Source organism: Variovorax cryoconiti (genome assembly GCF_051216395.1).
Classification (GTDB): Bacteria; Pseudomonadota; Gammaproteobacteria; order Burkholderiales; family Burkholderiaceae_C; genus Variovorax.
Map to the genome: position 1 here is coordinate 168,120 of NZ_JBPJZI010000006.1, position 108,336 is coordinate 276,455.

Consider the following 108,336-nt stretch of genomic DNA (forward strand, 5'->3'; position numbering starts at 1 on the left):
GACGCGCTGAAGTACCTGGAGAAGAACATCCCGGATCTTCAGAAGATGGCCGTGGCGTACATGCCGCTGGGCACTGCCGACGAACTGCGCACGCAGATCGTCGATGTCGCGCTCGACCGCGCCTTCCTGCAAGACCCGCTGCCGACCGACGAGTTCGCTTTCAAGAAGCGCATCGAGGAGGGCCGCGGGCGGCTCACCTTGATCGCCAACGAGGTGGCGCGGCTGGCCGGGCTGATCCTGGTGGACTACGCCGTCGCGGTGCGCAAGATCAAGGACACGAAGATCCAGCCCGACGCCACGGCCGATGCGTCGCAGCAGCTGCAGCGCCTCGTCGGCAAGCGATTCATTGCCGACACGCCGTGGCCGCAGCTGCAACATTTCGCGCGCTACCTGAAGGCGATCACGGCGCGGCTCGACAAGCTGCGCGCCGATCCGGCCCGAGACGCCGCCAAGCTGACCGAGCTGCGGCCGCAGGAGCAGCGCTACTGGCGGCTGGTCGCCGAGCGCAAGGGCGTGGTGGACGAGCGAATGCTCGAATTCCGCTGGCTGCTGGAAGAGCTGCGCGTCAGCTTCTTTGCGCAGGAGCTGCGCACGCCGCAGCCGGTGAGCGCAAAGCGGCTCGACAAGGCCTGGGCACAGCTTCAGGCATGAAAAAACCCGCCGAGGCGGGTTCTTCCGATAACGCGGCCGGCGCCTATATGCGGCCCATCACCAGCAGCACGATGACCACGATCAGCACGAGGCCCAGGCCACCGCTCGGGCCATAGCCCCAGCTGCGGCTGTGGCCCCAGGTCGGCAGCGCGCCGATCAGCAACAGAATCAGGATGACCAGCAGAATCGTCGACATGAATTTCTCCTAAGGCCCTCAGGCGTTCAAATGAAGCCTCATCGTCGCCGGCCGGCGGGCGAGCGACTAGGGAAAGCGGCGCCTTCGGCGGTCAGGTCATGCCGACGCGCGCTGTCAGAGCTTCGCCAGTCGCTCCAGCGCGTGGTTCAGGGTTTCGTCCTTCTTGGCGAAGCAAAAGCGCACCACCCGCTGGTCGAAACCGCTGCCGTAGAAGGCCGACAGCGGGATGGCCGCAACGCCGATCTCGCGGGTCAGCCACTGGCAGAAATCCGCTTCGCCCAGGTCGCTCACGGCCGTGATGTCGACGCACTGGAAGTAGGTGCCGGCGCTCGGCAGCAGCTTGAAGCGGGTCTTGGCCAGACCGGCCGCGAACAGGTCGCGCTTGCGCTGGTAGAAGCCGGGCAGCTCCCGATAGGGCGCCGGGTCGGCCATGTAACTGGCCAGCGCATGCTGCATCGGCGTGTTGACGGTGAACACGTTGAACTGGTGCACCTTGCGGAACTCGGCCGTCAGCGCGGCGGGTGCGGCCACGGTGCCGACCTTCCAACCGGTCACGTGGTAGGTCTTGCCGAAGCTGCTCACGATGAAGCTGCGTGCCGCCAGCCCGGGGTAGCGGGCCGCGCTTTCGTGCGCGGCGCCGTCGAACACCATGTGCTCGTAGACCTCGTCGCTGATCACCAGCACGTCGGTGGGGGCCAGCAATTCCTCGAGGGCGCGCATTTCCGCGGCGGTCCATACCGTGGCACTGGGGTTGTGCGGCGTGTTGACGATGATCGCGCGCGTCTTCGGCGTGATCGCCGCGCCGATCTTCGCGAAGTCGGGGCGAAAGGTACCCGGCGTGAGCGGCACGCGCACCACGACGCCGCCGGCGAGCTCGATGTTGGGCACGTAGCTGTCGTAGCAGGGCTCGAGCACGATCACCTCGTCGCCCGGCCGCACGATGGCGAGCACCGCGGTGATGATGGCCTGCGTGGCGCCGGCGGTCACGGTGATCTCGCTGCCGGCGTCGTAGCGCCGGCCGTACAGCGCCTCGATCTTGGCGGCCATGGCCTGGCGCAACGGCAGCACGCCGGGCATCGGCGGGTACTGGTTGTGGCCGGCGGCCATCGCCGCGGTCACGTCGTCCAGCAGCTTCGGGTCGCAGTTGAAATCGGGGAAGCCCTGGCCGAGGTTCACCGCGTTCGCCTCGGCGGCGAGCGCCGACATGACGGTGAAGATGGTCGTGCCCATCGCGGGGAACTTGGTTCCGATGGCGGGCGTGCGGGGGGAGATGTCTGCGGTGCTCATGGGAAGTCGAAATGCGCGGGACGAAAAAGGGATTACAGCTCGTAGTCCTGTTGCTGGCCGCTCAAGGCCTTGGCGATCAGGTTGCGGTCGAGCCGGTCGCTCAGCAGCTCCGCGAACTTGAAGACGAAGTTGCGCAGGTAGGCGCTGCGCTTGAAGGCGATGCGGGCGATGTTCTGGCCGAAGATGTGGCCCATGGGCTTGACCACCAGGTCGTCGTTGGTGCTGTCGCGCACCGCCATCTCGGCCACGATGCCGACGCCCAGGCCGAGGCGCACGTAGGTCTTGATCACGTCCGAGTCGATCGCTTCCAGCGCGATGCGCGGCGTGAGCTTTTTCTGTGCGAAGGCGTGGTCGATGCGCGTGCGCCCCGTGAAGGACGGGTGATAGGTGATGATCGGCTCGGCCGCCAGGTCTTCCAGCGACACCCGCTCCTTGCCCGCCAGCGGGTGGTCCTTGGGCAGCACCAGCACGTGCTGCCATTCGTAGCAGGGCAGGGTGACCAGCTCGGCGTAGTCCGCGAGCGATTCGGTGGCGATGCCGATCTCGGCGACCTCGTCGATCAGCATGCGCGCCACCTGGTCCGGCGAGCCCTGGTGCAGGCTCACATTGACCTTCGGGTAGGCCTCGCGCAGCTTGGCCACCGGCACCGGCAGCACGTAGCGCGCCTGCGTGTGGGTGGTGGCGATCGACAGCGTGCCGCTGTCCTGGGCGCTGAACTGCTCGCCGATGCGCTTGAGGTTGCCCACCTCGCGCATGATCAGTTCGATGCTGGCGATGACGTGCTGGCCGGGCTCGGTCACGCGCTTGAGGCGCTTGCCATGGCGGGCGAAGATCTCGACGCCGAGCTCTTCCTCGAGCTCGATGATCGCCTTGGACACGCCGGGCTGGGAGGTGTGAAGCGCCTTGGCGGCTTCGGTGAGATTCAGGTTCCGCCGCACCGCTTCCTGCACGAACTTGAACTGGTGGAGATTCATAACAAATTCCGTCTTATTGCAGACTTCATTATGCCTTCTCGGTCTATCGATCTGCCTGAAGCTCAGCTGCGCAACGCAATATCCGCCAGCAAATCGATGACCTCGGCCGTTTCGCCCACAGCCGGCGCCAGGGAGAACACGACCTCCGGGTGCGCGGCGCGCAGGGCCTCGACCAACCGCGGCAGATCCTCGCGCACATGCTTGCCCATGCCCAGGAACAGCGGCACCACGCGCAAGGCACGTGCGCCGTCGGCGATCAGTCGCCCGGCCGCGGTGGGCAGATCCGGTTCGACCAGCTCGAGGTAGGCGCAGGCGACGGGTACCTCCGGCCGGCGCGTCGTCATGCGGCGCGCGACGGCCTCGACCGGCTCGCGCCAGCGCGCATCGCGCGAACCATGGGCGAACAGGACGACCGCGCTTTTCATGTCGTTCATGCCGCTAACGCCTCAGCACCAGCCACCCGAAGGCGCCCAGCGACAGGATGGTGTAAATCAGCCCGGGCGCCGCCGCCGTGAGCCAGGGCATCCAGTTGCTCAGGTTGCCGATGTAGCCGAACACGTTGTTGAGCAGGAAGAAGCTGATGCCGATCAGCACGCCGCCGAAGACATAGGTCGTCACGCCGCTCTGGCGGAAGTGCAGGTAGGCGAAGGGCAGGGCCAGCACCACCATCACCAGGCAGGACAGGGGATAGAACACCTTGCGCCAGAACTGGATCTCGTAGCGCTGGGCGGTCTGGCCGTTGGCCTCGAGGTGCTGGATGTACTCGAACAGGTCGAGCGTGCGCATGCGGTCGGGCTTGAGCAGCGCGACCGACACCATTTCGCTGGTGAGCGTGGTCGGCCAGCGGTATTCCGGCGCATGCGTGGTGACCACCTGGGCCTTGTCCGTCGCGCGGGTGTCGTAGCTCTGGTGTTCGGCGTTGCCCAGGACCCAGGCCCCGTCGACGATGCGTGCGGTGCTGGCCTGGATCTGAGAGGCCACGAAGCCCTTGCCGTCGAATTCGAAGATGCGCGGGCTGGTCAGGGTGCCGTCGCGGCCCATGGCCGCCACGTTGACCGCATAGGACATGTCGCCCTGCTTTTCCTTCAGCCACGCGCCGGTGGTGCCGACGGTGGCGAGCACGTCGCCGCGAAAGCGCGCCTTGAGCACCTGGGCGCTCCGGTCGGCCGCCGGCGCCAGGTAGTCGCCGACCGCGAAGGTCAGCACCACGAAGCCCGCGCCCAGCAGCAGGAGCGAGCGCAAGGCCCGCCAAGGCCCCAGCCCGCTGGTGCGCAGGATGGTGTATTCCGAGCTCTGCGCCAGTCGTGCCATCACGAAGATGGTGCCGATCAGCACCGTGATCGGGAGCAGTTCGTACAGATGGCTCGGCACCAGCAGCGCCACATACGCCAGGGCCTGTGGTGCCCCGTAGCCGAGGCTGTCGGGCTGGCCGATGTCGCTGAGTTCGTCGACGAAGTCGAAAAAGAAGAAGAGGGCCAGGAAGCCGAGCGTGACGAAGGCCACGGCCTTGAGCACCTCGGTGTAGATCAGTCGACGGATCGTCTTCACGCGCGGGTCACCTGGGGACGGGGCGATGCGGCCGGTCGATGCAGACGCAGTCCCCAGTTGTTGTGGCGCTTGAGCAGCCAAAGACCGGCGAGCAGGAGAATCCCGCCGTGCAGCACGAGCATGAAGGCGCCCATGCCGACGCGGCCCGAGCCGATCCAGTTCTGGCCGAGGTTCAGCAGGTTGAAGTAGACGACGAAGGCGAACAGGGCCAGCAGCAGGTTGGCGCTGCGCCCCACCCGCGGGTTCACGTTCGACAGCGTCAGGGCCAGCAGCACGAAGTTGATGCCGGCGAACAGCAGGCCGATGCGCCAGGCCAGTTCGCCCAGGTTCTGCGGCGATGGTTCCATCATCAGCTTCAGGGTCGGCCGGGCGCGCAGCGGCGTCGCGTCGGTGGACGCGGCCACATCGCTCCCGACCTTCGTGCCGTAGGTGTCGAACTCGCTGATCTTGAGGGTCTTCTCGTCCAGCGAGCGCTCGAGCCGCTGGCCGTTGCTCAGCATCAGGTAGCGGGTATCGCCCACGCTTTCAAGGCGGCCGCTGCGCGCCGACGTGATGATCTGCAGGTTGCGCTCGATCGAGGAAATGAAGACGTTGGTGGCCGTCGCGGCGTCCGGCGTGTCCTTGTCGATGAAGAAGACGCGGTTGCGGCCGGCCGATTCGCGGAACTCGCCCGGCGCGATGCGCTCCAGGTCGCCGCGACGCTCGTACTGGGCGCGCATGCCCTGGGTCTGCGAATTGGCCCAGGGCCAGCCCACGAGGGCCAGCACCGCGATCATCAGCAGCACCGGCCAGGCGAAACGGAACAGCGGCTGCACGAAGTCGACCAAGCCGCGGCCGCTGGAGAACCAGATCACCATCTCGCTGTCGCGGTACATGCGCGAGAGCGTGCCCACGATGGCGACGAAGAGGCTCAGGCTGAGAATGGTCGGCATGTAGCCGAGCACCGTGTAGGCCATGACGAGCAGCACGTCGGAGGGGTTCACGCTGCCCTTGGAAGCAAGGCCGAGCGTGCGGATCAGCATCATGGTCATCACGATGGTGATCAGCACCACCAGCGTGGCTCCGAAGCTGCGCGACAGCTCCTTGCGCAAAGAGGAATGGAATAACATCGTCGAGCGAAAGAAAAGGATTATGGACTTTCAACTCAAGACCCTCAGCACCGCCCAGGCGGCCACCGACAAGACCGACGCGCTGATCGTGCTCGTCGCCGATGGTGCGAAGGCGGCGGCGCCTTCCAAGGCCGATGCACTGGCCACGGCCATCGATGCGGTCCGCCAGGCCGGCGACCTTCCGGCCAAGGCCGGCAAGCTGCTCGCCTTGTATCGCCCGGCCGGGGTGACCGCCCCGCGCGTGCTGCTGGTCGGCGCGGGCGATGGCTCCGCCGGCGCGGTACGCAATGCGGTCGGCGCGGCCATTCAGGCGGCGAAGGCGGCCGGCCCCAAGCGGGTCACGCTGTTGCTGCCACCGGGCATGGATGGCCTGGCCGTGCGTGCCGCCGTCATTGCCGCGGCCGACGCGAGCTACGTCTACACCACCACCAAGCCGAAGGTCGAGGCGCGCAGCATCCGCCAGGTGGTGCTCGGCGTCGCCGACGCGTCCGCCGTGAAGGCGGCCTTCGCCGAGGGCAGCGCCACGGTCGCCGGCATCGAGCTGGCGAAGGAATGGGGCAACCGGCCCGCCAACCACTGCACGCCGACGATGCTGGCGGGTGCGGCCCAGGAGCTCGGCGCCTTGCCGCGCATCCAGTGCGAAGTGCTCGGTCCCAAGGAAGTCGCGAAGCTCGGCATGGGCTCCTTCGCGGCCGTGGCGCAGGGTTCGTCCGAACCCTTGCGCTTCATCGTGCTGCGCTACCAGGGCGCCGCGAAGGACCAGGCGCCGGTCGTGCTGGTGGGCAAGGGCATCACCTTCGACACCGGCGGTGTGTCGATCAAGCCCGCCGCCGAAATGGACGAGATGAAATTCGACATGTGCGGCGCCGCCAGCGTGCTGGGCGTGTTCCGTGCGCTGGCCGAACTCAAGCCCGCGATCAACGTCGTCGGCCTGATCCCCGCGGCCGAGAACATGAACGACGGCAAGGCGCTCAAGCCGGGCGACGTCGTGACCAGCATGAGCGGCCAGACCATCGAGGTGCTCAACACCGACGCCGAAGGCCGGCTCATCCTGTGCGATGCGCTGACCTACGCCAAGCGATTTTCGCCGACCGCCGTCATCGACATCGCGACACTGACCGGTGCCTGCGTGGTCGCGCTGGGCGGCGTGCGCAGCGGCCTGTTCTCGAGCAACGAAGCGCTGGCGGCCGCCCTCGGCGCTGCCGGCGACCGTGCGCAGGACCTGTGCTGGCGCCTGCCGCTGGACGACGAATACGCCGAGGGGCTCAAGAGCAACTTCGCCGACGTGGCCAACATCGCGGGCCGCGCGGGCGGGGCCATCACGGCCGCCAAGTTCCTGCAGCGCTTCGCGGCCGATTTCCCCTGGGCCCACCTCGACATCGCCGGCACGGCATGGAAAAGCGGCGGCGCCAAGGGCTCGACCGGCCGGCCAGTCGGCCTGCTGCTGTCGTACCTGATGGCCCGCGCGGCGGAAGGCGCGAGCGCGCCGGCTGCACCGCGCAAGGCCGCCCGCAAGGCACGTGTGACCCCCTGATTCGTCCATCGCGTGACCGAGATCGACTTCCACTTCAACACGCCTGACAAGGTGGCCTACGCCTGTCGGCTGCTGCGAAAGGCCGTGGCGGCGCGCGGGGCGCGTGTGGTGGTGGTCGGCGATGTGTCGACGATCGAGGCGGTCGACACGGCGCTGTGGCAGTTATCGGCGGTCGACTTCATCGCGCATTGCCGGGCCAGTGCCGAGCCGTCGGTGCTGGCACGCTCGCCCGTGGTGCTGATGGACGGTGCCGATGCCGCGCTGCCGCACCAGCAGGTGCTGCTCAATCTCGATGCGCCGGTGCCGAGCGGCTTCGAGCGCTTCGAGCGCCTGATCGACATCGTGACCGACGACGAACTGGACCGGCAGGAGGCGCGCGCGCGCTGGCGGCATTACGCCGACCGGGGCTATGCCATCACCCGGCACCAGTTCCAGGGCGGCGCTTCGCGATGAATGCGCCGCGAACGCCGCCGCGTTTCGTGCCGACGCTCACCACGGTGCTCGAGCCCCTGGCGCCGTTGGTGCCGAGCGAGCCGGTGATGCCTGTGCAGGCTGAAAGCGTTGCAGAGCCCGAGGGTGCGGTCCCCGTGGCATCCGTTGAGCCATCTTCGCTGCCCGTCGCGCCGGACCTGCCGGAGTTGCGGGACATGCCGAATCTGCCGGATCTGCGCCATGCCATCGCGCTCGACCCCGCCACGCGCTTCGGCGAGATGGAGCGCTTCGCGCTGGAAGAACAGTTGCTGCACCGCGTGATGCAGCGTGTCGACCTGCAGCTCGAGGAGCGTCTGAGCGACGTCGTCGCGGCGGCCGTGCAGGCCCAGCTCGACCAGATGGTGCCGCGCCTGCGCGATGAGATCGAGGATGTTTTGCGCACGCTGGTGACCGAGGCGCTGGCCCAGGAGCTGCAGGAAAAACCCGGGTCCAACCCACCCGGGAACGGGCATACGTTGGGCTAAACTGCGGCCGGTTCGACGGCGCGAGGGCGCTGGAAAACAAGGTCCGGCGCGGAAGTTGCTCTGCTGTCGTACCCGGTTCAAGAGACCGGTTTTTTTACTCTATCCATCATGTTCTGGAGGTTCTCATGCAAATGAAATGGACTGCGGTCGCACTGGCTGCTCTCACGCTAGTGGCTTGCGGCAAAAAAGAAGAAGCCGCTGCACCCGCCGCTGCGCCGGCACCCACGGCCGCTGCACCCGCTGCTGCACCTCCTGGCGAAACCCTGGTCGTCAAGATCGGCCACGTTGCGCCGACCAGCGGCGCCATCGCCCACCTGGGCAAGGACAACGAACTCGGCGCCAAGATGGCCATCGAAGACCTGAACGCCAAGGGCGTGAAGATCGGTGACAAGACCGCCAAGTTCGAACTGCTGGCCGAAGACGACGCCGCCGATCCGAAGCAAGGCACGGCCGTCGCCCAGAAGCTGGTCGACAGCAAGGTCAACGGCGTGGTCGGTCACCTGAATTCGGGCACCACCATCCCCGCCTCCAAGCTGTACAGCGACGCCGGCATCCCGCAGGTTTCGCCGTCGGCGACCAACCCCAAGTACACGCGCCAGGGCTTCAAGACCACGTTCCGCGTGGTGGCCGACGACACGCAACTGGGCGGCACGCTCGGCAAGTACGCCGTCGAAACGCTCAAGGGCAAGAACATCGCCGTGATCGACGACCGCACGGCCTACGGCCAGGGCGTCGCCGAGGAATTCGAGAAGGCCGCCAAGGCGGCAGGCGCCACCATCGTCGGCCACGAGTTCACCACCGACAAGTCGACCGACTTCAACGCCATCCTGACCAAGCTCAAGGGCACCAAGCCCGACGTGCTGTTCTTCGGCGGCATGGACGCCGTCGGCGGCCCGATGCTCAAGCAGGTCAAGCAGCTCGGCATGAACGTCAAGTTCATGGGCGGCGACGGCCTGTGTACCGCCGAACTGGCCAAGCTGGCTGGCGATGCGATCGGCGAAGACATGGTGGTGTGCGCCGAAGCCGGCGGCGTCGACGGTGACTTCAAGGCGCCGCTGGAAGCCTGGAAGACCAAGTTCAAGGAAAAGAACGGCGTCGAGGTTCAGATCTACGCACCGTACGTGTACGACGCCGTGAACGTGCTGGCCGCTGCAATGGTCAAGGCCGGTTCCGCCGAGCCGGAGAAGTACCTGCCGGAAGTCAGCAAGGTCGACTACAAGGGCCTGACCGGCCCCATCACCTTCGACGAGAAGGGCGACATCAAGAACGGCGCCCTGACGCTGTATACGTACAAGGGTGGTGCACGCACGCAGATCGCCGTGGTGCGCTGAGCGACCGACTGAACACCGGCGGCTCGCTGCCGGTTCAGACCCAAGGGGCCTTCGGGCCCCTTTTTCGTGGGCGCCGCGGCATGTCGATCTGTAAGGGAGAAGAGGACGAAAAAAAGCCCCGGCAAGCGGGGCGTTCTTCCGAGGGCAGTGGAGATGCCCTCGAGTAGGTCTGTTGGCGGAGCAGGCGTCCCCATATGCCGCGTCCTGAGCGATCCTGAGGCATGCAGATTTCGCTATCTTCCAGAGGGAAAGACCGGTAAAAAGCCGCGAAAACCATCCTTGACAATCCCGCGCAATGCGGCGCCTAATGTGGTAACGGTTGCCACTAGGATGGATGGATGCCAAAGAAGGCGGTCGAGTTAGGTGCTCTGCAGGTCAGCCGGCTGAAGATGCCCGGGCGTCATGCAGTCGGCGGCGTGGCCGGCTTGCACCTGTGGATCAAGGCCACCGGCGCGAAGTCCTGGATCTTGCGTGTGCTCGTCGGCCCGGTGCGCAAAGACATCGGCCTTGGCGGCTTTCCTGATGTCACCCTTGCTGGTGCTCGCGACGCGGCGCGGCGTGCCCGCGATCAGATCGTTCAAGGCATCGACCCTGTGGAGCAGCGCAAGCAGGCGAGGGCGTTGCTGATGGCTGAGAACGCCACGGCCAAGACCTTCAGCCAGTGCGCCGAGGCCTTCATCGACGCCAAGGGCGACGAGTGGGACAACCCGAAGCACAGGCAGCAGTGGATCAACACCCTCAAGACCTACGCAGACCCACACATCGGCGAACTGCTGGTGCGCGACATCACGCTGGCCCACATCCTCGAGGTGCTGCAGCCGATCTGGAAGACGAAGACAGAAACCGCTACCCGCGTGCGAGGCCGGATCGAGGCGGTGCTCGACTGGGCCACTGTGCGGGGCTACCGCCAGGGCGACAACCCGGCGCGGTGGAAAGGCCACCTCGAGCAGCTGCTACCGAAGCCATCCAAGGTGTCGAAGGTCGAGCACCACGCCGCGGTGGCGCTGGACGACATGGCGGCCTTCTGGACTCAGCTCAAGGTGGCGAATGGGAACGGCGCCCGCGCCCTTGAGCTGGCGATCCTGACCGCCGCGCGCTCGGGCGAGGTTCGCGGCGCGCGGTGGCCAGAGTTCGACCTTGACGCCAAGCTCTGGACTGTCCCGCCCGAACGGATGAAGGGCAAACGCGAGCACCGCGTGCCGTTGGCCAAGCAGGCGATCGCACTGCTGAAGGCCACGCCCAGGGTAGACGGCACCGACGTCGTCTTCCCCGGCGTGAAGGGCCAGCCGCTGAGCGACATGTCGCTGTTGAAGGTGATGCGCAGCATGGGCATGGAGCAGGTTCCGCACGGCTTCCGGTCGACGTTCCGAGACTGGGCGGCAGAGCGGACGAACTTCCCGCGCGACCTGGCCGAGATGGCTCTGGCGCACGTTATCGAATCAAAGGTGGAGGCGGCCTACCGGCGCGGCGACATGTTCGCCAAGCGGCTGCAGATGATGCAGGCGTGGGCCGATTTCATCGAGACGCCGGTCAAGAAGGGCAACGTCGTGCAAATGGCCCGCAACGCATGAACGCCGAGCCTCAGGGCGATCAAGATCAAGCGATCGATCTTGATGCTGAGGCAGGAAAAGCGAGCCCAGAAGGTGCGTCAACACCGACAGGGCTCTAACCACAACGTGCACAACCTGAAAGGACCGCACATCATGGCTACCAAGAATGTACCTCGGCCGCCAATCGTAGATTGGAGAGACGTTCCCCGCGAACGTATTGGCGAGGGAATGTTGACGGGGCACAGGGTCGTTAGGGACTTGATGTCTCTGGCGACGCGCAACCCGGAGGACGCTGCGACGAAGATTAGGGAAGTGCTTCAGCAGGCGGTGCTCGCCAATGTTGGTGAGATGATCCATTCAGACGATGACATGGCAGGACGCAAGTGGGCGGCCGAGTCGATCCTGTCTGATTTCGCGGAACACCTGGTCGCTGCAAGCTGGCGGATCGATTACGAAGCCAAGTTCGCGGAGGGAGCAGAGTATGCAACCGACCTTATCAAGAGGCTTGAGCCGACGAACAAGACAGGTCTCGAAGCCAACCAGCGCGCGCGTAGGGCTACAACAAGGGTCATCAAGTCCGCGATGAAGTCCGCTACAGGTGGCGAGCGATGAAGGCCGATCAAGTTATTGCGGGCAACGTGCTGTCCTTCCCAACGTCTAAGCGTGTAGCCAGGAGGAAGAAAGGCACCACATCCGCTGTCGTCATGCAGATCGCGACAGCAGCCAACAAAAAGCAGCGATGCGAAGCAGCCGCTGCACTACACCGCGACGATTGTCAGCGGGCGGTCTCCAACGCCTTTGCGCGTACTGTTCATGAGCCGATTACCGGCGTGATCGTCGTGACGGCGACCGACCTTGAGGGGGGCGACTTCAATGTGCGCCATGCCGGCATCTACATAGACGATCCAGAGGCGGCACTCTCGACGCTTGGGTGCCTAGTTAAGTACTACGAGGAAATAGCCCTCGAGGCGCGCAACGCACGCGCTATGGCCAAGGCGCAGCCTATCGAGCAGGGCCGTGTCACCAAGAGGTCGCCTGAGGTCGAGCCTGGTATGACCTTAGGAGCACCATCATGAAAAGTAGGTTAAGCGCGAGCGACAAGGAATTTCACAGAGCGTGCGCGATTGCTGTCCTCAACGGCATCTGGATCTCGCAAGGAGAGCGGCTTATGAATGCAGTCGACTCCGCTTACAGCAATGCTGTGCGTTCGGCAGCACACATCGCGTTCCAGCAGGCTGATGAAATGCTCAGGCACGAGCAGGCGCGACAAGAGCGTTTGGAGCGTCCGACGAATGATGTTCCATGAGGAGGCGAATCAAGCCCGACCTCGGAGATGGCATCGGCGCGTTGGTCGACCCCAACTACATGCCGGGCGCTCTTCGATCACGCCTTCGCAGAATCTTGACGGCACAAGAAGTTGATGCCGTCTCCGCAGATTACTTCTTGCAAGATTGCAGCGAATGGGTCCAGCAGACCATCGATGACAAGTGGCTGATTGGGCCGGGTAAGCAGCGCGAAGAGCTCCTAAAGATTGCAGGCAACGCGGACCGACTATTGCAATCGATGGCCCTTGCTACACGGCAAACAAGGGACGCGCTGCAGCTTCAAAGCGAACTCGTTAAGCACTCGGATGCGGCCCGGGAAGGTGTTCCCGAGACGGTGCTGAATTCGGTGGTTGATTCGAAGGGGCTTGACCGAACCGTGCAGGGTATTGCATGGGACTTCATTGACGCGCTTGAGGTGCTTTCAAGCCGGGCAGCCGCAGCCCTCAATCCCACGCGCCAGAGCAAGCCTGATCACGCCAACGCTCAGCATCTGACTGCCAGAATTGTCGATGTCTACTACGGGCGGTTCGGGCGGTTGCCGCCATCCGACCCTGGGGCATGGTTCGCGACCTTTATGTCGGAGCTTGGCTCTCACTATTCGATACCGTGCGGCCCTCGCATCATCGACGCGGCGATCAAGGCCAAGGAAGCCGAGCTTACGTTGATGGGGAAACAAACCGGATCAACGTAGGGCCGCCAAGTTCGACAGTCATTCCGTCCTAACAAAGATGGAGTGATGCGATGCAAACTCGAAGCGGACCGGTAACCTCGCCAGTCTGGATCCAAGGCCCCCGACTGCGCCAGCGCTGGGGCATCTCCAACTCGACGTTTTATGTGAAGCTGCGGGAAGGGGTTTTGCCGCAGCCAGAGTACCCATTCGGTCCCTCCAAGCCGTACTGGCGGATGGACGCCATCGAAGAATTTGAGGCTTCGAAGAAGGTGGCGAAATGACCACCTTCGAGCACAAATACATCTCGACCCTTAGGGCGCAGTTCGCTCGCGCAGGGCATGAACTGCAGATCGTCCAGAAGGGTGAGGTCACGTACTACGAGGTGCGCCGCTGGGGCCAGAGCCGCACCTTCAGCACCCTGCACGACCTGCAGGGCTTTCTGAACCAGATCGGCGGTGCTGCATGAGCACCATCGAGAACGTGCTGCTGCAACTCGAACAGGTCCGCAAGTCCGGCCAGGGCTTCACCGCCCGGTGCCCTGCGCACGCTGACCGCGGCCCGTCGCTGTCCATCAAGGAAGGCGACGACGGCCGGGTGCTCATGCACTGCTTTGCTGGCTGCGCCACTGCAGATGTCGCTGCTGCCATCGGCATGACGGTCGCCGACCTCTTCCCGCCGTCCGATCGCCCACGCCCACCTCCGCCAGCACCCGGGGTCACGCGCACCGCCCTGCGCGCCGCAGCAGAGTTCGAGCGCCAGGTGCTGGCTATCGTCAAGTTCGACCGCAGAGCAGGCCGGCAAATCAGCGCCGCCGATCTCAACCGGGAGCAGGTCGCCAAGCAACGCCTCAATCAGGCAAGTAAGGCCCTCACATGAAGGATCACTCTCCCGTGTGGGAAGCACTACCGCCACCGATGGAACTCGATGGGATCGTGCTGACGCGCGGCTCCGACATCGAACCTGTGCCGATCTCTTGGCTCTGGCATCACTGGCTCGCACGCGGCAAGCTGCACATCCTGGCTGGTGCTCCTGGTGCTGGGAAGACGACGATCGCTCTCGGCCTGGCTGCCACGCTCACCAGCGGCGGGCGCTGGCCAGATGGTGTCCGCTGTGAACCGGGCAATGTCCTGATCTGGTCGGGCGAAGACGATCCGGCCGACACCTTGGTTCCTAGGCTGATCGGCATGGGCGCCAACATGGACCGCATCTACTTCGTCACCGGCTCTCGTGTCGACGACGAGGTGCTGCCCTTCGACCCCGCGCGCGAATTGCTCGAGCTGTCTATCGAGGCCCAGCGCATCGGCGACATCAAGCTGCTCATCGTCGACCCGGTAGTCTCCGCAGTGAGCGGTGATTCTCACAAGAACGCTGAGGTTCGGAAAGGCCTGCAGCCGCTGGTCAACCTGGGCGCCGAGCTTGGCGCCGCGGTGGTCGGCATCACGCACTTGAGCAAGGGCACGGTGGGCCGCGACCCGACAGAGCGTGTCACAGGTTCGATCGCCTTCAGTGCGGTCGCGCGCATCGTGCTGCTGGCCGCCAAGGTCAGGAACGAGGAGGGTGGCGACAAGCGCATGCTGGTGCGCGCCAAGGCCAACATCGCCCCCGACGATGGCGGCTTCGAGTATCACGTCGAGCAGGTCGAAGCCCAGGGCATCCCAACTTCGATCGTCACCTGGGGCCAGGCCGTCGCTGGCAACGCTCGCGACCTACTGGCTGAACCCGAGGAGGAGGGCACTGACGCTGCTGGTGCTCGCCAGTCGGCGGAGGACTTTCTGCGCGAGCTGCTGATCTGCGCGACACCGACCAAGACCGTGCAGGCCGAAGCAAAAGAAGCAGGCCATTCCTGGTCGACAGTGCGCCGGGCGTCCGATGCGCTCAATGTGCTCAAGAAGAAGGGTGAATCGGGTTGGTACTGGCAGCTACCCGTCTACGCGCGCAAAGGCGGCAACTTGCTCACAAAAAATCATGGGCAAGTTGGACAACATGGGCATGTTGAGCAAGATGAAATCGGTCATGTTGCTCAAGGTGCTCAACTTGCCCATGTGTTCAAGGGTGAAGAAGCTGAGCAACTTGGCGCTGACGAGGTGCAGCTATGAGTCCGCTCGACATCTGCCGTACTGCGTCGGAGGCTGGTATCTCGCTCCGCGTCGACGGCGAGGTGCTGGTCGTAAAGCCGTCCAACCGCCTGACCCCTGCGCTCCGCGAGCTGCTGGTCGCGCACAAGCCTGAGTTGATCGCCTTCGTAGATGCAGCGCATAAGACGACCGCCCAGCTTATCCAAGCAGCGATGCAGGCGTGCGATCACCACGGCGACGATGAGACGGCACGGGACGAAATGCGAGCCGATTGCCTGGCCACGCCCCCATACCTTCAGCACGACCTGCTCGCGTACTTCCGTGGGCAATATGGGAGGCAGGCATGAGGTTGCCCGGATCGTCAGATGCCTGCGTCAAAGCTCTTGGTGAAGGTCGAGGTGCCTCCATTGAAGATCGAGCGCTGCGCGATATGCATTCATTGACTCGGGCGCCAAATCAGCAGCGCCTAGACCTGCAAGGTCGTTCAGGTTCGTACGAAAGGGGCCAATCAGCGGCGGTAGCGACTTCAGTAGCGTTGCCTGGAGGGCGTCATTTATGACTTCAAGCGCCCGCACTCTTCCAGTGAGAGCCATCAACGCGGCAAAAGTCGCCGCATTCATATCGTCTTGGTCAGCCATTTCGTGTGCCCCTCATCGGGTCCGTGTTGTGGTGTCCGCACTCTACCCCGCGAGGGTGCAGACGCTCCTAGTAGCGACAGCAGGAGGCCATCCATGAACGCCGACAAGATCCTGATGTACGACCTCGGCAAGGATGCGCTGACCTACATCCAGCGCGCTCTTGTCGACCTCGATCAGTTGACCCGGGCGAGCATCGCCGCGGAGTTCGCCGCTGGCCAGCCCTTCGAGGTCCGGGTGCGCATGTGGAGCAACGGCACTGCGCCGGTGTTCACGGTCGTGCAGATCGGGAAGGAAGGCGAGCGTCTGATCCACACCACCGGGACCGGGTCATGAGAAACGCTATCGCTCGAAATGACCGACTCCAGCAGCACGCTCCTCAACCCGTGCTATTCACCCGCCAGCGCTCGTTTGGCGGTACGACCAATAGTCACCGAATAGCACTGCTCGTAGAGCTTCAAGAAGTACTCCCGAGTTTTCTCGTGCTTGTCGTCCTGCTCGTGGCGATCGATCAACGTCAAGAGGTCGAAAGCTACCCGCTCATGGGCATCGGCCTTCACTTCGACGGGGCCGCTAAGGCGCATGGTGTCAGTCATATTGCTTCCAGAGGTGGGGCGGACAGGATAGGTGGCAAAACAACTTGCTGCAATCGGTGGAACTGGGTACGTCAGCCAGATGTTCACCATGTTCGCCACAGTGCCCCGCGAGCCTCACCTTCCGGGATGAACCCCACCCGACCGCCAACACGTAGTGGTCTGCGTGGGTCCGCATGCGTGAGGTGCGTCGAATGACGGCCGGCGAATGTGACTCGCTTGTTGACGTGCTACCGCATCCAGAGGATGACTTCAGTGCGACGCACCCCTGGCAGAGCCTCGAGGATCGCTTTGCCTGGCTCTCCCACAGCCAGTACGGCTTCGACATCGCAACGCTGGATGCCTTCCTCGCGTCCGGTGACCTGCTGGATCAGGACAGGGCGCATGCGCTCGCAGACCGGCAGCGAGCCTTCGAGATCTACAAGGCCGGCAATCTCGCGCACGCCATGGAGATCGTCCGGTACTTGATGCTGATCCGGCGTGCTGCTGAAAAGCTCATGCCCGCCGTCAAGGCCGAACGCCGCCGCTCGGTCGCTCAGGCAGGCCAGCGCGCAAGAGGTGCTGCAGCTTGTCGCAAGTACTCCGATGAGGACATCGCGCTCTGGAAACGACTGGCGGCTGACCCCAGTCTGCAGTCCCTCAGCGACCGCCGACGCGGCGAGCTGATTGCGGCCCGGCTCGGGCTCCCGAAAGCTGCGGCCGAGACCATCCGCAAAGCGATCTGAAAGATTCTGGGTAAGCCTCTTAGCTCTACCCAATCGATCGATCGAAGATCACTGAACCAACCAAACACATCAGGCAACCATGACTGAAGAACTTGCATACCCGGCGCTGTCGACGATCCCTGCGTACACCGTCGAACTCGAGAAGCTGTCCCGCTTTCAAACCGAGCTGAACAAGGCCGAAGAGAGCTTGGTGCAGATGCGCGCCGACTGGTTCCGCGCTCAGGAAATCGAAGCCCATCAGCCGGGCGTCGTCCTCATCGAGCATGCCGAAATGCTGCTCGGTGGTCGTGTGCCATCGAGCCTCAGCGAGAAGACCCGCGCCGCCGAGATGTTGATCTCTGGCTTGCGCCGTGCCATCGGTGCGCAGCAGGTCGTTGTCGATCGCGTTGCCTTCGAATTGAGCCAGAAGGCAGCGCAGCGCTTCAGCGAGGAGCACAAGGCGCGGACCAAGCGCATCAAGGACGCCATCGCCGAGCTGCATGCGGCGAACCTGGCCGAGATCAGCCTCCGCCACTCCATCGACGCACTGGGCTACTCGCAGCAGCTCCCGTGCACCCGCTTCGAGTACCCAGACGCCGGCTCCTTCGACCCCTTCGACATGACCGGCGGCTACGTGCCCGCCTGGCATGCCGACATCGCCGACTACCTCATGACCGCGGAAGAGCGCGACGCGATCAAACAGCGCATCGACACCGCTGCACGTCGCAAGAAGGTCGCCACGCTGGCCGCCTGATGGCCGACCCCGACACCACTGCCATGACCCAAGCCGCCGCCATCGAGAGAGCAGCCCATAGAGGCGCCGGCCTGAACAGGGGTGTCCGCATCCCGCTCGCGCATGGGCGTGCATGGCAGCGTAGAGAGCGCTGTGGGGAGGCTCACCGCCCTGACGGGCTGCACGCCGCCATCTACCCCCGGGGGGGGCGAGATTGTTCAAAGGAGGGTCGGAGCGGACACCACCCGGTTCCTCACGCGCAGAAAGCCCGGGCAAATCCCTGAAAGAAAGTGAGCCATGACGTGAGCGCTAAACCAACACCCGCCAAGCACCTCAGCGTCGAGGCGAAAAAGCTGTGGCAGGGCCTGTTCAACGACTACAGCCTGAACGACGCCGCCGGCCTTCTTCTGCTGCAGTCGGCATGCGAGGCCTACGACCGGCTGCAGGAAGCCCGCAAGGTGCTCGACAAAGAAGGCGCCGTGTTCTCGGACCGCTGGGGCCAGCGCAAGACCCATCCTGCCGCCGGCGTAGAGCGTGACGCCCGCACGCAGATGCATTCCGCCCTGCGCCTGCTCAAGCTGGAACCGGGGGCCGAAGATTGACCGCCGCGAAGGCTACCTTTCGCAGCCGTCGGCGCAGCGGCAGCAATGTCGCCATCCCGAAGCCAATCACCGACTGGTTCGCGGGTGACCGGGATTTCTCGTTTCACGCGTACACCTGGCCATGGCGCTACGTCCTGGCCGACCTTTGGGACATCTGGCTCAGTGACCACCCCGGCACGGTGCCGGACGAGCGGTTGCGAAACCTCCTTAGTCGGACTGCTGGCGCGACCGGCGGTCACTTGTCGGAGCTGACCGCCATGGCGCGGAAGGAGACCGGCATCGATCCGAAGAGGGCCAGCCGATGACCGCCCGCGACCGCCGCAAGCTAGTCCGCGCCCTGTGCTCTGACCTCGGCATTTCCATCACCCCGTTCGGCGTCGGCATGTTGCTGCGCGGCCCGGGCGTCTACCTCATGTGCATTGACCTGGGCGACATCTTCCCTGGCGAACTCACTCGATAAGGACCGTCCATGTCTTCTGCAGACCTCAAAGCACAGATTTCCCTGACCGCTGACGCTACCGGCGTCGAGGCCGGCGTCGGGAAGGCGAAGCGCTCGCTGGCTGATCTCGGCGTCGCTGCCACCACGCAGGGCAAAAAGGCCGCGGATGGCTTGGCTGCCATGGGCACCTCGTCGACTGCGGCAGGCGACAAGGTATCGGCCAACGCACAGCGGGTGCTGAAGTCGTTGGAAGGCCAGGCCAACCGTCTTTCCATGACCGCCGCTCAGTACGCCGCCCTGCGAGCGCAGACGGCCGGCGTATCGGAAGCCGCCGCACCGTTCATCGCCCGCATTGAGGCCGCTACTCAGCCGATGACGAATCTCGGCATGTCCGCCAAGGCTACGGCTGCGGCCATGCGTGGCGTGCCGGCCCAGTTCACGGACATCATTACCAGCTTGCAAGGTGGCCAAGCACCACTGACCGTGTTCCTCCAGCAAGGGGGGCAGTTGAAGGATCTCTTCGGCGGCATTGGCCCTGCCGCTCGGGCTCTGGGTGGCTACGTCGCGAGCATCATCACGCCGTTCACTCTGGGGGCTACTGCCGTAGGCGCGCTGGCCGTGGCGATGTACCAAGGCAGCCAGGAGTCGCAGGCCTACGCAAAGGCGCTGATCCTGACCGGCAACTACCTGGGCAAGACCACCGACCAGCTCAAGGAGCAGGCCGCCCAGATCGCGTCGACCACCGGGACCCAAGGCCAGGCCGCCGAAGCGCTCGCCAAGATCGCACAGAGCGGGAAGATCGCCGCCGACGCCATGACCGATGTCGGCGCCGCGGTGGTGTCGATGAATCGCGTCCTCGGCACGTCCGTCGACGAAGCTACAGCCGTCTTCGCCAAGCTATCCGACGAGCCTGCAAAGGCATCGGCCAAGCTGAACGAGACGATGCACTACCTCAACCAGACGACCTACGACCGCATCCGTGCGCTCGAAGAGCAGGGTCGCAAGGAAGAGGCGGTCGCACTCGCACAGTCGACGGCGGCGACGATCACCACGCAGCGCATGAAGGACGTGGAGGCGCAGGCCGGCGTCCTGATGAAGGCGTGGCGTGCGCTCGCGCTCGATGCCGGGAAAGCCTGGGACGCCATGCAGGGTCTCGGCCGGCAGCAGACCACCGGTGAGGCGCTCACTGCGGCAAAGCAGAAGCTTTCCGATCTGAAGGAAGGTGGTCCGATTGGTGGACCGGTGACCGGGAAGGCCGACTACGAAGCGCAACTTAAGACGATGTCGGGTGAGGTTGCTCGTCTCTCCCGAAAGTCGTCTCTTGAGATAGACAACGCTTTCTCTGAAGGAGAACGGGCGCGCTCCGAAGCCGCAAAGATCGCCTCGTCCGATCGGCTCAAGACGCTGACCGACGAAGTGAAGACCAACGCCGACAAGCGCAAGAAGGCGATTGCGGATCTGAACCGTGACTACCAGACCCTCGGGAAGGCGACCAGCGGGCCGGAGTACGACAAGCTGGTCTCTAACATCAATGAGAAATACAAAGACCCGAAGACACCGGCCGCCAAGGCGTTCCAGGACGACGCGGCCACGAAGTTCCTGGAGACGCTGCGCCAGACCGAATCGACGCTGAAGGACCAGCTTGCCGGCGAGCTGAAGATCACCGCCGAGCAGCGCGAGCAGGTCAAGTTCCAGCAGCTGATCGCCGACCTGAAGGACAAGAAGATCCTGACGGCAGAGCAGAAAAGCTTGCTGGCGAACAAGGACGCTATCGGTGCCCAACTCGCCAAGAATGCCGCGCTCTCCGGTCAGATCAAATTCGAAGAGAAGATTGCTGACATCGTGAAGCAGTCGGGCGCAGACGCAGAAGCCCTGCGGCGCACCGTCGAGAGCATCGAGGCTTCGATCGCGTCGGGCGCTTCTGGCCGAGCCGAGCAGTACGACCGCATGATCGACTCACTCGGTCTCGGCGACCAGGCCCGAAAGATGGTCGAAGCCGAAAAGTCCATTCGGAACGAGTTCCGGCGCTACCAGTTGCGCGTCGATGACGAGTTCGGCAAGAAGGACATGCTGGGCTCCGACGCCTACGTCGAGGCGACTGCCAAGATCAAGGCGTCCCTCGACAACGCACTAGCTTCCCAGAAGAAGTACTACGCCGACGAGGCTGCAGCGCGTGCCGATTGGAAGCTCGGCGCCACCGCTGCTCTGTCCGACTACGCGAAGTACGTCGATGATGTTGCCGGCTCCACAGGCCGCACTTTGGCCGACTCGTTCAAGGGTGCAGAGGACGCGATCGTGCAATTCGCGACCACCGGCAAGCTGAGCTTTTCGAGCTTGGCGAACTCCATCATTGCCGACCTGGTGCGCATCGCCGTCCAACAGTCCATCACCGGACCACTGGCGAAAGGCGTGCTCAGCCTTTTCGGTGGCGGCGCGTCGGCGTCCGGTGGTGGTACTGACGTGCTCGGGGCTTTCATCAGCGGTCTGAGTGCATCGGGCAAGGCTAAGGCGTCCGGCGGTCCAGTCAGCGGCGGCACGCCGTACTTGGTGGGCGAGAAAGGGCCTGAGGTGTTCGTGCCTGGCGCTTCTGGCTCCATCGTCCCGAACAACGCGCTCGGCGGCGGTGGTGGAGGCGACACCTATCACTACAACTTCACCGTCGGCGACGTGGCAACCAAGAGCATGGTTATCGAGGCAGTACAGAGTTCTGAGCGGCGCACGGCCAACGGTTTCCGCCGCAGCCGCAGCTATGCCGGCGATGCCGCATAAATCAACCAAGGAAGAGCAGATGCCACAAGCAATCCCGATCATTCTTCAAGCGGCGTCCTACGTCTACACCGCTTACGCCACCTATCTGGCCGTGAGCCCCGTGCTGGGCTCTCTCACGGTGGGGAAGCCGTCATGAGCCTCGTTGATGTTTGGATGACCTCACAGAAGGCCATGGTGGTGGTCGACACCGAGGGCAAGGACGAACACGGCAAGTACATCGACATCAGCAAGATGCTCGCGCTGCCGCACGCGAATGTGGTGATGGCAGTCCGCGGTCACGACATCTTTTTGCATGCCCTGTTCTCCTCGCTCAGGAACGTTGCCGGCTTCGATGAGGTCGAGGACGCGATGCCGGAAGCACTCAAGCGAGTGACCAGTCTGCTGGCGCAGATGCCACCGAGTGAACCCGGTTCGCTCCTGCAGCAGGAGATCACCGTGGTGGGCTACTCGCGCAGCCGTGGCCACATGTGCTGCATCGTGGCGCAGTCTAAGGATGAGTCAGGTTTCAGCTTTCAGGAAATCACCGATCTCTACCTCTCCCCCTGGGATGCGTCGTGGGGCCAAGAAGGCATCCACGCACGCTCGCCAGGCCAGGCCCACGCTATCGCAGCCGAGCAGGTCGAGAGGACACTCGCAATGCTCCCAGCCGGCCCAATCGGTGGCCGGCTGCTGCTCGCCGAAGTCACGCGCGATGACTGCAGGCTGTCGACGCTGGGGCGGGTGACGACGCGGTAGCGAGTCGCCTGCCAGCCTGTCCAGATGGTCAGCTGGCCGGCGCAGCAGGAGGCTTCTTGGCCGCCGCTAGTAACCGGACGTTGGCAATTCGAGCTTGCTTGTCCGCTCGGGCTACATACCACTCTCTGTCAAGGAGGTGGATCAGCTTCAGCAGCGTCTCCGGCTCGCCAGGTTCGACGTCGACGATCAAGCTCACGTCTTGCTCTGGGTGAGCGCCGATGTTGCCCACGCTCTTCACGTCCATCATCGCTGCGTAGAGATCAGGATCGCACTTGTCCTTGATTGCCTCGAGTTCTTGATGCAGGGTTTTGAGCTTGGGCAGCGTGAAAAAGTCACGCACCATTCCTTGCAAAGCGCGTCTTGCCAGCGTCGCTGAAGCCTTCGGACTCAAGCCCGCAATGAGGTATGCCTCATCGTAGTCATTCAAGACGTGGGCCGGCACATGTGAAGACAGCGGTTGCGGCGTGGTGGGCAAGATGCGGAGATCACCGACCCCAACCTTGCGAGATAGCTCTGGATGGACGCGCGTGTAGCCCCTGTCGTCCCTCTTGTTCTCGCCAAACCGAAGACGTAGCTCAAGGCTCTGGGCTTTGCAGGATTGACTTGGGCATTCGATGAGCGTCGCTTTGAGCTGAATCGCTTGTGCTTTTTCGGTCGCATCACAGAGCAGGTCCATGTTCCGCACTTCGTGATTCGGCGACGTGATTGTCGTAGGCTGTCCGCATGTTGGACAGGTCCAGTTAAAAGCCATGTCTCACTCCTCGTTATGGATCGGCATCGTAGCCCGCTGGCACTTGCTGCAAACCACTGATCTAATCTAGGCTTTACTCCGAAGCATCTGATGGGACTGCCAAGTTTTCTAACCAATTCTTCGGACCCGAACCCCTCGCTGAAGGACTGCATCGAGGACCTCAGGAGGTGCTCGCAGATTTTCGTAAGAGCCTGGGAAGTCGGCGACGTTGCGACAGCGGTCACGGTAAGCATGAAAGCTTTTGTGATGTTGGACCACATTGCTGGCGCGATCCTGAGGTCGCGCGACGACATGCATAGTGCTTCTTCGTATTCTGGGTCCAAGTTGCAAGCAGGCTTAGACAAAGTAGCCGGGTCGATCGTCAAAAAAGCACGACGTGAGGATCATGAGTACATTGCGGACCTGGCGCCTGGACGGGGAGTGCTCCCGCCGCATAGGCTTGTCGAACCGCTTGCGTTGGATGGATTGCTCTCAAAAGTGAAGCATCGCATAGAGCGAGCGATGAACTTCAGAACTCTGCCCGACGGGCAGCACTATCTCCTGTTCTGCGTTGACCGGAGCAACAAGCCAGACGCGGTAGTTGAATTTGAAGTCAGCCGTTTTGTCTCTCTGTGCTCCGACTTGGTGCCACACGTCTGACCTCGGGGAGTGTGGGGGGAAGGTTAAACCCATGTGCAGCCACTACCAGGCTGAGAAGCGCCGGCACTTTTACGAGAAGCGCTTCGGCATCAAGTTGCCGTCCAACTGGGAACTGCCACCCGGTGGCAGCCACATCTACCCAACCCAGTTCGCGCCGATCGTGCGCCGCCCGCCTGAGCGCGAGTCAGGCGACGAGGCCGTGCCCGATGTCGAGATGGTGGAAGCGCGCTTTGGCCTGCTGCCCGGCTTCGCTACCGAAGTGAAGTACGGCACGAGGACATACAACGCCCGGTCCGAGACCGTCGCGACGCTGGCCAGCTTCAAGCACGCATGGGCGAAGGCCCGGCACTGCATCGTGCCCTGCGAAGCGATCTACGAGCCCGACTGGCGTACTGGCACGCACATCCCGACCAGGTTCACCGCGGCCGACGGCGGCACGCTCGGCGTGGCCGGCCTGTGGCAGCCTTGGAAATCGCCCGAGGGGGAATGGGTCAACACCTTCACGATGCTGACCCTCAACGCCGACAACCACGACCTGATGAAGCACATGCACCGGCCGGACCCAAAACGCCCGCCCGAGATGCAGGACAAGCGCATGGTGGTGATCCTGCCGGAGGGTCTGTACGAGGCCTGGCTCGACGCACCTGCGGCTAACTCCAGCGACTTCATGCGCCAGTACCCGGCTGATCGGCTGCTGGCCACGCCGGAGCCGCCGGCACCGAAGAAGGGCGAGACGCGGGGGCTCATCTGAGCGGGGCTTCACGCTCAGTCGTTCGAGCCGGGCGCGTTGTCCTGATAGTCATGCCCCGCATGCTGACCGGGATCTGTTTCTCGGCGTTGCTTCGCTTTTGCGTCCTGGTCAGCAAGCCAAGCGGCTGCGGTCGGCTGTCGAGTGCCTTCATTTAGGGAAAGCGATTGGATGGTGTCGATGAGCTGCTGTCGGCGGTTCATGGGACACCTTCTATTCACCGGCTCGCAGCGTACCTGTAGCGATACGAGTCAGCTCGTGTTCAGAAATGCCCTACATGACCGTCACCGCCCGGCGCCGTTCGTCGGAATACTGGATGAACATACAGTTGTTTTGCTAGGATGAACGGTCACGCAGGAGCTGACCATGTGGCAACCACCAATACCGATTTCCTTCCTTGGCCGCGACCTCACAGGTATAGACGCCTGGGTTCACGTCTTCGCGTTGACCTGGGACGAGCTTGAGACAAAGAGGCCGCTGTGCATGGCCGGGTTCGAAGTCTTCGGCGCGGCGGTCGCGGCAAAGCACGGGGATGAGCACCCTGCCGATGTGGCCCAGCGCCTGTTCCCCGAGGCAGGCGAGTACCGCGAGGACATCTATCCAACCAATGCTGCCTCCGTCGACATCCGCGCGTTCATCACGCATGACGACGTGCCCTTTTAGCCGTGCTCTGCACCGTGTACGCGCTGCGCCAGGCCGGCATGAAGTTGCCGCGCGAGGTCGTTCCCAAGCTCTCGGTCGTCGGCTGGCTGTTCATGGGCCAAGACTCGCGCAAGTTCTACACGCAGACCACGGCGCGGCTCTTCCGAACCCCAGAGATCCTGATCGACGTAATCGAACCGCTGGTGCACGCGCACGTCAAGAAGATCGACCGGGGCGGCATCCTGATCTTCGGGCAGGAGGAGCAGCAGGCCTACCAAGCGCCGAACGTGACTCAGGTCTGGTGGTGCAAGCCGCGCGAGATGAATGACGCCTTACTGCCGATGTCGCCCGCGACAATGCGGCCATGAGCAACATTTACGACGCTGTCACCAAGGCAATCTCGGCGCATTGGAAGGCGCAAGACATGAAGTACCCACAGAAGCTAGTGCTGTCGCCTGAACAGCGCGGGGCATTTATGCGCCTGCGCAACATCAGCCGCGATCCGGGTAACGAGATCCACGACACGCATTTCATGGGCGTGGCGATCGAGGAAGTCGCTGGGGCACCCGGATATCTGGTGGCGGTCGACGGCGGGCAGGTCGCGCTCGATCTGTAGACGACCTACAAACGAAACAGATCGCCAGCGCTGAAGCGCCAAGCGCGGTGTGATTTCGACGTTCAATTCGACGGCGCCGAATGATTGTGCACCGGTGAACTGAAAAGTGATGCGCACATCACTGCGGCATTTGAAATGGTGACGGCCCGCAGCTTCGAGGACCTCACGTCGTGAGGGGCTGCCCATTTCAAGGCCCTCTACCAGCGCTGCGATCGGCCGTCGCCGCGAGTATAGGCATCTCGACAAGTCAGATTCATGACCCTTAGTCCTACCGTCGCCATGCGCCCGCGGGCGGGGGGGCTCGTTCCTGTAGGCGCAAGAGCGCGCGACACCAATGCTTGAACAGCCGCCGCGCGGCGTAGCCGCCTAGATCCGGGGCTGGGGATGCTTTGCGGCAAGCCGCTTGTACGCTTCGCCAAGACCGAAGCGCGCGATCATCGCTCGCTCAGTGATGAACGTCTTCTGTAGCGCGATATCGCGCTCCCCATCCTCGGCGGTCCTGTGCTCGACCAAAGATGCATGTCGCGCATCAATCAAGTCTTCGTCGCTCAGCGTAGCGATGTGGGCGGCGAAATGCTTCAGGTTCATTAAGTACTCCGATGCGGCGCCCCATCAAAAGAAAAGGGAGAGGGACTTTGTGGGCGCTTATGTGGGAACGCAAAGAAAAAACGCCCCAGAAGGGGCGTATTTCTTGATCTGTTGGCGGAGCAGGCGGGATTCGAACCCGCGGAGGGCTATTAACCCTCACACGCTTTCCAGGCGTGCGACTTAAACCGCTCATCCACCGCTCCGAACAGCCTGCGATTCTAACCTGCAGATGAGCCGGTTTTTCCGGCCTGCACCATTCGCATCGCCGATGCGATGAGTGCCGCCGTCTCGCTCATGTTGCTGGGCACGATCAGCGTGGTGGTCGCGTCGGCCGCCACCTTGCCATAGGCATCGACCGCGCGCTCCGCTACCTTGAGCTGCACCGCCTGTTCACCGCCCGGCTGACGGATGGCCGCGGCCACGCGCTCGATGGCGTCCGCCGTGGCGGTGGCGACCGCGGTGATGGCTGCGGCTTCGCCCTGGGCGTTGTTGATCTGCGCCTGCTTCTCGCCCTCGGAGCGGGCGATGAAGGCTTCACGTTCGCCGGTGGCGATGTTGATCTGCTCCTGCCGTCGGCCTTCCGACGCGGCGATCAGTGCGCGCTTGCCGCGCTCGGCCGTGATCTGCGCCTGCATGGCCAGCAGAATTTCCTTCGGCGGCGTCAGGTCCTTGATCTCGTAGCGCAGCACCTTCACGCCCCAGTTGAGCGCCGCTTCGTCGATGGCGGCGACCACCTGGGCGTTGATCACGTCACGCTCCTCGAAGGTCTTGTCCAGTTCGAGCTTGCCGATCACGCTGCGCAGCGAGGTTTGCGCCAGCTGGGTCACGGCCACGATGTAGTTCGACGAGCCGTAGCTCGCGCGCATCGGGTCGGTCACCTGGAAGTAGAGGATGCCGTCGACCTGCAGCTGCGTGTTGTCGCGCGTGATGCAGATCTGGCTGGGCACGTCGAGCGGGATCTCCTTGAGGCTGTGCTTGTAGGCCACCTTGTCGATGAAGGGGATGAGGAAGTTCGGGCCGGGCGTCATCGTGCTGTGGTACTTGCCCAGACGCTCGCGCACCCAGGCGTTCTGCTGCGGCACGAACTTGACCGACTGGCTGATGAAGATGACGGCGATGACGAGGATGACGAGCGGTACGGCGTAGTCCATGGAAGGCTCCCTTGATGTACAGGTTTTCGGTTCAGATCTTGTCGACGACGAGGCGGCTGCCGACGACTTCGGCCACGCGGTGCTCGCCGGGGCTGGGCGTATGGCCGGGCCGCGGCACCACCGTCCACGGGGCGCCGCGGTAGCGCACCTGCGCCGTGCCGTCCTCGTTCCAGTGGTCGATGTGGATGCGCTCGCCGATGTCGAGGTTGACGTCGGGGTTGGCACGGCTCGGCGCGGCAGGCGGCTGACGGCGGCGCACGGTGTACCAGGCCAGCACGGCCCCCACGCCGACCACTGCTGCAACCAGCAATTGGATCGTGAGCCCGAAGCCGGCGTGCGCAGCAAGCGCTGCCGCCGCGAAGCCGGTGCCCAGAAGCAGCAGGTAGACCGTGCCGGTGAGCAGTTCCAGCACGATGGCGCCGCTCGCGATGAGCCACCAGAGGGTGGAATCCGCCATGTCATCTCCTGGTTGTTGAAGCGCCGCCATTCTCGGGCAAAAGGTGCACAGCGCTTTCATGCGAATTCCGTACACTTCGCCCCTCTTTACGCTTTTGCCTGTTTGCGTCTTCGGAGCCCCCCCGCATGAAATTCCGCTTTCCCATCGTCATCATCGACGAGGACTTCCGCGCCGAGAACACCTCGGGGCTTGGTATTCGCGCGCTCGCGCAGGCCTTTGAAAGCGAAGGCTTCGAAGTGCTCGGTGTCACGAGCTACGGCGATCTGTCGCAGTTCGCCCAGCAGCAAAGCCGGGCCAGTGCCTTCATCCTCTCGATCGACGACGAGGAATTCACGCCCGGCCCCGACCTCGATCCGGCCGTGCTGAACCTGCGCAGCTTCATCGAGCAGGTGCGGCGCAAGAATGCCGAGGTGCCGATCTACATCTACGGCGAGACGCGCACCTCGCGGCACATCCCGAACGACATCCTGCGCGAGCTGCACGGCTTCATCCACATGTTCGAGGACACGCCGGAGTTCGTGGCGCGCCACATCATCCGCGAGGCCAAGAGTTACCTCGAAGGCGTGCAGCCGCCGTTCTTCAAGGCGCTGATCGACTACGCGGAGGACGGTTCGTACTCCTGGCACTGCCCCGGGCATTCGGGTGGCGTGGCCTTCTTGAAGAGTCCGGTCGGCCAGATGTTCCATCAGTTCTTCGGTGAGAACATGTTGCGCGCCGACGTCTGCAACGCGGTGGAAGAACTGGGCCAGTTGCTCGACCACACCGGCCCGGTGGCGGCCAGTGAGCGCAATGCCGCGCGCATCTTCAATGCCGACCATTGCTTCTTCGTGACCAACGGCACCAGCACCAGCAACAAGATGGTGTGGCACCACACGGTGGCGCCCGACGACGTGGTGGTGGTCGACCGCAACTGCCACAAGTCGATCCTGCATGCGATCATCATGACCGGCGCGATTCCGGTCTTCATGAAGCCCACGCGCAACCACTTCGGCATCATCGGCCCGATCCCCAAGAGCGAGTTCGAGCAGAGCGCGATCAAGGCCAAGATCAAGGCCAATCCGCTGCTGGCCGGCGTCGACCACGACAAGATCAAGCCACGCGTGATGACGCTCACGCAGTCGACCTACGACGGTGTGATCTACAACACCGAGACCATCAAGAACATGCTCGACGGCTACGTCGACACGCTGCACTTCGACGAGGCCTGGCTGCCGCACGCGGCCTTCCACCCGTTCTACGGCGCCTACCACGCGATGGGCAAGCGCCGCGTACGGCCGAAGGAGTCGCTGGTGTTCGCCACGCAATCCACGCACAAGCTCTTGGCCGGCATCAGCCAGGCCAGCCACGTGCTGGTGCAGGACTCGCAGAACCGCGCGCTCGACCGCGACCTGTTCAACGAGGCCTACCTGATGCATTCGTCGACCAGCCCGCAGTACGCGATCATCGCGAGCTGCGACGTGGCCGCCGCCATGATGGAGCCACCGGGCGGCACTGCGCTGGTGGAAGAAAGCATCCTGGAAGCGCTGGATTTCCGCCGCGCCATGCGCAAGGTCGAGGAAGAGTTCGGCAAGGACGAGTGGTGGTTCAAGGTCTGGGGTCCCGAGAAGCTCGTCGAAGAGGGCATCGGCCGTGCCGAAGACTGGATCATGAAGGGCGAGGGCAGCACCGACAGCAAGGCCAAAAGCGCCAAGCGCAACTGGCACGGCTTTGGCAAGCTGGCCGACGGCTTCAACATGCTCGACCCGATCAAGTCGACCATCGTCACGCCGGGCCTGGACCTTCAAGGCAAGTTTTCCGACACCGGCATTCCCGCCAGCGTGGTCACCAAGTTCCTCGCCGAACATGGCGTGATCGTGGAGAAGACCGGGCTCTACAGCTTCTTCATCATGTTCACCATCGGCATCACCAAGGGCCGATGGAACACGCTGTTGACCGCGCTGCAGCAGTTCAAGGACGACTACGCGCGCAACCAGCCGATGTGGCGCATCCTGCCCGAGTTCTGCCAGCAGCATCCGGGCTACGAAAAGCTGGGCCTGCGCGACCTGTGCCAGCACATCCACAAGCTGTATGCGCGCTACGATGTGGCGCGGCTGACCACCGAGATGTACCTGAGCGACCTGACGCCGGCGATGAAGCCGAGCGATGCCTTTGCCCACATCGCGCACCGCAAGACCGAGCGCGTGGAGATCGACCAGCTCGAAGGCCGCATCACCACCAGCCTGATCACGCCGTACCCGCCGGGCATCCCGTTGCTGATCCCGGGCGAGGTCTTCAACAAGAAGATCGTCGACTACCTGAAGTTCGCGCGCGAGTTCAACAAGGAGTGCCCGGGCTTCGAGACCGACATCCACGGGCTGGTGGCTCGCGTCGACGAGACGGGCAAGAAGCGCTACTACGCCGACTGCGTGCGCGCTGTTTGAACGCGCCGCGGTTGCGCGGGAGTGTCAGCCGAAGCGCACCGCCATGACGCCGGCCACCACCACCGCGGTGCCGGCGGCGCGCTGCCAGCCAAAAGGCTCACGCAGCAACAGCGCGCCGATGACGGCGGCGAACAGCACCGAGGTTTCGCGCAGCGCCGCCACCAGGGCGACCGGTGCACGTGTCATGGCCCAGAGCGCGATCGCGTAGCTGCCCAGCGAGGCCAGCGTACCGACGGCGGCGATTTTCCAGCGCGCCGCCATGTAGTGGATCGCGGCGCCGCGCCGGTCGCCGCGTTGCCACAGCACCAGCAGCAGGTAGGGAATGCCGTCGAACAGGAAGAGCGCGGCCACGTAGGCCAGCGCATCGCCCGACGCGCGCACGCCGATGCCGTCGACCACCGTGTAGAGCGCGATGATGGCGGCGTTGCCGAAGGCAAAGCGCAGCGCCTTGCGCCGCTGCGCTTCGTCGCCGGCATGCAGCGACGACCGCGACAGCCCGAGCGTGAGCACGCCGGCGCACACCACCGCCACGCCCAGCCAGGACACCGCTGACAGGTGCTCACCGATGAAGGCCACGCTGCCGATGGCCACGAGCAGCGGCGCGCTGCCGCGCATCACGGGGTAGGTCAGGCCGAGGTCCCCGTGGCGGTAGGCGCCCGCCAACGCGATGTAGTAGCCCAGATGGATGACGGTCGACGTGAGGATGTAGGGCCATGACGCCGCCGCCGGCAGGCCGGTCCACAGCAGCACCGGGAGCGCGACGAAGAACCCAAGGCTGTGGATGAGCGCGGTGTCGAGCTGCGTGTCGCGGCCGGACTTGATGAGCGCGTTCCAGCCGGCGTGCAGCAACGCCCCGAACAGCACCGCCAGCAGGACGGGGCCGCTGATGCTCACGCGCGGACCAGCATGCAGCGTTGTGCGCGTGCCAGGTAGTGCGCGAGCGGTGGCGTCGGGCGGTCGGGTGACTTGGCCTGGTCGTCCCACAGGCGCAGCGCGACCGCGTCGGCCGCGTGCGTCTGTGCAATGAAGGCCTCGGCCTGCTCGGGCGAGAAAACGCCGCCCTGAAGTTCGAGGCTGCGCTTGGAGTCGTCCGACAGTTGCTGCCAGTAGTCGGTGCGCGTCGCGCACAGGTAGCGCTTGGCGTCGACATGCCACTGGATGGCGGCCAGCACACGTTCGCCGAACACGCCGCGCAGGAAGGGAAGGGCGAAGTACTGGTGCACGTCGTCGACCCCGCGCAGGGTCGGCGTCTCGCCCTGGTCGTTGAGCAGGTGGCCCAGGTCGTGGAGCAGCGCGGCTGTGACCAGTTCGTCGTCGGCGCCCGCCTGTTCGGCGAGCAGCGCGGTCTGCAGGGCGTGTTCGAGCTGGGTGACGGGTTCGCCGCTGTACTGGGCGGCGCCGTGGCGGGCGAAGAGCCCCTCGATGTCGATCAGGCTCAATGCCATGGCGTCAGGCCTCCAAGGCCGCAGCGGGCTTGCCCACCGACACGCGGGCTGCCGCCTGCTTTTGTTCGTAGTTGTGCAGCGTGCGCGCGCGGCTGTTCATCACATGCTGGTACATCGCCTGGCCGGCCGCTTCGGGGTCGCCGGCGGCGATGGCCTTGACGATCTGGCGGTGCTCGCGCGAATAGACCGTCATGGATTCGGTTGTGAGGTTCTGTCGGCGGAACAGCGACAACTCATTGACCAGGCGCCGATAGGTCGCGAGCAGCTTGCTGTTGCCCGCCAGTTCCAGCAGCCGGTCGTGGAACTTGAGGTTGAAGCGGTGGTAGTCGTGCGCGTTGTCGCTCTTGACGGCCTGTTCCATCGCGTCCACCAGTTGACGCAGCTCGCGCACCTCGGTGGGCGTGATGCCCTGGGCCAGCTTGCGGCCCACGTAGAGGTCCATCACCGCGCGCACCTCGAAGATCTCGAGCGCTTCCTCGATCGGCACATCACGCACGAACACGCCGCGGTTCTTCTCGGTACGCACCAGGCCGGCTTCCTCGAGCATGCGGAAGGCCTCGCGCACCGGGCCGCGCGACACGCCGATCTGGTCGGCCAGCGTGGCTTCGGTGAGCTTGGCACCGGAAGGGAGCGTGCCGTCCAGGATCATGCGTTCGATCTCGCGCTGCACCAGGTTGGCAAGCGAATTCGATTGCAGTTGCGCGATGGCGGGGTTGCTGGAGATCTTGGTGGCCATGGCGTTCATCCTACTTTCACCGTCGTAGATTGTCTACGATCTGCAAAAGACAATAGACGAAATGAGCGATGTGGCCCCGATTTTGCTTGGCGCCTGTGTCACGAATATGTCGTTTCGTGCCGGCACAGTCCCTTTCTTTTTCGACAAGGAGCTTCTCGATGTTTCTCGCCAAGTCACTCATCGCCGGCCTGATCGGCCTGGCATTCGCCGGCGCTGCGCTGGCCCAGAAAACCCAGCTCATCGTCTACACGGCGCTGGAGACCGATCAGCTCAAGGCCTACCAGGAGGCCTTCAACAAGGTCGAGCCCAATATCGAGATCAAGTGGGTGCGTGACTCGACCGGCGTGATCACCGCCAAGCTGCTGGCAGAGAAGGCCAACCCGCAAGCCGACGTCGTCATGGGCGTGGCCGCCACCAGCCTCGCATTGTTCGAGCGCAACGGCATGCTCGAGCCCTATGCGCCGTTGAACCTCGACGCGATCATGCCGGCCTACCGCGACAAGAAATCGCCGCCGGCCTGGTTCGGCATGGACGTGTTTGGCGCCGTGGTGTGCTTCAACACTGTCGAGGCCAAGAAGAAGAACATCCCGATCCCGACCACCTGGAAGGACCTGACCAAGCCCGAGTTCAGGGGCCAAGTCGTGATGCCGAACCCGGCATCGTCCGGCACCGGCTACCTCGACGTGGTCTCGTGGCTGCAGCTGTGGGGCGACGACGGCGGCAAGGGCGGCGGCTGGAAGTACATGGACGCGCTGCACGAGAACATCGGCCAGTACACGCACTCCGGTTCCAAGCCCTGCAACATGGCGGCGGCCGGCGAATACGTGGCTGGCGTGTCCTTCGAATACCGTGGCCACACCAACAAGGCCAAGGGCGCCCCGATCGAGCTGGTGTTCCCGAAGGAAGGCCTGGGCTGGGACCTGGAAGCCTTCGCCATCTACAAGGGCACCAAGAAGCTCGAGGCGGCCAAGAAGCTGGCCGACTGGGCCTCGTCGAAGGACGCCATGATCCTGTACGGCAAGAACTTCGCGATCACCGCGCAGCCGGGCGTGGCTCCCAAGCTGGCGAACATTCCGGCCGACTACGAGTCGCGGCTGATCAAGCTCGACTTCGACAAGGCCGCTGCCGGCCGCGAACGCACGCTGGCCGAATGGTCCAAGCGCTACGACGCCAAGAGCGAGCCGAAGAAGTAAGCCGGGAGCGCGTGTGACAGAGGCCTACCTCGAACTGCAGGGCATCCACAAGCGCTTCGGCGCCTTCACCGCGCTCGACGACATTCACCTGTCGATCGGGCGCGGGGAATTCGTCTGCTTCCTGGGGCCGTCGGGCTGCGGCAAGACCACGCTGCTGCGCATCATCGCGGGCCTGGAGACGCAGACGGCCGGGCGCATTGTGCAGGCCGGCCGCGACATTTCGGTGCTGCCGCCGGGCGGGCGCGACTACGGGATCATGTTCCAGTCGTACGCGCTGTTCCCGAACCTCACGGTCGCGCAGAACGTGGCCTATGGGCTGGTCAACCGCAAGCAGTCGCGCGCGCAGGTCGCGCCGCGTGTCGACGAACTGCTCAAGCTGGTCGGCTTGCCGGGCAGCGGCGGCAAATACCCGGCGCAACTGTCGGGCGGCCAGCAGCAACGCATCGCGCTGGCGCGCGCGCTGGCCACGTCGCCGGGGCTGCTGCTGCTCGACGAGCCGCTGTCGGCGCTCGACGCGATCGTGCGCGTCCACCTGCGCAACGAGATCCGTTCGCTGCAGCGCGAGCTCGGCGTGACGACCGTGATGGTCACGCACGACCAGGAAGAGGCGCTGTCGGTGGCCGACCGCATCGTGGTCATGAACCATGGCGTGATCGAGCAGGTCGGCACGCCGATGCAGGTGTACCGCGAGCCGGCGTCGCCCTTCGTGGCCGACTTCGTCGGCAAGGTGAACCGGCTGACCGCTGTGGCCGAGGGCGACCATTGGTTCCGCTGCGGCGACAAGCGGCTGCAGTGCGCGCCGGGCGCCGGAGCCGACTTCCGCACCGGGCGCGAGGTCGCGCTGTACCTGCGGCCCGAAGACCGCGTGGTCGGCGCCGGCGTGCGCGACGACGACCCGCTGCGCTGCGACGGCACGGTGCGCCACATCGAGTTCCTCGGCGGCAACTGCCTGGCCGAGGTCGACGTGCAGGGCATGCCGGGCCAGCCGCTGCAACTGCAGTACTCGCTCAACCAGATGGACGAGTTCGGCGTGCACGAGGGCGCGAGCGTGCGCTTCGCCTTGCGGGCCGACCGGCTGCGCGTGTTTCCCATGGTGTCCGATTGATGGCCGCCATTCACCTCACTGTGAAGGCGCGGCCGCTGCGCCAGCAGGTGCACTGGACCGACCGGCTCGCGAACTTCGCACTGCTGGGCACGGTGGCGCTGCTGTGCATCGGCCTGCTCGCGCCGCTGCTCCTCATCCTGTCGAAGGCGCTCGATGCGCCGGAGGGTGCTGCGTCGGGCACCAGCGCCTTCACCGCCTACCTCGCATCGCCGGCACTGCTGCAGAGCCTGTGGCACAGCGTGTGGGTATCGCTGCTGGTGACCGCCATCGTCGTGCCGCTGGCCTTCACCTTTGCCTACGCGCTGACCCGCAGCTGCATGCCCTTCAAGCCGCTGTTTCGCACCATCACGCTGCTGCCGCTGCTGGCACCGTCGCTGCTGTCGGCCATTTCGCTGATCTACTGGTTCGGCAACCAGGGCATCGCGAAAGATTTCTGGCGCGCACTGGGGTTCGACAGCATCTACGGCGCCCCCGGCATCGTGCTGGCCGAATGCTTCGCGGCCTTCCCGCATGCGCTGATGATCCTCGTCACCGCGCTCACGCTGGCCGATGCACGGCTCTATGAAGCGGCCGACGCGCTGGGCACCGGCACCGTGCGCAAGTTCTTCACCATCACGCTGCCCGGCGCGAAGTACGGGCTGATCTCGGCGGCGCTGGTGAGCTTCACGCTCGTCATCACCGACTTCGGCATTCCGAAAGTGGTTGGCGGCAACTTCAACATGCTGGCGACCGACGTGTTCAAGCTGGTCATCGGCCAGCAGGATTTCCAGCGCGGCGCGGTGGTGGCCTTGCTGCTGCTGACGCCTGCGGCGCTGACCTTCGCCATCGACCATATCGTGCAGCGCAAGCAGACCTCCACGCTCACGGCGCGTGCGGTGGCGCTGGTGCCGAAGCCCGCACGCGGCTTCGACGGCGCGATGACGCTCTATTGCATCGTGATCGTCGCGCTGATGCTCGCGATGTTCCTGATGGCGGTGTTCGCATCCTTCGCCACGCTCTGGCCCTACAACCTGGCGCCGAGCCTGACGCACTACGTGTCGGGACTGGTCGACGCGGAACTGGGCGACGCGATGATCAACAGCCTCAAGCTGGCGGCCTGCACTGCCGTGGTCGGCACGGCGGCGGTGTTTGTCGGCGCCTACCTGCTGGAGAAGACCCACGGCATGGAGGGGGCGCGCCATCTGGTGCGCCTGCTCGCGATGCTGCCGATGGCGGTGCCGGGCCTGGTGCTTGGCCTGGGTTACATCTTCTTCTTCAACGCGCCGTCGAATCCGCTCAACGTCCTGTACCAGACGTTGCCCCTGATGGTGTTGTGCACGATCGTCCATTTCTACACGACCGGCCACCTGACGATGGTGACCGCGCTGAAGTCGATGGACGCCGAGTTCGAAGCGGTGTCCGCCTCGCTCAAGGTGCCGTTCTACAAGACCTTCTGGCGCGTCACCCTGCCGATCTGCCTGCCGACCCTGCTCGACGTGTCGCGCTACTTCTTCATCAACGCGATGACGACGATCTCGGCGGTCGTTTTCCTGTACTCGCCCGACACCAAGCTCGCCTCGGTCGCGATCCTGAACCTCGACGAAGCCGGTGACACCGGCCCGGCCGCCGCCATGGCGGTGCTGATCGCCGCGACCTCGGCGGTCGTCACCCTGCTGTACATGGCGCTGGGCAAATGGGTCGACCGGCGCACCCAGGCCTGGCGGGCCCCGAGCCGATGAGCGCGCTGGCCTTGTTCGACCTCGACAACACCTTGCTCGATGGTGACAGCGAAGTGCTGTGGGCGGATTTCCTGATCGCGCAGGGCCTGCTCGATGCCAGCGTTGCCGCACGCAACGCCGAGATGGACCGCCGCTACCGCGCGGGCGAAGCTGCACCGGCAGACTTCTGCGAATTCTTCGCCGCCACGCTGCAAGGCCGCACCCCGGCGCAGTGGCATCCGGTGCGCGAGGCCTTCATGGCGCAGGTGATCCGGCCGCGCATTCCGCCGGCGGCCCGCGACCTGGTGCAGCAGCACGTCCTCCAGGGAGACATGCTGGTGCTGACGAGCGCCACGAGCCGCTTCCTGGTCGAGCGCACGGCGGCCGAGCTGGGCTTCGAGCACCTGATCGCCACCGAGCTTGCGCAGGAGACGAACGGCCGCTTCAGTGGGCGTACACGCGGCACGCTCAACATGCGGGAAGGCAAGGTGACGCGCCTGCGCGCGTGGCTGGCCGAGCGCGGCGTGACCTCCGACGGGCTGCTGCGGACCGCCTTCTTCTACAGCGACTCGATCAACGACTTGCCACTGCTGCTGGCCGTCGGACAGCCCGTAGCGGTCGACCCCGACGCCCGCCTGGCGGCCGAGGCGCAAGCGCGACACTGGCCGGTGCTGCGCCTCGCGCGCAATTCCTTCTCTTCCGAACCATGACTGCAAGCAACACGAATTTCGACCTGATCGTCGTCGGCGCCGGCATCGTCGGGCTGGCGCACGCGTACGTCGCCGCACAACGCGGCCTGCGCGTGTGCGTGGTGGAGCGCGACGCGGCCTGCGTGGGCGCGTCCATCCGAAACTTCGGCTTCATCACCGTCACGGGGCAGGGCGCCGGCGACACCTGGCGCAGGGCCCGGCGCGCCCGCGAGATCTGGGGCGAGGTCGCGCCGCAGGCCGGCATCGAGGCGGTGCACCAGGGCCTGTACCTCACGGCCTTCCGCCCACAGGCGCTCAAGGTGCTCGAGGCCTTCATGGCCACCGAGATGGGCGAGGGCTGCGAATTGCTCGAGCTCGACGAAGCCGCTAAGCGCGCGCCGGTGCTGCAACTCGACGGCGCGCAGGGCGTGCTCTACAGCCCGCACGAGATGCGCGTCGAATCGCGCACTGCCATCGGCCTGCTGGCGCGCTGGCTGGCCGAGGCGCATGGCGTGGTGTTCCGGTTCGGCGAGGCGGTGCTCGAGGTGTCGACACCGCGCGTGCGCACGTCGCGTGCCGTGCTGCATGGTGAGCGTGTGGCTGTTTGCACCAACACCGACCTGAACGGCCTGTTCGCCGAACGCCTGGTGCCACACCAATTGCGGCTGTGCCAGCTGCACATGCTGCGCGTCCAGCCCGAGCCCGGCTTCAAGTTGCCGGGCGCCGTGATGGCCGACCTGAGCCTGGTGCGCTACCACGGCTACAGCCGCCTGCCCGAGGCGGCGCCGCTGATCGAGCAGATGGAACGCGAGGAAGCCGAGTCGCTGGCCCACGGCATCCACCTCATCGTCGTGCAGAGCGCCGACGGCTCGCTGGTGGTGGGCGATTCGCACCACTACGGCGCCGTGCTCGAACCCTTCGCCGACCAGCGCGTCGACGACCTGATCCTGCGGCACCTGCGCGAGACGCTCAAGCTGCAGCAGGCCACCGTGACCCAGCGCTGGGTCGGCACCTATCCCTCGTCGGCCAGCACCGACTGCCTCATCGACCGCCCCGACGACGCCACGCGGGTGGTGATCGTCACCAGCGGCACCGGCGCCAGCACCGCCTTCGGCATCGCCGAAGAAGTCTTCGCCGGTTGGTAACCCTCTTCATTCCTCAAGCCATGACTTCCACACCCACCACCCTCGGCGCCGTCGTCTTCGACTGGGCCGGCACCATCCTCGACTTCGGCTCCTGCGCACCGATGGGCGCCTTCGTGCGCTTGTTCGAGAAGTTCGGCGTCGAACTCACCATCGACGAAGCGCGCGGCCCCATGGGCATGGCCAAGTGGGACCACATCCACGCGCTCGGCCAACTGCCCCGCATCGCCGCACAGTGGCAGCAGGTGCACGGCAAGCCCTTCACCGACGCCGACGTCGACCATCTCTACGAGGTCTTCACGCCGATGAACGCGGCGGTGGTGGCCGACTTCGCCGACTTCATTCCCGGCGCCGTGGCGATGGTCGATGCCTTGCGCGCGCGCGGGCTGAAGATCGGCTCCACCACCGGCTACAACCGTCCGATCATGGACATCGTGACGCCGATCGCCGCGGCCGGTGGCTACGTGCCCGACAACCTGGTGTGCGCCGGTGACCTGGCCGCCGGCCGCCCGTCGCCGTTGATGATGTACCGCACCTTCGCCGACATCGGCGTGTGGCCGTCTTCCAGCGTGGTGAAGGTCGACGACACCGGCGTCGGCATCGAGGAAGGTCTGAATGCTGGCACCTGGACGGTCGGCCTGGCCGTCAGCGGCAACGCGGTGGGCCTGCCGCTCGCGCAATGGGAAGCGCTCGACGCCGCGCAGCAGGAGTTGCTGCGTCAGGTCGCGACCGCCAAGCTGAAGGCGGCCGGTGCGCACTACGTGATCGACAGCGTGGCCGACCTGATGCCCGTGATCGAGGACATCGAGGCGAAGCTCAAGCAGGGCCTGATGCCCTGAGCCGGTTCAGCCGCCGGCGTCGCTGCGCGCCCGCATGAAGCGCGCGAAGCGTGGCAGGCCGCTCGGGTTGGTGCCGTTGTAGCGGTAGGTCACCCAACTGCCGATGGCAGGCGGGTCGCTGCGCTGGGCATCGGTGAAGCCGCCGCCCAGCTTGAAGCGCTGGCCCTGCGGCGTCTCGACGATCAGGGCGCCGAGGCGACCGGCATGCTTGCCCTGGCCAGGCGTGTGGCCGACGACGCGCGCCTCGGCATCGTCGTAGGGCTTGAACTTCAGAAGGTCGGCGTTGCGCTCGCCACGGTAGGGCGCGCTGCCGCGATGGAGCATCAGGCCTTCGCCGCCGAGCTTCACGGTCTTGTTCAGCAGGGCTTGCAGTTCGGCTTGCGTGGTGGCGCGCTGCTGCGCGACCGGCACCACCCACGGTGCCGCGGTGATCGGCAGCAGCTTGCGCAGCGCGGCCAGCCGCGCATCGAAATCGCCGGGCTGGGCGGGCAGATCGAACACCATGTAGCGCATCTCTCGCCAGGCGGCGTCGCTGGGCGTCTGGCTGCGCACCGTCGACGTGGCCAGCTCGAAGCGGCCACGGCCAGCCCAGAGTTCGCCGTCGAGCGGTACGGCGGGCAAAGGTGCCGTGAACCAAGCGGGCGCCACCACCAGGGTGCCGCCGCGCGTCCAGAGCTGCTTGCCGTCCCAGTAGCCGCGCACGCCGTCGTACTTCTCGCTGACCCAGTAGCCGTCGAGCGGCATGCCCGGTCGGTACACATCGGCCAGCATCAAAGCCGGCGCGGCGGCGAAGGTCTGAAGGGGCAAGGCGCTTGCAAGGCCTGCCGCCATCAGAAAGTGACGTCGTTTCATCTCGACCCTCCCAGGTCACTCTCCCGTTCGGAGCGCTGTCAATCAGGCAGCAGGTTCGTCGATGCCGCCCACCACGTTGCTGAAGCCACCGTCCACGTAGGTGATCTCGGCTGTCACGCCGCCGGCCAGGTCGCTCAGCAGAAAGGCCGCCACGTTGCCGACATCCTCGATCGTGATGTTGCGGCGGATCGGCGACACCGCGGCCACGGTCGAGAGGATCTTGCCGAAGCCCTTGATGCCGCTGGCCGCGAGCGTCTTGACCGGGCCGGCGCTGATGCCGTTCACCCGCATGCCCTTGGGGCCGAGCGACTGCGCCAGGTAGCGCACCGAGGCTTCGAGGCTGGCCTTGGCCAGTCCCATGGTGTTGTAGTTGGGCAGGGCGCGTATGGCACCGAGGTACGTCAGCGTGAGCAGGGCCGACTTGTCGTTGAGGTAGGGCAGGGCGGCCTTGGCCATCGCCGGGAAGCTGTAGGCGCTGATGTCGTGCGCGATCTTGAAGCCTTCGCGCGACAGACCCTCGAGGAAGTCGCCCGCGATCGCCTCGCGCGGCGCAAAGCCGATGCTGTGCACGAAGCCGTCGAACTGCGGCCAGGTCTGCGACAGGTCGGCGAAGAGCTTCTCGATCTGCGCGTCGTCGCCCACGTCGCAGTCGAAGATCAGCTTGGAATCGAAGTCGGCGGCGAATTCGGTGATACGGTCCTTGAATCGCTCGCCGACATAGCTGAAGGCGAGCTCCGCGCCCTGTTGATGACAGGCCTTGGCGATGCCGTAGGCGATCGACCGGTTGCTCAGCACGCCGGTGATCAGAATTTTTTTGCCCGAAAGAAAGCCCATGGAGTTGCCTCGTGAAAATCTTGGGCAGAATTCTCGCATGCGTGGTTGGCTGCTCCTGGTGATGTTGCTCTCGGCGGCCCCCTCGTGGGCCGCCCATGCTTACGCGCAGTTCGGCGACATCAAGTACCCGCCGGGTTTCACGAACTTCAGCTACGTGAACCCGCAGGCACCGAAGGGCGGCGAGATCCGTATGGTGCCGCCCACGCGGCCGACCAATTTCGACAAGTTCAATCCGTTCACGCTCAAGGGCACTGCACCCTACGGCATCGGCTCGCTCATGATCGAAAGCTTGCTCACGGGCAATTCCGAGGAGCCGACCACGGCCTACGGCCTGCTGGCCGAGGACGTCGAGGTGGCCGAGGACAAGCGTTCCGCGACCTTCCGGCTCAACCCGAAGGCGCGCTTCCACGACGGCTCGCCGGTGCAGGCGGCCGACGTGGTGCATTCCTTCCGCATGCTGATGAGCAAGGAGGCGGCGCCACAGTTCAAGACCATCTATGCCGAGGTCAAGGACGTGACCGCCGTCGACGCCCGCACCGTGCGCTTCGACTTCGCCAGCCCGAACCCCGAACTGCCGCTGGTGGTGGGTGGCATGGCCGTCTTCAGCCGCGCCTGGGGCAAGGGCACGCCCTTCGACCAGATCACGACCGAGGTGCCGATCGGCTCGGGCCCCTACAAGATCGCCAGCCCGCGCATGGGGCGCGACATCACGTACACGCGCGACCCGGCCTATTGGGGGGCCGACCTGCCGGTGCGCAAGGGCCTGTTCAACTTCGACCGCGTCACGTTCAAGATCTACCTCGACGACACCTCGAAGTTCGAGGGGCTCAAGGCGGGCGAGTACGACTTCATGCGCGAATTCACCTCGCGCAACTGGGCGCGCCAGTACACCGGCAAGCAGTTCACCTCGGGCGAGATCGCGAAGCGCGCCTTCGAGAACAGGAACCCTGGCGACTTCCAGGGCTATGTGTTCAACGTGCGCAAGGACAAATTCAAAGATATCCGCGTGCGCCAGGCCATCGGGCTCGCGATGGACTTTGAGTGGCTCAACAAGCAGCTCTTCTATGGCCTGTACAAGCGGGTCGAGGGCTACTACCCCAACAGCGAATTTCATGCCGAAGGCCTGCCCAAGCCCGACGAGCTGGCGCTGCTCGAGCCGCTGCGCAGCCAGTTGCGGCCCGAGGTCTTCGGTGCGGCCGTGGTGTCGCCCCGCACTGCGCCGCCCGGCAGCCTGCGCGAGAACCTCCGCAAGGCACGCGGGTTGCTTGCGGAGGCCGGATGGACCTACCGCGACGGCGCGCTGCGCAATGCGAAGAACGAGCCCTTCACCATCGAGTTCCTGAACGATCAGCCCTCGCTGATCCGCGTCGCCACGCCGTTCCAGACGGCGCTGCAGAAGCTGGGCATCCAGATGAGCTTCCGCACGGTCGACTTCTCGCTGTCGCAGCAGCGCATGGACAGCTTCGATTTCGAGATGACGACGGTCCGGCTGCCCGGCAGCACCGCGCCGGGTGGCGAACTGCTCGAGTTGTTCGGCTCCCGGGCCGCGTCCACCAACGGCTCGGCCAACATCTGGGGCATCGCCGACCCGGCGGTCGACGCACTGTTGCAGAAGGTGGTGGCGTCGAAGACCCGGCCCGAACTGGTCACCGCCATGCGCGCGCTCGACCGGGTGCTGTCGCACGGCTACTACTCGGTGCCGCAGTACTACGGCGACGCCTTCCTGATCGGCTACCGGCCGGCGCCTTTCGTGCTGCCGCCGGACATCCCGCCGTACTACCAGGCCGACACCTGGGCCATGAGCACCTGGTGGGCCTCGCCCACGAACAAGTGAACGGGCGCCGCGCATGACCAGCTACATCCTCAAACGCCTGCTGCTCATGGTGCCGACGCTGTTCGGCGTGCTGCTGCTGACCTTCGCCGTGATCCAGTTCGTACCGGGCGGTCCGGTGGAGCAGATGGTCGCGCAGCTGCAGGGCCGCGACTCGGGCGGCGAGCGCGCGGCGTCCAGCGGTGCCGGCTATCGCGGCCGGCAGGGCCTGGACGAGAAGCGCATCGAAGAGATCAAGCAGCTCTACGGTTTCGACAAACCGGCGCCCGAGCGCTTCTGGCAGATGCTCAAGAGCTACGCGCGTTTTGACCTCGGCACCAGCTTCTACCAGCGCAAGGACGTGTGGCAACTGGTGAAGGAAAAGCTGCCGGTCTCGATCAGCCTCGGCCTCTGGACCTTCTTCATCAGCTACCTGATCGCCGTGCCGCTGGGCGTGGCCAAGGCCGTGCGCGCCGGGTCGCGCTTCGACTTCGTCACCACGCTGATCGTGCTGATCGGTTACGCCATCCCCGGCTTCGTGCTGGGCGTGGCGCTGCTGGTGATCTTCGGCGGGCAGCTGCAGTGGTTCCCGCTGCGCGGGCTGACCTCGCCCAACTGGGAGTCGATGGGGTGGGGCGCACGCATCGTCGACTACCTCTGGCACATCACGCTGCCGATCACGGCGATGGTGCTCGGCAGCTTCGCCGTCACCGCCATGCTGACCAAGAACTCCTTTCTCGAAGAGATCCGCAAGCAGTACGTGTTGACCGCCCGCGCCAAGGGGCTGAGCGAGCGGCAGGTGTTGTGGAAGCACGTGTTCCGCAACGCGCTGATCCCGATCGTCACCGGCTTTCCGGCCGCTTTCATCGGCGCCTTCTTCACCGGCGCGCTGCTGATCGAAACCCTGTTCTCGCTCGACGGCCTCGGGCTGTTGAGCTACGAAAGCGTCATCCGGCGCGACTACCCGGTCGTGTTGGGCACGCTCTATCTGTTCACGCTGATCGGGCTGGTGACCAAGCTGATCAGCGACCTCTGCTATGTCTGGGTAGACCCGCGTGTCAAATTTGACTAGCCCGGCGGTGCCGACCGTTTCACCCAGCCCCGGCCGGCGCGCCTGGCGCCGCTTCAAGCGCAACCGCCTGGGCTTCTGGAGCCTGGTGCTCTTCAGCGTGCTGGTGGTGGCGAGCCTGTTCGCCGAGGTGCTGTCGACCGACAAGCCGCTGGTCGTTCGCTACGAGGGCACGACGTACTTCCCGGTGCTGCGCGACTACTCCGAAAAGACCTTCGGGGGCGACTTCGAGACGCCGGCCGACTACCTCGACCCCTTCATCCGCGAGCGCATCACGCAAGGCCGCAACTGGGCGGTCTACGCGCCCAACCCCTACGGCCCCAAGACGCTGAACTACTTCGCGACCTCGCCGAACCCGGCTGCGCCGTCGCGCGAGAACTTCTTCGGCAGCGACGACCGCGGCCGCGACCTGCTGGCGCAGCTGATCTACGGGTTCCGCGTGAGCGTGCTGTTCGCGCTGGCGCTGACCTTCATCGGTGTTGTGCTGGGCGTCATCACCGGCGCCATCCAGGGCTTCTTCGGCGGCAAGACCGACCTGGCCTTCCAGCGTTTCATCGAGATCTGGGGCTCGATGCCCGAGCTCTACCTGCTCATCATCTTCAGCGCCATCTTCGCGCCCAGCGTGGCGCTGCTGCTGGTGCTGCTGAGCCTGTTCGGCTGGATGGGGCTGTCGGACTACGTGCGCGCCGAGTTCCTGCGCAACCGCCAGATGGACTACGTCCGGGCCGCGCGCGCGCTGGGCGTGTCGAACCTGCAGATCATGCGGCGCCACATCCTGCCCAACAGCATGACGCCGGTCGTCACCTTCCTGCCGTTTCGCATGAGCGCGGCGATTTTGGCGTTGACCTCGCTCGACTTCCTCGGCCTGGGCGTGCCGCCGGGCACGCCCTCGCTGGGCGAACTGCTGAGCCAGGGCAAGGCCAACATCGACGCCTGGTGGATCTCGCTGTCCACCTTCGGCGTGCTGGTCGTGACGCTGATGCTGCTGACCTTCATGGGCGACGCGCTGCGCGATGCGCTCGACCCCCGAAAGATGGACACATGACGACACCGCTGCTTGACGTTCAAGGGCTGCGCGTCGCCTTCGGCGGCAAGGCGGTGGTGCACGGCATCGACTTCCACATCGGCGTTGGCGAAAAGCTCGCGCTGGTCGGCGAATCGGGCTCGGGCAAGACCGTGACGGCGCTCAGCCTGCTGCGCCTCGTCCAGAACGCCGAGGTCCAGGGCAGCGCACGCTTTGCCGATGCCACAGGCGGCGAGCGCGACCTGCTGTCCTTGTCGGAGCACGCGTTGCGCGGCATCCGCGGCAAGGAGATCGCGATGATCTTCCAGGAGCCCATGACCGCGCTGAATGCGCTCTACACGGTGGGCGACCAGATCGCCGAGGTGCTCGAGCTGCACGAGGGGCTGCCCAAACGCGATGCGCAGGAGGCCGCGATCCAGTTGCTCGCCGACACCGGCATCCCGGAGCCGGAACGCCGTTCCCGCGCGTTCCCGCACCAGCTCTCGGGCGGGCAGCGGCAGCGCGCCATGATCGCCATGGCGCTGGCCTGCAAGCCGCGCCTGCTGTTGGCCGACGAGCCGACCACGGCGCTGGATGTCACGGTGCGCGGCCAGATCCTCGACCTGCTGAGCGCCCTCCAGCAGAAGCACGGCATGGCGGTCCTGCTGATCACGCACGACTTGAACCTGGTGCGTCGCTTCGCCGACGGCGTGGCGGTGATGGAGAGCGGCCACATCGTGGAGCAGGGCGCGGTGAGCGAGGTCTTCGGGGCGCCGCAGCATGCCTACACACGTCGCTTGATCGACAGCCGGCCGACGCGCGATGTCGTGCCGCCGCCGGCCGCCGATGCGCCGCCGGTGCTGGCCGCGCAGGGCTTGCGGGTGAGCTACCCGGTGCCGCGCCCCGGCATCGCCGGCTGGTTTCGTTCGGGCGCCTTCGTGGCCGTGCAGGGCGCCGATTTCCGGATCGCACCTGGCGAGACGCTGGGCGTGGTTGGCGAATCGGGCTCGGGCAAGTCGACCCTCGCGCTCGCGACGCTGGGCCTGCTGAAACACGATGGCGCGCTCGAGATCGGTGGCCAGCGCTGGGGCGCCGGCAGCACGCAAGACCGCGCGCTGCGGCGCACCATGCAGGTGGTTTTCCAGGATCCGTTCTCGTCGTTGTCGCCGCGCATGACGGTCGAGCAGATCGTGGGCGAGGGCCTGACCGTGCATTCGCCGGAACTCGACCGCGCCGCACGCCGGGTGCGCGTGCTGGCGGCGCTGGCTGACGTCGGCCTGGGCGAGGCGCAGTTCCCGGCCTTGCTCGACCGCTACCCGCACGAGTTCTCGGGCGGGCAGCGCCAGCGGCTGGCGATTGCGCGTGCGCTGATCGTCGACCCCTCGCTGCTGGTGCTCGACGAGCCGACCAGCGCGCTCGATGTCACCATTCAGAAACAGGTGCTCGGACTGTTGCAGCGGCTACAGCGCGAGCGTGGGCTGAGCTACCTGCTGATCACGCACGACATCGAGGTCATCGCCGCGATGGCGCACCAGGTGATCGTGATGAAGGACGGGGCCATCCTCGAACACGGGCCGGTCGAGCGCGTGCTCGACGCCCCCGAACATCCCTACACCCGCAAGTTGGTGGCGGCCGCCGTGGCCGATTAGAACAAGAAACACCCGGAAGAATGTCGACTATCGGAAATGACCGGCGGGACGCGTGGCGTGCTGCGCTGGCGTGCATGGTCACGCTGGCCGTGGCGATGGGGCTGGGCCGCTTCGCCTTCACGCCCATGCTTCCCATCATGCTGCACGAGGGCAAGCTCGACCTGCAGGCCGGCGGCGTGCTGGCCTCGCTCAACTACCTCGGCTATTTCATCGGCGCCGTGTCGTGCGCGTCGATCCGGTTGCGGCCGGCTTTCATGGTGCGCAGCGGCCTGCTGGCGACGGCGGCGCTGTTGCTGGGCATGGGGCTGTTGCACGGTTTCACCGTGTGGGGCGCGCTGCGCGGCGCCGCGGGCGTGGTCAGCGCCTGGGTGTTCGTCTTCGCCTCCGGCTGGGGCCTGCGGCGCCTGGCCGAAACCCACTCGCCGGCGCTGGGCGGTGTGATCTACACCGGCCCCGGCATCGGCATCGCCGTCACGGGCCTGCTCGGTGGCGTCACGGGGCGTTGGGGCTCCGATACCGCGTGGATCGGCTACGGCCTGCTGGCGTTGGTGCTCATCGCGCTGATCTGGCGGGTGTTCGACGACGGCGCGGCGGCTGCCACCGGCGCGGGCAGGGCGCCCGAAGCGCCGCAGCCCGCGGCCTCTGCCCGCCACCGCAGCGATGCGCGCTGGCTGGTCGGGCTCTACGGCCTGGCCGGCTTCGGCTACATCATCACCGCAACCTTTTTGCCGGTGATCGCGCGGCAGGCGCTGCCGGGCTCGCCCTGGCCCGATTTCTTCTGGCCGCTGTTCGGCCTGGCGATCGTGCCCGGCGCGCTGATCGGCGCCCGCGCGCCGGCGCAGTGGGACAACCGACTCCTCCTGGCGATCGCCTATGCGTTGCAGGCGGCCGGCGTCGTGCTGTCGGTGCTCTGGCCGAACATCGCGGGTTTTGCCGTGGGCAGCCTGTTGCTGGGCATGCCGTTCACCGCGATCACCCTGTTCGCCGTGCGGGAAGCGCGACGGCTGCGCGGGAATGCGGCGGCGGGGCTGATCGGCTATGCCACCGCCTCGTACGGCGTCGGCCAGATCCTCGGACCGCTGTTCGCGGCACCGCTGGCGCAGCGCACCGGGTCCTTCGCCGTGCCCTTGCTGGTGGCTGCAGCCGCTCTGGCGTTGGGTTCTTTGCTGTTTCTGGGGGTTTGGCGAAAAGCGAGAATGCGCGCCGCCGTTTTCTCGGCTTAAGGCGTCACTCATTTGAGAACCTTTTGGCATATAATTCGAGGCTCACGACCAAACGGGCGGGTACCAACCGCCCGTTTTTTATTGGGCGAAGCATTTCTCGGTATTTCAGGGCGACAACGAGCAGGACGCGCTCGGTGAATGCTCAGTGAGTGTTGGCCAAGAGCAATTTCAAGGGCATTTTCAGACACGTGGCATTGCAGCAAGTAGTGGAACAAACCGTGGCCGGTCTCGGCTACGACCTGGTCGAGATCGAGCGATCGGCCGGGGGATTGCTGCGCGTCACGATTGATCTGCCGTGGGTTGCCCCCACCTCTGATGCCGTGCCCGGTGCGCCCGAGCCCTTTGTGACGGTCGAGGATTGCGAGAAGGTCACGCGTCAGCTGCAATTTGCGCTGGAAGTCGACGGTGCCGACTACAAGCGCCTCGAGGTGTCGTCGCCGGGCATCGACCGCCCGTTGCGGCACGAACAGGATTTCGAGCGTTTCGTCGGCGAAGTGATCGACGTGACGCTGAAGGCGCCGATGGGCGCCGCGGCCGGCGGCCAGGTGGCGGCCAACCGCAAGAAGTTTCGCGGCACGCTGGAGCGTGCCGACGGTGGAGGGTGGCAGATCGTCTGGAGCGAGGCCCCCGAACCCAAGCCCGGGCAAAAGATCAGCAAGAAGCGCGCGCCTGCACCGTTGCATGCGCTCGGCTTTGCATTGGACGAGTTGCGCGAAGCGCGGCTCGCGCCGATCGTGGACTTCAAGGGCCGCAGGCCCAAGACCCCGGCGGGGTCGGTGGAACAGGCCCCCGAGGGCCTTTCGGACATTGGCGACACGGAAGTGTCGGACTGACAAGAGGAGCGTAGTGGCATGAATCGCGAAATGTTGATGTTGGTGGATGCGATCTCGCGCGAGAAGAACGTCGAACGCGACGTCGTCTTCGGCGCGGTCGAATCCGCACTGGCGCAAGCCACCAAGAAGCTCCATCAGGGCGACGTGGACATCCGCGTGGCCGTCGACCGCGACAGCGGCGACTACGAGACCTTCCGCCGCTGGCACGTCGTTCCGGATGAAGCCGGCCTGCAGCTGCCCGACCAGGAAATCCTCCTGTTCGAAGCCAAGGAAGAGATGCCCGACATCGAGGTCGACGAGTACATCGAGGAAACGGTGGACTCGGTGCCGATCGGCCGCATCGGCGCCATGGCCGCCAAGCAGGTGATCCTGCAGAAGATTCGCGACGCCGAGCGCGAGATGCTGCTCAACGACTTCATGTCGCGTGGCGACAAGATCTTCGTGGGCACCGTCAAGCGCCTGGACAAGGGCGACATCATCGTGGAAGCCGGGCGCGTCGAAGGGCGCCTGCGCCGCAGCGAGATGATCGCCAAGGAAAACCTGCGCAACGGCGACCGTGTGCGGGCCATGATCATGGAGGTCGACCTGACGCTGCGCGGCGCGCCGATCATCCTGTCGCGCTCGGCCCCCGAGTTCATGATCGAGCTGTTCCGCCAGGAAGTGCCCGAAATCGAACAAGGCCTGCTCGAGATCAAGAGCTGTGCCCGTGACCCGGGTTCGCGCGCCAAGATCGCCGTGCTTTCGCACGACAAGCGTGTCGACCCGATCGGCACCTGCGTCGGCGTGCGTGGCACCCGCGTGAACGCCGTGACGAACGAACTTGCCGGCGAGCGCGTCGACATCGTGCTGTGGTCCGAGGACCCGGCCCAGTTCGTGATCGGTGCGCTGGCCCCGGCCAACGTGTCGTCCATCGTGGTGGACGAAGAAAAGCACGCCATGGACGTGGTGGTCGACGAGGAAAACCTCGCCATCGCCATTGGCCGCGGCGGCCAGAACGTGCGCCTGGCGTCCGACCTGACGGGTTGGAAGATCAACATCATGGACGCGAACGAGTCGGCCCAGAAGCAGGCGCTCGAAACCGATTCCAGCCGCAAGCTCTTCATGGAGAAGCTCGATGTCGACGAGGAAATCGCCGACATCCTGATCAACGAAGGTTTCACCAGCCTGGAAGAAGTGGCCTATGTGCCGATCTCCGAGCTGCTCGAAATCGAGAGCTTCGACGAAGACACGATCAACGAGCTGCGCACCCGTGCCAAGGATGCTTTGCTCACGATGGAAATCGCGAAGGAAGAAAGCGCCGAAGGCGTCTCGCAGAATCTGCGCGACCTCGAAGGCCTCGACCCCGAGCTCATTCCAAAGCTGGCCGATGCGGGTGTCCACACCCGCGACGACCTGGCCGACCTCGCGGTCGACGAACTTACCGAGATCACCGGCCACAGTGCCGATGACGCCACAGCCCTCATCTTGAAAGCCCGTGAACATTGGTTCGCGGGCCAAGAGTGACGGTCATGGGAGCACGAAGCACATATGTCCAGCACCACAGTCGCCGAGTTCGCGAACGAACTCAAGAAGACCCCCGAAACCCTGCTTGACCAGCTCAAGAGCGCAGGTGTGGCGAAAGCCGCGCCGACCGACGCGCTCACCGAGGCCGACAAGCAGCGCCTGCTCGGCTTCCTGAAGGCCAGCCACGGCACGGCGGAGCCCGAGCGCAAGAAGATCACGCTCGTCAAGAAGTCCACCAGCGAGATCAAGCAGGCGGACGCCACTGGCCGTGCCCGCACGATCCAGGTGGAAGTGCGCAAGAAGCGCACCTTCATCCAGCGCGACGAAGGCCCCGGCAGCACGCCCGAGCCGACGCCGGCCGTGGCCGCGAGCGAAGCGGCTGCGCCCAAGATCGACGAAGCCGAACTCGGCCGGCGCGAGGAAGAGGCCCGCCGCCAGGCTGAGCTGATCCGCCGCCAGGAAGAAGAGCTGGCCGAGAAGCGTCGCCAGCGCGAGGAAACGGAAGCCCGCGAACGCGAGAAGACCGAGCGTGCGGAGCAGGCCGAAGCGGCCGAGCGCGAAGCCAAGGCGGCTGCGGCCGCCAAGGAAAAGGCCGCTGCAACCGCCGCCGTGGTCGGCAGCAGGGCGCCGGGGTTCGACGCACCAGCCCCTGCAGAACCCGATGCCGCCGTGAGCAAGGCCGCGGCCGATGCCGTCGCCGCCACGCAGGCGAAGGAAGACGCCAAGGCCAAGGCCGCCGCTGAATCGAAGGCCCGGGCCGACGAGGAAGCCGCCCGCGCCAAGGACCTGGACGAGCGCCGTCGCAAGGCCCTGGCCGAAGCCGAAGCCATCCGCGCCATGATGAACGCACCGGCCCGCGTGCTGGTGCCGCACAAGGCGCCCGAAAAGGAAGTGCCGAAGCCGGCCGTCAAGGGCACGCTGCACAAGCCGGTCGCGCCTGCTGCGCGTCCGGGTGCGCCTGCTGCACCGGGTGCCGCGACGGCGCCGGGCGCCAGCAAGGACGTGAAGTCGGCCAAGCTCTCGTCGAGCTGGGCGGGCGATCCGGCCAAGAAGAAGGAAATCAAGACACGCGGCGACGCCAGTGGTGGCGTCGGTCGCGGCAACTGGCGCGGGGGGCCGCGCGGCCGTCGCGGCAGTAACGACCGTGGCGGTCATGACGACCATGTGCAGGCCGCGCCGGTGGAAGCGCGTGTGCTCGAAGTGCACGTGCCTGAAACCATCACCGTGGCGGAGCTCGCCCACAAGATGGCCGTCAAGGCGCAGGAGGTCATCAAGCAATTGATGAAGGCCGGCATCATGGCGACCATGAACCAGTCGCTCGACCAGGACACCGCGATGGTGATCGTGGAAGACATGGGCCACACGGCCGTGGTCGCTGCGCTGGACGATCCGGAAGCCTTCACCGACGAGGACGTCGGCGCGCATTCGGGCGAATCGCTGCCGCGCGCCCCGGTCGTCACTGTCATGGGTCACGTCGACCACGGCAAGACCTCGCTGCTGGACTACATCCGTCGCGCCAAGGTCGCCGCGGGCGAGGCCGGTGGCATCACGCAGCACATCGGCGCTTATCACGTCGAAACGCCGCGCGGCATGGTGTCCTTCCTCGATACCCCGGGTCACGAGGCGTTCACTGCCATGCGTGCCCGCGGTGCGCAGGCCACCGACATCGTCATCCTGGTGGTGGCGGCCGACGACGGCGTCATGCCGCAGACCAAGGAAGCCATCAAGCACGCGAAGGCGGCGGGTGTGCCGATCGTGGTCGCGATCAACAAGATCGACAAGCCCGATGCCAGTCCGGACCGCGTCAAGCAGGAACTGGTCGCCGAAGAGGTCGTGCCCGAAGAGTACGGCGGCGACGTGCCGTTCGTGCCGGTGTCGGCCAAGACCGGCGAGGGCATCGACGCACTGCTCGAACAAGTGCTGCTGCAGGCCGAAGTGCTGGAACTCAAGGCGCCGGTCGATGCCGCCGCCAAGGGTCTGGTCATCGAAGCGCAGCTCGACAAGGGTCGCGGCCCGGTCGCGACCGTGCTGATCCAGTCCGGCACGCTCAAGACCGGCGACGTGGTGCTGGCCGGTTCGACCTATGGCCGCGTGCGCGCCATGCTGGACGAAGACGGCAAGTCGATCAAGACGGCGGGTCCGTCGATCCCGGTGGAAATCCAGGGTCTGACCGAAGTGCCGCAGGCGGGCGACGAGTTCATGGTGATGGCCGACGAGCGCCGTGCGCGCGAGATCGCCACCTACCGGGCCGGCAAGTTCCGCAACACCAAGCTGGCCAAGCTGCAAGCGTCGAACCTGCAGAGCATGTTCACCGACCTGTCGGCGGGCGAAGTGCAGACGCTGCGCCTGATCATCAAGGCCGACGTGCAGGGTTCGCAGGAGGCGCTGGCCCAGTCGCTGCTCAAGCTGGCGACCGAAGAGGTCAAGGTGCAGATCGTGTACGCCGGCGTCGGTGGCATCAGCGAGAACGACATCAACCTGGCCATCGCCTCGAAGGCGGTCGTCATCGGCTTCAACGTGCGTGCCGACTCGGGTGCGCGCAAGCTGGCCGAAGGCAATGGCGTGACGCTGAACTACTACAGCATCATCTACGACGCCGTGGATGAGGTGAAGGTGGCGATGTCCGGCATGCTGGCGCCCGAGCGACGCGAAGAGATCATCGGCCAGGCCGAGATCCGCACCGTGTTCGTGGCCTCGAAGATCGGTACGGTTGCAGGTTCGTACATCACCTCCGGTTCGGTCAACCGCAGCGCGCATTTCCGCCTGCTGCGCGACAACGTGGTGGTCTACACGGGCGAGGTCGACTCGATCAAGCGCATGAAGGACGATGTCCGCGAAGTGCGCGAAGGTTTCGAGTGCGGTATCAAGCTCAAGAACTACAACGACATCAAAGAGGGCGATCAGCTCGAATTCTTTGAAATCAAGGAAATCGCCCGGACGCTGTAAGGCGCTCCAGCGACAACGACGATGCCCAAGCGCAAAGCCGCCGCCCCCAACCGCGCCTTCAAGGTGGCCGATCAGATCCAGCGCGATCTGACGGAACTGATCGCGCGCGAGTTGAAGGACCCGCGCGTGGGCATGGTCACGATCCAGGCGGTCGAGGTCACGCCCGACTACGCGCACGCGAAGATCTACTTCAGCCTGCTCGTGGGCGACCCGGTCGTCACGACCGAAGCGCTGAACCAGGCTGCGGGGTTCCTGCGCAACGGCCTGTTCAAGCGCCTGCAGATCCACACCGTGCCGACGCTGCATTTCCTGTTCGACCGCACCACCGAGCGTGCGGCCGACATGAATGCGCTGATTGCGCAGGCTGTCGCTTCCCGCTCGAAAGACGAATGACGGTGAATGCGCCACGCACACGGGTGCAGCGGCGCCCCGTGCATGGGGTGTTGTTGCTCGACAAACCACTCGGCCTTTCCAGCAACCAGGCGTTGCAGAAAGCCAAGTGGTTGCTGCGCGCCGAAAAAGCGGGCCACACCGGCACGCTCGATCCGCTCGCGACCGGCGTGCTGCCGCTGTGCTTCGGCGCGGCGACCAAGTTCAGTCAACTGCATCTCGATGCCGACAAGACCTACGTCGCGACGGTTCAGCTCGGCGTGAAGACGTCGACCGGCGACGCCGAGGGCGACGTGATTTCCGAACGCCCGGTGCAGGTCACGCCCGACGATCTGGCGCGCGTGACGGCGCAGTTCACCGGGCCGATCCGCCAGGTGCCGCCGATGCACAGCGCCCTGAAGAAGGATGGCAAGGCACTCTACGAATACGCCCGCGAGGGGATCGAGGTCGAGCGCGCACCGCGCGACGTGTCGATCCACGCGCTGGCGCTGACCGCGCTGTCGCCGGACACCCTCCGTCTCGTCGCCACCGTCAGCAAGGGCACCTACATCCGGACGCTCGGCGAAGACATCGGCGAGGCGCTGGGCTGTGGCGCGCACCTCACGTCGCTGCGGCGCACCGCCACCGGCAACTTCACCGAGACGCAATGCGTCACGCTCGAGGCGCTGGAAGCGATGTCCGAGAACGACCGTCTGGCCCGCCTGCTGCCGGCCGAAGCGCTGGTCGACGGCCACCGCCGCGTCACGCTGGGCACGGAAGATGCCGCGCGTTTCCTGTCGGGCCTGCGCCGCCGCGGCGACTGGGCCGATGCCACCGAAGTGGCCGTCTTCGGCGACGAGCCGGCGGCCTTCCTCGGCACGGCCCATGTCACGGCCAACGAATTGATCCCGGGGCGCTTGCTGAACCCCATCGAAATCCAGCAAATCCTTTTGAACGCACCAGCGAACGCAACTCTCTGCGAGACCACACCATGAGTACCTCCAAGCAAATCCGCAACATCGCCATCATTGCCCACGTGGACCATGGCAAGACCACGATGGTCGACCAGCTGCTGCGCCAGTCCGGCACCTTCGCCGAGCACGAGAAGGTCGTCGACACCGTGATGGACAACAACGCGATCGAAAAAGAACGCGGCATCACCATCCTGGCCAAGAACTGCGCCGTGACCTGGGAAGGCACGCACATCAACATCGTCGACACCCCCGGTCACGCGGACTTCGGCGGTGAAGTGGAACGCGCGCTGTCGATGGTCGACGGCGTGGTGCTGCTGATCGACGCCCAGGAAGGCCCGATGCCGCAGACGCGCTTCGTGACCAAGAAGGCGCTGGCCCTGGGCCTGAAGCCCATCCTGGTCGTGAACAAGGTCGACAAGCCGGGCGCACGCCCCGATTTCGTGGTCAATGCCGCTTTCGACCTGTTCGACAAGCTCGGCGCGACCGACGAACAACTTGATTTCCCCGTGGTGTATGCCTCGGGCATCAACGGCTGGTCGTCGCTGGAAGAAGGCGCGGCGGGCGAACAGTGGGGCCCCGACATGTCGGCCCTGTTCAACACCATCCTCAAGCACGTGCCGGCCCAGAAGGGCGATCCGGCCGCGCCGCTGCAACTGCAGATCTCGGCACTCGACTTCTCGACCTTCGTCGGCCGCATCGGCGTGGGCCGCATCAGCCAGGGCACCATCAAGCCGATGATGGACGTGGTGGTCATGGAAGGCCCCGACGGCAAGGCCATCAAGGGCCGCGTCAACCAGGTGCTGACCTTCCAGGGCCTGGAACGCGTGCAGGCCACCGAGGCCGGCCCGGGCGAGATCGTGCTGATCAACGGCATCGCCGACCTGAACATCGGCGTGACCGTGACCGACCCGGCCAAGCCGTCGCCGCTGCCGATGCTCAAGGTCGACGAGCCGACGCTGACCATGAACTTCTGCGTGAACACCAGCCCGCTGGCTGGCCGCGAAGGCAAGTTCGTCACCAGCCGCCAGATCTGGGACCGCCTGCAAAAGGAACTGCAGCACAACGTGGCGCTGCGCGTGGCCGAGACCGACGAAGAAGGCATCTTCGAAGTCATGGGCCGCGGCGAACTGCACCTGACCATCCTGCTGGAAAACATGCGCCGCGAAGGCTTCGAGATGGCCGTGAGCAAGCCGCGCGTGGTCATGAAGGACGTGAACGGCGAGAAGCACGAGCCCATCGAACTGGTGACGGCCGACATCGAAGAGCAGCACCAGGGCGGCGTGATGCAGGCCCTGGGCGAGCGCAAGGGTGAGCTGGTCAACATGGAACCGGACGGCCGTGGGCGCGTGCGTCTCGAGTACCGCATCCCGGCGCGTGGCCTGATCGGCTTCACCAACGAATTCCTGAACCTGACGCGCGGCTCCGGCCTCATCAGCAACATCTTCGACAGCTACGAAGCGCACAAGGGCGACATCGGCGGCCGCAAGAACGGCGTGCTGATCTCCATGGACGACGGCGAAATCTTCACCTATGCCCTGGGCAAGCTGGACGACCGCGGCCGCATGTTCGTCAAGGCGAACGATCCGGTGTACGAAGGCATGATCGTCGGCATCCACAGCCGCGACAACGACCTGGTGGTGAACGCCACGCGGACCAAGCAGCTGACGAACTTCCGCGTGTCCGGCAAGGAAGACGCGATCAAGATCACGCCACCGATCGAACTCACGCTCGAATACGGCGTGGAATTCATCGAAGACGACGAGCTGGTCGAGATCACGCCCAAGAGCGTTCGCCTGCGCAAGCGCTTCCTCAAGGAAAGCGAACGCAAGCGCGCCGGTCGCTGATCGCCTGCTGATCGTTCGGGGGCCGCCTTGACCCTGACCCACGGCCGCGCGGTCTGGCTGATGGTCGGCGTGACCCTGATGTGGGCCACGGCCGGCGTCGTCACGCGCCATCTCGAAGGTGCGCGCAGCTTCGAAGTGACCTTCTGGCGCAGCGCGTTCACCGCGCTCGCGCTGTTGCTCATCCTGCCGGCCTGGCAGGGGCGCAGCGTTTTTTCGAAGATCCGCCATGGCGGGCAGGCGCTGTGGATCTCAGGCGTCTGCTGGAGCGTGATGTTCACCGCCTTCATGGTGGCACTCACGCTGACCAGCACCGCCAATGTGCTGGTCACGCTGGCTGCCGGGCCGCTGCTGACTGCGCTGGCTGCGCGCCTCTTCATCGGCCATCGCCTGCCGCTGCGCACCTGGCTCGCCATCGCGGCGGCCGGCGTGGGCATCGGCTGGATGTACGGCACGCAAATCGGCAACGGCGAATGGCTGGGCACGTTGGTCGCGTTGTGCGTGCCCATTGCCGGTGCCGCCAACTGGACATCGGTGCAGCATGCGAACGCGCAAGGCCAGCGCATCGACCTCGTGCCCGCCGTGCTGATCGGTGCCGTGCTGTCCTCGCTGCTGACGCTGCCGCTGGCCTGGCCGCTCGAGGCCACCGGCCGGGACCTGACGCTGCTGGGCTTTCTCGGCGTGTTCCAGCTCGCGATTCCGTGCGTGATGTCGGTGCTGTGCGCCCGCGTGCTCAGTGCGCCCGAGGTGTCGCTGCTGGCCCTGCTGGAAGTCATCTTCGGCATCACGCTGGCCTGGGTCGGCGCCGGCGAGGTGCCGGGAGCGACCGTGCTGACGGGCGGCGCGATCGTGGTCGGTGCGCTGGTCGCCAACGAGTTGTCGGCGGTGCGGGCGCGGCGCGCGGGCTGAGTGTCTGTCGATCACGCATGAAAAAGCCGGCTCACGCCGGCTTTTTCATTGGCGCTCCGACGCGTTCAGGGGCGCGCGAGCTTCCAGACACCGCCGACGCCGTCGCCGGTGCGGTCGCCGGCCTTGGCATCCTTGGCCCAGTAGTAGAGCGGGGCACCCTTATAGGCCCACTGCTTCTTGCCGTCGTCGCGCACAACGACGCTGTAGTCGCCCATCGGCTTGGCGGCATCGGGAGCGACCAGTGCCGGCCAGTTGGTGATGCACGGGCCGTTGCAGGCCGACTTGCCGCTGCCGACCGCATCACGGCTGAAGGTGTAGAGCGTCATCCCGTTCGGGCCGACCAGCACGCCGTCGGCCGTGCGCGTCGGCGTATCGGGCGCCGACGCGGTCTTGTTCATCATGCCGCAGCCGGACAGCAGGGCGATGGCGAGGATGGAAGTGCTGAGCAGTTTCATGGAGGGTTCTCCTTCGGTTAAAAAACTTGTGTGACAGGGGTGGACGCGCGGGGCGTCACAGCTGACGGTACACCAGCGTGGCCAGCCGCAGCAACGCGTCGCGTGGGAGTTTCCCGGCCAGGGCATACCCGAAGCCGCCGTCGACCCAATAGAAGCTGGGGACCGGCCCGTCGGTCGAAAAACGGAAGGCCGATTCGCCGGCCTGTGTGGATGTCGTCGGGGTCTTGAGTTCGCCCAGATAGAGCGTCACGCGCTGGCCGCTGCGGTCTTCGAACATGAACTGTGCGCGCGCCCCTGCGTCGCCGGGCAGCAGCCGGCCACCCACCAGGGTGTAGCCCTCGGCGGTCAGGTCGGGGGTCTTCAGCGGCCTGTCGAGCCGGCGCGACAGCCACTGGACCAGGTGCTGTTCCTCCGCAGCCGCCACCTCGACCGGGTGGCGCTTCTCGGGCGCATACACGGCATGGGCCACGGACGCCGCATGCACGAACTCGCGCGTGGCGGGTACGCGGGCCAGTTGACCCGCGCCGCTGGCGGAGGTCCATTGCCCGTTGGCCAACCAGCCGGCGCCGAAGGCGATCAACACCGCGGCGGCCAACCCGCCCCAGCGCGTCCAACGCGCCTGGTGTGCGAAGCGGCGGTCGGCCTGGCCGGCGGCGGCGAGCAGTGCCGCTGGGATCGGTGCATCGAGGACGTCGCGGTGCAACTGGCGCAGGGCGTCACGCTGCGCTTCCCAGTCGGGAAGATCGTGGTCGGGTGGCGCAGGGTGGTTCATGGCGTGGCGGCGTTCATTTGAGTCGACGCAAGGCCGGGCGGCTGTCGGTCGATGCCGCGCCTTCCATCAGCGCGTGCAGGCGGGCACGCGCCCGCGACAGCCGCGACATCACGGTGCCCACCGGGACCGCGAGGATCCGGGCGACCTCGGCATACGACAGGTCTTCGAGCGCCACCAGCAGGAGCACGGCGCGCTGGTCGTCCGGCAGCAGCAGCAGGCAGCGCTGCAGGTCAAGCGTGCGGTCGAGGCCGGCGTCGGCCTCGTGCAGTTCATGCCCGACCTCGTCGACGTCCACCATGGCGCGTGGCGGCGCACGGCGCACCTGGTTGACGAAGACGTTGTGCATCAGCGTGAAGAGCCAGGCCCGCAGGTCGGTGCCTGCTGTCCAGAGCCGCCACTTGACGCAGGCGCGCTCGAGCGTGTCCTGCACCAGGTCGTCGGCAGCCCAGGCGTCGCCGGTCAGGGCCCGGGCGTAGCGGCGCAGGCTGGGGATGTGGTCGACGAGCGGGCGGGTGTCCATGGCGATTGCTGGATGAACACCGGGCAAGGGGCGCTTATTCCCCCGCCCTCGAAATAAACATCAGGTGCGCAGCACCCGTGTCTTGATGCGCTGCGCCGGGTTGCCGGCGTAGACCCCCCAGGGCTCGAGCGATTTGAAGGTCACGGCGCAAGCACCGAGCACGGCGCCTTCACCGACGACCACGCCCGGGCCGACGAAGGCGCCGGCGGCGATCCAGGCCTTCGCGCCGATGGTGATCGGCTTGGTCGTCAGCTGGAACACCGGCGACGTGATGTCGTGGGTGCCTGCGCACAGGTACGCGCCCTGCGACACGAGCGCGTCCGGGCCCAGGTGGATCGGCGCCATGTTGTAGCAGGTCACGTGCTGGGCCAGCACCGCGCGGTCTCCCAGGTGCAGGTGCGGCGGGTACCAGACGCGCGCGCTGCCGCGCACATCGGCACCGACACCGAGCTGGGCGCCGAAGCGCTTCAGCAGGAAACGTCGCCATGGCTTGAGCGGCGTCGGCGTCCAGGATGCGAAGAGCAACCAGGTCAGGTTCCAGGCGCCTCGCAGCAGGCGGTTCGACAGCGAGAAGCTGGGGCCGCCTTCGCTGGGATTGCTGCGGCTGGCGTCGAGCGGTTGGATGGCCATGATGTGTCGGTCCTGTCAGCGGTTCAGCGGTTGCGGCTCTTCATCGCGCGTTCGACTTCGCGCTTGCCTTCGCGGTCCTTGATGGTGTCGCGCTTGTCGTGTTCGGCCTTGCCCTTGGCCAGCGCGATTTCGCACTTCACCTTGCCGGCCTTCCAGTGCAGGTTGAGCGGCACCAGGGTGTAGCCCTTCTGCTCAATCTTGCCGGTGAGGCGGCGGATCTGTTCCTTGTGCAGCAGCAGCTTCTTGGTGCGGATCGAATCGGGCGTGGTGTGGGTCGAGGCGCTGCGCAGCGGGTTGATCTGCAGGCCCACGACGAACATCTCGCCATCGCGGATCACGACGTAGCCGTCGGTGAGCTGCACCTTGCCTTCGCGCAGCGACTTGACCTCCCAGCCTTCGAGCACGAGGCCCGCTTCGAAACGCTCTTCGAAGAAGTAGTTGTAGGAGGCCTTCTTGTTGTCGGCGATGCGGGCAGAGGAGTCTTGTTGTTTCTTGGTGGCCATGGCGGTCTCAGATGGGGGCGCATGGCATCAATACAATCGAAACGCACACACCGTGTCGATTCTATGAAAACCGTCCACAAGTCCGTTCTCATCTGGTACAGCGCTGATGAGATGTACGCCCTTGTCACCGATGTGGCCAAGTACCCCGAGTTTCTTCCGTGGTGCGACCGCGCACGCGTGATCGAACACGACGAGGCCGGCATGACCGCCGAAGTCGGGCTCGCCTTCGGCGGGCTGCGCCAGCAATTCACTACCCGCAACACGCATGTGCCGGGGCGCGAGGTGCAGCTCCAACTGGTCGACGGGCCGTTCTCCAACCTCGATGGCCTCTGGAAGTTCAACCCCGTCGGCGAAGCGGGCGAGCGCGCCTGCCGTGTGGAACTCGACCTGAGCTACGGCTTCAGTAACTTTGCGCTGCAGGCGCTTGTCGGTCCGGTGTTCGACAAGATCGCGTCCAGCCTGGTCGAGGCTTTCGTGAAGCGTGCCGAGCAGGTCTACGGAGCCCCCTGATGGTTGCCGTGACGCTGGTCTGTGCGCCGGCGCCCCGCACGGTTTTCGAGGAAGTGCTGACGCTCCCGCCGGGCGCCACCCTGGAAGACGCCGTGCGTGCGAGCGGTCTGCCGGGCCGATTCTCCGACCTGGATTGGCGCGCGCTGACGGCGGGCATCTGGGGCCGTGCCGCCGCATGGGATCACGTGTTGGCCGAAGGCGATCGGGTCGAGCTGTGCCGCGCGCTGCTGGTCGATCCGAAGGTCGCGCGGCGCGAGCGCTTCAAGCAGCAGGGTCGCAAGGGCACGGGCCTGTTCGCCCGGCGCCGCGAGGGCGGCAAGGCCGGGTACTGAAACTGGGGCTGGAGAGGGCGGCGGTGAAGCGTTGTGGCCGGAACACCGGGCGCACCGTCACTTGCAGTCGCTGTCGATGATGCTCTGCAGGCGCTGCTGCTCGGCGGCGCGTACCTTGTCGTCCATGACCTCACGCTCGCCCTGGGCGTTCAGGCGCGCCACGCGCATCCCGCTGTCGAAGGTGGCCTTGCCCTGACGGGCCCGGTTGCAGTTGTCGGCCTTGGCCTTGGCGACCTTCTGCGCTTCCGCAGCCTGCTTGGCCTTTTCCGCTTCTTCGGCCTTGCGCGTCTTTTCTTCGAGTTCCTTGTCGACGCCGCTCGGTCGGGCGGCACTCGCGGCGCTGGCGGGCGGGCGCGCCGGTTCGGAACCCGCTGCGGCCGGCTCGGCAGGTGCAGGCGCGAAGGTCGGACGTGTGCTGGGCGAGCCGGGGCGCCGCACGATGTTCTTCTCGGGCACGTCGGTGGGGGGCGCCTGGTCGCTGAAGACCTTCTTGCCGTCCTTGTCCACCCATTGCCACTGTGCGCTCGCGACCAGCGGCAGCACGCACACACCCCACAGCATCAGCAATCGCACGAATTTCATGCAGGAAGTTTAGCGCTCCCTTACGTTTTGCAATATGTTTGGGTGGTCGGGCGCCGGGTGGGAGTTGGTATTCGGGCACAGTCCGCGGTGGAACGCGGTCGCGGCGCCACGGAAGAGGGGCAACCCGGGTGCGGCGCCATGGTCGGCGGCGGGGCTCGTTACAATCCGTCTTTTGGAGCCTTCCCCATGCGCCTTCTCGGCAAAGCGCTCACCTTCGACGATGTGTTGCTGGTGCCAGCGTTCTCCCAGGTCCTGCCCAAGGACACCTCCCTCGCCACTCGACTCTCCCGAAACATCACGCTGAACCTGCCGCTGGTCTCCGCGGCGATGGACACCGTGACCGAAGCCCGCCTCGCGATCGCCATCGCGCAGGAAGGCGGCATGGGCATCGTCCACAAGAACCTCACGGCACAGCAGCAGGCGGCCGAGGTTTCCAAGGTCAAGCGCTACGAGTCCGGTGTGCTGCGCGACCCGGTGGTCATCACCCCCACGCACACGGTGCGCGAGGTGATGGCGCTGTCGGAGCAGCTCGGCATCTCCGGCTTCCCGGTGGTTGATGCCGGCAAGGTGGTCGGCATCGTGACCGGCCGCGACCTGCGCTTCGAGACCCGCTACAACGCGCCCGTCAGCGAAATCATGACGCCGCGCGACAAGCTCATCACGGTGCCCGACGGCACCACGCTGGCCGACGCCAAGGCGCTGCTCAACAAGTACAAGCTCGAACGCCTGCTGGTGATCGACAACGCCTTCGAGCTCAAGGGCCTGATCACGGTGAAGGACATCACCAAGCAGACCACGTTCCCGAATGCAGCGCGCGACGCCACCGGTCGGCTTCGCGTGGGTGCCGCCGTGGGCGTGGGCGAGGGCACCGAGGAGCGCGTAGAAGCGCTGGTGCGTGCCGGCGTCGACGCCATCGTCGTCGACACGGCGCACGGACACAGCAAGGGCGTGATCGACCGCGTTCGCTGGGTGAAGCAGAACTACCCGCAGGTCGACGTGATCGGCGGCAACATCGCCACCGGCGACGCCGCGCGTGCCTTGGCGGATGCCGGCGCCGATGCGGTCAAGGTCGGTATCGGCCCGGGCTCCATCTGCACCACCCGCATCGTCGCGGGCGTGGGTGTGCCACAGATCATGGCGGTCGACAGCGTGGCCACCGCGCTGCAGGGCACGGGTGTGCCGCTGATCTCCGATGGCGGCGTGCGCTACTCGGGCGACATCGCCAAGGCGATCGCCGCGGGTGCCGGGACCGTGATGATGGGCAGCATGTTTGCCGGCACCGAAGAGGCGCCGGGCGAAATCGTGCTGTACCAGGGCCGCAGCTACAAGAGCTACCGCGGCATGGGCTCCATCGGTGCCATGCAGCAAGGCAGTGCCGACCGCTACTTCCAGGAGTCGAGCACCGGCAATCCCAACACCGACAAGCTCGTGCCCGAAGGCATCGAAGGCCGGGTGCCGTACAAGGGCTCGATCGTTTCGATCATCTACCAGATGGCCGGCGGCGTTCGCGCCAGCATGGGCTACTGCGGCTGCGCCACGATTGCGGACATGCAGAACAAGGCCGAGTTCGTCGAGATCACGACGGCAGGCATCCGCGAGAGCCACGTGCACGACGTGCAGATCACCAAGGAAGCGCCGAACTACCGCGCTGAGTGACCTTGATTCTGGCCCGACTTTCCGAGTCGGGCCAGATCATGGGTAGAATTCGGGCCAGACTTTTTAATTCTGGCCCCAATGCAATCCATCGGTATCGCTGAAGCCAAGAACAACTTCTCGGCCCTGATCGACCTGGTCGAGAAGGGCGAAGAGGTTCGCATCACGCGCCACGGCAAAGAGGTGGTGCGGATGCTGCCGGTGCGCCGCAAGCCGGTGATCACCGACGAGCAGATCGAGCGCGAGCTCGGCCAGATCGATGCGCTGCATGCGTCGATCCGCCCCGGGCTCACCGCGCGTGCGCTGCGTGAAGAAGGGCGGCAGTCGTGACCGCCTTCGTGATGGACGCCTCGGTCACCGCCGCCTGGCTGCTGCCGGACCAAGCCAACCTGCACACCCGCAAGCTCTACGCCGCCATTCGCCGCGACGAGGTGGAGCCGCAGGCGCCCAACGCCTGGCAATGGGAATGCGCCAACATCCTTGCCAATGGCGTGCGCAGCGGCCGCATCCCCTCATCCGCGGTCGAAGGGCTCTGGAGCGTGCTCGATGCCATTCGCCACCGGGTGGAACTGCACGAACTTGCGCCCGCGCAGCACAAGGCCGTGCTGGCCGTCGCCATCGATGCCGACGTGTCGCTCTACGACGCCGGCTACCTCTGGCTCGCCCGTTCGCTCGACCTCCCGCTCGCCACCCTCGACGAGCAACTCATTCAGGCTGCGCCCCATGCCGGCGTGAAGCTGTTCGACATTTCAACGCTCTGAGTCCATGCCCATGCAACACGACAAGATCCTCATCCTCGACTTCGGTTCGCAAGTCACCCAACTGATCGCGCGCCGCGTGCGCGAAGCGCATGTGCTGAGCGAAGTGCACCCGTGCGACGTTACCGACGACTGGGTGCGGGAATACGCGGCCGACGGCCACCTCAAGGGCGTGATCCTGTCGGGCAGCCACGCCAGCGTGTACGAAGAGACCACCGACAAGTGCCCCCAGGCCGTGTTCGATCTCGGCGTGCCGGTGCTGGGCATCTGCTACGGCATGCAGACCATGGCGCACCAGCTCGGCGGCAAGGTCGAAAGCGGCCACAAGCGCGAGTTCGGCTTTGCGGCCGTGCGCGCCCATGGCCACACTGCGCTTCTGGAAAACATCGCCGACTTCACGACGCCCGAAGGCCACGGCCTGCTGAACGTGTGGATGAGCCACGGCGACAAGGTCACCGCGCTGCCGCCCGGCTTCAAGCTGATGGCCAGCACCGACAGCTGCCCCATCGCCGGCATGGCCGACGAAGCGCGCCGCTACTACGGCGTGCAGTTCCACCCCGAAGTGACGCACACCGTGCAGGGCAAGGCGGTCCTTGAGCGCTTTGTGCTCGGCATCTGCGAAGCGAAGCCCGACTGGGTGATGCGCGACCATATCGCCGAAGCGGTGCAGAAGATCCGCGAGCAGGTGGGCGACGAGGAAGTCATCCTCGGTTTGTCGGGCGGCGTCGATTCGTCGGTGGCCGCCGCGCTCATCCACCGCGCGATCGGCGATCAGCTCACTTGCGTGTTCGTCGACCATGGCCTGCTGCGCCTGAACGAGGGCGACCTCGTCATGGAGATGTTCGAGGGCAAGCTCAACGCGAAGGTGATCCGCGTCGACGCCAGCGACCTGTTCCTCGGCAAGCTCGCCGGCGTGAGCGACCCCGAAGCCAAGCGCAAGATCATCGGCGGCGAGTTCGTCACCGTGTTCAAGCAGGAAGCCGCCAAGCTGAAGGCCGGCGATGGAGGCCACAAGGGCGCGACCTTCCTGGCGCAAGGCACCATCTACCCCGACGTCATCGAGTCGGGTGGCGCCAAGAGCAAGAAGGCCGTCACCATCAAGAGCCACCACAACGTGGGCGGCTTGCCCGAGCAACTCGGGCTCAAGCTGCTCGAACCACTCCGTGACCTGTTCAAAGACGAGGTGCGCGAGCTTGGCGTCGCGCTCGGTCTGCCACCCGAGATGGTCTACCGCCATCCGTTCCCCGGCCCCGGCCTGGGCGTGCGCATCCTCGGCGAAGTGAAGAAGGAATACGCCGATCTGCTGCGCCGCGCCGATGCGATCTTCATCGAAGAGCTGCGCAACTTCGTCGACCCGGAAACCGGCAAGAGCTGGTACGACCTCACCAGCCAGGCGTTCACCGTGTTCCTGCCGGTCAAAAGCGTCGGCGTGATGGGCGACGGCCGCACCTACGACTATGTGGTCGCGCTGCGTGCGGTGCAGACCAGCGACTTCATGACCGCCGACTGGGCCGAGCTGCCCTATGCGCTGCTCAAGAAGGTGTCGGGGCGGATCATCAACGAGGTGCGCGGGATCAACCGCGTGACCTACGACGTGTCGAGCAAGCCGCCTGCGACGATCGAGTGGGAGTGAGGTGAGGGCGCCCATGCGGCTGCCCACGACAGTTCCCTGCAGTCTCAAGTCACGCTTCGCGCCGGCAGTGCCAACCGTGGCTTGCCCAGCACTTGCGTGGCCACCCGCGACGCGAACCGCCGCGTCAAGAAACGCACGCCGAAGCACGACAGCTTGTTGAACAGCCGGGCACCACCGTACGCTTGCCGCGCAGCATCGCGCGGATTGCGGCGTGCGCCACGAACTCCGCGCTCTTCGTCGACGCGTTCGCGATCCACGAGTAGTCGCCCCCGCCGGACGCGGCGTGGAACGCAGTTGCGGTGCCGCCCGGGCAGATGCAGGTCACCGACAGCAACGTGCCGTGGTGCTCGTCATGGAGGCCCTCGCTGAAGTTGCGCACGAACGCCTTCGACGCGGCGTACAGCGCCATGTTCGGCACAGACTGGTATGCGCCGGTCGACGCGATGTTCACCAGGTACGCGGGTCCAGTGCTTGACTTGTGCGCACTGACGAAGCATCGCGCGAGCGCGACCAGCGAGGTCATGTTGAGCTGGACGAGTTCCGCGTCGCGCGCCCAGTCGACCTCGTCGAACCGGCGGAAATAGCCGAACCCGGCGTTGTTGATCAGGATGTCGATCGGACCGCTGGCGATCGCGGCGTCCCACAGCGCGCGCGCGGCATCAGGCTTGCCGAGATCTGCGGTGACGATTTCGACCTTCACGCCCTTGCAGGTCGCGGCGACCGCATCGAGTGCGTCTCGGCGCCGCGCCGTCAGCACCAGGTCAACGCCGAGCGTCGCGAGCTCACGCGCGATAGCCGCGCCGATGCCGCTGGATGCGCCGGTCACCAGCGCGCGCTTGCCAATGTTGGCGGCTTTGTACGTACTCAAATCATTCTCCTGGTGTGTGGACCGGCCAAGGAAACCCAAGGCCTGGGCGCTTCGCGCGGCGCTACATCATTTGCACCACGACCTTGCCCTTGGCGCGCCCACTGTCTGCGTAGGCCAGCGCTTGGTGGGTGTCTTCGAACGGGAAGACTTTGTCGACGACTGGGCGGATGGCGCCTGCTTCGATGAGGGACGTGATCTCGCGCAACTGCGCCCCATCGGCCCGCATGAAGACAAAGGTGTATTCGCCGCCGTTCTTCCTTGCCTTTTTCCGGATGCCGAAACTCAGCAGGCGCAGCACCTGTTGCAGCGGCCAGGCCAGCCCTCGGGCGGCGGCGAACGCCGGGGTGGGTGGCCCGGAGATGGAGATGAGATGCCCGCCCGGCTTGAGAACCTGGAGGGATTTCTTCAGCGCGTCGTTGCCGAGGCTGTTCAGTACCACGTCGTAGTCACGAAGCACCGTGGCGAAGTCATGCTGCTTGTAGTTGATGACGACGTCCGCGCCCAAGGCTTTCACCCAGGCGATGTTGGCCGTGCTGGTGGTCGTGGCCACGAACGCCCCGAGGTGCTTGGCGAGCTGGATGGCGATGGTGCCGACGCCGCCGGAGCCGGCATGGATCAGCACCTTCTGCCCCGGTTTCAGCTGGGCGGTTTCGACCAGCGTCTGCCAGGCCGTCAGGGCCACCAGAGGAAGGGCGGCGGCCTCGACCATGCTGAGATTCCTGGGCTTCGGCGCCAGCGACGATTCCTTGACGGCAATGAACTCGGCGAAGGTGCCGATGCGATCATCGTCGGGGCGCGCATAGACCTCGTCGCCCGGTTTGAAGCTGCGAACGCGAGCGCCGACCCGCACGACCGTACCGGCCATGTCGTTGCCCAGGATCAGCGGCAGGCGATAGGGAAGGATCAGTTTGAATTCGCCGCTCTTGATCTTCGTGTCCAGAGGATTGATGCTCGCCGCGTGGATCCGGACCAGAACGTCGTCGTCCCGCACCTCGGGTTCGGGTATTTCGCCGATGCGGCCCGCTTCTTTGCTGCCGTACCGATCGATGATGAATGCTTTCATGGGGGATTTTTTCCAGCGTTTTTGATTGTTCAGTCATTGAGGAAGGCCAGCGCCTGGGGCACGAACTCGCTGTGGTACTGGAAGATCCCGCCATGCCCGGCGTCCTTGTAGATGACCCGCTGTGCGCCGGGAATGCGACGCGCCAGGTCGTGGCTGTTCACGGTGGGCACCATGATGTCGTTGTCGCCATTGGCGATCAGCACAGGGATGCGGATGCCGCCCAGGTCCTGGGGCGCCTGCCGGCCCCAGGCCTTGATCGCCTTCAGCTGCCGGAGGAAGGCACTGGGCGTCGGCCCCTGGTCCCTACCAGCCTTGCGCTCCTTCAGTCGCTCCAGGAAGGCTTTTGCGGCTTGACGACCCTTGGCCGTGGAGGTGAAGAACAGGTAGGTCTTTGGATCGCGCAGCGTCAACAAGCCCTTGGCCATCAACGGCCAGGAGACCGCGCCGACCTCGTCGATGCCTTGGCCGCCTGCCGGCCCCGTGCCGGTCAGGATGAGTCGGCGCACCAGGCCGGGGGCTTTCAGCACGATGTCCTGTGCCACGAATCCACCGAGTGAGAAGCCAAGCAGATGGACCTTCTCGAAACCCAGTGTGCGAATCAGTGCGATCACATCCTGCGCCATCGCATCGATGGTCACCGGTGCCGTTCCGCCTGAAGCGCCGATCCCCCGGTAGTCGACGGCGATGGTGCGATGCCTGCGGGCAAGTCCATCGACGATCCGCGGGTCGAAGTTGTCGAGGACCGCGCCCCAGTGGTTGAGCAGGACCAGCGGCACGCCACTGCGCGGCCCCAGGTCGCGGTACGCGAATGCCGTCCCGTCCACATCGATCGATCGGTTGGGGGCGTCGATGTAGGGCATGTGCGATGCCGGTTGCCGGTCGATAGGGGTCATGGTCTTTTCAGGGGGCTTCGTGTGGCGCGGCGAATCGAGGCGCGTCAGCGCCACCGCGTTGGCAGTCAGGCGTTCACGTCGACGACGGTGCGCCCCTGAACCTTCCCTGCAAGTACCTGGCCGGCGACTTCAGGACCTCTGTCAGGCCGATCACCTGTGGTCCGTGCAAGATAGGTCGATGATGTCCTTTGCCGCTTCAGGCGGCCGTTCGATAGCGCTCGGCCACATGCGCCTGTCGGATGTCCGCGAGCAGGGTCTGTCGTGCCGTGTTCAGCACCTCCCAGCGCGCGGCATCATGCAGCGGCGGGATGGTCACGAGTTCGCGGCGGTCGAAGCCGGCCAGCGCGGCATCCACCAGCGCATCCGCCGCCATCAATTCAGGCATCGCACTGGTATCGATGCCCGCGCGCTCCCAAATTTCGGTACGGGTGCCGGCAGGCAACACCGCCTGCACATAGACCCCCTTGGGCGTGAGCTCCAGGCTCAGCCCCTGGGACAGGAACAGGACGAAGGCCTTGGTCGCGCCATAGACCGACATGCCGAACTCGGGCGCCAGGCCGACCACCGAGCCGATGTTGACGATCGCGCCTTTGCCGGCCTGCGCCAGGCGCGGGGCGATGGCACTCGCCAGCCTGACCAGCGCGGTGGTGTTGAGCGTGACCAGACGGGCGACATCGTCTGTCGATTGGTCGATGAAGTGGCCGGGCAGTGCGGCCCCGGCGTTGTTGATCAGGGTGCCGATCCTGGCGTCCTCGCGCAGGCGCGCCTCGACGGCGGCCAGGTCGTCGGGCTGGGTCAGGTCGGCCGGGAGGATATCCACGACAGCGCCGGTTTCCGCACGCAGGCGTGCCGCGAGCGTTTCCAGGCGTGCGTTGTCGCGTGCCACCAGCACCAGGTCGTGGCCGCGGCGTGCGAAGCGCTCGGCATAGATGGCGCCAATGCCGGTCGAGGCGCCCGTGATGAGAACAGTGGAAGGGGAGGTCATGTGTTTTCTCTTGGTCGAAAAGGTGAGGCCATGCCGCGATATGCAGCACGAAAAGCCGACTATCGGACGCTGGAATCAGCGAGGGTCGGATAGTCGATGTAGCCCTGGGCGCCGCCGCCATAGAGCGTGGCGGGATCCAGCGTCGTGAGGGGGGCACCGATCTGCAGTCTTTCGACCAGATCGGGGTTGCTGATGAAGGGGCGGCCGAAGGCGAACAGGTCGGCCTTCCCCTCGATCAGGCGGGCGTTGGCCAGTTCGAGGCCATACCCGTTGTTGGCCAGGTAGGTGTTCTTGAAGCGGGTGCGCAATGCATCGAAATCGAACGGCGCGGCATCGCGGGGGCCACCGGTGGTGCCTTCGACCACGTGCAGGTAGACGATGCCCAGTGCACTGAGTTGCTCGGCGATGTAGTCGTACTGCGGCTGCGGATCGCTGCAGGAAATGGCGCCGGCCGACGACACCGGCGAGAGGCGCACACCGGTGCGTTCGGCACCGATCTCCTTCGCCACAGCCGCCGTGACTTCGAGCAGCAGGCGCGCGCGGTTCTCGATGGAGCCGCCGTACGCGTCCGTGCGGGCATTGGCGCCGTCCTTGATGAACTGTTCGAGCAGATAGCCGTTGGCACCGTGGATCTCGACGCCGTCGAAGCCCGCGGCGATCGCGTTGGCCGCAGCCTGGCGGAAATCCTCGACGATGCCCGGAAGCTCATCCAAGGTCAGCGCACGTGGCTCGGAGACGTCGTGAAAACCATTGTTGACGAAGGTCTTGGTCGCGGCGCGGATGGCAGAGGGCGCCACCGGCGCGGTGCCACCAGGCCGCAGGTCGACGTGGGAAATGCGGCCCACGTGCCACAACTGGACGAAGATCCGCCCGCCCTTGGCGTGAACAGCGTCGGTCACCTTGCGCCAGCCGTCGATCTGCGGCTGGGTGTAGAGGCCCGGCGTGTCCTGGTAACCCTGGGCATCGGCCGAGATCTGGGTGGCCTCGGCGATGAGGAGGCCCGCCGAGGCGCGTTGACTGTAGTAGGTGGCGGCGTGCTCGCTGGGGACCAGACCCGCACCCGCACGATTGCGCGTCAGCGGCGCCATCACGATGCGGTTGGCCAGTGTGAGCGAGCCCAGTGTGTAGGGTTCGAAAAGCGTTTTGTGAGTCATGCTGGTTTGCTGTGTCGTCGTTGATGCGTCAAGCCGCGGAAATGCTGGGCGAGGGCGGGAGCGGTCAGGTGGGGATCGCTCCGGTCCAGAAGCCTTTCAAGGGAAGATGATTTAATGATGTCAATCATCATCTTTGCTGTCAAGGACTTTGATGATAAGTAACATCAATGTATATTCATTGCTTCCGCCGATGGCACATCGAGAGAGTTCCTGGACATGAAGGTCACCAAAGCGCAGGCCCAGGCGAACCGGGCGCACATCGTCGAAACGGCCTCTGCGCTGTTTCGCGAGCGTGGTTACGACGGGGTGGGGATCGCGGACTTGATGGCGACCGCGGGCTTCACGCACGGCGGGTTCTACAAGCACTTCGGGTCCAAGGCCGATCTGATGGCGGAAGCCGCGACCTGTGGTTTTGCCCAGTCGGCCGCCAAAGCCGAAGGGGTCGATCCGGGGGAGTTCGTCAAGCACTACCTGTCCCGTGAGCACCGGGACGCTCGTGGTGAAGGTTGCACGATGGCCGCGCTATGCGGAGACGCTGCGCGTCAGCCAGCGTCGATCAAGACGGCTTTTGCGACCGGCGTTGAGGGCATGCTGGCGAACCTGGAAAACCAGTCCAGCGCGCCGAAGGACAGGCAACGGGAAGGGGTCCTGCGCGCCGCGCATATCGACGTCATTGCGCAGGTGATCGGCGCCGTGGTGCTGTCGCGGGCGTGTCCTGACGACTCGCCGCTCGCCGATGAGATTCTGGATGTCTGCCGTGCGGCCGTCCTGTCGAGGCTGTCGGCTGCACCTGATGCGTAGCTGACGCGGCGAACCGGATCGCCCGGTCCGGCTCGCCCCTGCATGCAGCCCCGGCGGCTGCGTCGCCTCAGCTGCTCAGGGCGGTCAGGGCGCGCTGCGTGATCTCGTCGACCGTGCCGACACCACTGATGGCGCGGTACTTGGGGGCGACGGACGGCTCGGCCTTGGCCCAGTCGGCGTAGTAGTCAACCAGCGGACGGGTCTGCTGGCTGTAGACGTCGAGCCGCTTGCGCACGGTCTCTTCCTTGTCGTCTTCGCGCTGCACCAGGTCTTCGCCGGTCGCGTCGTCCTTGCCGTCCACCTTCGGCGGATTGAACTTGACGTGGTAGATCCGGCCCGACGCCGGGTGCGAACGACGGCCGCTCATGCGCTCGATGATGTCGGCGAAGGGCACGTCGATCTCGAGCACGTAGTCGAGCTTGACGCCGGCCGCGCGCATGGCATCGGCCTGCGGAAGGGTGCGCGGAAAGCCGTCGAACAGAAAGCCGCTCGCGCAATCGGGCAACGCAATGCGTTCCTTGACGAGGTTGATGATCAGGTCATCGCTCACCAGCGCGCCCGAGGCCATCACGGCCTTGGCCTCCAGGCCCAGCGGCGTGCCGGCCTTGACGGCGGCGCGCAGCATGTCGCCCGTCGAGATTTGCGGGATGTTGTACTTCTTGCAGATGAAAGCGGCTTGCGTGCCTTTGCCTGCCCCGGGGGCGCCCAACAAAATCAGTCTCATGGTGTCCTCGGACGGTTCTTAGATTTCTGTCGCGCCGAGCCGGCCACGAGGGCAAGGGGCAGGGCGGAGTTGCATCGAGGATAGCATGCGCACCCGTGCGAAATGCCCGCGAAAGACGCCTCAGCGACCCGCAAACAGCGCACGCACGCGGGCCAGGTCTTCCGGTGTGTCGACGCCTGGTCCCGGGCTGTGGTCGCTGATGTGCACGACGATGCGGAAGCCATGCCACAGCGCCCGCAACTGTTCGAGCGCTTCGGTGGTTTCGATGGGCGCTGGCGGCAACGTCGGAAACTGGCGGATGAAGCCTGCGCGGTAGCCATAGATGCCGATGTGTCGCAGCGCTGCCGGCCCCGCCGGCACGGCGGGCCCGTCGTTGGACGCACGACCGTCGCGCCACCAGGGAATCGGCGCGCGGCTGAAGTACAGCGCAAAGCCGCGCGCGTCGAGCACCACTTTCACCACGTTCGGGTTGCCGAAGTCGGCGGACGTATCGATCGCGTGCGCGGCGGTGCTCATGGCGGCTTCCGGCTGCGCGGCCAATTCGGCGGCTACGGCATCGATCAGCGCCGGGTCGATGAGGGGTTCGTCGCCCTGCACGTTCACGACGACCGCGTCGTCCGGCAGCGCGAGCCAGGTGCAGGCCTCGGCCAGGCGATCGCTGCCGCTCGGGTGGTCCGTACGCGTCAGCAGGGCGTCGATGCCGTGGGCGGCGCAGGCATCCACGATGCGCGCATCGTCCGCCGCGACGACGACGCGCGAGGCGCCGGACGCCAGCGCGCGTTGCGCCACGCGCACCACCATCGGCACGCCGCCGATGTCGGCGAGTGGCTTGTCGGGCAGGCGCGTGGACGCGAGGCGCGCCGGGATCAGGACGGTGAAGGCCATCAAAGGCCGAGTTCGTCGTCCGACAGCGTGCGTGCTTCGTTCTCGAGCAGCACGGGAATGCCGTCGCGCACCGGGTAGGCCAGCCGCGCGCTGCGCGAGACCAGTTCCTTTTTCTCGGCGTCCCAGGTCAGCGGGCCCTTGGTCACGGGGCAGACGAGCAGTTCAAGAAGCTTGGTGTCCATCGAGCGATGATAGCTTTGCATCGAGCGCCGCCAGGAAGGCGGGTGCCGGCTCGAAGCGCAGCGGTATCGCGAGCGCGTCCGGCTGTCGGCGCCAGAGCTTGAGTGCATCTTTCTCAGTGCACAGCACGGTGGCTTCGCCTGCGGCAACCCATGCCCAATCGTCGAAATCGTGGTGGTCAGGCAGGGCGACGCAGCGCGTCGGCGCCAGGCCTTTGTCGCGCAGCATCTGGAAGAAGGATTCGGGCTTGGCGATGCCGGCCACGGCGATCATCGGTCGGCCGACCAGCCCTGCGAGCGGCACCGTGGCACCGTCCGCAGACAAGGCCGATTCGGCCAGTGAGCGTCTCGCCGTGAAGCCGGCGAAGGCCGGCTGCGCGCCCGTGTGCAGCACCAGATCGCAGGCCCGCGGCCAGGGCTCGCGCAAAGGCCCGGCCGGCAGCAGCCAGCCGTTGCCGATGCCGCGGTCGTCGAACACGCAGACTTCGACATCTCGCGCCATCGCCAGATGCTGCAGGCCGTCGTCGCTGACGATCACGCGGACGTCCGGATAGGCCGCCGTCAGCGCGCGCGCGGCGTCGATGCGCCGAGCCGCGACGAACACGGGCACGCGGGTCGACCGGCGGACCAGCGCCGGCTCGTCGCCGACATCGCGCGGGTCGCTGTCGTCGCGCACCTCGCGGCAATCGGTGGTGCGGCGGCCGTGGCCGCGCGAGATCACGCCGGCCGGCACGCCGCGGGCGCGCAGGTGCTCAACGATGGCCATCACGACCGGCGTTTTCCCCGCACCACCGGCGACCACGTTGCCCACCACCACGACCGGCACGCCGGCGCGCTCGGTGCGCAGCCAGCCCACGCGATACAGCGTGCGGCGCAGCGCCGCGAGCAGTCCGAAGCATCGTGACAGCGGCCACAGCAGCCGCGCGACCGCGCCCCGTTCGAGCCAGGCGCGCTGCAGCTGCAAGTCAGCGCCCTGCCTGGGCGGCGGATTGCGTGGCGAAGGTGATCTGCACCATGCCGGCCCGGCGCGCGGCCTCCATCACGGTGATCACGGCCTGGTGCGCGGCGCTGGCGTCGGCGCTGATGATGACGACGCTGTCCTTCGTGCCGCCCGCCGCCGTGAGCGCAGCGGCGACCGTTTCGACACTGCGGTCGGGCAGGACGTTGCGGTTGATCGAATAGCGACCGTCGGCCGACACGGCGACGATCACTTCCTTGGGGTAGTCGCGTTGCGGCTCGGCATCGGCCACCGGCAGGCGCAACTGCATCTCGGTGAACTTGCTGTACGTGGTCGACAGCATCAGGAAGATCAGCACGACCAGCAGCACGTCGATGAACGGGATCAGGTTGATCTCCGGCTCGTCGCGCGCGCCGTGGCGGAAGTGCATGCGGCCGGGCTTCATCGCGGGCTCACTTGCGCAGCGCGTTGAGATGCCGCGCGAAGCGCTCGCCGGCCAGCTCGAGGTTCAGCAGGTATTCGTCAACCCGCGTGCGGAAGTAGCGCCAGAAGATCAAGGTGGGAATGGCGACGATCAGGCCGAAGGCGGTGTTGTAGAGCGCGATCGAGATCCCGTGCGCCAGTTGCGCCGGGTTGCCCGAACCCACCGCGCCGCCGGCCGGCGACTGCGAGCCGAAGATCTCGATCATCCCGATCACGGTGCCCAGCAGGCCCAGCAGCGGCGCGGCCGACGCGATGGTAGCGAGCGCGGGGAGCCAGCGCTCCAGGCGGTGCGCCACCGTGCGGCCGGAAGCTTCCATGGCGGCGCGTACATCTTCCTCGCTGCAGCGCGGGTTGGCATTCAGCGCTCGAAACCCGGCGGCGAGCACTTCGCCCAGCGCCGAATTCTTTTCGAGCTTGGTCACAACGTCGGGGCCCGGCACCGCGTTGCGCGACACATTGATGGCCTCGTCCAGCAACTTGGGCGGCAGGACACGCGCCGTCTTCAGGCTCGTGAAACGTTCGATCACCAAGGCCAAGGCCAGCACCGAACAGGCGAGCAGCGGCCAGATCGGCCAGCCCGCAGCAACTATGATGGAAAACAAAAAATCCTCCGGCCCATGGATTGCAAATGCGCGGCGATTATCACCGAGTGCCGCACGAGAAACCGCTGCTGTCGCTGTCAGCGACGACGCACAGATTCTGTGGATAACTTTGTGATTAACTGCGTTGGCAAGTAGTCCACACCCGCATGAACAGGGCGTCGCATTAGGACGATCGAATTTTGAGCAGCAGTTTATCTATTGAAATCAACGGCTTGCACCACAAGCCGTGCCTCCCTGAGGCGGGTGTGCGGGCGGGCAACGTGCACATGGCGCACTGTGGAAGAGTGGCTGTCGTCGCGAGCATTTCGCTGTGATCGATGCCGAGATGTCACGGGGTGTCGCGCCGCGCGTGTGGGCGGTTGGCGCCTTGTGCCATGCGGTCGCCGACGCGCTCGACGCGCGCTTCAACCCAGTCACCGTACAGGGCGAGATCTCCGGCTTCTCGCGTGCGGCCAGTGGTCACTGCTACTTCGCGCTGAAGGACGCCTCCGGGCAACTGCGTTGCGCCATGTTCCGACGCGCCGCCAGCCTCGTGGACTTCTCGCCGCGCGATGGCGACCAGGTCGAGGTGCGCGGGCGACTCGCTGTCTACGAGCCCCGCGGCGACCTGCAACTGGTGGTCGAAAGCCTGTCGCGCGCAGGGCAGGGCGCGCTCTTCGAGCAGTTCCTGCAGCGCAAGGCCAAGCTCGAGGCCGAGGGGCTGTTCGACCCGGCGCGCAAGCGGGCCCTGCCGACCATGCCGCGCGCCGTCGGCGTGGTGACGTCGCTGGGCGCCGCGGCGCTGCACGACGTGGTGACTGCCCTGCGCCGGCGGGTGCCGCACATCCCGGTCGTGCTGGCGCCGTCTGCAGTGCAGGGTGCCGGCGCCCCCGGTGAACTGGTGCGCGCGCTGCAATCGCTCTGGGCGTCGCCACAACCCGTTGACGTCATCCTGCTGGTGCGCGGCGGCGGCTCGATCGAAGACCTGTGGGCCTTCAACGACGAGACCCTGGCGCGCGCCATCGTGCAGAGCCCCGTGCCCGTGGTGTGCGGCGTCGGCCATGAGACCGACTTCACCATCGCCGACTTCTGCGCCGACCTGCGTGCACCGACACCGACCGCGGCGGCGGAGCTCGTGTCCGCGCCACGCGATGTCTGGCTGGGCGCGCTGGACCTGATCGAAGGCAAATTGAATGACGCCCTCGGTGCGCGGCTCGACCTGCTCGGTCAACGGCTGGACCTCGCCGCCGGCCGGCTCGGGCGACCGTCGTCTGTCGTGCTGCGACAGCAGCTGCGGCTGGCGCGGGAGGCGCAGCGGCTGCGCTATGCCGTCGCGTCGCAGCATCAGCGGCTCGCGCAGCGGGCACGCGCCGCAGGTCAAGGCTGGCCTGCCCTGTGGCAGGGCGGCCTGCGCCAGCAGCGCGAACGCCTGGACCGTCTGGACGCGCGATTGCGCCTGCTGGACCCGGCGCAGGTGCTCCAGCGCGGCTACGCGTGGCTGGTCGACGCGCAGGGACATGCCGTGACCAGCACCACACGCATTGCTGCGGGCGATGCGCTGTCCGCGCGACTGGCCGACGGCAGCCTCGATGTCCACGTCGACGCCGTGCGCACGCGGCCCCCGCCGACGCGGGGCGCCTGAATCCTTTCTAGAATCCCCTCATCCCACAACCAACCCACGAGCCAAGAATATGGAACACGTCCTTCCTCCTCTCCCGTACGCCCTCGACGCACTCGCGCCCGAGTATTCGAAGGAAACGCTCGAGTACCACTACGGCAAGCACCACAACGCTTACGTCGTGAACCTGAACAACCTGCAAAAGGGCACGGAGTTCGAGAGCATGACGCTCGAGGAGATCGTGAAGAAGTCCAGCGGCGGCATCTACAACAACTCCGCGCAGATCTGGAACCACACCTTCTTCTGGGACTGCATGAAGCCGCAGGGCGGCGGCGCACCGACCGGTGAACTCGCCAAGGCGATCGACGCCAAGTGGGGCAGCTACGACGCCTTCAAGGAAGCCTTCGTGAAATCGGCCGTCGGCAACTTCGGTTCCGGCTGGACCTGGCTCGTGAAGAAGGCCGACGGCACCGTCGACATCGTGAACACCGGCGCAGCCGGCACGCCGCTGACCACCGCCGACAAGGCACTGCTCACCGTCGACGTATGGGAGCATGCCTACTACATCGACTACCGCAACCTGCGCCCGAAGTTCGTCGAGACCTTCCTGGCCAAGCTGGTCAACTGGGACTTCGCCCAGAAGAACTTCGCTTAAATTAAGTCAGGGCCTCGCGCTCAAGACGCTCAGAGAAAGCCGGCTGCGCGCCGGTTTTTTTTCGTCTCGACACCGCGCACTGCGGCGTCAGCGCCGGGCTTGGAAGGGCGAGCCGCCCAACTTGGCGTTCTTCTTGATGTTCTTTTTGGCGAACCAGCCCTGATTCATCTCCAGGACGAAGCGGACCGGCTCCTCCGAGCAATGCGATTCGAGCGCGAGCGGCTGCATGTCGACGATGTTGACGATGCGACCGTCGTCGGCCACGAACGCGGCCGACAGCGGCAGCAGCGTGTTCTTCATCCAGAAACACTGCGTCGACGGCTGCTCGAAGACGAACAGCATGCCTTCGGCCTGCGGCATCTCCTTGCGGAACATCAGGCCGATCTGTTGCTGCTGGGGTGTTTGTGCGACCTGTGCATCGATCTGGTACATGCCCGCCGCCAACTTGACGCGGGGAAGGTCCATCTGCGCCTCTTGCGAAAGCGCCGCGAAAGGCAAAAGGCACAGCGAGAGCAGGGCAATGACGCGGGAAAACATGGTGCGAAGAATTCGGAAATGAAAAGGAGAGATGAAAGCGTACCCAATTCGAGAGAGTTTGGCCTTCCAGCCGCAAAGACTTCGACGCGGGCGAAAAAAAAGCGTTCCGAAGAACGCTTCTTTTTTGGTGGCAGCCCAATTACTGGGGGGTGCCGCCCTGGGTCGACTTGCGCTTCACCGAGCCGTCCTTGTTGGTACGGCGCGCGTCACGCGTTTCAGCGCGCTTTTCGCCAGCGACAGCCGCCTTGTCGGTGCCGATCGCGCCGCCTTCGGGCACCTTGTTGATGTCGCCGCCAGCACCGGCCTTGACTTGACCAGCAGGCTTGCTGGCCACCTTGGCTTCGGCGCGGGCCTGGGGCTTGGTGTTGGTCACAGGCGCTTTTTCAGCCGTGGGGGTTTGGGCGTAGGCGCCTGCAGCAAAAAAACCGGCGATCAGGACTGCGAGAGCTTTGTTCATTTAGGAATTCCTCGAGGAGTTGAGTGATTACGCCTTCCGCCCAGCAGAAGGTCAGCAAACAACGAAGCCGCATCGACCGCGGTTGACACGGCTTTCGACATGATTGCTTGCGTCTAAAATTCTAAGGCTAATAAGAGCGGTTGAAGTCGCTTCGACCATCAAATGTCACCTCGGAGCAACTCCGCCCCATGTCGAGCTACCAGCACATTCAGGTTCCATCCGCCGGCCAGAAGATCACCGTCAACGCCGACAATTCGCTTCTTGTGCCGGCTCAGCCGATCATTCCCTTCATCGAGGGCGACGGCATTGGTGTCGACATCACGCCGGTCATGCTCAAGGTGGTCGATGCGGCCGTGGCCAAGAGCTACGGCGGCCGGCGGCAGCTTCACTGGATGGAGGTTTTCGCCGGTGAGAAGGCGACCCGGCTCTACGGCCCCGACGTGTGGCTGCCGGACGAAACCGTGCAGGCGGTGCGCGACCACGTCGTCTCGATCAAGGGCCCGCTGACCACGCCTGTGGGGGGCGGCATCCGCTCGCTCAACGTGGCGTTGCGCCAGGCGCTCGACCTGTACGTCTGCCTTCGTCCGATCCAGTATTTCGACGGCGTCCCGAGCCCGCTGAAGGAGCCGCACAAGACGAACATGGTGCTGTTCCGCGAGAACTCGGAGGACATCTACGCCGGCATCGAATTCGCGGCCGGCAGCGAGCAGGCCAAGAAACTCATCGCCTTGCTGCAGAACGACTTCGGCATCCAGAAGATCCGCTTTCCTGAAACGTCCGGCATCGGCATCAAGCCGGTCTCGCGCGAAGGCACCGAGCGGCTGATGCGCAAGGCGATCCAGTACGCCATCGACCATGACAAACCCTCCGTGACGATCGTGCACAAGGGAAACATCATGAAGTTCACCGAAGGCGCTTTCCGGGACTGGGGCTATGGCCTCGCTGCGAAGGAGTTCGGCGGCGAACTGATCGACGGCGGCCCCTGGATGCGGGTGAAGAACCCCCACACCGGCAAGTTCATCACCGTGAAGGACCGCGTCGCTGACGCCTTCATGCAGCAGATCCTGATGCGCCCGGCCGAGTATTCGGTGGTGGCCACGCTCAACCTCAATGGCGACTACCTCTCCGACGCGCTGGCTGCGCAGGTCGGCGGCATCGGCATCGCGCCCGGCGCCAACCTGAGCGATACCGTGGCGATGTTCGAAGCCACCCACGGCACGGCGCCCAAGTACGCCGGCAAGGACTACGTCAACCCGCTGTCGGAGATCCTGTCGGCCGAGATGATGCTGCGCCACATCGGCTGGAAAGAGGCGGCCGACCTGATCATCCGGTCGCTGCGCCAATCGATCCTCAGCAAGAAGGTGACCTACGACTTCGCACGCCTCATGGACGGCGCGACGCAAGTCAGCTGCTCCGGTTTCGGGCAGGTGATGATCGACAACATGTGACGCACGCCGCACGCGCAGCGTCGAGGCTGGCAAGCGGCGACAATAGTCGACGATCCGGCGGGCGCCGGTGACACACAGACCCAATGACATCAAGGATGCAGGCCGCATGAGCAAACCAACCATCATCTACACGTTGACCGACGAAGCGCCGTTCCTGGCGACGCAGGCCTTCCTGCCGATCATTCGTACCTTCACGGCACCCGCCGGTATCGACGTAACGACCAGCGACATCTCGGTGGCCGCCCGCATCCTGGGCCAGTTCCCGGAATCGCTCACCGAAGCGCAGCGCGTGCCCGACAACCTGGCCGAACTCGGCAAGCTCACGCTGCTGCCCGACACCAACATCATCAAGCTGCCGAACATCAGCGCGTCGGTGCACCAACTGATCGGCGCCATCAAGGAATTGCAGGCACGTGGCTACAAGATTCCGGACTACCCGGAAGATCCCAAGACCGACGAAGAGAAGGCGGTCCGCGCACGCTACTCGAAGTGCCTGGGCAGCGCCGTGAACCCGGTGCTGCGAGAAGGCAATTCGGACCGCCGTGCGCCCAAGGCGGTGAAGGAATACGCCCGCAAGAACCCGCACAGCATGGGCGAGTGGAGCATGGCTTCGCGCAGCCACGTGGCGCACATGAAGCACGGCGACTTCTATCACGGCGAAAAGTCGATGACGCTGGACAAGGCGCGGGACGTCAAGATGGAACTGGTCGGCAAGAGCGGCAAGACCACCGTGCTCAAGCCGAAGGTGTCGCTGCTGGCCGGCGAGATCATCGACAGCATGTACATGAGCAAGAAGGCGCTGCTCGCTTTCTATGAGCACGAGATGGAAGACGCCCGTGCGACCGGCGTGATGTTCTCGCTGCATGTGAAGGCCACGATGATGAAGGTGTCGCACCCGATCGTCTTCGGCCACGCCGTGCGCGTGTTCTACAAGGAAGCCTTCGAGAAGCACGGCAAGCTGTTCGACGAGCTGGGCGTGAACGTCAACAACGGCATGGTCGACCTGTACACCAAGATCGAGTCGCTGCCTTCGACCAAGAAGGAAGAGATCATCCGTGACCTGCACGCCTGCCACGAGCACCGCCCCGAGCTGGCGATGGTCGATTCGGCCAAGGGCATCACGAACCTGCACGCGCCCAACGACGTGATCGTCGACGCCTCGATGCCGGCCATGATCCGCATCGGCGGCAAGATGTGGGGCGCCGACGGCAAGCCGAAGGACACCAAGGCGGTCATCCCGGAGAGCACTTTCGCCCGCATCTACCAGGAGATCATCAACTTCTGCAAGACCAACGGCAACTTCGACCCGGTGACCATGGGCACGGTGCCGAACGTGGGCCTGATGGCGCAGCAGGCCGAGGAATACGGCTCGCACGACAAGACCTTCGAGGTGACCGAGGACGGCGTGGCGAACATCGTCGATCTCGCGACCGGCGAGGTGCTGCTGTCGCAGAACGTGGAAGCCGGCGACATCTGGCGCATGTGCCAGGTCAAGGACGCGCCGATCCGCGACTGGGTCAAGCTGGCCGTCACCCGCGCCCGCAACTCGGGCATGCCGGCCCTGTTCTGGCTCGACCCGTACCGCCCGCACGAAGCCGAAATGATCAAGAAGGTGCAGACGTACCTCAAGGACCACGACACCCAAGGCCTGGACATCCAGATCATGTCGCAGGTGCGCGCCATGCGTTACACGCTGGAACGCGTCATCCGCGGCCTGGACACCATCTCGGTCACCGGCAACATCCTGCGCGACTACCTGACCGACCTGTTCCCGATCATGGAACTGGGCACCAGCGCCAAGATGCTGTCGATCGTGCCGTTGATGGCCGGCGGCGGCATGTACGAGACGGGTGCCGGCGGTTCCGCGCCGAAGCACGTCAAGCAACTTGTGGAAGAGAACCACCTGCGCTGGGATTCGCTGGGCGAGTTCCTGGCCCTGGCCGTGTCGCTGGAAGACCTGGGCCTCAAGACAGGCAACGCCCAGGCCAAGATCCTGGCGAAGACGCTGGACACCGCCACCGGCAAGCTGCTGGACAACAACAAGAACCCGTCGCCCAAGACCGGCCAGCTGGACAACCGCGGCAGCCAGTTCTACCTGGCGATGTACTGGGCGCAGGAACTGGCCGCTCAGACGGACGACAAGGCGTTGCAGTCGAAGTTCGCTCCGCTGGCCGAGGCGCTCGGCCGCGGCGAAAAGAAGATCGTCGAAGAACTCGCGGCGGTGCAGGGTCAGCCGGCGGACATCGGCGGCTACTACCTGGTCGACGCCCAGAAGTGCGAGGCGGTCATGCGTCCGAGCGCCACCCTGAACGCGGCGCTCGCCTCGGTCGGCACCTGAGCACGAATCGCGGACGGACCGTGTGTCCATTCGCGAAAACACAACGCCCCGGCGCCTTCCCAGGCGCCGGGGCTTTTTCTTGCGTGTAAAACTTGGCTAAAGCGTCTTCTCGCACCCCTTGTTTTCTTCGTAACATGACGCCAGATCATCTGGCGTCGGCATGGTGCTTGCTCGCTCGATAGAATGAATTTCATGGCAACCCGAAACCCCTCGAAACCCGCCACGCCGCCGGCCCAGAAGCCCGCGGGAGGCGACGGCGATTCGGTCGTCCTGGAGCGCCGCCCGCAAAAAACCGCACCACCGCAGATGTTTCAGGTGGTGATGCTCAATGACGACTACACCCCGATGGAGTTCGTGATCGTCGTCATTCAGGAATTCTTCAACAAGGACCGCGAAACGGCGACCCAGATCATGTTGAAGATCCATCTCGACGGCCGTGGCATCTGCGGGGTGTATTCCCGCGACATGGCCGCCACCAAGGTCAATCAGGTGATGGAGGCAGCCCACCAGGCCGGCCACCCGTTGCAATGCGTCAGCGAACCGGTTGAATAAATCGCGCGCTGACCCATCTGAGTACTTATTTACAGCAAGGCAGAAGGAAATCACATGATTGCCCAGGAACTGGAAGTCAGCTTGCACATGGCCTTCGTCGAGGCCAGGCAGCAGCGCCACGAGTTCATCACGGTAGAGCACCTGCTGCTCGCTTTGCTGGACAACCCGAGCGCCGCAGAGGTTCTGCGCGCATGCTCGGCCAACGTCGACGACCTTCGCGCGTCGTTGACGAATTTCATCAAGGACAACACGCCCCAGGTGGCGGGGACCGACGACGTCGACACCCAGCCGACCCTCGGGTTCCAGCGCGTGATCCAGCGCGCCATCATGCATGTGCAGTCCACCGGCAACGGCAAGAAGGAAGTGACCGGCGCCAACGTGCTGGTTGCGATCTTCGGTGAGAAGGACTCGCACGCGGTGTACTACCTCCACCAGCAGGGCGTGACCCGGCTGGACGTGGTGAACTTCATCGCGCACGGCATCAAGAAGAGCGACCCGCCGGAAGCCACCAAGGGCAGCGCCGAATCGTCCTCGAACGAGGGCGAGGAGGGTGGCGGCGAGAAGAACGAAAAGGCGTCGCCGCTGGAGCAGTTCACCCAGAACCTCAACCAGATGGCCAAGGACGGCAAGATCGATCCGCTGATCGGCCGCGAGTACGAGGTCGAGCGCGTGATCCAGATCCTGTGCCGCCGGCGCAAGAACAACCCGCTGCTGGTCGGCGAGGCTGGCGTGGGCAAGACCGCCATCGCCGAAGGCCTGGCCTGGCGTATCACGCAGGGCGACGTGCCGGAAATCCTGGCCGAAGCCCAGGTGTACTCGCTCGACATGGGCGCGCTGCTGGCCGGTACCAAGTACCGCGGTGACTTCGAACAACGCCTCAAGGGCGTGCTCAAGTCGCTCAAGGACCGGCCCAACGCCGTGCTCTTCATCGACGAGATCCACACGCTGATCGGTGCCGGTGCGGCCTCGGGCGGCACGCTGGACGCGTCCAACCTGCTCAAGCCGGCGCTCTCGAGTGGCCAGCTCAAGTGCATCGGCGCGACCACCTTCACCGAATACCGCGGCATCTTCGAGAAGGATGCGGCCCTGTCGCGTCGCTTCCAGAAGGTTGACGTGGTCGAGCCGACGGTGCAGGAAACCGTCGATATCCTCAAGGGCCTGAAGTCGCGTTTCGAGGAACACCATGGCGTGAAGTACGCCGTGGCCGCCCTGCAGGCTGCGGCCGAGCTGAGCGCCAAGTACATCAACGACCGTCACCTGCCCGACAAGGCGATCGACGTGATCGACGAGGCCGGCGCGGCCCAGCGCATCCTGGCGCCGAGCAAGCGCAAGAAGACGATCACCAAGGCCGAAGTCGAGGAAATCGTCGCGAAGATCGCGCGCATTCCCCCGGCCAATGTGTCCAATGACGACCGCGGCAAGCTGCAGACGCTGGAACGCGACCTCAAGAGCGTCGTGTTTGGCCAGGACAAGGCCCTCGAAGTGCTCGCCTCGGCGGTCAAGATGGCGCGTTCGGGCCTGGGCAAGGGCGACAAGCCGATCGGCTCCTTCCTGTTCAGCGGCCCCACCGGCGTCGGCAAGACCGAAGCGGCCAAGCAGCTCGCCTACATCATGGGCATCGAGCTGATCCGCTTCGACATGTCGGAATACATGGAACGCCACGCGGTGAGCCGCCTGATCGGCGCGCCTCCGGGCTACGTCGGTTTCGACCAGGGCGGCCTGCTGACCGAGGCCGTCACGAAGAAGCCGCACTGCGTGTTGCTGCTCGACGAAATCGAGAAGGCGCACCCGGACATCTTCAACGTGCTGCTGCAGGTCATGGACCACGGCACGCTGACGGACAACAACGGACGCAAGGCCGACTTCCGCAACGTCATCATCATCATGACGACGAACGCGGGTGCCGAGACCATGAACAAGGCGACCATCGGCTTCACCAACCCGCGCGAATCGGGTGACGAGATGGCCGACATCAAGCGCCTGTTCACGCCGGAGTTCCGCAACCGTCTGGACGCGACCGTGAGCTTCAAGGCGCTGGACGAATCGATCATCCTGCGGGTGGTCGACAAGTTCCTGCTGCAGCTCGAAACGCAGCTGGCCGAGAAGAAGGTCGATGTGACCTTCACCGACAACCTGCGCAAGCACCTCGCCAAGAAGGGCTTCGACCCGTTGATGGGCGCGCGGCCGATGCAGCGCCTGATCCAGGACACGATCCGTCGTGCACTGGCCGACGAACTGCTCTTCGGTCGCCTGCAGGACGGTGGTCGCCTGACCGTCGACCTCGACGACAAGGACGAAGTGCAGCTCGACATCCAGCCGCTGCCGAAGAAGGAAGGCAAGGCCAAGCCGGAAGCCGAGGAAGCGGCCGCAGGCTGATCGACTTTCGCACGGCCCACGGGGCTGTGCTGCCTTCAAAGGCCGGTAGCATCGCGCTGCCGGCCTTTTTCTTTGGGCCGGCGCCACTCCTGCCCATCGCTCTCCATCGCAGCGCCTGTCTCTTGATCCTTCCCGAAATCAGCCAAGAATGGAAAACGGGCCTTTCCCTGGCCTGGAGCGGCTACATCGCGGTGCTGTCGATCTGGATCGTGATGCAGAAGCGAGCGCCGGTGTCGACGATGAGCTGGATCCTGTCGCTCGCGCTGCTGCCCTTCGCCGGCTTCCTCGTCTATTACTTCCTCGGGCCGCAGCGCCTGAAGAAGCTGCGGCTCAAGCGCCTGCGCAACCGCGCCATCGCGCAGGCGCCGGCCGATCTGGCGCTGCTGCACGAGGCCGGGGAGCACGCGCCGCCGGCCCTGCGGCACCTGGCCGCGCTGGGCACGGCGGCCTGCGGGATTCCGGTGTCGAGTGCGACCGGCGTCGAGCTGCTGTCCGGCGGTGCGCGCACCTTCGACGCCATCTTCGAGGCCATCCGCACCGCGCGGCACCATGTGCACCTGGAGTACTACATCTTCGAGCCCGACCGCATCGGCACGGCCCTGCGCGACCTGCTGATCGAGCGCGCGCAGCAGGGCGTCGCGGTGCGCCTTCTGCTCGACGCGCTGGGCTCCAAGCGCATCGGCCGCCGCTTCATGGCACCGATGCGGGCGGCCGGCATTCACATCGCGCTGTTCCACGACACCAAGATCGGCCGGCGCCTGCGGCCGGTCACCAACTACCGCAGCCACCGCAAGATCGTGGTCGTCGACGGCCGCATCGGCTTCACGGGCGGCGTCAACATCACGGACGAGGAAGACCGCCGCACCCGGCCCGACGCCTACCACGACATGCACCTGCGGCTCGAGGGCAGCGCGGTGCGCTGGCTGCAGACCACCTTCCTCGAGGACTGGAGCTACGCCACCGGCGAGAGCGCCCGGCGCATGGTCGACGAGTCGCTCGAGGACATGCTGCCGCGCCTGGCTGCCGGCGAAATCGCGGCACAGATCGTCACCAGCGGCCCCGACAGCCCGCTCGAAGCGATCCACCGCATGCACGTGGAAGCCATCCATTCGGCCAGCGAGCGCGCCTGGCTGACCACGCCGTACTTCGTGCCGGGCGAGCCGGCGCTGATGGCGCTCACCAGCGCCGCGTTGCGCGGTGTCGATGTGCGGCTGCTGGTGCCGCGCCGCAGCGATTCGGCGATCGTCAGCGCCGCTGCGCGCTCGTACTACGACGAACTCATCGGTGCCGGCGTGAAGGTTTGGGAGTACAAAGCGCGCATGCTGCATTCCAAGACGCTGGTGGTCGACGACCATTGCGCGATGATCGGCACCGCCAACTTCGACAACCGCAGCTTCCGCCTCAACTTCGAGGTGATGGCGGTGGTGTACGGTCCGGCGCTGGCGCGCCCGCTGGCCGCGCAGTTCGAATACGACCTGCACAGCGCCGCCGCCGTGCGACTGAACCGGCCGCAGAGCTTTCCGCGCCGCCTGGGCGATGCACTGGCCCGGCTGTCGTCGCCCTTGCTCTGAACGGACCCGGCGTCGCGTTGCCGCGCGCAAGGGGCGACCTCAATGCTCATAGCGGCTGCGAAGCTCCCGCGCCGCCTTGGCCTCGGGCCGCAGTCGCGAACCACCCAGCCAGACTTCCTGCACCGCGCCCGCCGGGTCGCGCACCAGCCGGGCCGCTTCGCCATGGCTGGCATAGCCGTTGGCGAGCGATATCAGGGCCCGTTCCTTGCCGCTGACCGTGAGCTCTGTGGCGTCGGTGAAAGGGGCGGCCAGGGTCGGCGACACAGCGAACACCCGGTCGCGCATCGGCACCAAGTCGGTCGGCCCCCACAGGCTCCAGTAGCGGCCGGACCAGGCGCGTGTTTTGGCGGTGGGCGCGCCGTGGCGCTCAAAGGCCTGCAGGATCTGCACGATGCCGTCCATCCACGGCCACGAGAAACCGTCGAGTGAATTGCACAGCACCGACACCGCCAGTGCCTGCTGCGGCACGGCCAGGCTGCGCGAGACGAAGCCCTGCAGGCTGCCGGTGTGGCCGAACCAGTCCCAGCCCTGGAAGCTGCCCTGCATCGTGCCGAGGCCATACCAGGCCGGTGTGCTGCTGTGCGGCACGGCCCAGTGCCGTCGCGTCATTTCGTGGCGGCTCGCCGGCGTGAGTACGCTGCGCCGGGCGGTCGGCACCAGCTGCGCGTAGAAGGCGGCCACATCCGCCGCGGTGCTGACGAAGCCGGCGGCGGGTGCCATCGCATGGGTCGGCGGATCGCCCGGCACCACGACGCGACGGCCCAGGAGCACCCGGCCGGAATGCCCGCGCGCCATCGTGCGAGCGGCATCCGTGCCTGCGTCCGGGCGCGTGTTCCGGAGCCCGGCCGCATCGATGATCTCGCGCTGCATCCAGTCGCCATAGGCTTCACCGGTGAGCGTCTCCATCACCTGGCCGAGCAGCGCGAAGCCGTGGTTCGAATACTTGAAACGGGTGTTGGCTTCCAGTGCGGGCGGCTCCCGAAGCTGCGCCATCAGTTCGTCGCGCGAGAGGAAGGCTCGCCGGTCCTGGAACTGGCCGGCATCGGGGCCGTCGCGGACGGTGCCGGCACTGTGCGACAGCAACTGCGACAGCGTGGCAGCCGCCATCTGCGGATGGAGGCCCACGACGTAGCGGCCCACCGCATCGTCCAGCTGCAGCTTGCCGCCCTCGCGCAGCTTCAGGATCCCCGCCGCGGTGAAGGTCTTCGAATGCGAGGCGATCCGAAAGCGATGCTGCGGCGTGAGCCGGGTCTTCGCCAGCGCATCGGCATGGCCCAGGGCCAGTTGCAGCACCGGGCGCTGCCGGTGGTCGATGGCGATCGAGACCCCCGGCCGCTCGGTCACCCGCATCTGCAGTTCCATCCAGCGCGGGATGTAGTCGATCGCTGCGGCCAGCCACTTGTCCATGCCTGCTCTTTCGATGTGTCGGGCGCCGGCTGCGCCCGTTGGCCGAGAATACAGGCCCGCGTCGCACCTCGGCTCTCAGCCTGCCGGCGACCGCCGCCGTCCCACTCCAAGCATTTCATGGCCCACACCTTCCTCTGGCACGACTACGAAACCTTCGGCGCCGTGCCGCGCCGCGACCGGCCGTCGCAGTTCGCCGCGATCCGCACCGACGCCGAGCTCAACGAAGTCGGCGAGCCGCTGATGCTTTACTGCCAGCCCGCGCCCGACTACCTGCCCAGCCCCGAGGCCTGCCTGATCACCGGCATCACGCCGCAACTCGCGCTGGAGCGCGGCGTGCCGGAGCATCAATTCGCCGCCGAGGTCGAGAAGGCGTTCTCGCAGCCCGGCACCATCGGCGTCGGCTACAACACGATCCGCTTCGACGACGAGGTGACGCGCTTCCTGTTCTGGCGCAACCTGATCGACCCCTACGCGCGCGAGTGGCAGAACGACTGCGGCCGCTGGGACCTGCTCGACGTGGTGCGCCTGACCTACGCGCTGCGCCCCGACGGCATCCAGTGGCCGACGAAGGAAGACGGCAAGCCCAGCTTCAAGCTCGGCGACCTGGCGCGCGCCAACGGGCTGCTGCACGAGGCGGCGCACGATGCGCTGTCGGACGTGCGCGCCACCATCGCGCTGGCGCGCCTCATCCGCACCGCCCAGCCGCGGCTCTTCGATTTCGCCTTCGGGCTGCATCGCAAGGACCGTGTGGCGAACGAGCTCGGCCTGCCCGCGACGCGCGAGACGGCCAAGCCCTTCCTCCACGTGTCGGGCATGTTCCCGGCCGAGCGCGGCTGCCTGGCCGTGATGTGGCCGCTGGCCAGCCACCCGACCAACAAGAACGAGCTGCTGGCCTGGGACCTCGCACACGACCCGAGCGAACTGCGCGACATCGACGTGCCCACGCTGCGCCAGCGGCTCTTCACCCGTACCGCCGACCTGCCCGAGGGCGTGGTGCGGCTGCCGATCAAGGGCATCCACCTGAACAAGTCGCCAATGGTCGTGGGCAACCTGAAGACGCTGACACCGGCGATGGCCGAACGCTGGAGGGTCGACTTCGACACCGCGCTGCGCCACGCCGCCATCGCCCAGGGCCTGCCCGACATGAGCGCCATCTGGACGCAGGTGTACGAACGGCCGAAGGAAGCCGCGCCGGATGTCGACGAAGACCTCTACGGCGGCTTCGTCGGCAACGCCGACCGGCGGCGGCTGAACCAGCTGCGCAGCCTGTCGCCCGCCGAGCTGGCGCTGTCACGCACCGGTTTCGACGACCCGCGGCTGGAAGAGATCCTGTTCCGCTACCGCGCCCGCAATTTCGTCGACACGCTCACGCCCGACGAGGCCGAGCGCTGGGAGGCGCACCGCGCGGCGCGCCTGCTGGAAGGCGAGGGCGGCGCCCGCAACGTCGACCAGTTCTTCGCGGAGATCGACACGGCGGCCGAGACGGCCGACGAGCGCGGCGAGGAACTGCTGGGCCTGCTGTACGAGTACGCCGAGGCGATCGCACCGTCGCTCTGATCGAGGGCGATCGGCGTCTGCGCCTGCAGCCGGGGCAAACCCCGACCCGCGGGCGCGCCCCCGGCTTCCAGAATGAATGCTCCCCAAACGGAGACATCGTTCGTGCCCTCTTCATCGCTGACCCGCCGCCGCTTTCATCTGTCGACCGCGGCGGCTGCCGCATCGCTCGCCCTGCCAGGCCTGGCGCAATCCCCCTGGCCGAACCGGCCGATCCGCATCGTCGTGCCCTATACACCGGGTGGCTTCACCGACCAGATGGCCCGGCTGGTGCAGATCGGTCTGCAGCAACGCCTGGGCCAGCCGGTGCTGATCGACAACAGGCCGGGTGCCAACAGCCTGATCGGCGTCGATGCGGTCGCGAAGGCGGCGCCCGATGGCAGCACCTTCGGCGTCGTCATCGCGGCCTACGCGGCCAACACCTCGCTCTATGCCGGCAAGCTGCCCTACGACCCGCGCAAGGATCTGATGGGTGTGTCGCTGATGGGTGTGTCGCCGCTGCTCGCGGCGGTGAACAACGACGCACCCTTCAAGACCGGCCGGCAACTGATCGACTACGCGCGCGCCAACCCCGGCAAGATCAGCTTCGGCTCGTCGGGCAACGGATCCGCGGCGCACCTCACGACCGAACTGTGGAAAGCGCTGACGAAGACCTACATGGTCCACGTCCCGTACCGCGGCGCCGTGCCGGCGCTGACGGACCTGATGGGCGGACAGATCCAGCTCTTCTTCGACGCGCCGACCGGCCTCATCAGCCAGGCACGGGCCGGCAAGATCCGGCTCATCGGCGTGGCCGGGGAGCAGCGGCTGCCGGCGGTGCCCGACGTGCCGACCTTCATCGAACAGGGCTTCGCCGGCTTCACCGGCAGCACCTGGGCCGGCATGCTCGCGCCCGCGGGCACGCCGCCTGGCGTCGTGCAGCGGATGGCGGACGAGGTCGCGCGCATCATCAAGAGCGACGAGACGCGCGCGAAGCTCGATGCCATGGGCACCTTTCCGGCGGGCAGCACACCGCAGGAATTCGATGCCTTCATCGTCGCCGAAACCACCAAGTGGGGGCAAGTGATCAAGACCGCCGGCGTGAAGGCCGAGTGAGGGCCCGGGCCAGGTCGGTCGAGAGCCTTGCTGCGGGTTTCTCCGACAGCAGACGGTCAGGAAAGCGGACATCGCGCTTGCTGGCTCGAAACCACTGTCGGTCGTCCGAACACAGCACGGTCCGCGGTTCGACGCGGCACCGACAACAGGAGCAGGCATGAGCAACGTCAAGGGCAGTGGCGACGGGACCCGTCCCAGCACGGATGGCGGCGTCGACAACATGGGCGCGGGTGAAAAGTTCACGACGGAAAAGACGGCCGCCGGCGAGGACATCTCCGCTCCGGCACCACGGGAGAGGATGCAAGACAAGAAGTCGAATGCACAGGGCACCCGACACGATGATTCAGCGCCGTTTCATCTCACCGAAGACCTCACGCCAGCCTCGAGCACAGACAAGAACCGGCGTTAGCACCGTCGGCAGAGACGGTCCGAGGGCACGAACCGAGGGCGTCGCAGTCGGCGCTCTGCGACGCGTTCTTCGGCCGGATTCCACCTTTCACCTCCTGGGCGGGACCTTCCAGGCATGCATGGCCTCCAATGATGAAAAAGCCTGATCCGCTGGCGGCTCGAAATCTCGGCGCAGAGCCGTCGCGTGGCGGGATGGCGCTTTTGGTCGTCGACATGATCAGTTGCTGGTCCTTTCCGGATGCTGAGAAACTGCTGGTCGGCGCCGTCCGCATTGCGCCCCGCATTGCGGCGCTGAAGGCGCGATGCGCGCGAGCGGCGGTGCCCGCCATCTACGCCAACGACAACCTGGGCCGATGGCGCTCGGACTTCGGCAAGCTCATCGCCATGTCGTTGGACCGCGGCGGCAATGCCGCGGCCGTGACGGCTGCCTCGCGACCGTCCGAGCGCGACTACTTCGTTCTCAAGCCCAAGCACTCGGCGTTCGACGCGACACCGCTGACGCTTCTTCTGCAAGACTTGAAAGTTCACCATCTGCTGGTCGTCGGTACCGCCAGTGACCAGTGCGTGATGGCCACCGTTTCCGATGCCCGAATGCGCGACCTGGATGTCACTGTCCCACGCGATTGCGTGGCATCCCAAACGGAGGCACGCAACGCCACAGTACTGCAACAATTCGCGCAGGTGTTCAAACTGGCCACGCCGATGGGCGCCCGCGTCCGGCTACCCCGACCCACGCCTCATTCCGGGGTGGTCGACACTGGGCGCCGTGCCTGATGGCGGTGAGCTGAAACCGAGGGCCGCCGCCGTCCACCCCCCGACTTATCGGCGACTTTTCTTCAGCACGCTGAGCCTGCCATCGCTCTCCAATCGGGCGGCGCGCACGTCCTCGATGCGTTCCACGCTTTCTTCGCGCAGCTTTCCCTCCAGTTCTTCCATCGTGATCATCTCGCGCTTCAGCGCCTTGCGGTTGACGCGACCGTGACGCACCAGGACCTCGGGCAGCGGCTCCAGAAATCGCGCAATCGCCGGCGACCGGAAGCTCAGCCAGTCCAGCGCAAAGTTCCAGCCGATGAGCGTCGACAGGAGCACCAGCCCATCGTTGATCGACCGGTACTCGCCCTGCATCGCATTGCTCGCCGCGTCGGCCACGAGGACCACGAAGAGCAGGTCCGCAACGCCCATGGAGCCGACGTCCCGCCGCAGGACGAAACGGAAAACCAGAAACAGGAACCAGTAAACCACCGACCCGCGAACGATCATGTGCCAGACCGGGAATTCCCGCGCGAAGAGGTCCATCAGTTCGCTCACGACGTGGTCTCCGTCTTGAAGAGGCCACGCACGTTCAACGCGGCCAAGCCCACCTGCAAGGCGATCAACGCCCAGGCCTGCGTATGGGCGCCCCAAGCGACCCAGAGCAGATTGCTCAAAAGGAATACCCAGAAGCCCGCGTTGCGGCGTCCCTTGGCGTTCGAGCCGACCAGGTAGGCGGCGGCGAGGGACGCTGCGAAGGCGGGCCACTGAACGATGTCGAGGATGTCCATGGGCTGTCAGGCCGCAGCCGGCGCCGTTCGTTGCAGGTGGTGCATGACGGTCTGGCCGTGAGCGGCCTGCCTGTGAAGCGAAAGAATGACGGAGCCGATCATGGAAGCCCTACGGTGGTGACAGTGCCTTGCACACCCTAGCCAGTTCGCAGCACGATGACCGTCGGCCAACGCGTGTCCAGCGTGTAGGTTGGCCGCCGCCGCGCGGCGCGTCTCCGGCCCGAGGAGAAGATCACCTTGCACATTCCGCCTTTTTCCTACGCACGGCGAATGCTCCTGTGCGGATGTTCTGTGTCCCACGACCAAAAGGAGCTTGTAGATGCCCACCACCCGCACCCCCGCCGACGCTTGCAGCCTGCTCGACGCCGACCATCGCAATGTCAAGAAGCTCTTCAAGGAGTTCGAGCCCCTGGCAGAGTCCAAAGCCAAGACGGCCCCCGTAAAACGAAGAGAGTTGGCCGACCAGATCTGCATGGAATTGACGGTCCACGCCCGCATCGAGGAAGAAATCTTCTACCCCGCCCTGCGCGAGGCCATCAAGGAGGAAGACCTGCTCGACGAGGCCGAAGTGGAACATGCCAGCGCCAAGGAACTCATTGCGCAGATCGAGGCGGGCGACGAGAACGATCCCAAGTGGTGCGCCAAGGTCATCGTGCTGGGCGAGTACATCGACCACCACGTCAAGGAGGAGCGCAACGAGATTTTCGTCAAGGCCCGAGCAGCGAAGAAGCTGGACCTGGTGGCCATGAGGGACGAACTTCAGGCGCGCAAGGACGAACTGATGGCAGAAACAGCGGCCCTGGCCTGATCAGGACACCGCCAGTCGGGAAGAGCGCGGTCGCTGCCAGGCGACCGCTGCTCACATCGACGCTTCGAGCATCTCGCGGTAGTCCTCGCGCGTGGCCAGGCGCGGGTTGGTCTTGTGGCAGTGGTCGGCCATCGCGCCGTCGATCACCTGCTCGAACAACGCGGGCGTCACGCCGACTTCGGCCAGCCCGCTAGGCAGCCCCAGCCGCTGGCTCATGTCGCGGATCGCGTCCCCCAGGTCGCCGGCCGAATCGAGGTTCATCGCCCGGGCCATGCGCTGCAGGCGCCGGTCCTTCTGCACCGACTCCGCCCCCGCGTTGAAGCGGATCACGGCGGGCAGGAAGAGGGCGTTGAGCGTGCCGTGATGCAGGCGCGGATCGGCGCCGCCCAGGCTGTGGCTGAGCGAATGCACGCAGCCCAGGCCCTTCTGGAACGCCATGGCGCCCTGCATCGACGCGCTCATCAGGTTGAGCCGCGCCTCTCGATCCTGGCCGTCTTTGGTGGCACGTTCGATGTGGCCCCAGGCGCGCTCCAAGCCGTCGAGCGCGATGCCGTCGGCGGGCGGGTTGAAGGCGGCCGACATGAAAGTCTCCATGCAGTGCGCGATGGCGTCCATGCCGGTGGCTGCGGTCAGGCGCGGCGGCAGTCCGAAGGTCAGCTCGGGGTCGCAGATGGCGGCCTTGGGCAGGATGTGCCAGCTGTGGAAGCCCAGCTTGCGGTGGTCGTCCACGATGAGGATCGCGCCGCGCGCCACCTCGCTGCCGGTGCCGGCGGTGGTGGGCACCGCGATCAGCGGCGCGACGTTCTCGGTGATCTTCGGCGAGCCGCCTTCGATGGTCGCGTAGGTCTTGAGCGGGCCTTCATGCGTGGCCGCGATGGCGACGCCCTTGGCGCAGTCGATGGCCGAGCCGCCGCCGACGGCGATCAGCCCGTCGCAGCGGCCGCTGCGGTACAGGTCGACGGCCGCGCGCACGGCGGCCTCGGTCGGGTTCGACGGTGTCGCGTCGAACACCGACACCTCCAGGTCGCCCAGCGCATCGAGCGTGGTCTGCAGGATGCCGGCAGCGCGCACGCCGGCATCGGTCACGATCATCGGGCGGTTGATGCCCACGCGCGCGCACTCGGCGCTGAGCTGGCGGATCGCGCCGAAGTCGAACTGGATCTGGGTCAGGTACTGGATGAGGGCCATGGGAATGCGTCGATGCGAAAGGTGGCTGTACGATTTGACGAAACGAATCTAGCAACAGGATCCCATCTTGCCCATGCATGAAACCCTTGCCGATGTCGCAACGGGCACACCTTTTTCTCTCGCGGACACGACGCCGCGCCACCCATGCTGACGCCGAAGATGGCGAGCGTGGTCGAGCGCATGGCCCGCGCCGGCCACCCGCCGTTCCATGAACTGACCGCCGCCGAAGCCAAGGCCTCGTACGAGAAGGGCGCCGGCGTGCTCGAGGTGCCGAAGCCGGCATTGGCCCGGGTCGAGGACATCCACATCGCCGCGCGCGATGGCTTCCAGCTGCCGGCGCGCCTCTATGCGCCCTCGGCCGACGTGCTGCCGGTGCTCGTCTTCTTCCACGGTGGCGGCTTCACCGTCGGCAGCATCGCCACGCACGACACGCTGTGCCGCGTGCTGGCCAGCCGCAGCGGCTGCGCCGTGGTGTCGGTCGACTACCGACTCGCGCCCGAGTACAAATTCCCGACCGCATCCGACGATGCCTGGGACGCCGTGCAGTTCGTGGCGCGCGAGGCTGCGTCGCTCGGCCTCGACGGCAGCCGGCTGGCATTGGGCGGCGACAGTGCGGGCGGCACGCTCGCCGCTGTCTGCGCCCTGATGGCGCGCGATGCGGGCATCCCGATCGCGCTGCAACTGCTGTTCTACCCGGGCACGACCGCCCACCAGGACACGCCGTCGCACGAGCGCTTCGCCTGCGGCCCGCTGCTCGACGAACCGCTCATCAGCTGGTTCTTCGGCCAGTACGTGCGCACGCCGGTCGACCGCAGCGACTGGCGCTTCGCGCCGCTCAATGCCGAGGATGTCGACGGCGTCGCCCCCGCCTGGATCGGGCTGGCCGAGGCCGACCCGCTGATCGACGAAGGCGTCGCCTATGCCGACAAGCTGCGCGCCGCCGGCGTGGCGGTCGACCTGGAGATCTACCGCGGCGTGATCCACGAATTCATCAAGATGGGCCGGGCCATTCCCGAAGCGTTGCAGGCGCATGCCGACGCGGCCCGAGCCATGCAGGAGGCCCTGAAGCCATGACCGAACTGGAACACCGCAGCGACTTCCGCTTCTTCCACCGCCTGCGCGTGCGCTGGGCCGAGGTCGACATGCAGAAGATCGTCTTCAACGCGCACTACCTGATGTACTTCGACACCGCCATCGCCGACTACTGGCGGGCCCTGGCGCTGCCGTACGAGGAGTCGATGGCGTCGCTCGGCGGCGACCTGTACGTGAAGAAGGCGAGCATCGAGTTCAACGCGTCGGCCCGCATGGACGACGTGCTCGATGTGGCGATGAAGTGCGTGCGCGTCGGCAACTCATCCATCGTGTTCCACGGCAGCCTGTTCCGTGGCGACGAATTGCTCGTGACCTGCGAGCTGATCTACGTCTTCGCCGACCCGGCCACGCAGACCTCCAGGCCGGTGCCGGACGAACTGCGCGCGATCTTTGCCGCCTACGAGGCCGGCGAGCCGATGGCCACCGTCGAGACTGGCGACTGGCAGAAGCTCGGCAGCGGCGCCGGCGGCCTGCGCCGCGCGGTGTTCGTCAAGGAGCAGCGCATCCCCGAAGATCTGGAATGGGACGAGCACGACGTGACTGCGCTGCATGCCGTGGCCCGCAACCGGCTCGGACGCGTGATCGGCACCGCACGGCTGATCCGTGAAGCGCCCGGGCTGGCTCGTGTCGGACGGATGGCGGTGCACCGCACCCTGCGCGGCGGGGGGCACGGCGAGAGCGTGTTACGCACGCTGGAAGCCGCGGCGCTCGCAAGGGGCGATCGTGAGGTGACGCTGCACGCGCAGCGCAGTGCCGAATCTTTTTATCAACGGCTCGGTTACGCGCCCTACGGCGAGCCCTTCGAGGAAGCGGGCATCGCGCACATCGAGATGCGCCGGCCGCTCTGACCGTTCAGATGTCGGCGAGCAGCGGGTAGGGCAGCGGCTCGACCTGCAGCGCCGGGCCGCTCGCACTGCCGGCGTGCAGCGGGCCGGCGTCCAGCGCCGCGATCTGCATCGACACCAGCGCCGCCCAGCGGCCATCGGGTGCCGGCGCGGCCTGCACCACCGTGCCCACGGGCTGCTCGGCATCGCTGGCCGTGAAGACTTCCTGCCCGGCCTCGACCGGCGCATCGGCGGTCGCGACGTACGCGCGGCGCTTGAGGGTGCCGCGGAACTGGCTGCGCGCCACGATCTCCTGGCCGGGGTAGCAGCCCTTCTTGAAGTTCACGCCGCCGATCGACTCGTAGTTGAGCATTTGCGGCACGAAGGCGTCGAGCACCGGGGTCGTGAGCGTGGCGACGCCGCTGCGCACCTCGCTCCACTGCCAGAGCGTGGCGTCCAGTTTGTCGCCGACCGGGCGGGGCGCGGCCACGGGTGCCAGCCAGAGGGCGCGCGGTACGCCATCGGCGGGATACAGCGGGACGATGCTGATCTCGTCGTCGCTTCCGGCCACCGGTCGCGCGATGCGCGTGCCAGGCGGCGATGCGGCATCGACGCCGTTGGCCGCGAGCGCCGTACCGGCCAGGCCGAAGAGGGCGGTCGACTCGGTCGCATCGCTCAGCTTCACCTTGGCCCGCAGCACGTACATCGACAGTCGCTTGAGCGTGGCCGCCAGGATGTCGCGACTGCAGACCAGCAGGACAAGGTCAGACCGAGGACGCACGCCGATGAAGCTGGCGATCATGCGGCCCTTGGCGGTGCACAGCGCCGCGAGGCGCGCCTCGGTGGGTTGGAGCAGCGCGAAGTCCTGCGTGAGCTGGCCGTGCAGAAAGCTGGCGGCGTCGGCGCCTTCGGCGCGGATCACGCCCAGGTGGGATAAGGCGGTTACACCATTCGGAAGGGCAGAGGTCATCGCTGAATTATCATGGCCGGCGCCCGCCCGCGCGGCCCACAGGGCTACCGCCCACGACGCGGCGTTCCGCCTTCGCTCACTCCTTTTTCTCCTCTGGTTTTCGCTTGCGCCGCTTCTTCCTGACCCTCTTTCTGCTCGCCGCGCTCACGGCGCTGGGTGCCGGTGCCTGGGGCCTGTGGTGGGTCCATCGCCCGCTCGATCTCCCGGCGCCGAGCGTCGACCTGTCGGTCGAGCCCGGTACCACGCCGCGTGGCGTCGCCGAAGCCGTGGCCGCGACCGGCACGCGCGTGCAGCCGCAACTGCTCTACGCCTGGTTTCGCTTCTCGGGGCAGGACCGGCAGATCCGTGCCGGCAGCTATGAGCTGGAGCGCGGCGTCACCCCGCGCACTTTGCTCAACATGCTCGTGCGTGGTGAAGAAGCGACCCGCAGTCTGGTGGTGGTCGAAGGCTGGAACTTCCGCCAGGTGCGCGCGGCGCTGGCCAAGGCCGAACAGCTCAAGCCCGAGACGGTGGGGGAGAGCGACAGCGCCTTGATGGCCCGGCTCGGCCGGCCCGGCGTCCACCCGGAAGGGCGCTTCTTCCCGGACACCTACACCTACTCCAAGGGGTCGACGGACACCGCGCTGTTGCAGCGGGCGATGCGCGCCATGGACAAGAAGCTCGAAGCCGCCTGGGCGGCACGTGCCAGCGACCTGCCGCTGAAGTCGGCCGACGAGTTGCTGATTCTCGCCAGCATTGTCGAGAAGGAGACAGGCCAAGCCAAGGATCGGCCCGAGGTCGCCGCCGTTTTCGTCAATCGGCTGCGCGTGGGCATGCCGCTGCAGACCGACCCGACCGTCATCTACGGCCTGGGCGCCGCCTTCGACGGCAACCTGCGCAAGAGGGATCTGCAGACCGACACACCGTGGAACACCTACACCCGCGGCGGCCTGCCCCCGACGCCGATCGCGATGCCAGGCAAGGCGGCGCTCCTGGCCACGGTGCAGCCCGCACCCAGCAAGGCGCTTTACTTCGTCTCTCGCGGCGACGGTTCCAGCCAGTTCAGCACGTCGCTGGACGAGCACAACCGGGCGGTGAACCGTTACCAGCGCGGCATCGAGCCCAAACCCAAGGGCAACGGACCATGAGCGGACTCTTTCTGACGCTGGAAGGCATCGATGGTGCCGGTAAGTCGAGCCACATCGATGCGCTCGAGGCGCTGTTCCGCGCTGCCGGCCGCCACGTGACCCGCACGCGCGAACCGGGCGGTACGCCGCTGGCCGAGACACTGCGCGGGCTGATCCTGTCGCAGCCGATGGACGCCCTGACCGAATCGCTGCTGGTCTTCGCGGCCCGGCGCGACCACATCGTGCAGGTGATCGCGCCCGCCCTGGCACGCGGCGACGTCGTGCTGTGCGACCGCTTCACCGACGCCACCTTCGCCTACCAGGGCGCGGGCCGCGGCTTCGATGCCGAGGTGCTGTCGACGCTGGAGCGCTGGGCGCAGGCGGGGCAGGGCATTAACGGCGTTGGGGACGGCGATGGGGGTGGGCTGCTGCAGCCCGACATCACGCTGTGGTTCGACCTGAAGCCGGAGATCGCCGCCGAACGGCTGGCCGGAGCTCGCCTGCCGGACAAGTTCGAGGCCCAGCCGGTCGAGTTCTTCCAGCGCGTGGCCGCCGGCTACGCCGCGCGGGCCGCGGCCCCTCGCTTCGTTCGCATCGACGCCGACCGCCCGCGCGAGCAGGTGTGGCAGCAGGTCGAAGCCGCATTGCACGAACGCGGGCTGATCGCATGACGACGATGTCGCCGTGGCTGGTTCGCCCGCTGTCCGATCTGCTGCGGCAGCGCGCGCATGCCTGGCTGTTGCAGGGGCCGTCCGGCCTCGGCCAGTACGAACTGGCGCTGGCGCTGGCGTCGGCCTGGCTGTGCGAGCAGCCGAGCGGCGAGGGCGCCTGCGGGCACTGCCCGAGCTGCCACGCGATCGCGGTGCGCACCCATGCCGACCTGTGCGTGCTGATGCCCGAGGTCGCCATGATGGAACTGGGCTGGCCGCTCGACGAGAAGTCGCAGGCCGACATCGAGGACAAGAAACGCAAGCCCAGCCGCGAAATCCGCGTCGAGGCGATGCGCGATGCCGTCGGCTTTGCGCAGCGCACCAGCGCGCGCGGCCGTGGCAAGGTGGTGCTGGTCTATCCGGCCGAGCGCATGAACGCGATCACGGCCAATGCCTTGCTCAAGACGCTGGAGGAGCCGGTCGGCGACGTCCGCTTCGTGCTCGCCAGCGAGGCCGCGTGGCAGCTGCTGCCGACCATCCGCAGCCGCTGCCTGGGCTTCACGCTGCCATGGCCGACCGATGCCGAATCCATCGCCTGGCTGGCGGCGCACGACGTGCCGGCCGCCGACTCACCCGCCTTGCTTCGCGCCGCCGGCGGACGGCCGAGCGACGCGCTGCGCCTGGCGCGCACCGGCCAATCGCCCAAAGCCTGGTCGCTGTTGCCCAAGGCCATGCAGCGCGGCGAGGTCGGCGCGCTCAGCGAGCATGCACCACCGCAGGCTATCGATGCATTGCAGAAGCTTTGCCACGACCTGATGGCGGTGAGCACCGGTGCCGCGCCGCGTTTCTTTGCCGAGGCCGAGCTTCCACCGGCACCGCCGCCGGTCGTTCTGGCTCGCTGGTCGAAGTCGCTGGCCGCCGCGGCGCGCACCGCGGAGCACCCCTTCAATGCGGGTCTCATGCTCGAGGCGCTTGTGAGCGAGGCGCGAAGCGCCCTAAACTCGGGCCGTCGCCCATGAACACGCCCATCGCCACACCCGCGCCCTCCCGTCCCAGCGTCATCCAGCTGGCGATCAAGGAAAAAGGGGCGCTCTACGCCGCCTACATCCCGCTCTTCGCGGAAGGCGGCATCTTCATTCCGACCGCGCGCGAGTACCGGCTGGGCGACGACGTCTACGTGCTGCTCACCCTGCCGGACGACCCGCAGCGCTATCCGGTGGCCGGCAAGGTCGCCTGGATCACGCCGGCGCGTGCCGCGGGCAGCCGTGCACCGGGCGTCGGCGTGCGCTTTCCGGCGGACGAAAAATCGCGCCAGCTCAAGGCCCGCATCGAGGAAGCGCTGGGCGGCTCGATGGCGTCGGACCGCCCGACCCAGACCATCTGACCCCGCGCGCCAGCGCCTGACGCCGCCGCCCGACGGCGCGCCCGCTTTGCCATTGCCGCTTCTGCCATGTTCACCGATTCCCACTGTCACCTGACCTTTCCCGAATTTGCCTGCCAGATGACGGAGATTCGCGCGGCGATGGTGGAAGCGCGCGTCGACCGAGCGCTGTGCATCTGCACCAAGCTCGAGGAGTTCGACGATGTGCAAGGGCTGGCCGCCCAGTACGACAACTTCTGGGCCAGCGTGGGCGTGCATCCCGACAACGAAGACATCGCCGAACCCAGCATCGACGACCTGGTGCAGCGCGCGGCGCGCCCCAAGGTCGTGGCCATCGGCGAAACCGGGCTCGACTACTACCAGATGGAAGAGCGCAAAGGCGGCCGCACCATCGCCGACATGGAATGGCAACGCGACCGCTTTCGCGTCCACATCCGGGCGGCGCAGCAGGTGCGCATGCCGCTGGTGATCCACACCCGCGAAGCCTCCGCCGACACGCTGGCCATCTTGAAAGAGGAGGGCGAGGACGGCGCCGCTTCGGCCGCTGGCGGCGTCTTCCATTGCTTCACCGAGACGGCGGAGGTGGCACGCGCCGCGCTCGACCTCGGCTTCTACATCTCGTTCTCCGGCATCCTGACCTTCAAGAAGGCGCAGGATCTGAGGGACGTTGCCGCCTTCGTCCCACTCGACCGCATGCTGATCGAGACCGACAGTCCTTACCTGGCTCCGGTGCCGTACCGCGGCAAGACCAACAATCCGTCGTACGTGCCTTTCGTCGCGCAGCAGATCGCCCAGCTGCGCGGTGTGTCCGTCGAAGCGGTCGCCGAGGCCACGAGCCGCAACTTCGAAACCCTGTTCACGGGCGTTCAAAAAACATGAGAAATCTGGTGAGGTTTGGCCTCTATCTTCTTGCTACGACGATCTTTTCTGTCGCCCAGGCGGACTCCTTCAATGACTTTTTCCGCGCGGTTCGAAGCGATAACCCGACTGGCGTCGAGTCGCTGTTGCGCCGCGGTTTCGACCCCAACACGCGCGACGAGCGCGGGCTGACCGGGTTGCTGATTGCCATCCGGGAGCCGTCGCCTCGTGTTGTCCAGGTGCTGCTGGCATCGCCGCAGACCAATGTCGAGATTCGCAACGGCAACGACGAGAGCCCGCTGATGCTGGCCGCCATCAAGGGCCAGATGGACTTGGTCAAACAGCTCATCGCACGTGACGCCGACATCAACAAACCGGGTTGGACAGCGTTGCATTACGCGGCGAGCAGCGGCCAAGTCGAGATCATGAAGCTGCTGCTCGAGAAATACGCCTTCATCGACGCCCAGTCGCCCAACGGCACCACGCCGCTGATGATGGCGGCGATGTACGGTTCGCCCGACAGCGTGAAGCTGCTGCTCGAAGAAGGCGCAGACCCGTTGATGAAGAACCAGCAGGAGATGACGGCCACGGACTTCGCGACACAAGGTCAGCGGCCGGATGCGGTCGAGATGTTGAAGGCGGCGGTTCGGGCGAAGCGGCCCGCTGATGGCAAGTGGTAGCAAGGAGCTGCTGGGGTTGGGTGCGCCACCCGAGAATATCTATACAATGTATATTATGTTAAATCACGACTGTCGCACGGAACGTCGGATACCACCGTGTGGTTGTGTCGTACATGGGTGGAGCTGACCGGATGTCCCAGCGGCCCGGTCATCGGGGGGTAAGGCGCTTCCCGGCGTGAGCCCCCTACCCGACGGCTGTCGCTGGAAAGCTCAGCAGGAAGCTCGTTCCCGTTCGCGGCAACGAGCGCACCGTCATCGTGCCGCCGTGTGCGCGGGCGATCTCCCGCACGATGAACAACCCCAGCCCCACACTGCGGACGTGGCTGCTTCCCGGGACGCCGCGCACCAGGGGCTCGAACAGCTTCTCGAGCGTTTCGGCGGCGATGGGCGCGCCCTCGTTGTGCACCGCCAGCATGGCTGTATCGGCGGCAACTTCGGAAGCCACCGTGATCGGTGCACCGACTTCACCATACATTGCGGCATTGCTGACCAGGTTGACAATAAGCTGGGCCAGCCGGTCCGCATCGGCGGTGCATCCACCGGGGCCCGTGGCGCGATGGAGGATGTCCTGATCTGGGAAGGCAAGCCGCAACTCCTCCACGGTGCGGCCCGTCACCTCGTGCAGGTCGGCCGGCCGCAGCGTCACCGCCAGCCCCGAACCAACACGCGCCTGGGTGAAGTCCAGAAGGTCTTCGATCAGCCGCTGAGCCCGTTCTGCCGAGCTTCGCACGTGGCCGAGCACGCGCACGCCTCGCTCGTTCTCGAAGCGGCCGAGCAACTTGACGCCCATCAGGATGGCCGAGAGCGGGTTGCGCAGATCGTGGCTGACGATGCCGACCATTTGCTCGGCGAACAGGGCCCGGTCCTTCAGCAGCTGTTTTGACTCGCGCTCCACCTCCAGCAGCGCGTCCGCCCGCTTTCTCGCGTTCATCAGTTCACGCTCGTACCGGTGCCGATCCTGCGCGCTGAAGGCAGCGATTTCGTCGAATTCGCCCTCCCCGCGCTGGCGTCGCCGTGCGTTGAGGATCATCGGTACGGTGGTGCCATTGCTGTGCAGCACGTCGAACTTGACTTCCGCCAGGGAGCCTTGCAGCTGCAGGGTCGGCACCCAATGCGTCTGGTGGAAGATTCGTCCGCCGATGGTCAGAAGGTCGGCAACGCGCTTGTGGCCCACCAGCTCGGCGGCTGAATGGCCGACCCAGCCGCAGAACGTGGCGTTGACCTTGAGGATCGTGCCGTCCGTCGCGGTCACCAGGAGCCCGCAAGGGGCTTCTTCGTACAGGCTCTCCGGCTCAGGCAGCGCGGCGTCCACGGCTACGGGGTGTCCAGCGAAGCGAGAAATTCTTCCATGGCCTGACTGCTCGCGCTCGGTGCACTCAGGTGCGGGCAGTGGCCGATGTTCTCGACCACGCGAACCGTGCCGCGTGGCAGCACCCGCTGCATGAATTCGCCTACCGACAGTGGCGCAATCAAGTCCTCCGACGACTGCACCACCAGTGCCGGGGTCTGCAGCCTGGCGATGTCTGGACGGTTGTCGGACAAGAAAGTGACCTTGGCAAACTGCGCCGCGATCGCCGGATCGGTTCGACAGAAACTCGCGGTGAGCTCCTCGCCCAGTTCGGGCCGCTCTGGAACCCCCATGATGGCCGGCGCCATGCTGCTCGCCCAGCCCAGATAGTTGCTTTCCAGGGTTTCGAGCAGGCTGTCGATGTCGGCCCGGGTGAAGCCGCCTACATAGTCACCGTCGTTGATGTAGCACGGCGACGGACCGAGCATCATGTGAGCCGCAAAAGTACCGGGTGCCTTGAGGTCCGCCAGCAGGCCGATCATCGCGCTGACCGAATGCCCGACAAAGAGCACCGGGCCTGTCGCGTAGGCCGAGACAATCTCCAGAAGGTCTTCCGCATAGCCAGACAGCGAGTTGTACTTGGCGGGATGGTAGGCGCTCAGGTCCGAGTTTCCGGAGCCGACCAGATCGAAGGTGACGACGCGGTGGCGCTGCGCGAAGGTCGGGGCGAGGAACCGCCACATGTTCTGGTCGCAGCCGAACCCGTGCGAAAAGATCATGGTGGAGGCGCCCGCGCCCTGTACATGGACGTTGTTTCGTTGCTGGAGGCTCATGGAGTCTGGTTCCGGTCGACAGGCGCCATGCTAACGTTAAGGCCGATGAAAGCTCTCCCGTAACTTCGCGCGCCGAAACATATGAGTCCAGCTCAATCCAGCAGCGCGGCGGCCCCCATGTCCTTGCAGCAAAAGGAAGAGCAGTTGCGCTTGGCCATCGAGGCTGCCGAGGTCGGCTTGTGGGACGTCGATGTTGCGACCAACACGCTGTACTGGCCCGCAAGAGTCAAGGCGATGTTCGGCATTTCCCCGGAAGCCGAAGCGACGCTGGACGACTTCGTGGCTTGTCTGCACCCAGCCGATGCCCCCGACGTACTGCGCGCATTCGCCGCAGCCCAGGACCCCGCACTGCGCACGGTCTACGACGTCGAATATCGCACCGTGGGCAAGGAGGACGGGCTCATACGTTGGGTGGCAGCCAAGGGCCGCGGCATGTTCGACGGTGCCGGCCATTGCATCCGCGCCATCGGCACGGCGATCGACATCACCGTGCGCAAGCAAGCCGAGGCGCTGCAAAACGCCACGCAGAGGCGCCTGGAGGTGCTGAACCGCATCGAGCACGCCACGCGCCCGCTGGAGGACGCCCTTGACGTGATGCAGGTCACGGCACAGCTGTTGGGCGAACATCTTGGCGCTACGCGCTGTGCCTATGCGGATGTCGAGCCCGACAACGACCGGTTCACCATCCGCAGCGATTGGGCGCAGCCAGGCGTGCCGTCGAGCGCCGGCGTGTATTCCCTCGACCTGTTCGGCTCGCGAGCGACAGCGAACCTGCGCAGCGGACGTCACCTGGTGGTCCACGACGTCGACCGTGAACTGGGCGACGACGACGGGGGCCGCATGTTCAACGCCATCGGCATCAAGGCCATCGTGTGCGCCGGCCTGGTCAAGGGCGGACGACTGGTGGCGATGATGGCGGTCCACCAGTCTGTCCCCAGGCAATGGTCCGACGAGGACCTCCGGATGATCACCGAGGTGGTGGAGCGTTGCTGGGCGCATATCGAACGTGTGCGAGACGCCGCCATGTTGCGTGATCAGGACCGCCGCAAAGACGAGTTCCTGGTGACGCTGGCGCACGAGCTGCGCAATCCCATCGCGCCGATGCTGTACGCCATCGCCCTCATGAAGAGAGAGCAGGACCCCTCGCGGCTGGCGCGACGGCTCGACGTGATCGAACGGCAGGCGGCCCACATGGTCCGCCTGGTCGACGACCTGCTCGACGTCTCCCGCATCAACCGCGGTCTGGTGGAATTGAAGCGCGAGGTGATAGACATTGCGCCGCTGCTGGCCCAGGCTGTCGAGGCGGCGACGCCGGCATTGGAGGGGGGGCGCCATCGGTTCAGCATGCAAGCGCCGAACATGGCGACACCCGTGAATGCCGATCCGGCACGGCTGGTCCAGGTGGTGACGAACCTGCTGAACAACGCGGCAAAGTACACGCCCGACGAAGGCGACATCCGGCTGTCGTCCTGGGTCGAGGGGCCGTTGGCAGTCGTCGAGCTGGAGGACAACGGCCTGGGCATACCGCACGAGGACCAAGTCCGGCTGTTCGAGCTTTTCACGCAGCTTCCGCACACCGGGAACAAGGCGCACGGGGGGCTGGGGATCGGCTTGTCGCTCGTCAAGAGCCTGGTCGAAATGCATGGCGGCACGGTCGGTGTGCGCAGTGCCGGGCTGAACCAAGGCAGCACCTTCCGCATCGAGCTGCCTGTAGCGGTGGCCATTGCCACGGCCCCCGAAACGGTGATGCAGTCGACCGCGGCAGCGAGCTGCGGTCGGGTGCTCATCGTCGAGGACAACCCTGACGGCCTTCGAACCCTGGTAGAGCTGATCGAGGCGAACGGGCATGCAGTGCTCGGTGTCTCTGACGGACCGGCGGCCCTGCGCGTTGCCGGCGAATGGCGGCCCGACCTGGCGTTGCTCGACCTGGGCTTGCCGCTGATGGACGGTTACGAAGTCGCGGCGCGATTGCGCGACGAGCTCGGGCTGAAGGACACGCCCATTGTTGCGCTGACGGGCTGGGGAACCGAGCAGGACAGGGCAAGGACCACCGCGGCGGGCTTCAACGCCCATCTGACGAAACCGGTCACGCCAGAAACACTTCTGCATGTCATCGACGATCTCTTGAGGTCGACAGCACGCCCGACCGGCAGCGCCTGAAGCCAACGTGCGTCGACCCCGACGCAGACCGAAAGGCTAGTCATGGTCGTCGGAATGGGGCGAGTTCGGCCCCTTTTCCGATTGCACCGTCCCCTCCTCCGCATGCAACGCTGCCACGCGCGCTTGTGCTTCATGCCGCGCTTGCTCGAGCAGCGCCTCCTCTTCGGGCGTTGGGGCCGATGGCGGTGTGTCAATGTCGGTCATGGAGATTCCTCGGGATCGAGACACGCAGTCGCACAGCTAGGCACGCGCCCTCGCCGCGTTGCGCAGATCGCGAATCTGGTCATGGTTCTTCTGGGCGCCAGCTGCCTGCCTCTCGACCAGCGCGCGCGCATCCGGCGGGAGTGCCTGTTTGAGCGCCTTTCGGTACTGCGCAATCGCCGCGTCCTCGCCGCGTTCGCACGACTCGAGCATTGAAAGCTCGCTGTCGGCGCCCACCGCACCCTTCAACTGGACCCATCCGCGATGCATCGCACCGGCCACGGTGCCGCCGGCGTCGGCCTTGCCACCGTACTGCGCGATCAGCGCTTCGAGCTCGGCCGCGGCCTGGGCACAACCGCTTGCGCGCGCTGCAAACAATTGCTTGGTGCCAGACGTCTCGACCTGTTCCGCACAGGTGCGAAAGCCATATTCCCCGTCGCGCGTGGTTTCGAGCAGGTTGTTTAGGACATCGACGACATCGTCGTCCGACAGTGCCTCATGGCTGACGATGTCTTCGCCGTTGGCCTGCTTTGCGTAGTAGGTCTCGTCGGCGCGGTCCCAGGCGGCGCGTGTGGCCGGCAACGCCTCATTCCAAGCCAGGGCAGATGACGCTCGACGCGAGCCCCAGTCGCGCGACAGCTGGGCCTCGGCTGCGTCGAAGTCGCTGCCCTGCGAACGCGCGGTCCAGCCGGCTTCATAGGCTGGGCGGTAGTCATCGTAGCTGCGGTCGGCGCTGTAGTACGGCTCTTTGGTGTAGGCCTCACGCCAGTAGGCGTCTTCCTGCGTCGGGTTCACGCCTTCGGCAACGGCCTTCCCGCCCAATCCACCAACCACACCTCCGACGACCAGGCCGACCACTGTTCCGACCGGTCCGGCCAGACTGCCGGCAGCAGCGCCGGCAAGTGCACCGCCGGTCGCACCGACGCCGGTTCCCACCGGATGCGCGCCGGGTGTTCCCGTGATGGGGTCCCGGTTCGGTTCGCCTGTACCCAATTCACCGTTGTCTGTTGCCATCTGTCGCTCCTTGCGCCCGCCTGGGCTCGTTGGCGCTCCTCGACGAGGAGCTAAAGCCGGATGGTTGGGGGCTTGTCGGGCCAGCGACGTCGGGCGCGACGTACAGCGCTCGTAGGGGAAGAGCGTGGCCACCAAGAGAATGGGGCGCGCAGCGATGAAGCGTTCACGGCCACGGTGTATGCGGTTCGCAGATATGCAAACGCGCAAATCTTCGTTTCGATGGTGAGGACCGCGCCCTAGAGTGGCCTGCCGACCCCGGTGTTTCCCGGGCTGTCCGCACTTTCATATCTCGACACCCGATGAGCCGCCTTCCCGACACCCCACCGCGCCGGCAACTCCACCTCAACGTCAACATCCTGCATTCCGGTTTCGTGCCGTCGGCCTGGCGGCTGCCCGAGAGCGACCCGCACGCCTTCGTCGATGTCGCCCACTATGTGCGCGTGGCGCAGATCGCCGAAGCCGGCAAGCTCGATGCGGTCTTCCTGGCCGACAACGCGGCCATCGTCGACCAGATCCATTTCCGCCCGATCACCGCGCTCGAGCCGACGGTGCTGCTGGCCAGCATCGCCGCGGCCACGACGCACATCGGCCTGATCGGTACGGCCTCGACCAGCTACAACGAGCCTTTCAACATCGCGCGGCGCTTCGCCACACTCGACCATGTGAGCGGCGGCCGCGCCGGCTGGAATGTCGTGACCACGGCCGACGTGCCGTC

122 protein-coding genes and 1 tRNA gene (2 of these 123 running past the window's edge) are annotated in these 108,336 nt (G+C 65.9%); 76 read left to right on the plus strand and 47 right to left on the minus strand.

Annotated elements, in window-relative coordinates; all coding sequences use genetic code 11:
• On the plus strand, nt 1-651 hold the 3' end of the coding sequence (hrpA, locus tag ACSFA2_RS16595; protein ID WP_435456413.1) for an ATP-dependent RNA helicase HrpA. Its footprint begins 3,342 nt before the window's first position; only the last 651 of its 3,993 coding nucleotides appear in the window; its start codon lies beyond the left edge, outside the window; the stop codon is at nt 649-651.
• A 43-nt stretch (nt 652-694) separates the two neighbouring features.
• Here the strand turns inward: hrpA and ACSFA2_RS16600 are convergent, their stop codons facing one another.
• From ACSFA2_RS16600 to lptF, 6 genes are all read right to left on the minus strand, one after another.
• Nucleotides 695-847 carry a DUF3309 family protein gene (locus ACSFA2_RS16600; RefSeq protein WP_286646004.1) on the minus strand — a complete coding sequence of 51 codons (153 nt, stop codon included), beginning with the start codon at nt 845-847 and terminating at the stop codon, nt 695-697.
• A gap of 114 nt (nt 848-961) precedes the next feature.
• Complete coding sequence (locus tag ACSFA2_RS16605) at nt 962-2,134, minus strand: pyridoxal phosphate-dependent aminotransferase (RefSeq protein WP_435456414.1); 1,173 nt, start codon at nt 2,132-2,134, stop codon at nt 962-964.
• 32 nt (nt 2,135-2,166) lie between these two features.
• Entirely contained in the window at nt 2,167-3,108 is a 942-nt protein-coding gene (locus ACSFA2_RS16610) for a CysB family HTH-type transcriptional regulator (RefSeq protein ID WP_435456415.1), read from the minus strand.
• A 62-nt stretch (nt 3,109-3,170) separates the two neighbouring features.
• Nucleotides 3,171-3,542 (minus strand): sirohydrochlorin chelatase, encoded by a 372-nt coding sequence (locus tag ACSFA2_RS16615; RefSeq protein ID WP_435456416.1) that lies wholly within the window; start codon nt 3,540-3,542, stop codon nt 3,171-3,173.
• Between the two features lie 4 nt (nt 3,543-3,546).
• Nucleotides 3,547-4,656 carry an LPS export ABC transporter permease LptG gene (gene lptG, locus ACSFA2_RS16620; protein ID WP_435456417.1) on the minus strand — a complete coding sequence of 370 codons (1,110 nt, stop codon included), beginning with the start codon at nt 4,654-4,656 and terminating at the stop codon, nt 3,547-3,549.
• Nucleotides 4,653-5,765 carry an LPS export ABC transporter permease LptF gene (lptF, locus tag ACSFA2_RS16625; protein ID WP_435456418.1) on the minus strand — a complete coding sequence of 371 codons (1,113 nt, stop codon included), beginning with the start codon at nt 5,763-5,765 and terminating at the stop codon, nt 4,653-4,655. Before lptF ends, lptG begins: the two co-directional genes overlap by 4 nt.
• A 22-nt stretch (nt 5,766-5,787) precedes the next feature.
• Here lptF and ACSFA2_RS16630 point away from each other — a divergent pair, with 22 nt between their 5' ends.
• The 14 genes from ACSFA2_RS16630 (at nt 5,788) to ACSFA2_RS16695 (ending at nt 15,553) form a co-directional block, all read left to right on the plus strand.
• On the plus strand, nt 5,788-7,299 hold the full coding sequence (locus ACSFA2_RS16630; RefSeq protein WP_435456419.1) for a leucyl aminopeptidase: 1,512 nt from the start codon (nt 5,788-5,790) through the stop codon (nt 7,297-7,299).
• Nucleotides 7,300-7,311: 12 nt separating this feature from the next.
• Nucleotides 7,312-7,752, plus strand: coding sequence for a DNA polymerase III subunit chi (locus ACSFA2_RS16635; protein ID WP_435456420.1), 441 nt, complete (start codon nt 7,312-7,314; stop codon nt 7,750-7,752).
• Between the two features lie 26 nt (nt 7,753-7,778).
• Entirely contained in the window at nt 7,779-8,255 is a 477-nt protein-coding gene (locus ACSFA2_RS16640) for a hypothetical protein (RefSeq protein ID WP_435456421.1), read from the plus strand.
• A gap of 125 nt (nt 8,256-8,380) precedes the next feature.
• Nucleotides 8,381-9,586, plus strand: coding sequence for a branched-chain amino acid ABC transporter substrate-binding protein (locus tag ACSFA2_RS16645; RefSeq protein ID WP_435456422.1), 1,206 nt, complete (start codon nt 8,381-8,383; stop codon nt 9,584-9,586).
• A gap of 338 nt (nt 9,587-9,924) precedes the next feature.
• Nucleotides 9,925-11,157, plus strand: coding sequence for a tyrosine-type recombinase/integrase (locus tag ACSFA2_RS16650; protein WP_435456423.1), 1,233 nt, complete (start codon nt 9,925-9,927; stop codon nt 11,155-11,157).
• A gap of 132 nt (nt 11,158-11,289) precedes the next feature.
• Complete coding sequence (locus ACSFA2_RS16655; protein ID WP_435456424.1) at nt 11,290-11,748, plus strand: hypothetical protein; 459 nt, start codon at nt 11,290-11,292, stop codon at nt 11,746-11,748.
• The gene (locus ACSFA2_RS16660; RefSeq protein WP_435456425.1) at nt 11,745-12,212 is read left to right on the plus strand and encodes a hypothetical protein; all 468 of its coding nucleotides are present in this window, start codon (nt 11,745-11,747) and stop codon (nt 12,210-12,212) included. Before ACSFA2_RS16655 ends, ACSFA2_RS16660 begins: the two co-directional genes overlap by 4 nt.
• A gap of 92 nt (nt 12,213-12,304) precedes the next feature.
• On the plus strand, nt 12,305-12,442 hold the full coding sequence (locus ACSFA2_RS16665) for a hypothetical protein (protein ID WP_435456426.1): 138 nt from the start codon (nt 12,305-12,307) through the stop codon (nt 12,440-12,442).
• Nucleotides 12,443-12,537: 95 nt separating this feature from the next.
• Nucleotides 12,538-13,152 carry a hypothetical protein gene (locus ACSFA2_RS16670; protein ID WP_435456427.1) on the plus strand — a complete coding sequence of 205 codons (615 nt, stop codon included), beginning with the start codon at nt 12,538-12,540 and terminating at the stop codon, nt 13,150-13,152.
• A gap of 50 nt (nt 13,153-13,202) precedes the next feature.
• Nucleotides 13,203-13,412, plus strand: a complete 210-nt coding sequence (locus ACSFA2_RS16675; RefSeq protein ID WP_435456428.1) for a helix-turn-helix transcriptional regulator — start codon at nt 13,203-13,205, stop codon at nt 13,410-13,412.
• The gene (locus tag ACSFA2_RS16680; protein ID WP_435456429.1) at nt 13,409-13,597 is read left to right on the plus strand and encodes a hypothetical protein; all 189 of its coding nucleotides are present in this window, start codon (nt 13,409-13,411) and stop codon (nt 13,595-13,597) included. The genes ACSFA2_RS16675 and ACSFA2_RS16680 overlap by 4 nt, the downstream gene beginning before the upstream one ends.
• On the plus strand, nt 13,594-14,007 hold the full coding sequence (locus ACSFA2_RS16685) for a CHC2 zinc finger domain-containing protein (protein WP_435456430.1): 414 nt from the start codon (nt 13,594-13,596) through the stop codon (nt 14,005-14,007). Before ACSFA2_RS16680 ends, ACSFA2_RS16685 begins: the two co-directional genes overlap by 4 nt.
• Nucleotides 14,004-15,227, plus strand: coding sequence for an AAA family ATPase (locus ACSFA2_RS16690; RefSeq protein WP_435456431.1), 1,224 nt, complete (start codon nt 14,004-14,006; stop codon nt 15,225-15,227). Before ACSFA2_RS16685 ends, ACSFA2_RS16690 begins: the two co-directional genes overlap by 4 nt.
• Nucleotides 15,224-15,553: a TubC N-terminal docking domain-related protein gene (locus tag ACSFA2_RS16695; RefSeq protein WP_435456432.1), complete on the plus strand. Its 330-nt coding sequence runs from the start codon at nt 15,224-15,226 to the stop codon at nt 15,551-15,553. Before ACSFA2_RS16690 ends, ACSFA2_RS16695 begins: the two co-directional genes overlap by 4 nt.
• Nucleotides 15,554-15,580: 27 nt before the next feature.
• Here ACSFA2_RS16695 and ACSFA2_RS16700 read toward each other — a convergent pair whose 3' ends face one another.
• On the minus strand, nt 15,581-15,844 hold the full coding sequence (locus tag ACSFA2_RS16700; protein WP_435456433.1) for a hypothetical protein: 264 nt from the start codon (nt 15,842-15,844) through the stop codon (nt 15,581-15,583).
• Nucleotides 15,845-15,937: 93 nt separating this feature from the next.
• Here ACSFA2_RS16700 and ACSFA2_RS16705 point away from each other — a divergent pair, with 93 nt between their 5' ends.
• Nucleotides 15,938-16,177, plus strand: a complete 240-nt coding sequence (locus ACSFA2_RS16705; RefSeq protein ID WP_435456434.1) for a hypothetical protein — start codon at nt 15,938-15,940, stop codon at nt 16,175-16,177.
• A 53-nt stretch (nt 16,178-16,230) separates the two neighbouring features.
• Here the strand turns inward: ACSFA2_RS16705 and ACSFA2_RS16710 are convergent, their stop codons facing one another.
• Nucleotides 16,231-16,527, minus strand: coding sequence for a hypothetical protein (locus ACSFA2_RS16710; protein WP_435456435.1), 297 nt, complete (start codon nt 16,525-16,527; stop codon nt 16,231-16,233).
• A 101-nt stretch (nt 16,528-16,628) separates the two neighbouring features.
• Between ACSFA2_RS16710 and ACSFA2_RS16715 the strand changes: the two genes are divergently transcribed.
• The 7 genes from ACSFA2_RS16715 (at nt 16,629) to ACSFA2_RS16745 (ending at nt 22,416) form a co-directional block, all read left to right on the plus strand.
• Nucleotides 16,629-17,159: a hypothetical protein gene (locus tag ACSFA2_RS16715; RefSeq protein WP_435456436.1), complete on the plus strand. Its 531-nt coding sequence runs from the start codon at nt 16,629-16,631 to the stop codon at nt 17,157-17,159.
• Nucleotides 17,160-17,238: 79 nt separating this feature from the next.
• Entirely contained in the window at nt 17,239-17,892 is a 654-nt protein-coding gene (locus ACSFA2_RS16720) for a hypothetical protein (protein WP_435456437.1), read from the plus strand.
• A 281-nt stretch (nt 17,893-18,173) separates the two neighbouring features.
• Nucleotides 18,174-18,473: a P27 family phage terminase small subunit gene (locus ACSFA2_RS16725; protein ID WP_435456438.1), complete on the plus strand. Its 300-nt coding sequence runs from the start codon at nt 18,174-18,176 to the stop codon at nt 18,471-18,473.
• A complete protein-coding gene (locus ACSFA2_RS16730) occupies nt 18,470-18,778 on the plus strand; it encodes a hypothetical protein (RefSeq protein ID WP_435456439.1) in 309 nt (102 codons plus the stop codon). Before ACSFA2_RS16725 ends, ACSFA2_RS16730 begins: the two co-directional genes overlap by 4 nt.
• Nucleotides 18,775-18,933 carry a hypothetical protein gene (locus ACSFA2_RS16735; protein WP_435456440.1) on the plus strand — a complete coding sequence of 53 codons (159 nt, stop codon included), beginning with the start codon at nt 18,775-18,777 and terminating at the stop codon, nt 18,931-18,933. Before ACSFA2_RS16730 ends, ACSFA2_RS16735 begins: the two co-directional genes overlap by 4 nt.
• A 9-nt stretch (nt 18,934-18,942) precedes the next feature.
• Entirely contained in the window at nt 18,943-21,681 is a 2,739-nt protein-coding gene (locus ACSFA2_RS16740) for a phage tail tape measure protein (RefSeq protein ID WP_435456441.1), read from the plus strand.
• Nucleotides 21,682-21,813: 132 nt separating this feature from the next.
• Complete coding sequence (locus ACSFA2_RS16745; RefSeq protein WP_435456442.1) at nt 21,814-22,416, plus strand: hypothetical protein; 603 nt, start codon at nt 21,814-21,816, stop codon at nt 22,414-22,416.
• 28 nt (nt 22,417-22,444) lie between these two features.
• Here ACSFA2_RS16745 and ACSFA2_RS16750 read toward each other — a convergent pair whose 3' ends face one another.
• A complete protein-coding gene (locus ACSFA2_RS16750) occupies nt 22,445-23,092 on the minus strand; it encodes a DUF4145 domain-containing protein (protein ID WP_435456443.1) in 648 nt (215 codons plus the stop codon).
• A 165-nt stretch (nt 23,093-23,257) separates the two neighbouring features.
• On the opposite strand from ACSFA2_RS16750, the gene ACSFA2_RS16755 reads away from it, so the two are divergent.
• Entirely contained in the window at nt 23,258-23,806 is a 549-nt protein-coding gene (locus ACSFA2_RS16755; protein ID WP_435456444.1) for a hypothetical protein, read from the plus strand.
• 31 nt (nt 23,807-23,837) lie between these two features.
• A complete protein-coding gene (locus ACSFA2_RS16760; protein WP_435456445.1) occupies nt 23,838-24,557 on the plus strand; it encodes an SOS response-associated peptidase in 720 nt (239 codons plus the stop codon).
• 14 nt (nt 24,558-24,571) lie between these two features.
• Here ACSFA2_RS16760 and ACSFA2_RS16765 read toward each other — a convergent pair whose 3' ends face one another.
• Nucleotides 24,572-24,757: a hypothetical protein gene (locus ACSFA2_RS16765; protein WP_435456446.1), complete on the minus strand. Its 186-nt coding sequence runs from the start codon at nt 24,755-24,757 to the stop codon at nt 24,572-24,574.
• A 163-nt stretch (nt 24,758-24,920) separates the two neighbouring features.
• On the opposite strand from ACSFA2_RS16765, the gene ACSFA2_RS16770 reads away from it, so the two are divergent.
• From ACSFA2_RS16770 to ACSFA2_RS16780, 3 genes are read left to right on the plus strand one after another with little or no spacing between them, the layout of a single operon-like run.
• On the plus strand, nt 24,921-25,217 hold the full coding sequence (locus ACSFA2_RS16770; protein WP_435456447.1) for a hypothetical protein: 297 nt from the start codon (nt 24,921-24,923) through the stop codon (nt 25,215-25,217).
• 14 nt (nt 25,218-25,231) lie between these two features.
• A complete protein-coding gene (locus ACSFA2_RS16775; protein ID WP_435456448.1) occupies nt 25,232-25,564 on the plus strand; it encodes a hypothetical protein in 333 nt (110 codons plus the stop codon).
• Entirely contained in the window at nt 25,561-25,812 is a 252-nt protein-coding gene (locus ACSFA2_RS16780) for a hypothetical protein (protein WP_435456449.1), read from the plus strand. The genes ACSFA2_RS16775 and ACSFA2_RS16780 overlap by 4 nt, the downstream gene beginning before the upstream one ends.
• A gap of 366 nt (nt 25,813-26,178) precedes the next feature.
• Here ACSFA2_RS16780 and ACSFA2_RS16785 read toward each other — a convergent pair whose 3' ends face one another.
• The 4 genes from ACSFA2_RS16785 to ACSFA2_RS16800 all read right to left on the minus strand — a co-directional run bounded on the left by ACSFA2_RS16785 (nt 26,179) and on the right by ACSFA2_RS16800 (nt 28,008).
• Nucleotides 26,179-26,400 (minus strand): hypothetical protein, encoded by a 222-nt coding sequence (locus tag ACSFA2_RS16785; protein ID WP_435456450.1) that lies wholly within the window; start codon nt 26,398-26,400, stop codon nt 26,179-26,181.
• Nucleotides 26,401-26,512: 112 nt separating this feature from the next.
• A tRNA-Ser gene (locus ACSFA2_RS16790) sits at nt 26,513-26,603 on the minus strand.
• A 15-nt stretch (nt 26,604-26,618) separates the two neighbouring features.
• Nucleotides 26,619-27,551 (minus strand): SPFH domain-containing protein, encoded by a 933-nt coding sequence (locus tag ACSFA2_RS16795; protein WP_435456451.1) that lies wholly within the window; start codon nt 27,549-27,551, stop codon nt 26,619-26,621.
• 31 nt (nt 27,552-27,582) lie between these two features.
• A complete protein-coding gene (locus ACSFA2_RS16800) occupies nt 27,583-28,008 on the minus strand; it encodes an NfeD family protein (RefSeq protein WP_435456452.1) in 426 nt (141 codons plus the stop codon).
• Nucleotides 28,009-28,133: 125 nt separating this feature from the next.
• Here ACSFA2_RS16800 and ACSFA2_RS16805 point away from each other — a divergent pair, with 125 nt between their 5' ends.
• Nucleotides 28,134-30,428 carry an Orn/Lys/Arg family decarboxylase gene (locus tag ACSFA2_RS16805; protein ID WP_435456453.1) on the plus strand — a complete coding sequence of 765 codons (2,295 nt, stop codon included), beginning with the start codon at nt 28,134-28,136 and terminating at the stop codon, nt 30,426-30,428.
• A gap of 24 nt (nt 30,429-30,452) precedes the next feature.
• Here the strand turns inward: ACSFA2_RS16805 and ACSFA2_RS16810 are convergent, their stop codons facing one another.
• The 3 genes from ACSFA2_RS16810 to ACSFA2_RS16820 are packed head-to-tail and all read right to left on the minus strand — an operon-like array spanning nt 30,453 to nt 32,609.
• The gene (locus ACSFA2_RS16810) at nt 30,453-31,322 is read right to left on the minus strand and encodes an EamA family transporter (RefSeq protein ID WP_435456454.1); all 870 of its coding nucleotides are present in this window, start codon (nt 31,320-31,322) and stop codon (nt 30,453-30,455) included.
• Nucleotides 31,319-31,873, minus strand: coding sequence for a phosphonate degradation HD-domain oxygenase (locus ACSFA2_RS16815; protein ID WP_435456455.1), 555 nt, complete (start codon nt 31,871-31,873; stop codon nt 31,319-31,321). Before ACSFA2_RS16815 ends, ACSFA2_RS16810 begins: the two co-directional genes overlap by 4 nt.
• A 4-nt stretch (nt 31,874-31,877) precedes the next feature.
• Nucleotides 31,878-32,609, minus strand: a complete 732-nt coding sequence (locus tag ACSFA2_RS16820; RefSeq protein ID WP_435456456.1) for a phosphonate utilization associated transcriptional regulator — start codon at nt 32,607-32,609, stop codon at nt 31,878-31,880.
• A 158-nt stretch (nt 32,610-32,767) separates the two neighbouring features.
• Between ACSFA2_RS16820 and ACSFA2_RS16825 the strand changes: the two genes are divergently transcribed.
• Genes ACSFA2_RS16825 through phnX form a run of 6 tightly spaced genes read left to right on the plus strand, consistent with a single transcriptional unit; the run spans nt 32,768 to nt 39,274 of the window.
• Nucleotides 32,768-33,802, plus strand: a complete 1,035-nt coding sequence (locus ACSFA2_RS16825) for a putative 2-aminoethylphosphonate ABC transporter substrate-binding protein (protein WP_435456457.1) — start codon at nt 32,768-32,770, stop codon at nt 33,800-33,802.
• 13 nt (nt 33,803-33,815) lie between these two features.
• Nucleotides 33,816-34,907, plus strand: coding sequence for a putative 2-aminoethylphosphonate ABC transporter ATP-binding protein (locus ACSFA2_RS16830; protein WP_435456458.1), 1,092 nt, complete (start codon nt 33,816-33,818; stop codon nt 34,905-34,907).
• A complete protein-coding gene (locus tag ACSFA2_RS16835) occupies nt 34,907-36,625 on the plus strand; it encodes a putative 2-aminoethylphosphonate ABC transporter permease subunit (RefSeq protein ID WP_435456459.1) in 1,719 nt (572 codons plus the stop codon). Before ACSFA2_RS16830 ends, ACSFA2_RS16835 begins: the two co-directional genes overlap by 1 nt.
• Nucleotides 36,622-37,314 (plus strand): HAD family hydrolase, encoded by a 693-nt coding sequence (locus ACSFA2_RS16840; protein WP_435456460.1) that lies wholly within the window; start codon nt 36,622-36,624, stop codon nt 37,312-37,314. Before ACSFA2_RS16835 ends, ACSFA2_RS16840 begins: the two co-directional genes overlap by 4 nt.
• The gene (locus ACSFA2_RS16845) at nt 37,311-38,438 is read left to right on the plus strand and encodes a TIGR03364 family FAD-dependent oxidoreductase (protein WP_435456461.1); all 1,128 of its coding nucleotides are present in this window, start codon (nt 37,311-37,313) and stop codon (nt 38,436-38,438) included. Before ACSFA2_RS16840 ends, ACSFA2_RS16845 begins: the two co-directional genes overlap by 4 nt.
• Nucleotides 38,439-38,458: 20 nt before the next feature.
• On the plus strand, nt 38,459-39,274 hold the full coding sequence (gene phnX / locus ACSFA2_RS16850) for a phosphonoacetaldehyde hydrolase (RefSeq protein ID WP_435456462.1): 816 nt from the start codon (nt 38,459-38,461) through the stop codon (nt 39,272-39,274).
• Nucleotides 39,275-39,280: 6 nt separating this feature from the next.
• On the opposite strand, the gene ACSFA2_RS16855 is transcribed toward phnX, so the two are convergent.
• Nucleotides 39,281-40,126: a DNA ligase gene (locus tag ACSFA2_RS16855; protein ID WP_435456463.1), complete on the minus strand. Its 846-nt coding sequence runs from the start codon at nt 40,124-40,126 to the stop codon at nt 39,281-39,283.
• Nucleotides 40,127-40,168: 42 nt separating this feature from the next.
• Nucleotides 40,169-40,960: an enoyl-ACP reductase FabI gene (fabI, locus tag ACSFA2_RS16860; RefSeq protein WP_435456464.1), complete on the minus strand. Its 792-nt coding sequence runs from the start codon at nt 40,958-40,960 to the stop codon at nt 40,169-40,171.
• Nucleotides 40,961-40,997: 37 nt separating this feature from the next.
• Between fabI and ACSFA2_RS16865 the strand changes: the two genes are divergently transcribed.
• The 12 genes from ACSFA2_RS16865 (at nt 40,998) to ACSFA2_RS16920 (ending at nt 57,089) form a co-directional block, all read left to right on the plus strand.
• Nucleotides 40,998-42,794, plus strand: coding sequence for an extracellular solute-binding protein (locus ACSFA2_RS16865; RefSeq protein ID WP_435456465.1), 1,797 nt, complete (start codon nt 40,998-41,000; stop codon nt 42,792-42,794).
• A gap of 13 nt (nt 42,795-42,807) precedes the next feature.
• Nucleotides 42,808-43,842 carry a microcin C ABC transporter permease YejB gene (locus ACSFA2_RS16870; RefSeq protein WP_435456466.1) on the plus strand — a complete coding sequence of 345 codons (1,035 nt, stop codon included), beginning with the start codon at nt 42,808-42,810 and terminating at the stop codon, nt 43,840-43,842.
• Between the two features lie 7 nt (nt 43,843-43,849).
• Nucleotides 43,850-44,884 carry an ABC transporter permease gene (locus ACSFA2_RS16875; protein ID WP_435456467.1) on the plus strand — a complete coding sequence of 345 codons (1,035 nt, stop codon included), beginning with the start codon at nt 43,850-43,852 and terminating at the stop codon, nt 44,882-44,884.
• Nucleotides 44,881-46,491 carry an ABC transporter ATP-binding protein gene (locus ACSFA2_RS16880; RefSeq protein WP_435456468.1) on the plus strand — a complete coding sequence of 537 codons (1,611 nt, stop codon included), beginning with the start codon at nt 44,881-44,883 and terminating at the stop codon, nt 46,489-46,491. Before ACSFA2_RS16875 ends, ACSFA2_RS16880 begins: the two co-directional genes overlap by 4 nt.
• Before the next feature lie 20 nt (nt 46,492-46,511).
• Entirely contained in the window at nt 46,512-47,714 is a 1,203-nt protein-coding gene (locus ACSFA2_RS16885) for a YbfB/YjiJ family MFS transporter (protein ID WP_435456469.1), read from the plus strand.
• Nucleotides 47,715-47,902: 188 nt separating this feature from the next.
• Nucleotides 47,903-48,547 carry a ribosome maturation factor RimP gene (gene rimP, locus ACSFA2_RS16890; RefSeq protein WP_435456542.1) on the plus strand — a complete coding sequence of 215 codons (645 nt, stop codon included), beginning with the start codon at nt 47,903-47,905 and terminating at the stop codon, nt 48,545-48,547.
• Nucleotides 48,548-48,565: 18 nt separating this feature from the next.
• The gene (gene nusA / locus ACSFA2_RS16895) at nt 48,566-50,050 is read left to right on the plus strand and encodes a transcription termination factor NusA (RefSeq protein WP_435456470.1); all 1,485 of its coding nucleotides are present in this window, start codon (nt 48,566-48,568) and stop codon (nt 50,048-50,050) included.
• 24 nt (nt 50,051-50,074) lie between these two features.
• The gene (gene infB, locus ACSFA2_RS16900; protein ID WP_435456471.1) at nt 50,075-52,996 is read left to right on the plus strand and encodes a translation initiation factor IF-2; all 2,922 of its coding nucleotides are present in this window, start codon (nt 50,075-50,077) and stop codon (nt 52,994-52,996) included.
• Nucleotides 52,997-53,017: 21 nt separating this feature from the next.
• Complete coding sequence (gene rbfA, locus ACSFA2_RS16905; RefSeq protein ID WP_140838664.1) at nt 53,018-53,389, plus strand: 30S ribosome-binding factor RbfA; 372 nt, start codon at nt 53,018-53,020, stop codon at nt 53,387-53,389.
• A gap of 2 nt (nt 53,390-53,391) precedes the next feature.
• On the plus strand, nt 53,392-54,360 hold the full coding sequence (truB, locus tag ACSFA2_RS16910) for a tRNA pseudouridine(55) synthase TruB (RefSeq protein ID WP_435456472.1): 969 nt from the start codon (nt 53,392-53,394) through the stop codon (nt 54,358-54,360).
• Nucleotides 54,357-56,183 (plus strand): translational GTPase TypA, encoded by a 1,827-nt coding sequence (typA, locus tag ACSFA2_RS16915; RefSeq protein ID WP_435456473.1) that lies wholly within the window; start codon nt 54,357-54,359, stop codon nt 56,181-56,183. Before truB ends, typA begins: the two co-directional genes overlap by 4 nt.
• Nucleotides 56,184-56,210: 27 nt before the next feature.
• The gene (locus ACSFA2_RS16920) at nt 56,211-57,089 is read left to right on the plus strand and encodes a DMT family transporter (protein ID WP_435456474.1); all 879 of its coding nucleotides are present in this window, start codon (nt 56,211-56,213) and stop codon (nt 57,087-57,089) included.
• A 65-nt stretch (nt 57,090-57,154) separates the two neighbouring features.
• Here ACSFA2_RS16920 and ACSFA2_RS16925 read toward each other — a convergent pair whose 3' ends face one another.
• From ACSFA2_RS16925 to smpB, 5 genes are read right to left on the minus strand one after another with little or no spacing between them, the layout of a single operon-like run.
• The gene (locus tag ACSFA2_RS16925; RefSeq protein ID WP_435456475.1) at nt 57,155-57,544 is read right to left on the minus strand and encodes a COG4315 family predicted lipoprotein; all 390 of its coding nucleotides are present in this window, start codon (nt 57,542-57,544) and stop codon (nt 57,155-57,157) included.
• A gap of 55 nt (nt 57,545-57,599) precedes the next feature.
• Nucleotides 57,600-58,316 (minus strand): anti-sigma factor family protein, encoded by a 717-nt coding sequence (locus ACSFA2_RS16930; protein WP_435456476.1) that lies wholly within the window; start codon nt 58,314-58,316, stop codon nt 57,600-57,602.
• A 13-nt stretch (nt 58,317-58,329) separates the two neighbouring features.
• On the minus strand, nt 58,330-58,836 hold the full coding sequence (locus ACSFA2_RS16935; RefSeq protein ID WP_435456477.1) for a sigma-70 family RNA polymerase sigma factor: 507 nt from the start codon (nt 58,834-58,836) through the stop codon (nt 58,330-58,332).
• A 60-nt stretch (nt 58,837-58,896) separates the two neighbouring features.
• Nucleotides 58,897-59,466 (minus strand): LbetaH domain-containing protein, encoded by a 570-nt coding sequence (locus ACSFA2_RS16940; protein ID WP_435456478.1) that lies wholly within the window; start codon nt 59,464-59,466, stop codon nt 58,897-58,899.
• A gap of 23 nt (nt 59,467-59,489) precedes the next feature.
• A complete protein-coding gene (smpB, locus tag ACSFA2_RS16945) occupies nt 59,490-59,969 on the minus strand; it encodes an SsrA-binding protein SmpB (RefSeq protein WP_286645938.1) in 480 nt (159 codons plus the stop codon).
• A 63-nt stretch (nt 59,970-60,032) separates the two neighbouring features.
• On the opposite strand from smpB, the gene ACSFA2_RS16950 reads away from it, so the two are divergent.
• Both ACSFA2_RS16950 and ACSFA2_RS16955 read left to right on the plus strand, forming a co-directional pair.
• Nucleotides 60,033-60,479, plus strand: a complete 447-nt coding sequence (locus ACSFA2_RS16950; protein WP_435456479.1) for a type II toxin-antitoxin system RatA family toxin — start codon at nt 60,033-60,035, stop codon at nt 60,477-60,479.
• A complete protein-coding gene (locus ACSFA2_RS16955; RefSeq protein ID WP_435456480.1) occupies nt 60,479-60,811 on the plus strand; it encodes an RnfH family protein in 333 nt (110 codons plus the stop codon). The genes ACSFA2_RS16950 and ACSFA2_RS16955 overlap by 1 nt, the downstream gene beginning before the upstream one ends.
• A gap of 57 nt (nt 60,812-60,868) precedes the next feature.
• Here ACSFA2_RS16955 and ACSFA2_RS16960 read toward each other — a convergent pair whose 3' ends face one another.
• On the minus strand, nt 60,869-61,393 hold the full coding sequence (locus ACSFA2_RS16960) for a DUF4124 domain-containing protein (protein ID WP_435456481.1): 525 nt from the start codon (nt 61,391-61,393) through the stop codon (nt 60,869-60,871).
• Nucleotides 61,394-61,579: 186 nt separating this feature from the next.
• Here ACSFA2_RS16960 and guaB point away from each other — a divergent pair, with 186 nt between their 5' ends.
• The 4 genes from guaB to guaA all read left to right on the plus strand — a co-directional run bounded on the left by guaB (nt 61,580) and on the right by guaA (nt 65,437).
• The gene (gene guaB, locus ACSFA2_RS16965) at nt 61,580-63,049 is read left to right on the plus strand and encodes an IMP dehydrogenase (protein ID WP_435456482.1); all 1,470 of its coding nucleotides are present in this window, start codon (nt 61,580-61,582) and stop codon (nt 63,047-63,049) included.
• A gap of 78 nt (nt 63,050-63,127) precedes the next feature.
• Entirely contained in the window at nt 63,128-63,376 is a 249-nt protein-coding gene (locus ACSFA2_RS16970) for a type II toxin-antitoxin system Phd/YefM family antitoxin (protein WP_435456483.1), read from the plus strand.
• An 11-nt stretch (nt 63,377-63,387) separates the two neighbouring features.
• Nucleotides 63,388-63,807, plus strand: a complete 420-nt coding sequence (locus ACSFA2_RS16975) for a type II toxin-antitoxin system VapC family toxin (RefSeq protein WP_435456543.1) — start codon at nt 63,388-63,390, stop codon at nt 63,805-63,807.
• A 10-nt stretch (nt 63,808-63,817) separates the two neighbouring features.
• Nucleotides 63,818-65,437: a glutamine-hydrolyzing GMP synthase gene (guaA, locus tag ACSFA2_RS16980; protein WP_435456484.1), complete on the plus strand. Its 1,620-nt coding sequence runs from the start codon at nt 63,818-63,820 to the stop codon at nt 65,435-65,437.
• Nucleotides 65,438-65,561: 124 nt separating this feature from the next.
• On the opposite strand, the gene ACSFA2_RS16985 is transcribed toward guaA, so the two are convergent.
• The 5 genes from ACSFA2_RS16985 to ACSFA2_RS17005 form a co-directional block, all read right to left on the minus strand.
• Nucleotides 65,562-66,305 carry an SDR family NAD(P)-dependent oxidoreductase gene (locus ACSFA2_RS16985; protein ID WP_435456485.1) on the minus strand — a complete coding sequence of 248 codons (744 nt, stop codon included), beginning with the start codon at nt 66,303-66,305 and terminating at the stop codon, nt 65,562-65,564.
• Between the two features lie 61 nt (nt 66,306-66,366).
• A complete protein-coding gene (locus ACSFA2_RS16990; protein ID WP_435456486.1) occupies nt 66,367-67,368 on the minus strand; it encodes an NADP-dependent oxidoreductase in 1,002 nt (333 codons plus the stop codon).
• A 29-nt stretch (nt 67,369-67,397) separates the two neighbouring features.
• Complete coding sequence (locus ACSFA2_RS16995; protein WP_435456544.1) at nt 67,398-68,228, minus strand: alpha/beta fold hydrolase; 831 nt, start codon at nt 68,226-68,228, stop codon at nt 67,398-67,400.
• Between the two features lie 229 nt (nt 68,229-68,457).
• A complete protein-coding gene (locus ACSFA2_RS17000; RefSeq protein WP_435456487.1) occupies nt 68,458-69,246 on the minus strand; it encodes an SDR family NAD(P)-dependent oxidoreductase in 789 nt (262 codons plus the stop codon).
• 59 nt (nt 69,247-69,305) lie between these two features.
• Nucleotides 69,306-70,400 carry an alkene reductase gene (locus ACSFA2_RS17005; protein WP_435456488.1) on the minus strand — a complete coding sequence of 365 codons (1,095 nt, stop codon included), beginning with the start codon at nt 70,398-70,400 and terminating at the stop codon, nt 69,306-69,308.
• Nucleotides 70,401-70,616: 216 nt separating this feature from the next.
• On the opposite strand from ACSFA2_RS17005, the gene ACSFA2_RS17010 reads away from it, so the two are divergent.
• Nucleotides 70,617-71,201, plus strand: coding sequence for a TetR/AcrR family transcriptional regulator (locus ACSFA2_RS17010; RefSeq protein WP_435456489.1), 585 nt, complete (start codon nt 70,617-70,619; stop codon nt 71,199-71,201).
• Between the two features lie 67 nt (nt 71,202-71,268).
• Here the strand turns inward: ACSFA2_RS17010 and adk are convergent, their stop codons facing one another.
• The 6 genes from adk to ACSFA2_RS17040 all read right to left on the minus strand — a co-directional run bounded on the left by adk (nt 71,269) and on the right by ACSFA2_RS17040 (nt 75,032).
• A complete protein-coding gene (gene adk / locus ACSFA2_RS17015) occupies nt 71,269-71,925 on the minus strand; it encodes an adenylate kinase (RefSeq protein ID WP_435456490.1) in 657 nt (218 codons plus the stop codon).
• Nucleotides 71,926-72,045: 120 nt separating this feature from the next.
• A complete protein-coding gene (gene kdsB / locus ACSFA2_RS17020; protein WP_435456491.1) occupies nt 72,046-72,810 on the minus strand; it encodes a 3-deoxy-manno-octulosonate cytidylyltransferase in 765 nt (254 codons plus the stop codon).
• A complete protein-coding gene (locus ACSFA2_RS17025; RefSeq protein ID WP_262075405.1) occupies nt 72,810-72,992 on the minus strand; it encodes a Trm112 family protein in 183 nt (60 codons plus the stop codon). Before ACSFA2_RS17025 ends, kdsB begins: the two co-directional genes overlap by 1 nt.
• A complete protein-coding gene (gene lpxK / locus ACSFA2_RS17030) occupies nt 72,973-73,953 on the minus strand; it encodes a tetraacyldisaccharide 4'-kinase (protein WP_435456492.1) in 981 nt (326 codons plus the stop codon). The genes ACSFA2_RS17025 and lpxK overlap by 20 nt, the downstream gene beginning before the upstream one ends.
• Nucleotide 73,954: 1 nt before the next feature.
• The gene (locus ACSFA2_RS17035; protein WP_286646770.1) at nt 73,955-74,377 is read right to left on the minus strand and encodes an ExbD/TolR family protein; all 423 of its coding nucleotides are present in this window, start codon (nt 74,375-74,377) and stop codon (nt 73,955-73,957) included.
• Nucleotides 74,378-74,399: 22 nt separating this feature from the next.
• Nucleotides 74,400-75,032: a MotA/TolQ/ExbB proton channel family protein gene (locus ACSFA2_RS17040; protein ID WP_286645922.1), complete on the minus strand. Its 633-nt coding sequence runs from the start codon at nt 75,030-75,032 to the stop codon at nt 74,400-74,402.
• A gap of 325 nt (nt 75,033-75,357) precedes the next feature.
• Between ACSFA2_RS17040 and xseA the strand changes: the two genes are divergently transcribed.
• Nucleotides 75,358-76,653, plus strand: coding sequence for an exodeoxyribonuclease VII large subunit (xseA, locus tag ACSFA2_RS17045; protein ID WP_435456493.1), 1,296 nt, complete (start codon nt 75,358-75,360; stop codon nt 76,651-76,653).
• Between the two features lie 49 nt (nt 76,654-76,702).
• Entirely contained in the window at nt 76,703-77,284 is a 582-nt protein-coding gene (locus ACSFA2_RS17050; RefSeq protein ID WP_435456494.1) for a superoxide dismutase, read from the plus strand.
• 87 nt (nt 77,285-77,371) lie between these two features.
• Here the strand turns inward: ACSFA2_RS17050 and ACSFA2_RS17055 are convergent, their stop codons facing one another.
• Both ACSFA2_RS17055 and ACSFA2_RS17060 read right to left on the minus strand, forming a co-directional pair.
• Nucleotides 77,372-77,821: a DUF192 domain-containing protein gene (locus tag ACSFA2_RS17055; RefSeq protein ID WP_435456495.1), complete on the minus strand. Its 450-nt coding sequence runs from the start codon at nt 77,819-77,821 to the stop codon at nt 77,372-77,374.
• A gap of 139 nt (nt 77,822-77,960) precedes the next feature.
• Entirely contained in the window at nt 77,961-78,278 is a 318-nt protein-coding gene (locus ACSFA2_RS17060; protein WP_435456496.1) for a cell envelope biogenesis protein TolA, read from the minus strand.
• Between the two features lie 188 nt (nt 78,279-78,466).
• On the opposite strand from ACSFA2_RS17060, the gene icd reads away from it, so the two are divergent.
• From icd to cls, 5 genes are all read left to right on the plus strand, one after another.
• Nucleotides 78,467-79,726, plus strand: coding sequence for an NADP-dependent isocitrate dehydrogenase (icd, locus tag ACSFA2_RS17065; protein ID WP_435456497.1), 1,260 nt, complete (start codon nt 78,467-78,469; stop codon nt 79,724-79,726).
• Between the two features lie 106 nt (nt 79,727-79,832).
• Complete coding sequence (locus ACSFA2_RS17070) at nt 79,833-82,064, plus strand: NADP-dependent isocitrate dehydrogenase (RefSeq protein WP_435456498.1); 2,232 nt, start codon at nt 79,833-79,835, stop codon at nt 82,062-82,064.
• Between the two features lie 192 nt (nt 82,065-82,256).
• Entirely contained in the window at nt 82,257-82,616 is a 360-nt protein-coding gene (gene clpS / locus ACSFA2_RS17075) for an ATP-dependent Clp protease adapter ClpS (protein ID WP_435456499.1), read from the plus strand.
• A 54-nt stretch (nt 82,617-82,670) separates the two neighbouring features.
• Nucleotides 82,671-84,992, plus strand: a complete 2,322-nt coding sequence (gene clpA, locus ACSFA2_RS17080; RefSeq protein WP_435456500.1) for an ATP-dependent Clp protease ATP-binding subunit ClpA — start codon at nt 82,671-82,673, stop codon at nt 84,990-84,992.
• Nucleotides 84,993-85,114: 122 nt separating this feature from the next.
• A complete protein-coding gene (gene cls / locus ACSFA2_RS17085; protein WP_435456501.1) occupies nt 85,115-86,563 on the plus strand; it encodes a cardiolipin synthase in 1,449 nt (482 codons plus the stop codon).
• 39 nt (nt 86,564-86,602) lie between these two features.
• On the opposite strand, the gene ACSFA2_RS17090 is transcribed toward cls, so the two are convergent.
• Nucleotides 86,603-87,970 (minus strand): serine hydrolase domain-containing protein, encoded by a 1,368-nt coding sequence (locus ACSFA2_RS17090; RefSeq protein ID WP_435456502.1) that lies wholly within the window; start codon nt 87,968-87,970, stop codon nt 86,603-86,605.
• A 117-nt stretch (nt 87,971-88,087) separates the two neighbouring features.
• Here ACSFA2_RS17090 and sbcB point away from each other — a divergent pair, with 117 nt between their 5' ends.
• From sbcB to ACSFA2_RS17110, 4 genes are all read left to right on the plus strand, one after another.
• Nucleotides 88,088-89,527, plus strand: coding sequence for an exodeoxyribonuclease I (gene sbcB, locus ACSFA2_RS17095; RefSeq protein ID WP_435456503.1), 1,440 nt, complete (start codon nt 88,088-88,090; stop codon nt 89,525-89,527).
• Nucleotides 89,528-89,599: 72 nt separating this feature from the next.
• Complete coding sequence (locus tag ACSFA2_RS17100) at nt 89,600-90,619, plus strand: tripartite tricarboxylate transporter substrate binding protein (protein WP_435456504.1); 1,020 nt, start codon at nt 89,600-89,602, stop codon at nt 90,617-90,619.
• A 157-nt stretch (nt 90,620-90,776) separates the two neighbouring features.
• On the plus strand, nt 90,777-91,028 hold the full coding sequence (locus ACSFA2_RS17105; protein WP_435456505.1) for a hypothetical protein: 252 nt from the start codon (nt 90,777-90,779) through the stop codon (nt 91,026-91,028).
• A 131-nt stretch (nt 91,029-91,159) separates the two neighbouring features.
• Nucleotides 91,160-91,801, plus strand: coding sequence for a cysteine hydrolase family protein (locus tag ACSFA2_RS17110; RefSeq protein ID WP_435456506.1), 642 nt, complete (start codon nt 91,160-91,162; stop codon nt 91,799-91,801).
• Between the two features lie 45 nt (nt 91,802-91,846).
• Here ACSFA2_RS17110 and ACSFA2_RS17115 read toward each other — a convergent pair whose 3' ends face one another.
• Together ACSFA2_RS17115 and ACSFA2_RS17120 are read right to left on the minus strand one after the other, a co-directional pair.
• Nucleotides 91,847-92,335 carry a DUF421 domain-containing protein gene (locus ACSFA2_RS17115; protein WP_435456507.1) on the minus strand — a complete coding sequence of 163 codons (489 nt, stop codon included), beginning with the start codon at nt 92,333-92,335 and terminating at the stop codon, nt 91,847-91,849.
• Nucleotides 92,332-92,568, minus strand: a complete 237-nt coding sequence (locus tag ACSFA2_RS17120) for a hypothetical protein (RefSeq protein ID WP_435456508.1) — start codon at nt 92,566-92,568, stop codon at nt 92,332-92,334. Before ACSFA2_RS17120 ends, ACSFA2_RS17115 begins: the two co-directional genes overlap by 4 nt.
• A 319-nt stretch (nt 92,569-92,887) precedes the next feature.
• On the opposite strand from ACSFA2_RS17120, the gene ACSFA2_RS17125 reads away from it, so the two are divergent.
• Nucleotides 92,888-93,376, plus strand: coding sequence for a hemerythrin domain-containing protein (locus ACSFA2_RS17125; RefSeq protein ID WP_435456509.1), 489 nt, complete (start codon nt 92,888-92,890; stop codon nt 93,374-93,376).
• 51 nt (nt 93,377-93,427) lie between these two features.
• On the opposite strand, the gene ACSFA2_RS17130 is transcribed toward ACSFA2_RS17125, so the two are convergent.
• Nucleotides 93,428-94,564, minus strand: a complete 1,137-nt coding sequence (locus ACSFA2_RS17130; protein ID WP_435456510.1) for an iron-containing alcohol dehydrogenase — start codon at nt 94,562-94,564, stop codon at nt 93,428-93,430.
• A gap of 144 nt (nt 94,565-94,708) precedes the next feature.
• Between ACSFA2_RS17130 and ACSFA2_RS17135 the strand changes: the two genes are divergently transcribed.
• Nucleotides 94,709-95,638: an alpha/beta hydrolase gene (locus tag ACSFA2_RS17135; RefSeq protein ID WP_435456511.1), complete on the plus strand. Its 930-nt coding sequence runs from the start codon at nt 94,709-94,711 to the stop codon at nt 95,636-95,638.
• Nucleotides 95,635-96,504 (plus strand): YbgC/FadM family acyl-CoA thioesterase, encoded by an 870-nt coding sequence (locus ACSFA2_RS17140; protein WP_435456512.1) that lies wholly within the window; start codon nt 95,635-95,637, stop codon nt 96,502-96,504. The genes ACSFA2_RS17135 and ACSFA2_RS17140 overlap by 4 nt, the downstream gene beginning before the upstream one ends.
• 4 nt (nt 96,505-96,508) lie before the next feature.
• On the opposite strand, the gene ygfZ is transcribed toward ACSFA2_RS17140, so the two are convergent.
• Nucleotides 96,509-97,450, minus strand: coding sequence for a CAF17-like 4Fe-4S cluster assembly/insertion protein YgfZ (ygfZ, locus tag ACSFA2_RS17145; protein ID WP_435456513.1), 942 nt, complete (start codon nt 97,448-97,450; stop codon nt 96,509-96,511).
• 104 nt (nt 97,451-97,554) lie between these two features.
• Between ygfZ and mltG the strand changes: the two genes are divergently transcribed.
• From mltG to ACSFA2_RS17175, 6 genes are all read left to right on the plus strand, one after another.
• On the plus strand, nt 97,555-98,577 hold the full coding sequence (gene mltG, locus ACSFA2_RS17150; protein WP_435456514.1) for an endolytic transglycosylase MltG: 1,023 nt from the start codon (nt 97,555-97,557) through the stop codon (nt 98,575-98,577).
• Entirely contained in the window at nt 98,574-99,227 is a 654-nt protein-coding gene (gene tmk / locus ACSFA2_RS17155; RefSeq protein ID WP_435456515.1) for a dTMP kinase, read from the plus strand. Before mltG ends, tmk begins: the two co-directional genes overlap by 4 nt.
• On the plus strand, nt 99,224-100,225 hold the full coding sequence (locus tag ACSFA2_RS17160) for a DNA polymerase III subunit delta' (RefSeq protein WP_435456516.1): 1,002 nt from the start codon (nt 99,224-99,226) through the stop codon (nt 100,223-100,225). The genes tmk and ACSFA2_RS17160 overlap by 4 nt, the downstream gene beginning before the upstream one ends.
• Nucleotides 100,222-100,590 (plus strand): PilZ domain-containing protein, encoded by a 369-nt coding sequence (locus tag ACSFA2_RS17165; RefSeq protein WP_435456517.1) that lies wholly within the window; start codon nt 100,222-100,224, stop codon nt 100,588-100,590. Before ACSFA2_RS17160 ends, ACSFA2_RS17165 begins: the two co-directional genes overlap by 4 nt.
• 66 nt (nt 100,591-100,656) lie before the next feature.
• Entirely contained in the window at nt 100,657-101,466 is an 810-nt protein-coding gene (locus ACSFA2_RS17170; RefSeq protein WP_435456518.1) for a TatD family hydrolase, read from the plus strand.
• Nucleotides 101,463-102,125 carry an ankyrin repeat domain-containing protein gene (locus ACSFA2_RS17175; RefSeq protein WP_435456519.1) on the plus strand — a complete coding sequence of 221 codons (663 nt, stop codon included), beginning with the start codon at nt 101,463-101,465 and terminating at the stop codon, nt 102,123-102,125. Before ACSFA2_RS17170 ends, ACSFA2_RS17175 begins: the two co-directional genes overlap by 4 nt.
• 184 nt (nt 102,126-102,309) lie before the next feature.
• Here the strand turns inward: ACSFA2_RS17175 and ACSFA2_RS17180 are convergent, their stop codons facing one another.
• On the minus strand, nt 102,310-103,437 hold the full coding sequence (locus tag ACSFA2_RS17180; RefSeq protein WP_435456520.1) for a PAS domain-containing sensor histidine kinase: 1,128 nt from the start codon (nt 103,435-103,437) through the stop codon (nt 102,310-102,312).
• A gap of 2 nt (nt 103,438-103,439) precedes the next feature.
• Entirely contained in the window at nt 103,440-104,246 is an 807-nt protein-coding gene (locus ACSFA2_RS17185; protein WP_435456521.1) for an alpha/beta fold hydrolase, read from the minus strand.
• Between the two features lie 117 nt (nt 104,247-104,363).
• Between ACSFA2_RS17185 and ACSFA2_RS17190 the strand changes: the two genes are divergently transcribed.
• Nucleotides 104,364-106,406, plus strand: a complete 2,043-nt coding sequence (locus ACSFA2_RS17190; protein WP_435456522.1) for an ATP-binding protein — start codon at nt 104,364-104,366, stop codon at nt 106,404-106,406.
• A gap of 36 nt (nt 106,407-106,442) precedes the next feature.
• Here the strand turns inward: ACSFA2_RS17190 and ACSFA2_RS17195 are convergent, their stop codons facing one another.
• On the minus strand, nt 106,443-106,610 hold the full coding sequence (locus tag ACSFA2_RS17195) for a hypothetical protein (protein ID WP_435456523.1): 168 nt from the start codon (nt 106,608-106,610) through the stop codon (nt 106,443-106,445).
• A 36-nt stretch (nt 106,611-106,646) separates the two neighbouring features.
• Nucleotides 106,647-107,621, minus strand: coding sequence for a PA2169 family four-helix-bundle protein (locus ACSFA2_RS17200; RefSeq protein WP_435456524.1), 975 nt, complete (start codon nt 107,619-107,621; stop codon nt 106,647-106,649).
• Nucleotides 107,622-107,920: 299 nt separating this feature from the next.
• Here ACSFA2_RS17200 and ACSFA2_RS17205 point away from each other — a divergent pair, with 299 nt between their 5' ends.
• On the plus strand, nt 107,921-108,336 hold the 5' portion of the coding sequence (locus ACSFA2_RS17205; protein ID WP_435456525.1) for an LLM class flavin-dependent oxidoreductase. Its footprint extends 988 nt past the window's final position; 416 of the gene's 1,404 nt are visible here — the first part of the coding sequence; the start codon lies at nt 107,921-107,923; the stop codon falls past the right edge of the window.

What these genes read in the sequence shown, in the direction of transcription:
- ACSFA2_RS16600 (WP_286646004.1), bottom strand. Translation starts at nt 847, where the DNA reads ATGTCGACGATTCTGCTGGTCATCCTGATTCTGTTGCTGATCGGCGCG.
- ACSFA2_RS16605 (WP_435456414.1), bottom strand. Translation starts at nt 2,134, where the DNA reads ATGAGCACCGCAGACATCTCCCCCCGCACGCCCGCCATCGGAACCAAG.
- ACSFA2_RS16610 (WP_435456415.1), bottom strand. Translation starts at nt 3,108, where the DNA reads ATGAATCTCCACCAGTTCAAGTTCGTGCAGGAAGCGGTGCGGCGGAAC.
- ACSFA2_RS16615 (WP_435456416.1), bottom strand. Translation starts at nt 3,542, where the DNA reads ATGAACGACATGAAAAGCGCGGTCGTCCTGTTCGCCCATGGTTCGCGC.
- lptF (WP_435456418.1), bottom strand. Translation starts at nt 5,765, where the DNA reads ATGTTATTCCATTCCTCTTTGCGCAAGGAGCTGTCGCGCAGCTTCGGA.
- ACSFA2_RS16630 (WP_435456419.1), top strand. Translation starts at nt 5,788, where the DNA reads ATGGACTTTCAACTCAAGACCCTCAGCACCGCCCAGGCGGCCACCGAC.
- ACSFA2_RS16645 (WP_435456422.1), top strand. Translation starts at nt 8,381, where the DNA reads ATGCAAATGAAATGGACTGCGGTCGCACTGGCTGCTCTCACGCTAGTG.
- ACSFA2_RS16650 (WP_435456423.1), top strand. Translation starts at nt 9,925, where the DNA reads ATGCCAAAGAAGGCGGTCGAGTTAGGTGCTCTGCAGGTCAGCCGGCTG.
- ACSFA2_RS16655 (WP_435456424.1), top strand. Translation starts at nt 11,290, where the DNA reads ATGGCTACCAAGAATGTACCTCGGCCGCCAATCGTAGATTGGAGAGAC.
- ACSFA2_RS16660 (WP_435456425.1), top strand. Translation starts at nt 11,745, where the DNA reads ATGAAGGCCGATCAAGTTATTGCGGGCAACGTGCTGTCCTTCCCAACG.
- ACSFA2_RS16665 (WP_435456426.1), top strand. Translation starts at nt 12,305, where the DNA reads ATGAATGCAGTCGACTCCGCTTACAGCAATGCTGTGCGTTCGGCAGCA.
- ACSFA2_RS16675 (WP_435456428.1), top strand. Translation starts at nt 13,203, where the DNA reads ATGCAAACTCGAAGCGGACCGGTAACCTCGCCAGTCTGGATCCAAGGC.
- ACSFA2_RS16680 (WP_435456429.1), top strand. Translation starts at nt 13,409, where the DNA reads ATGACCACCTTCGAGCACAAATACATCTCGACCCTTAGGGCGCAGTTC.
- ACSFA2_RS16685 (WP_435456430.1), top strand. Translation starts at nt 13,594, where the DNA reads ATGAGCACCATCGAGAACGTGCTGCTGCAACTCGAACAGGTCCGCAAG.
- ACSFA2_RS16690 (WP_435456431.1), top strand. Translation starts at nt 14,004, where the DNA reads ATGAAGGATCACTCTCCCGTGTGGGAAGCACTACCGCCACCGATGGAA.
- ACSFA2_RS16695 (WP_435456432.1), top strand. Translation starts at nt 15,224, where the DNA reads ATGAGTCCGCTCGACATCTGCCGTACTGCGTCGGAGGCTGGTATCTCG.
- ACSFA2_RS16700 (WP_435456433.1), bottom strand. Translation starts at nt 15,844, where the DNA reads ATGGCTGACCAAGACGATATGAATGCGGCGACTTTTGCCGCGTTGATG.
- ACSFA2_RS16705 (WP_435456434.1), top strand. Translation starts at nt 15,938, where the DNA reads ATGAACGCCGACAAGATCCTGATGTACGACCTCGGCAAGGATGCGCTG.
- ACSFA2_RS16710 (WP_435456435.1), bottom strand. Translation starts at nt 16,527, where the DNA reads ATGGTGAACATCTGGCTGACGTACCCAGTTCCACCGATTGCAGCAAGT.
- ACSFA2_RS16715 (WP_435456436.1), top strand. Translation starts at nt 16,629, where the DNA reads ATGACGGCCGGCGAATGTGACTCGCTTGTTGACGTGCTACCGCATCCA.
- ACSFA2_RS16720 (WP_435456437.1), top strand. Translation starts at nt 17,239, where the DNA reads ATGACTGAAGAACTTGCATACCCGGCGCTGTCGACGATCCCTGCGTAC.
- ACSFA2_RS16735 (WP_435456440.1), top strand. Translation starts at nt 18,775, where the DNA reads ATGACCGCCCGCGACCGCCGCAAGCTAGTCCGCGCCCTGTGCTCTGAC.
- ACSFA2_RS16740 (WP_435456441.1), top strand. Translation starts at nt 18,943, where the DNA reads ATGTCTTCTGCAGACCTCAAAGCACAGATTTCCCTGACCGCTGACGCT.
- ACSFA2_RS16745 (WP_435456442.1), top strand. Translation starts at nt 21,814, where the DNA reads ATGAGCCTCGTTGATGTTTGGATGACCTCACAGAAGGCCATGGTGGTG.
- ACSFA2_RS16750 (WP_435456443.1), bottom strand. Translation starts at nt 23,092, where the DNA reads ATGGACCTGCTCTGTGATGCGACCGAAAAAGCACAAGCGATTCAGCTC.
- ACSFA2_RS16755 (WP_435456444.1), top strand. Translation starts at nt 23,258, where the DNA reads ATGGGACTGCCAAGTTTTCTAACCAATTCTTCGGACCCGAACCCCTCG.
- ACSFA2_RS16760 (WP_435456445.1), top strand. Translation starts at nt 23,838, where the DNA reads ATGTGCAGCCACTACCAGGCTGAGAAGCGCCGGCACTTTTACGAGAAG.
- ACSFA2_RS16765 (WP_435456446.1), bottom strand. Translation starts at nt 24,757, where the DNA reads ATGAACCGCCGACAGCAGCTCATCGACACCATCCAATCGCTTTCCCTA.
- ACSFA2_RS16770 (WP_435456447.1), top strand. Translation starts at nt 24,921, where the DNA reads ATGTGGCAACCACCAATACCGATTTCCTTCCTTGGCCGCGACCTCACA.
- ACSFA2_RS16780 (WP_435456449.1), top strand. Translation starts at nt 25,561, where the DNA reads ATGAGCAACATTTACGACGCTGTCACCAAGGCAATCTCGGCGCATTGG.
- ACSFA2_RS16785 (WP_435456450.1), bottom strand. Translation starts at nt 26,400, where the DNA reads ATGAACCTGAAGCATTTCGCCGCCCACATCGCTACGCTGAGCGACGAA.
- ACSFA2_RS16795 (WP_435456451.1), bottom strand. Translation starts at nt 27,551, where the DNA reads ATGGACTACGCCGTACCGCTCGTCATCCTCGTCATCGCCGTCATCTTC.
- ACSFA2_RS16800 (WP_435456452.1), bottom strand. Translation starts at nt 28,008, where the DNA reads ATGGCGGATTCCACCCTCTGGTGGCTCATCGCGAGCGGCGCCATCGTG.
- ACSFA2_RS16805 (WP_435456453.1), top strand. Translation starts at nt 28,134, where the DNA reads ATGAAATTCCGCTTTCCCATCGTCATCATCGACGAGGACTTCCGCGCC.
- ACSFA2_RS16815 (WP_435456455.1), bottom strand. Translation starts at nt 31,873, where the DNA reads ATGGCATTGAGCCTGATCGACATCGAGGGGCTCTTCGCCCGCCACGGC.
- ACSFA2_RS16820 (WP_435456456.1), bottom strand. Translation starts at nt 32,609, where the DNA reads ATGGCCACCAAGATCTCCAGCAACCCCGCCATCGCGCAACTGCAATCG.
- ACSFA2_RS16825 (WP_435456457.1), top strand. Translation starts at nt 32,768, where the DNA reads ATGTTTCTCGCCAAGTCACTCATCGCCGGCCTGATCGGCCTGGCATTC.
- ACSFA2_RS16835 (WP_435456459.1), top strand. Translation starts at nt 34,907, where the DNA reads ATGGCCGCCATTCACCTCACTGTGAAGGCGCGGCCGCTGCGCCAGCAG.
- ACSFA2_RS16840 (WP_435456460.1), top strand. Translation starts at nt 36,622, where the DNA reads ATGAGCGCGCTGGCCTTGTTCGACCTCGACAACACCTTGCTCGATGGT.
- ACSFA2_RS16845 (WP_435456461.1), top strand. Translation starts at nt 37,311, where the DNA reads ATGACTGCAAGCAACACGAATTTCGACCTGATCGTCGTCGGCGCCGGC.
- phnX (WP_435456462.1), top strand. Translation starts at nt 38,459, where the DNA reads ATGACTTCCACACCCACCACCCTCGGCGCCGTCGTCTTCGACTGGGCC.
- ACSFA2_RS16855 (WP_435456463.1), bottom strand. Translation starts at nt 40,126, where the DNA reads ATGAAACGACGTCACTTTCTGATGGCGGCAGGCCTTGCAAGCGCCTTG.
- fabI (WP_435456464.1), bottom strand. Translation starts at nt 40,960, where the DNA reads ATGGGCTTTCTTTCGGGCAAAAAAATTCTGATCACCGGCGTGCTGAGC.
- ACSFA2_RS16865 (WP_435456465.1), top strand. Translation starts at nt 40,998, where the DNA reads ATGCGTGGTTGGCTGCTCCTGGTGATGTTGCTCTCGGCGGCCCCCTCG.
- ACSFA2_RS16870 (WP_435456466.1), top strand. Translation starts at nt 42,808, where the DNA reads ATGACCAGCTACATCCTCAAACGCCTGCTGCTCATGGTGCCGACGCTG.
- ACSFA2_RS16880 (WP_435456468.1), top strand. Translation starts at nt 44,881, where the DNA reads ATGACGACACCGCTGCTTGACGTTCAAGGGCTGCGCGTCGCCTTCGGC.
- ACSFA2_RS16885 (WP_435456469.1), top strand. Translation starts at nt 46,512, where the DNA reads ATGTCGACTATCGGAAATGACCGGCGGGACGCGTGGCGTGCTGCGCTG.
- nusA (WP_435456470.1), top strand. Translation starts at nt 48,566, where the DNA reads ATGAATCGCGAAATGTTGATGTTGGTGGATGCGATCTCGCGCGAGAAG.
- infB (WP_435456471.1), top strand. Translation starts at nt 50,075, where the DNA reads ATGTCCAGCACCACAGTCGCCGAGTTCGCGAACGAACTCAAGAAGACC.
- rbfA (WP_140838664.1), top strand. Translation starts at nt 53,018, where the DNA reads ATGCCCAAGCGCAAAGCCGCCGCCCCCAACCGCGCCTTCAAGGTGGCC.
- typA (WP_435456473.1), top strand. Translation starts at nt 54,357, where the DNA reads ATGAGTACCTCCAAGCAAATCCGCAACATCGCCATCATTGCCCACGTG.
- ACSFA2_RS16925 (WP_435456475.1), bottom strand. Translation starts at nt 57,544, where the DNA reads ATGAAACTGCTCAGCACTTCCATCCTCGCCATCGCCCTGCTGTCCGGC.
- ACSFA2_RS16930 (WP_435456476.1), bottom strand. Translation starts at nt 58,316, where the DNA reads ATGAACCACCCTGCGCCACCCGACCACGATCTTCCCGACTGGGAAGCG.
- ACSFA2_RS16935 (WP_435456477.1), bottom strand. Translation starts at nt 58,836, where the DNA reads ATGGACACCCGCCCGCTCGTCGACCACATCCCCAGCCTGCGCCGCTAC.
- ACSFA2_RS16940 (WP_435456478.1), bottom strand. Translation starts at nt 59,466, where the DNA reads ATGGCCATCCAACCGCTCGACGCCAGCCGCAGCAATCCCAGCGAAGGC.
- smpB (WP_286645938.1), bottom strand. Translation starts at nt 59,969, where the DNA reads ATGGCCACCAAGAAACAACAAGACTCCTCTGCCCGCATCGCCGACAAC.
- ACSFA2_RS16950 (WP_435456479.1), top strand. Translation starts at nt 60,033, where the DNA reads ATGAAAACCGTCCACAAGTCCGTTCTCATCTGGTACAGCGCTGATGAG.
- ACSFA2_RS16955 (WP_435456480.1), top strand. Translation starts at nt 60,479, where the DNA reads ATGGTTGCCGTGACGCTGGTCTGTGCGCCGGCGCCCCGCACGGTTTTC.
- ACSFA2_RS16960 (WP_435456481.1), bottom strand. Translation starts at nt 61,393, where the DNA reads ATGAAATTCGTGCGATTGCTGATGCTGTGGGGTGTGTGCGTGCTGCCG.
- guaB (WP_435456482.1), top strand. Translation starts at nt 61,580, where the DNA reads ATGCGCCTTCTCGGCAAAGCGCTCACCTTCGACGATGTGTTGCTGGTG.
- ACSFA2_RS16970 (WP_435456483.1), top strand. Translation starts at nt 63,128, where the DNA reads ATGCAATCCATCGGTATCGCTGAAGCCAAGAACAACTTCTCGGCCCTG.
- ACSFA2_RS16975 (WP_435456543.1), top strand. Translation starts at nt 63,388, where the DNA reads ATGGACGCCTCGGTCACCGCCGCCTGGCTGCTGCCGGACCAAGCCAAC.
- guaA (WP_435456484.1), top strand. Translation starts at nt 63,818, where the DNA reads ATGCAACACGACAAGATCCTCATCCTCGACTTCGGTTCGCAAGTCACC.
- ACSFA2_RS16990 (WP_435456486.1), bottom strand. Translation starts at nt 67,368, where the DNA reads ATGAAAGCATTCATCATCGATCGGTACGGCAGCAAAGAAGCGGGCCGC.
- ACSFA2_RS16995 (WP_435456544.1), bottom strand. Translation starts at nt 68,228, where the DNA reads ATGCCCTACATCGACGCCCCCAACCGATCGATCGATGTGGACGGGACG.
- ACSFA2_RS17000 (WP_435456487.1), bottom strand. Translation starts at nt 69,246, where the DNA reads ATGACCTCCCCTTCCACTGTTCTCATCACGGGCGCCTCGACCGGCATT.
- ACSFA2_RS17005 (WP_435456488.1), bottom strand. Translation starts at nt 70,400, where the DNA reads ATGACTCACAAAACGCTTTTCGAACCCTACACACTGGGCTCGCTCACA.
- ACSFA2_RS17010 (WP_435456489.1), top strand. Translation starts at nt 70,617, where the DNA reads ATGAAGGTCACCAAAGCGCAGGCCCAGGCGAACCGGGCGCACATCGTC.
- adk (WP_435456490.1), bottom strand. Translation starts at nt 71,925, where the DNA reads ATGAGACTGATTTTGTTGGGCGCCCCCGGGGCAGGCAAAGGCACGCAA.
- kdsB (WP_435456491.1), bottom strand. Translation starts at nt 72,810, where the DNA reads ATGGCCTTCACCGTCCTGATCCCGGCGCGCCTCGCGTCCACGCGCCTG.
- ACSFA2_RS17025 (WP_262075405.1), bottom strand. Translation starts at nt 72,992, where the DNA reads ATGGACACCAAGCTTCTTGAACTGCTCGTCTGCCCCGTGACCAAGGGC.
- ACSFA2_RS17035 (WP_286646770.1), bottom strand. Translation starts at nt 74,377, where the DNA reads ATGCACTTCCGCCACGGCGCGCGCGACGAGCCGGAGATCAACCTGATC.
- xseA (WP_435456493.1), top strand. Translation starts at nt 75,358, where the DNA reads ATGTCACGGGGTGTCGCGCCGCGCGTGTGGGCGGTTGGCGCCTTGTGC.
- ACSFA2_RS17050 (WP_435456494.1), top strand. Translation starts at nt 76,703, where the DNA reads ATGGAACACGTCCTTCCTCCTCTCCCGTACGCCCTCGACGCACTCGCG.
- ACSFA2_RS17055 (WP_435456495.1), bottom strand. Translation starts at nt 77,821, where the DNA reads ATGTTTTCCCGCGTCATTGCCCTGCTCTCGCTGTGCCTTTTGCCTTTC.
- ACSFA2_RS17060 (WP_435456496.1), bottom strand. Translation starts at nt 78,278, where the DNA reads ATGAACAAAGCTCTCGCAGTCCTGATCGCCGGTTTTTTTGCTGCAGGC.
- icd (WP_435456497.1), top strand. Translation starts at nt 78,467, where the DNA reads ATGTCGAGCTACCAGCACATTCAGGTTCCATCCGCCGGCCAGAAGATC.
- ACSFA2_RS17070 (WP_435456498.1), top strand. Translation starts at nt 79,833, where the DNA reads ATGAGCAAACCAACCATCATCTACACGTTGACCGACGAAGCGCCGTTC.
- clpS (WP_435456499.1), top strand. Translation starts at nt 82,257, where the DNA reads ATGGCAACCCGAAACCCCTCGAAACCCGCCACGCCGCCGGCCCAGAAG.
- clpA (WP_435456500.1), top strand. Translation starts at nt 82,671, where the DNA reads ATGATTGCCCAGGAACTGGAAGTCAGCTTGCACATGGCCTTCGTCGAG.
- ACSFA2_RS17090 (WP_435456502.1), bottom strand. Translation starts at nt 87,970, where the DNA reads ATGGACAAGTGGCTGGCCGCAGCGATCGACTACATCCCGCGCTGGATG.
- sbcB (WP_435456503.1), top strand. Translation starts at nt 88,088, where the DNA reads ATGGCCCACACCTTCCTCTGGCACGACTACGAAACCTTCGGCGCCGTG.
- ACSFA2_RS17100 (WP_435456504.1), top strand. Translation starts at nt 89,600, where the DNA reads ATGAATGCTCCCCAAACGGAGACATCGTTCGTGCCCTCTTCATCGCTG.
- ACSFA2_RS17105 (WP_435456505.1), top strand. Translation starts at nt 90,777, where the DNA reads ATGAGCAACGTCAAGGGCAGTGGCGACGGGACCCGTCCCAGCACGGAT.
- ACSFA2_RS17110 (WP_435456506.1), top strand. Translation starts at nt 91,160, where the DNA reads ATGAAAAAGCCTGATCCGCTGGCGGCTCGAAATCTCGGCGCAGAGCCG.
- ACSFA2_RS17120 (WP_435456508.1), bottom strand. Translation starts at nt 92,568, where the DNA reads ATGGACATCCTCGACATCGTTCAGTGGCCCGCCTTCGCAGCGTCCCTC.
- ACSFA2_RS17125 (WP_435456509.1), top strand. Translation starts at nt 92,888, where the DNA reads ATGCCCACCACCCGCACCCCCGCCGACGCTTGCAGCCTGCTCGACGCC.
- ACSFA2_RS17130 (WP_435456510.1), bottom strand. Translation starts at nt 94,564, where the DNA reads ATGGCCCTCATCCAGTACCTGACCCAGATCCAGTTCGACTTCGGCGCG.
- ACSFA2_RS17135 (WP_435456511.1), top strand. Translation starts at nt 94,709, where the DNA reads ATGCTGACGCCGAAGATGGCGAGCGTGGTCGAGCGCATGGCCCGCGCC.
- ACSFA2_RS17140 (WP_435456512.1), top strand. Translation starts at nt 95,635, where the DNA reads ATGACCGAACTGGAACACCGCAGCGACTTCCGCTTCTTCCACCGCCTG.
- ygfZ (WP_435456513.1), bottom strand. Translation starts at nt 97,450, where the DNA reads ATGACCTCTGCCCTTCCGAATGGTGTAACCGCCTTATCCCACCTGGGC.
- tmk (WP_435456515.1), top strand. Translation starts at nt 98,574, where the DNA reads ATGAGCGGACTCTTTCTGACGCTGGAAGGCATCGATGGTGCCGGTAAG.
- ACSFA2_RS17160 (WP_435456516.1), top strand. Translation starts at nt 99,224, where the DNA reads ATGACGACGATGTCGCCGTGGCTGGTTCGCCCGCTGTCCGATCTGCTG.
- ACSFA2_RS17165 (WP_435456517.1), top strand. Translation starts at nt 100,222, where the DNA reads ATGAACACGCCCATCGCCACACCCGCGCCCTCCCGTCCCAGCGTCATC.
- ACSFA2_RS17170 (WP_435456518.1), top strand. Translation starts at nt 100,657, where the DNA reads ATGTTCACCGATTCCCACTGTCACCTGACCTTTCCCGAATTTGCCTGC.
- ACSFA2_RS17175 (WP_435456519.1), top strand. Translation starts at nt 101,463, where the DNA reads ATGAGAAATCTGGTGAGGTTTGGCCTCTATCTTCTTGCTACGACGATC.
- ACSFA2_RS17185 (WP_435456521.1), bottom strand. Translation starts at nt 104,246, where the DNA reads ATGAGCCTCCAGCAACGAAACAACGTCCATGTACAGGGCGCGGGCGCC.
- ACSFA2_RS17190 (WP_435456522.1), top strand. Translation starts at nt 104,364, where the DNA reads ATGTCCTTGCAGCAAAAGGAAGAGCAGTTGCGCTTGGCCATCGAGGCT.
- ACSFA2_RS17195 (WP_435456523.1), bottom strand. Translation starts at nt 106,610, where the DNA reads ATGACCGACATTGACACACCGCCATCGGCCCCAACGCCCGAAGAGGAG.
- ACSFA2_RS17200 (WP_435456524.1), bottom strand. Translation starts at nt 107,621, where the DNA reads ATGGCAACAGACAACGGTGAATTGGGTACAGGCGAACCGAACCGGGAC.